This is a genomic window from Pseudomonas sp. Z3-8, assembly GCF_051131975.1.
Taxonomy (GTDB): Bacteria; Pseudomonadota; Gammaproteobacteria; order Pseudomonadales; family Pseudomonadaceae; genus Aquipseudomonas.
This window is the reverse complement of record NZ_CP071643.1, coordinates 3,450,639-3,565,981: the sequence shown is the minus strand read 5'-3', so window position 1 is coordinate 3,565,981 and position 115,343 is coordinate 3,450,639. Positions and strand designations below refer to the sequence as shown.

84 protein-coding genes and 1 pseudogene (2 of these 85 cut by a window edge) are annotated in these 115,343 nt (G+C 62.4%); 58 read left to right on the top strand and 27 right to left on the bottom strand.

The window, feature by feature from the left end; translation table 11 throughout:
- The 3 genes from map to J3P94_RS16060 form a co-directional block, all read right to left on the bottom strand.
- Window positions 1-23: the beginning of a type I methionyl aminopeptidase gene (gene map / locus J3P94_RS16070; RefSeq protein ID WP_434568767.1), read on the bottom strand. It extends 757 nt beyond the left edge of the window; only the first 23 of its 780 coding nucleotides appear in the window; it begins with the start codon at window positions 21-23; its stop codon lies off the left edge, out of view.
- Complete coding sequence (locus J3P94_RS16065) at window positions 20-232, bottom strand: ParD-like family protein (protein ID WP_434568766.1); 213 nt, start codon at window positions 230-232, stop codon at window positions 20-22. Before J3P94_RS16065 ends, map begins: the two co-directional genes overlap by 4 nt.
- 79 nt (window positions 233-311) lie before the next feature.
- Window positions 312-1,868, bottom strand: coding sequence for a TerC family protein (locus J3P94_RS16060; protein WP_434568765.1), 1,557 nt, complete (start codon window positions 1,866-1,868; stop codon window positions 312-314).
- 313 nt (window positions 1,869-2,181) lie between these two features.
- Between J3P94_RS16060 and J3P94_RS16055 the strand changes: the two genes are divergently transcribed.
- The 3 genes from J3P94_RS16055 (at window position 2,182) to J3P94_RS16045 (ending at window position 4,343) form a co-directional block, all read left to right on the top strand.
- On the top strand, window positions 2,182-2,475 hold the full coding sequence (locus tag J3P94_RS16055) for a metal-sensing transcriptional repressor (RefSeq protein ID WP_434568764.1): 294 nt from the start codon (window positions 2,182-2,184) through the stop codon (window positions 2,473-2,475).
- An 8-nt stretch (window positions 2,476-2,483) separates the two neighbouring features.
- Entirely contained in the window at window positions 2,484-3,338 is an 855-nt protein-coding gene (locus tag J3P94_RS16050; protein WP_434568763.1) for a nickel/cobalt efflux protein RcnA, read from the top strand.
- Window positions 3,339-3,440: 102 nt separating this feature from the next.
- Window positions 3,441-4,343, top strand: a complete 903-nt coding sequence (locus tag J3P94_RS16045) for a LysR substrate-binding domain-containing protein (RefSeq protein WP_434574201.1) — start codon at window positions 3,441-3,443, stop codon at window positions 4,341-4,343.
- A 31-nt stretch (window positions 4,344-4,374) separates the two neighbouring features.
- Here J3P94_RS16045 and J3P94_RS16040 read toward each other — a convergent pair whose 3' ends face one another.
- Complete coding sequence (locus tag J3P94_RS16040; RefSeq protein ID WP_434568762.1) at window positions 4,375-5,307, bottom strand: helix-turn-helix domain-containing protein; 933 nt, start codon at window positions 5,305-5,307, stop codon at window positions 4,375-4,377.
- Window positions 5,308-5,506: 199 nt separating this feature from the next.
- Between J3P94_RS16040 and J3P94_RS16035 the strand changes: the two genes are divergently transcribed.
- From J3P94_RS16035 to J3P94_RS16025, 3 genes are all read left to right on the top strand, one after another.
- Window positions 5,507-6,922, top strand: a complete 1,416-nt coding sequence (locus J3P94_RS16035) for an acyclic terpene utilization AtuA family protein (RefSeq protein ID WP_434568761.1) — start codon at window positions 5,507-5,509, stop codon at window positions 6,920-6,922.
- On the top strand, window positions 6,919-7,227 hold the full coding sequence (locus tag J3P94_RS16030; RefSeq protein ID WP_305495120.1) for a DUF4387 domain-containing protein: 309 nt from the start codon (window positions 6,919-6,921) through the stop codon (window positions 7,225-7,227). Before J3P94_RS16035 ends, J3P94_RS16030 begins: the two co-directional genes overlap by 4 nt.
- A gap of 68 nt (window positions 7,228-7,295) precedes the next feature.
- Window positions 7,296-8,705, top strand: a complete 1,410-nt coding sequence (locus tag J3P94_RS16025) for an MmgE/PrpD family protein (RefSeq protein ID WP_434568760.1) — start codon at window positions 7,296-7,298, stop codon at window positions 8,703-8,705.
- Between the two features lie 1,032 nt (window positions 8,706-9,737).
- Here the strand turns inward: J3P94_RS16025 and J3P94_RS16020 are convergent.
- Window positions 9,738-10,943, bottom strand: coding sequence for a citrate synthase (locus J3P94_RS16020; RefSeq protein WP_434568759.1), 1,206 nt, complete (start codon window positions 10,941-10,943; stop codon window positions 9,738-9,740).
- Window positions 10,944-11,200: 257 nt separating this feature from the next.
- On the opposite strand from J3P94_RS16020, the gene J3P94_RS16015 reads away from it, so the two are divergent.
- From J3P94_RS16015 to J3P94_RS15980, 8 genes are all read left to right on the top strand, one after another.
- Window positions 11,201-12,490: a CitMHS family transporter gene (locus tag J3P94_RS16015; protein ID WP_434568758.1), complete on the top strand. Its 1,290-nt coding sequence runs from the start codon at window positions 11,201-11,203 to the stop codon at window positions 12,488-12,490.
- Between the two features lie 84 nt (window positions 12,491-12,574).
- A complete protein-coding gene (locus tag J3P94_RS16010) occupies window positions 12,575-13,972 on the top strand; it encodes an OprD family outer membrane porin (protein ID WP_434568757.1) in 1,398 nt (465 codons plus the stop codon).
- A gap of 30 nt (window positions 13,973-14,002) precedes the next feature.
- Window positions 14,003-15,031, top strand: a complete 1,029-nt coding sequence (locus tag J3P94_RS16005) for a phosphoglycerate dehydrogenase (protein ID WP_434568756.1) — start codon at window positions 14,003-14,005, stop codon at window positions 15,029-15,031.
- Window positions 15,028-15,993: an alpha/beta hydrolase gene (locus tag J3P94_RS16000; protein WP_434568755.1), complete on the top strand. Its 966-nt coding sequence runs from the start codon at window positions 15,028-15,030 to the stop codon at window positions 15,991-15,993. Before J3P94_RS16005 ends, J3P94_RS16000 begins: the two co-directional genes overlap by 4 nt.
- Window positions 15,990-17,252 (top strand): alpha/beta fold hydrolase, encoded by a 1,263-nt coding sequence (locus J3P94_RS15995; RefSeq protein WP_434568754.1) that lies wholly within the window; start codon window positions 15,990-15,992, stop codon window positions 17,250-17,252. Before J3P94_RS16000 ends, J3P94_RS15995 begins: the two co-directional genes overlap by 4 nt.
- A 516-nt stretch (window positions 17,253-17,768) precedes the next feature.
- Complete coding sequence (gene treS, locus J3P94_RS15990) at window positions 17,769-19,835, top strand: maltose alpha-D-glucosyltransferase (RefSeq protein WP_434568753.1); 2,067 nt, start codon at window positions 17,769-17,771, stop codon at window positions 19,833-19,835.
- Window positions 19,836-19,962: 127 nt separating this feature from the next.
- Window positions 19,963-20,658, top strand: coding sequence for a hypothetical protein (locus J3P94_RS15985; RefSeq protein ID WP_434568752.1), 696 nt, complete (start codon window positions 19,963-19,965; stop codon window positions 20,656-20,658).
- Window positions 20,655-21,563: a hypothetical protein gene (locus tag J3P94_RS15980; RefSeq protein ID WP_434568751.1), complete on the top strand. Its 909-nt coding sequence runs from the start codon at window positions 20,655-20,657 to the stop codon at window positions 21,561-21,563. Before J3P94_RS15985 ends, J3P94_RS15980 begins: the two co-directional genes overlap by 4 nt.
- 30 nt (window positions 21,564-21,593) lie before the next feature.
- On the opposite strand, the gene J3P94_RS15975 is transcribed toward J3P94_RS15980, so the two are convergent.
- The 4 genes from J3P94_RS15975 to J3P94_RS15960 all read right to left on the bottom strand — a co-directional run bounded on the left by J3P94_RS15975 (window position 21,594) and on the right by J3P94_RS15960 (window position 25,187).
- A complete protein-coding gene (locus J3P94_RS15975; RefSeq protein WP_434568750.1) occupies window positions 21,594-22,124 on the bottom strand; it encodes a cupin in 531 nt (176 codons plus the stop codon).
- Window positions 22,125-22,312: 188 nt separating this feature from the next.
- Window positions 22,313-23,047, bottom strand: a complete 735-nt coding sequence (locus tag J3P94_RS15970) for a substrate-binding periplasmic protein (protein ID WP_434568749.1) — start codon at window positions 23,045-23,047, stop codon at window positions 22,313-22,315.
- A gap of 24 nt (window positions 23,048-23,071) precedes the next feature.
- Complete coding sequence (locus tag J3P94_RS15965) at window positions 23,072-24,415, bottom strand: GGDEF domain-containing protein (RefSeq protein WP_434574199.1); 1,344 nt, start codon at window positions 24,413-24,415, stop codon at window positions 23,072-23,074.
- 1 nt (window position 24,416) lies between these two features.
- On the bottom strand, window positions 24,417-25,187 hold the full coding sequence (locus J3P94_RS15960) for a substrate-binding periplasmic protein (protein ID WP_434568748.1): 771 nt from the start codon (window positions 25,185-25,187) through the stop codon (window positions 24,417-24,419).
- Window positions 25,188-25,418: 231 nt separating this feature from the next.
- Here J3P94_RS15960 and J3P94_RS15955 point away from each other — a divergent pair, with 231 nt between their 5' ends.
- The gene (locus J3P94_RS15955) at window positions 25,419-27,155 is read left to right on the top strand and encodes an OPT family oligopeptide transporter (RefSeq protein ID WP_434568747.1); all 1,737 of its coding nucleotides are present in this window, start codon (window positions 25,419-25,421) and stop codon (window positions 27,153-27,155) included.
- Between the two features lie 691 nt (window positions 27,156-27,846).
- On the opposite strand, the gene J3P94_RS15950 is transcribed toward J3P94_RS15955, so the two are convergent.
- The 3 genes from J3P94_RS15950 to J3P94_RS15940 all read right to left on the bottom strand — a co-directional run bounded on the left by J3P94_RS15950 (window position 27,847) and on the right by J3P94_RS15940 (window position 35,810).
- Window positions 27,847-32,607, bottom strand: coding sequence for an RHS repeat-associated core domain-containing protein (locus J3P94_RS15950; protein WP_434568746.1), 4,761 nt, complete (start codon window positions 32,605-32,607; stop codon window positions 27,847-27,849).
- Between the two features lie 190 nt (window positions 32,608-32,797).
- A complete protein-coding gene (locus J3P94_RS15945; RefSeq protein ID WP_434568745.1) occupies window positions 32,798-34,582 on the bottom strand; it encodes an IlvD/Edd family dehydratase in 1,785 nt (594 codons plus the stop codon).
- A 46-nt stretch (window positions 34,583-34,628) separates the two neighbouring features.
- Window positions 34,629-35,810 carry a fumarylacetoacetate hydrolase family protein gene (locus J3P94_RS15940; protein WP_434568744.1) on the bottom strand — a complete coding sequence of 394 codons (1,182 nt, stop codon included), beginning with the start codon at window positions 35,808-35,810 and terminating at the stop codon, window positions 34,629-34,631.
- Between the two features lie 113 nt (window positions 35,811-35,923).
- Here J3P94_RS15940 and J3P94_RS15935 point away from each other — a divergent pair, with 113 nt between their 5' ends.
- The 5 genes from J3P94_RS15935 to J3P94_RS15915 all read left to right on the top strand — a co-directional run bounded on the left by J3P94_RS15935 (window position 35,924) and on the right by J3P94_RS15915 (window position 41,251).
- Window positions 35,924-36,862 (top strand): LysR family transcriptional regulator, encoded by a 939-nt coding sequence (locus tag J3P94_RS15935; protein WP_305495087.1) that lies wholly within the window; start codon window positions 35,924-35,926, stop codon window positions 36,860-36,862.
- 305 nt (window positions 36,863-37,167) lie between these two features.
- A complete protein-coding gene (locus J3P94_RS15930; protein WP_434568743.1) occupies window positions 37,168-38,550 on the top strand; it encodes an MFS transporter in 1,383 nt (460 codons plus the stop codon).
- Window positions 38,547-39,287, top strand: coding sequence for an SDR family oxidoreductase (locus J3P94_RS15925; protein ID WP_434568742.1), 741 nt, complete (start codon window positions 38,547-38,549; stop codon window positions 39,285-39,287). Before J3P94_RS15930 ends, J3P94_RS15925 begins: the two co-directional genes overlap by 4 nt.
- A gap of 25 nt (window positions 39,288-39,312) precedes the next feature.
- Window positions 39,313-40,161 carry an ureidoglycolate lyase gene (locus tag J3P94_RS15920; protein ID WP_434568741.1) on the top strand — a complete coding sequence of 283 codons (849 nt, stop codon included), beginning with the start codon at window positions 39,313-39,315 and terminating at the stop codon, window positions 40,159-40,161.
- A 187-nt stretch (window positions 40,162-40,348) separates the two neighbouring features.
- Window positions 40,349-41,251: a hypothetical protein gene (locus tag J3P94_RS15915; RefSeq protein WP_434568740.1), complete on the top strand. Its 903-nt coding sequence runs from the start codon at window positions 40,349-40,351 to the stop codon at window positions 41,249-41,251.
- An 11-nt stretch (window positions 41,252-41,262) separates the two neighbouring features.
- On the opposite strand, the gene J3P94_RS15910 is transcribed toward J3P94_RS15915, so the two are convergent.
- From J3P94_RS15910 to J3P94_RS15900, 3 genes and pseudogenes are all read right to left on the bottom strand, one after another.
- Entirely contained in the window at window positions 41,263-44,358 is a 3,096-nt protein-coding gene (locus tag J3P94_RS15910) for a multidrug efflux RND transporter permease subunit (RefSeq protein ID WP_434568739.1), read from the bottom strand.
- 3 nt (window positions 44,359-44,361) lie between these two features.
- Complete coding sequence (locus J3P94_RS15905; protein WP_434568738.1) at window positions 44,362-45,528, bottom strand: efflux RND transporter periplasmic adaptor subunit; 1,167 nt, start codon at window positions 45,526-45,528, stop codon at window positions 44,362-44,364.
- Between the two features lie 89 nt (window positions 45,529-45,617).
- Window positions 45,618-46,478: pseudogene (locus J3P94_RS15900) on the bottom strand (PDC sensor domain-containing protein); the annotation flags it as partial.
- A gap of 342 nt (window positions 46,479-46,820) precedes the next feature.
- On the opposite strand from J3P94_RS15900, the gene J3P94_RS15895 reads away from it, so the two are divergent.
- The 4 genes from J3P94_RS15895 (at window position 46,821) to J3P94_RS15880 (ending at window position 52,545) form a co-directional block, all read left to right on the top strand.
- On the top strand, window positions 46,821-48,269 hold the full coding sequence (locus J3P94_RS15895; protein ID WP_434568737.1) for an APC family permease: 1,449 nt from the start codon (window positions 46,821-46,823) through the stop codon (window positions 48,267-48,269).
- 85 nt (window positions 48,270-48,354) lie between these two features.
- Window positions 48,355-49,776 carry an aldehyde dehydrogenase family protein gene (locus J3P94_RS15890; RefSeq protein WP_434568736.1) on the top strand — a complete coding sequence of 474 codons (1,422 nt, stop codon included), beginning with the start codon at window positions 48,355-48,357 and terminating at the stop codon, window positions 49,774-49,776.
- Between the two features lie 11 nt (window positions 49,777-49,787).
- Window positions 49,788-51,137 (top strand): aminotransferase class III-fold pyridoxal phosphate-dependent enzyme, encoded by a 1,350-nt coding sequence (locus J3P94_RS15885; protein WP_434568735.1) that lies wholly within the window; start codon window positions 49,788-49,790, stop codon window positions 51,135-51,137.
- Between the two features lie 82 nt (window positions 51,138-51,219).
- Entirely contained in the window at window positions 51,220-52,545 is a 1,326-nt protein-coding gene (locus J3P94_RS15880; RefSeq protein WP_434568734.1) for a hypothetical protein, read from the top strand.
- Window positions 52,546-52,721: 176 nt separating this feature from the next.
- Here J3P94_RS15880 and J3P94_RS15875 read toward each other — a convergent pair whose 3' ends face one another.
- Complete coding sequence (locus tag J3P94_RS15875; RefSeq protein ID WP_434568733.1) at window positions 52,722-53,474, bottom strand: IclR family transcriptional regulator; 753 nt, start codon at window positions 53,472-53,474, stop codon at window positions 52,722-52,724.
- 273 nt (window positions 53,475-53,747) lie between these two features.
- Between J3P94_RS15875 and J3P94_RS15870 the strand changes: the two genes are divergently transcribed.
- The 15 genes from J3P94_RS15870 (at window position 53,748) to J3P94_RS15800 (ending at window position 69,146) form a co-directional block, all read left to right on the top strand.
- A complete protein-coding gene (locus J3P94_RS15870) occupies window positions 53,748-55,289 on the top strand; it encodes an acetolactate synthase large subunit (protein WP_434568732.1) in 1,542 nt (513 codons plus the stop codon).
- Between the two features lie 10 nt (window positions 55,290-55,299).
- On the top strand, window positions 55,300-56,790 hold the full coding sequence (locus J3P94_RS15865; protein WP_434568731.1) for an aldehyde dehydrogenase family protein: 1,491 nt from the start codon (window positions 55,300-55,302) through the stop codon (window positions 56,788-56,790).
- A gap of 25 nt (window positions 56,791-56,815) precedes the next feature.
- Window positions 56,816-57,610: an SDR family NAD(P)-dependent oxidoreductase gene (locus tag J3P94_RS15860; RefSeq protein ID WP_305495054.1), complete on the top strand. Its 795-nt coding sequence runs from the start codon at window positions 56,816-56,818 to the stop codon at window positions 57,608-57,610.
- Window positions 57,611-57,622: 12 nt separating this feature from the next.
- Entirely contained in the window at window positions 57,623-58,663 is a 1,041-nt protein-coding gene (locus tag J3P94_RS15855; RefSeq protein ID WP_434568730.1) for a VPS10 domain-containing protein, read from the top strand.
- Between the two features lie 11 nt (window positions 58,664-58,674).
- On the top strand, window positions 58,675-59,124 hold the full coding sequence (locus J3P94_RS15850; RefSeq protein ID WP_305495050.1) for a VOC family protein: 450 nt from the start codon (window positions 58,675-58,677) through the stop codon (window positions 59,122-59,124).
- A 14-nt stretch (window positions 59,125-59,138) separates the two neighbouring features.
- Window positions 59,139-59,741 (top strand): amino acid synthesis family protein, encoded by a 603-nt coding sequence (locus tag J3P94_RS15845; RefSeq protein ID WP_434568729.1) that lies wholly within the window; start codon window positions 59,139-59,141, stop codon window positions 59,739-59,741.
- 26 nt (window positions 59,742-59,767) lie between these two features.
- The gene (locus J3P94_RS15840; RefSeq protein WP_434568728.1) at window positions 59,768-60,619 is read left to right on the top strand and encodes an alpha/beta fold hydrolase; all 852 of its coding nucleotides are present in this window, start codon (window positions 59,768-59,770) and stop codon (window positions 60,617-60,619) included.
- 14 nt (window positions 60,620-60,633) lie between these two features.
- Window positions 60,634-62,241 (top strand): bifunctional 3-(3-hydroxy-phenyl)propionate/3-hydroxycinnamic acid hydroxylase, encoded by a 1,608-nt coding sequence (locus J3P94_RS15835; RefSeq protein WP_434568727.1) that lies wholly within the window; start codon window positions 60,634-60,636, stop codon window positions 62,239-62,241.
- The gene (locus J3P94_RS15830; RefSeq protein WP_434568726.1) at window positions 62,238-63,002 is read left to right on the top strand and encodes a 2-keto-4-pentenoate hydratase; all 765 of its coding nucleotides are present in this window, start codon (window positions 62,238-62,240) and stop codon (window positions 63,000-63,002) included. The genes J3P94_RS15835 and J3P94_RS15830 overlap by 4 nt, the downstream gene beginning before the upstream one ends.
- A 204-nt stretch (window positions 63,003-63,206) precedes the next feature.
- The gene (locus J3P94_RS15825; RefSeq protein ID WP_434568725.1) at window positions 63,207-64,148 is read left to right on the top strand and encodes a helix-turn-helix domain-containing protein; all 942 of its coding nucleotides are present in this window, start codon (window positions 63,207-63,209) and stop codon (window positions 64,146-64,148) included.
- A gap of 221 nt (window positions 64,149-64,369) precedes the next feature.
- Window positions 64,370-65,038, top strand: a complete 669-nt coding sequence (locus tag J3P94_RS15820) for a GntR family transcriptional regulator (protein ID WP_434568724.1) — start codon at window positions 64,370-64,372, stop codon at window positions 65,036-65,038.
- A gap of 76 nt (window positions 65,039-65,114) precedes the next feature.
- A complete protein-coding gene (locus tag J3P94_RS15815) occupies window positions 65,115-65,921 on the top strand; it encodes an ABC transporter substrate-binding protein (RefSeq protein ID WP_434568723.1) in 807 nt (268 codons plus the stop codon).
- Between the two features lie 12 nt (window positions 65,922-65,933).
- On the top strand, window positions 65,934-66,710 hold the full coding sequence (locus J3P94_RS15810; protein ID WP_434568722.1) for an amino acid ABC transporter permease: 777 nt from the start codon (window positions 65,934-65,936) through the stop codon (window positions 66,708-66,710).
- Between the two features lie 2 nt (window positions 66,711-66,712).
- Window positions 66,713-67,492: an amino acid ABC transporter ATP-binding protein gene (locus J3P94_RS15805; RefSeq protein ID WP_434568721.1), complete on the top strand. Its 780-nt coding sequence runs from the start codon at window positions 66,713-66,715 to the stop codon at window positions 67,490-67,492.
- A gap of 43 nt (window positions 67,493-67,535) precedes the next feature.
- Entirely contained in the window at window positions 67,536-69,146 is a 1,611-nt protein-coding gene (locus tag J3P94_RS15800; RefSeq protein WP_434568720.1) for a gamma-glutamyltransferase family protein, read from the top strand.
- Between the two features lie 15 nt (window positions 69,147-69,161).
- Here the strand turns inward: J3P94_RS15800 and J3P94_RS15795 are convergent, their stop codons facing one another.
- Complete coding sequence (locus tag J3P94_RS15795) at window positions 69,162-70,040, bottom strand: LysR substrate-binding domain-containing protein (protein ID WP_434568719.1); 879 nt, start codon at window positions 70,038-70,040, stop codon at window positions 69,162-69,164.
- Window positions 70,041-70,158: 118 nt separating this feature from the next.
- Between J3P94_RS15795 and J3P94_RS15790 the strand changes: the two genes are divergently transcribed.
- Window positions 70,159-70,584 (top strand): VOC family protein, encoded by a 426-nt coding sequence (locus J3P94_RS15790; protein ID WP_434568718.1) that lies wholly within the window; start codon window positions 70,159-70,161, stop codon window positions 70,582-70,584.
- A gap of 299 nt (window positions 70,585-70,883) precedes the next feature.
- Here J3P94_RS15790 and kdgR read toward each other — a convergent pair whose 3' ends face one another.
- Window positions 70,884-71,666 (bottom strand): DNA-binding transcriptional regulator KdgR, encoded by a 783-nt coding sequence (gene kdgR, locus J3P94_RS15785; protein ID WP_434568717.1) that lies wholly within the window; start codon window positions 71,664-71,666, stop codon window positions 70,884-70,886.
- Window positions 71,667-71,818: 152 nt separating this feature from the next.
- Here kdgR and J3P94_RS15780 point away from each other — a divergent pair, with 152 nt between their 5' ends.
- The 6 genes from J3P94_RS15780 to uxuA all read left to right on the top strand — a co-directional run bounded on the left by J3P94_RS15780 (window position 71,819) and on the right by uxuA (window position 79,167).
- The gene (locus J3P94_RS15780) at window positions 71,819-72,820 is read left to right on the top strand and encodes a sugar kinase (protein WP_434574197.1); all 1,002 of its coding nucleotides are present in this window, start codon (window positions 71,819-71,821) and stop codon (window positions 72,818-72,820) included.
- A 3-nt stretch (window positions 72,821-72,823) separates the two neighbouring features.
- Window positions 72,824-74,035: a D-mannonate dehydratase ManD gene (gene manD / locus J3P94_RS15775; RefSeq protein WP_305495029.1), complete on the top strand. Its 1,212-nt coding sequence runs from the start codon at window positions 72,824-72,826 to the stop codon at window positions 74,033-74,035.
- A gap of 55 nt (window positions 74,036-74,090) precedes the next feature.
- On the top strand, window positions 74,091-75,122 hold the full coding sequence (locus J3P94_RS15770) for a Zn-dependent oxidoreductase (protein WP_434568716.1): 1,032 nt from the start codon (window positions 74,091-74,093) through the stop codon (window positions 75,120-75,122).
- 78 nt (window positions 75,123-75,200) lie between these two features.
- Window positions 75,201-76,493, top strand: a complete 1,293-nt coding sequence (locus J3P94_RS15765) for an MFS transporter (RefSeq protein ID WP_434568715.1) — start codon at window positions 75,201-75,203, stop codon at window positions 76,491-76,493.
- Window positions 76,494-76,505: 12 nt separating this feature from the next.
- On the top strand, window positions 76,506-77,963 hold the full coding sequence (locus J3P94_RS15760) for a mannitol dehydrogenase family protein (RefSeq protein WP_434568714.1): 1,458 nt from the start codon (window positions 76,506-76,508) through the stop codon (window positions 77,961-77,963).
- 16 nt (window positions 77,964-77,979) lie between these two features.
- Window positions 77,980-79,167: a mannonate dehydratase gene (uxuA, locus tag J3P94_RS15755; RefSeq protein WP_434568713.1), complete on the top strand. Its 1,188-nt coding sequence runs from the start codon at window positions 77,980-77,982 to the stop codon at window positions 79,165-79,167.
- Between the two features lie 598 nt (window positions 79,168-79,765).
- Here uxuA and J3P94_RS15750 read toward each other — a convergent pair.
- The 6 genes from J3P94_RS15750 to J3P94_RS15725 all read right to left on the bottom strand — a co-directional run bounded on the left by J3P94_RS15750 (window position 79,766) and on the right by J3P94_RS15725 (window position 86,406).
- Window positions 79,766-80,479, bottom strand: coding sequence for a FadR/GntR family transcriptional regulator (locus J3P94_RS15750; RefSeq protein WP_434568712.1), 714 nt, complete (start codon window positions 80,477-80,479; stop codon window positions 79,766-79,768).
- 82 nt (window positions 80,480-80,561) lie between these two features.
- The gene (locus J3P94_RS15745; RefSeq protein WP_434568711.1) at window positions 80,562-82,091 is read right to left on the bottom strand and encodes a UxaA family hydrolase; all 1,530 of its coding nucleotides are present in this window, start codon (window positions 82,089-82,091) and stop codon (window positions 80,562-80,564) included.
- A 17-nt stretch (window positions 82,092-82,108) separates the two neighbouring features.
- Entirely contained in the window at window positions 82,109-83,119 is a 1,011-nt protein-coding gene (locus J3P94_RS15740) for a zinc-binding alcohol dehydrogenase family protein (protein ID WP_434568710.1), read from the bottom strand.
- Window positions 83,120-83,488: 369 nt separating this feature from the next.
- Window positions 83,489-84,445 carry a diguanylate cyclase gene (locus J3P94_RS15735; protein WP_434568709.1) on the bottom strand — a complete coding sequence of 319 codons (957 nt, stop codon included), beginning with the start codon at window positions 84,443-84,445 and terminating at the stop codon, window positions 83,489-83,491.
- A 3-nt stretch (window positions 84,446-84,448) separates the two neighbouring features.
- Window positions 84,449-85,408 (bottom strand): response regulator, encoded by a 960-nt coding sequence (locus J3P94_RS15730; protein ID WP_434574195.1) that lies wholly within the window; start codon window positions 85,406-85,408, stop codon window positions 84,449-84,451.
- Between the two features lie 185 nt (window positions 85,409-85,593).
- Window positions 85,594-86,406, bottom strand: a complete 813-nt coding sequence (locus tag J3P94_RS15725; RefSeq protein WP_434574193.1) for a helix-turn-helix transcriptional regulator — start codon at window positions 86,404-86,406, stop codon at window positions 85,594-85,596.
- 106 nt (window positions 86,407-86,512) lie between these two features.
- On the opposite strand from J3P94_RS15725, the gene J3P94_RS15720 reads away from it, so the two are divergent.
- A complete protein-coding gene (locus tag J3P94_RS15720) occupies window positions 86,513-87,469 on the top strand; it encodes a threonine dehydratase (protein WP_434568708.1) in 957 nt (318 codons plus the stop codon).
- A gap of 303 nt (window positions 87,470-87,772) precedes the next feature.
- Window positions 87,773-88,393: a TetR/AcrR family transcriptional regulator gene (locus tag J3P94_RS15715; protein WP_434568707.1), complete on the top strand. Its 621-nt coding sequence runs from the start codon at window positions 87,773-87,775 to the stop codon at window positions 88,391-88,393.
- A 129-nt stretch (window positions 88,394-88,522) separates the two neighbouring features.
- On the opposite strand, the gene J3P94_RS15710 is transcribed toward J3P94_RS15715, so the two are convergent.
- The gene (locus tag J3P94_RS15710) at window positions 88,523-89,983 is read right to left on the bottom strand and encodes an efflux transporter outer membrane subunit (RefSeq protein WP_434568706.1); all 1,461 of its coding nucleotides are present in this window, start codon (window positions 89,981-89,983) and stop codon (window positions 88,523-88,525) included.
- A 220-nt stretch (window positions 89,984-90,203) separates the two neighbouring features.
- Here J3P94_RS15710 and J3P94_RS15705 point away from each other — a divergent pair, with 220 nt between their 5' ends.
- From J3P94_RS15705 to fabF, 3 genes are read left to right on the top strand one after another with little or no spacing between them, the layout of a single operon-like run.
- A complete protein-coding gene (locus J3P94_RS15705) occupies window positions 90,204-91,313 on the top strand; it encodes an efflux RND transporter periplasmic adaptor subunit (protein WP_434568705.1) in 1,110 nt (369 codons plus the stop codon).
- On the top strand, window positions 91,310-94,372 hold the full coding sequence (locus tag J3P94_RS15700) for an efflux RND transporter permease subunit (RefSeq protein ID WP_434568704.1): 3,063 nt from the start codon (window positions 91,310-91,312) through the stop codon (window positions 94,370-94,372). Before J3P94_RS15705 ends, J3P94_RS15700 begins: the two co-directional genes overlap by 4 nt.
- The gene (fabF, locus tag J3P94_RS15695) at window positions 94,369-95,655 is read left to right on the top strand and encodes a beta-ketoacyl-ACP synthase II (RefSeq protein WP_434568703.1); all 1,287 of its coding nucleotides are present in this window, start codon (window positions 94,369-94,371) and stop codon (window positions 95,653-95,655) included. The genes J3P94_RS15700 and fabF overlap by 4 nt, the downstream gene beginning before the upstream one ends.
- A gap of 7 nt (window positions 95,656-95,662) precedes the next feature.
- On the opposite strand, the gene J3P94_RS15690 is transcribed toward fabF, so the two are convergent.
- Window positions 95,663-96,877: a multidrug effflux MFS transporter gene (locus tag J3P94_RS15690; RefSeq protein ID WP_434568702.1), complete on the bottom strand. Its 1,215-nt coding sequence runs from the start codon at window positions 96,875-96,877 to the stop codon at window positions 95,663-95,665.
- A gap of 192 nt (window positions 96,878-97,069) precedes the next feature.
- Window positions 97,070-99,283 (bottom strand): TonB-dependent siderophore receptor, encoded by a 2,214-nt coding sequence (locus J3P94_RS15685; protein WP_434568701.1) that lies wholly within the window; start codon window positions 99,281-99,283, stop codon window positions 97,070-97,072.
- A gap of 290 nt (window positions 99,284-99,573) precedes the next feature.
- Here J3P94_RS15685 and J3P94_RS15680 point away from each other — a divergent pair, with 290 nt between their 5' ends.
- The 7 genes from J3P94_RS15680 to J3P94_RS15650 all read left to right on the top strand — a co-directional run.
- Window positions 99,574-100,377, top strand: a complete 804-nt coding sequence (locus J3P94_RS15680) for an ABC transporter ATP-binding protein (RefSeq protein ID WP_305495001.1) — start codon at window positions 99,574-99,576, stop codon at window positions 100,375-100,377.
- Window positions 100,374-101,357 carry a FecCD family ABC transporter permease gene (locus J3P94_RS15675; RefSeq protein ID WP_434568700.1) on the top strand — a complete coding sequence of 328 codons (984 nt, stop codon included), beginning with the start codon at window positions 100,374-100,376 and terminating at the stop codon, window positions 101,355-101,357. Before J3P94_RS15680 ends, J3P94_RS15675 begins: the two co-directional genes overlap by 4 nt.
- On the top strand, window positions 101,354-102,403 hold the full coding sequence (locus tag J3P94_RS15670) for a FecCD family ABC transporter permease (RefSeq protein ID WP_434568699.1): 1,050 nt from the start codon (window positions 101,354-101,356) through the stop codon (window positions 102,401-102,403). The genes J3P94_RS15675 and J3P94_RS15670 overlap by 4 nt, the downstream gene beginning before the upstream one ends.
- Before the next feature lie 55 nt (window positions 102,404-102,458).
- Window positions 102,459-103,397 (top strand): ABC transporter substrate-binding protein, encoded by a 939-nt coding sequence (locus J3P94_RS15665; RefSeq protein WP_434568698.1) that lies wholly within the window; start codon window positions 102,459-102,461, stop codon window positions 103,395-103,397.
- Between the two features lie 156 nt (window positions 103,398-103,553).
- Window positions 103,554-104,507, top strand: coding sequence for a TauD/TfdA family dioxygenase (locus J3P94_RS15660; protein WP_434574191.1), 954 nt, complete (start codon window positions 103,554-103,556; stop codon window positions 104,505-104,507).
- A 70-nt stretch (window positions 104,508-104,577) separates the two neighbouring features.
- Window positions 104,578-109,392: an amino acid adenylation domain-containing protein gene (locus J3P94_RS15655; RefSeq protein WP_434568697.1), complete on the top strand. Its 4,815-nt coding sequence runs from the start codon at window positions 104,578-104,580 to the stop codon at window positions 109,390-109,392.
- 43 nt (window positions 109,393-109,435) lie between these two features.
- Window positions 109,436-115,343, top strand: the 5' portion of a protein-coding gene (locus J3P94_RS15650) for an amino acid adenylation domain-containing protein (protein WP_434568696.1). The gene runs 3,557 nt beyond the window's last position; only the first 5,908 of its 9,465 coding nucleotides appear in the window; the start codon lies at window positions 109,436-109,438; the stop codon falls past the right edge of the window.

Sequence of the window (115,343 nt, the reverse complement as noted above, 5' to 3'; positions counted from 1 at the left end):
AGTTCTTCGGGTCGCTTGATCATTGCCAGTTCGCCTCCAACGGTTGCGCCGTAACGCCGGCGTCGCTGAGTTCGCGCTGGATGATCTCGTTGAAACTGAGGGTAGGGTTGGTCTCGCACAGCATGCCGACCTTGATCCAGAAGGCCGCCTGCGCGTTGATCGAACGGCAGGAGACCTTGGTGGCCTTGCGTAGCTGGTCGTGAAGTTCGTCGTCGATGTTGACAATGCCCATGTGTGGCTCCATATGTTTCGTATATCGAGGATATACGTTTCATATGCTGTGGCGCCAGCACCATTTGGCAGCTAGCAGGTCATGCCTGTTCCTCGATACGCAGCAAGACCCTGGTTACCCGACGCTCTTCAACCTCCATGACGGTCATGCTCCATCCCTGCCAATTCAGGGTATCGCCAATCATCGGCAAGCGATCCAGCAAGCTCATCACCAGCCCGGCAAGTGTCTGGTAATCCTCCGTCGCGTACGCCTGAAAACCGATGTGTTCGCGAACCTGGCTGAGGTTCAGGGCCCCGCTGACGAGGAAACCGTCCTCTCGCGCAACAATATTCGGCCCGTCGATTTCACTGGCGTCGGGCAATTCGCCCGCAATGGACTCAAGGATGTCGGTCATCGTGAGCAGGCCGACGAAGTCACCGAATTCGTTGACCACGAAGGCGATGTGGGTCGACTCCTTGCGCATTTGCTCCAGCGCGTTGAGGATCGTGAAACTGTCGAGCAGGTTGATGGCTTTGCGCGCCATGGCTTCCAGATTCGGTTGATTGCCCGCCAGTATTTCCTTGAGCAGCTCCTTCTTGTGGACGAAACCCAACGGCTCATCCACGCGCCCGTCGCGAATCAACGGCAAGCGCGAATACGACGAGTGCATCAGCGTCGTACGGATGTCTTCCGGCGTGTTCGCCAGGTCGAGCTGGTCGATTTGCGCGCGAGGGGTCATCACACTGCGTATCGGGCGCTCCGCCAATTGCAGCACGCCGCTGATCATCACCCGTTCGCGTCGATGGAAAACCTGTTCGGTTTTTTCGCCTTCCAGCAGGTCGGCGATTTCTTCACCGACCTCATCGGCCCCCAGCTTTTGACCGCCCAGCAGGCGCAGCACCGCATGGGCGGTACGCTCGCGCATCGGCCGAAGACCTTGCAGGTTTTTCTTGCGCCGCGAGCGCGCCAACTGGTTGAACAGCTCGATCAGGATCGAGAAGCCAATCGCGGCGTACAGGTAACCTTTAGGAATGTGGAAACCCAGGCCCTCGGCGGTGAGGCTGAAGCCGATCATCATCAAAAAGCCCAGGCACAGCATGATGACGGTAGGGTGGCCATTGACGAATTTCGTCAACGGCTTGCTCGCGATCATCATCAGGCCGATGGAGAAGATCACCGCGATCATCATCACTGACAGATGTTCAACCATGCCCACGGCGGTGATCACCGCATCCAGGGAAAAGACCGCATCCAGCACCACGATCTGCGCAACGATCGGCCAGAACAGCGCATAGGCGGCGTTGCCGGAACGTTGCGCCACGTGGCCCTCGAGTCGCTCATGCAACTCCATGGTTGCCTTGAACAACAGGAACACGCCGCCAAACAGCATGATCAAGTCGCGGCCCGAGAACGTCTTGCCGAACACTTCGAACAGCGGGTTGGTCAGGGTCACCATCCAGGAGATGCTCGCCAGCAGGCCCAGGCGCATCAGCAGCGCCAGGGACAGGCCGATAACTCGGGCACGGTCGCGCTGCGCGGGGGGGAGCTTGTCCGCCAGGATGGCGATGAATACGAGGTTATCGATGCCGAGCACCAGCTCCAGCACGATCAGGGTCAGCAGGCCGAGCCATGCCGTGGGGTCAACGATCCATTCCATGGGTTATTCGCTCCCTCGGGCGATCAATATGAGGGAAGAGGGCTGTAACCGCGATACAGGCGGCGCTGTAGCGGGGGAGACAGCGTTTTCTGAAAAACTACTGGGAGGTTCCTGGAGGCTGTTCATGCGGGTCTGGCAATAATTGGGGAAGAAATCCTACAACGGTTCCCAGCATTTCATACGAAGCGATTTATTACAGGATCTGACGAAGCCGCAATGTCTTGCGGTGCGTCATGGGGGAGAGGGCTTGTTTGTCATATCCCCCTGGGGGGGATATGATCCGGCGCATTCCATAGCGATCCGAGCCTCGTCCATGAGTGAACTCAACCACGATCATCCCCATGTCCACCAAAGCCATGAAGCGATCATCAAGCGCCTCAAGCGGGCGGACGGTCACCTGCGCAGCATCATCCTCATGATCGAGGAGGGTCGTGATTGCGTGGACATCGCCCAGCAGTTGCATGCGGTGGAGAAAGCCGTGTGCCAGGCCAAGCGCACACTGATCCAGGATCACATCGATCATTGCCTCGAAGACACCGTTTCGGCACTGGACAGGGGCGAGCGCGCGCCGCTGGAAGCCTTCAAACAAATCACCAAGTACCTCTAGGCCTCGACATGCCGAATTTTGCTGAACTGATGCAACAGGGGGGCGCTCACGCCTGGCTGTATTTCCCCAGTGCGATCTTGCTGGGCGCGTTGCACGGGCTGGAACCTGGTCATTCGAAAACCATGATGGCGGCGTTCATCGTGGCCATTCGCGGCTCGGTCAAGCAGGCGGTGTTGCTGGGGTTGGCCGCGACGCTTTCGCACACCGCCGTGGTGTGGCTGGTGGCGATTGGCGGGATGTACCTGGGCCAGGGGCTGGACGCCGAGACTACGGAACCGTACTTCCAACTCGCCTCTGCGGTGCTGATCATTGCGATCGCGTTGTGGATGCTCTGGCGTACCTGGCGTGGCGAACAGATGTTCAAGCTTGAGAGCGGTGACGGGCATCGCCATGCTCATCACGATCACGATCACGATCACGATCACGATCACGATCACGATCACGATCATGCGCATCCGGAACTGGCGCTGTCATCGGAGGGTTACCAGGACGCTCATGAACGGGCGCATGCCAACGACATCCGCAAGCGTTTCAGCAATCGAGACGTCACCACGGGCCAGATCATTGTGTTTGGCCTGACGGGTGGGCTGATCCCGTGTCCTGCGGCGATAACCGTCCTGCTGCTCTGCCTGCAGGTCAAGGAAGTTGCGCTCGGCGGCATGCTTGTCTTGTGCTTCAGCATCGGCCTGGCAATTACCCTGGTTACGGTGGGAGCAGCCGCGGCCCTTGGCGCTCGGAAGGCCACCAAGCGCTGGCCGTGGCTGGGCACTGTTGCCCGGCGCGCGCCTTATCTGTCGAGCGTGTTGATAATTGCAGTCGGCATGTATGTGGGTATCCACGGCTGGATCGGTTTGAGCGCATGAGAACCTTGATCGGCTGGGCCTCGGCTGCCCTGTGCAATGAGCGCTTTTCCCATTACGCTGAAAAGCTCCTGTCCAGGTAAAGAATCGCGCAGCGTGAAGAAGATAGTTCGAGTCGATGATCTACAGGTGTTCGTGACGACCACTGACGCCGGGAGTTTTTCCGCGGCGGCGCGCTTGCTGGATATTTCTCCGGCGCTGGCCAGCGTCGCGGTACAGCGACTCGAGGCAAGCCTGGGGGTGAGGCTGTTCGTGCGCTCTACGCGGCGGCTGCGTTTGTCGGATGATGGTGAGCGCTACCTGGCCCATGCCCGGCGGGCATTGGAGGTGCTGGAGGATGGCGAGCTCGCCCTGGCCGAGGGGCGTGACGAAGTGGCCGGGACGCTGCGCTTGTCGGTGCCCTCGGACATCGGGCGAAACCTGCTGCTGCCGTGGCTGGACGAGTTCCAGCAGATGCACCCCAAGGTACTGTTGCAGCTGCGGGTCAGCGACCAGGTCGCCGACCTGTTCGGGGAGCATCTCGATGCGAGCATTCGTTATGGTCAGTTGGCCGATTCGAGCCTCGTCTCCCTGATGCTGGCTCCATCCAACCGAAGGACCGTGTGTGCCTCACCCGACTACATCGCGCGCCACGGCCTGCCAAAGACGCCGGGTGAGCTGAGCGGGCACAATTGCCTGCGTTACGTGATGGGTGAGCAAACCTACGAGCGTTGGATCTTTCGGACAGCGAATGGGCTGGAAACGGTTCAGGTCGCTGGCGATCGCATCAGTGATGACGCTGATATTGCCAGGCGTTGGGCCGTGGCGGGCCAGGGGATCGTCTACAAATCGAAGCTCGATGTAATGGACGACCTTCGCAGCGGTCGCCTGGTGGAGATTTTTCCAGCGGAGTATGGCCAGCCAGCGCCGCTGCAACTGGTGTGCGCCCATCGAACCTCGCTGACGCCGTCGGTCCAGGTGCTCAGGGCCTTCCTGTCTGCGCGCTGTGAACGTTACATCAACGAGTGAGCAGGGCGCTGGCCAGTGGCTGAAACAGGCCTCACGCCTGGCGATAATCGCTGGGCGTCACGCCTATCTCCCGGCGAAAGACCTGGGAGAAATGGCTCGGGCTTGAGTAACCCACTTCCAATCCGATGTCGATGACGCTGCGGTCCGTTTCGAGCAGCAGTTGCCGGGCCCGGCTCATGCGCAGGCGTATGAAATACTGCGAAGGCGACAGGCCTGTGGCGCGCTTGAACATTCGGCTGAAGTGATACTCGCTCAGCTCCACGACCTGGGCCAGGTGGGCAAGGCTGAAATCATCGGCGAGGCGCTGGTTCATCGTCTCGAGGACCCGACGCAATTTGTACGCCTGCAGCGCGTTGCTGCGCGAGGCTCCGCTGTGGGGCGCGAGGTAGGTACGCACCAGGTGCACCGCCAGTGCCTGGGCCAGGCTCTGTGCAAACAGTGGGCTGGGCTGGCGTTCGTCGACCAGCTCGTTGCGCAACTGATCCAGCATGAAGCTCACCCGCGGGTCCCGGGCTCCGGAGATATCGCGAAAGGTGACAGGACCGGCCCGTTCTCCGAGCACGTCGCGCGCGGCGCGCTCGATCAACGGCAAACCGAGATACAGGTGCATGACTTCGAAGGTGTCGCAACCTTGCGTTTGCCAGCGCATCTCGTAAGGCTCGTTCGTGCTGGTGAGGTAGAAATCACCGGCCTGAACATCGACGGCTTCCCATTCGCTGCCCAGCGAACGTTCCTCGATCCGGGCGCCCCCGGTCAGCACCAGGACGAGCAGAGGCTCGACCACCGCAGGCACCAGGATCGGCTCGACTACCGTAGGGTGGCTGAACAGTTGCACCACCATTTCCTGGACCTGGGCACGCGTCGGCACGACTTGCGGCGTGCCCGGCATGAAATGCGCCATCGACTCGGCGCTGATGCGCTGGGGAGCGTTCTGCGGCGGTTCATCCGGTCCGGTCTGGCGCATGTGTTGCTCCATCAATGAAGTCCTTTTGCCTGCTGAATCCACTTCGAAAACAGTTTTGATATCGCTCAACTCGCTGCGAATTTTTCACAGCGGCGAAGTTAGCGTTGGCGTAGTTATATGGACAAAATCTGTCCACTTGTCAACACCGTTGCAAGCCTTATCATCGCCTCAAAGAAGAAGTAAAAAAGAAGAGGGATTTATGCGAACGGTATTTCAAGATTGTATAAAAGTCATTGTTCCCTGCGGTTCTTTGGGAGCGGGCGTGCGGGAACAGGAAATAGCCTATGGATTGGCCGCCGGTGCACAAGTTATCGCCACCGATGCCGGTTCAACCGACAGTGGCGCGGCTTATCTTGCACTGGGTAAATCGAAGAACAACCGAGGCGCGGTCAAGCGTGACTTGATGATATTAATGAAAGCCCAGGCGCAATCCGGAGTGCCGATCATTGTCGGTACCGCCGGTCAGGCCGGAGGTGATCTTAATTTGAACTGGACGCGTGATATCGCCCTGGAAATAGCCGAAGAGTTGGGCGTGGCGCCAAAGATTGCGCTCATTTATTGCGAGCAGGACAAGGACACGATAAAGAACTTGAACGCCGAGGGGCGTATAAAACCCTTGTCGCCACATACTGCGTTGGACGACGCAACGGTGGACGCCTGCGAACATATTGTCGCCGCGCTGGGGGTGGAGCCCTTTCTCGCTGCGCTGGAGGCCGGTGCCGATATCATATTGGCCGGCCGCTCCACCGATACCGCGGTCATCGCCTGTTATCCAATCTGGAAAGGCGCGCCTTGGGGGCCTTCGTGGCACGCTGGCAAGACCGGCGAATGCGGCGTGCAGTGTGCCGTCAATCCCACGCTAGGCTCGGGAATCCTGCTGAGTATCGATGCGAACGGCTTCGAAGTCGAGCCGTTGAGCCAGGACAACCGGTGCACGCCCCATAGCGTTTCGGCCCACATGCTCTACGAAAACAGCGACCCGTTCCGGTTGGTCGAGCCCGGTGGCATCTTGAATGTAGCCGAGGCACGTTACACCGATCTCAATGGCCGTGCTGTCCGGGTCGAAGGTTCGCGCTGGGAGGAAATGCCCTACACCATGAAGTTGGAAGGCGCCGCGGCCGGTTTATATCAAACGATCATGCTGGTGGGCATTCAAGACCCCGATGTACTCAAGGATATCGACGGTTTCCATGATCGGTTACTTGAAGCGCTTTATACAAGAACCCGCCAATCCATCCCCGTCGAGGAATTGGGCGAGTTTCATATTTCCCTGCGCATGTACGGGTGGAACGGCGTCACCGGTGTAACGCCGCCTGCGGGAACATTACCGCCGCCGGAACTTGGCATGTTGTTTGTAGCAACTGCCGCAACCCAGGAAATCGCCAATACCATTGCCCACGCGTGTAATCCCTATTTCTTCCATTACCCGAGTGTCATGGGCAAGGAACTGCCGTCGTATGGATTTGCCTTTACCCCGGCTGATATACCGCGTGGGCAGATTTTCGAGTTCAAGTTGAATCACGTGGTGGAACTTGAGGATCCCATGGAGTTGGTTCGTCTGGAGTGGATTGATTTATCGGCTACCTCGGTGGCCAGGAAGGAGCTTGCACAATGACCAAGTTGCGTGATGTATGCCGGCATGTCCGATCCAAGCAAGCGGGGCCGTTCTGGATCACCTTCGATATCTTTTTCAACGGGCGGGAGAATTTCGAGCGTTACTCCGATTGCGCGGCACTTTCCCCGGCGCAATTCGCGAAGCTCTACGGCACCGATCCCGAGCGGGTCAAGCACATTCCGGTGGCGGACCTGGAAATGGTCAAGATTTCCTTTCCCCGCCCAACGCCCCAGGGCGGAATGGTCGAGCGCGACATGCATGCCGGCCAGCAATACGTCCGGCTGCTTGATGTGACCATCGACTGAGGCCCGTTCGCGCCTTGCTCTGTTCGCCTCATGGACGAGGACTGACCACCCATTTACCCGAGGTAAACATGACGGATTCCACCGTTGCGATGCGGCTGGCACGCTATGCCCACGCATTCAGGAAACAGCGCCTGCCCGATGAAATCATCCACCTGGTGCGCCAGCGCTTCATCGACAGCCTGGCCTGCGTGCTGGGCGCCTACGGGGCGGCCCCGGTAAAGGCTGCGCTGGGTTATGCCGCTGCCAACCCCGCGACCACCGCCGGCATATTCGGCTCTAACCTGCAAACGACAGCGGAAATCGCTGCCTTCGCCAACGGCCTGATGGTTCGTTTCCTCGATTACAACGATGGCTATATGGGCTTGGAGCCGGGCCATCCGAGTGACAACATCCCGGCCTGCCTCGCCGTGGCGCAAGCCGAGAGCGCCACCGGCGCCGAACTGATTTCGGCCATCGTCCTGGCCTATGAGATCCAGATGCGCTTGCAGGATGCGGCAAGCTTGAACAGGCGTGGCTGGGACCACGTCAATTACATCAACGTCGCGATGGCAGCGGCGGCTTCCAACCTGATGAAGCTGGACGTCGCGCAGACCGAGCAAGCCATCAACATCGCCTTGAGCGGGCACTTGGCAATGCGCCAGGTGCGCAGTGGAACCTTGTCCGACTGGAAGGGCTGTTCGGCCGCCAATGCCGCGCGCAACGCGGTTTTTGCGGCCCAGCTGGCGCGCCATGGCATGACCGGGCCGTCGCCGGTCTTCGAGGGCGAGATGGGGTTCTTCAAGCTGGTTTCAGGGCCGTTCGAGCTGGACACTGATCGTTTTGCTACGCCCGACAACGGCGACTATGCGATACGACGCTCGCTGACCAAGACATTCCCCACCAACGGCGAGCTGCACACCGCCGTCTGGGCCGCGCTGGATATCCGCAAGCGCATCGACAACGTGAATGACATCGCTGCCATTAGCATCCAAACGTCCGAATTCAACCGTCGTGTCCTCGCGGACACCGCGGAGAAATGGTTGCCGAAAACCCGCGAAACGGCGGACCACAGCCTGCCCTATAATGTCGCTCGGGCATTGCTCGAAGGGGATATCACCATCGCTTCGTATTCCGCGGAAAAAATCGCCGACCCTGCGGCGATTGCCTTGATGGACAAGGTCAGCGTCACGGAGGATCCGGCGTTGACGGCGCTGTTTCCACGGCACCTTGCCAATCGTGTCAGTGTGACGCTGGTCTGCGGCGAGCAGGTGGTGAGCGAGATGATCACCGGCCCCGGGTCAGTCGAAACGCCGATGACCGATGGGGATTTCGAGCGGAAATTCCGGCGCATGGCGATGCCGCATATCGACGCGTCGGCACAAGACCTGGTGCTTGGGTTCGTCGCCGGGCTTGAGCGGCAGACGCAGTTCAATTCGTTGTTTGCGGCGATGGCTGTCGCACCCATTGCGGACCAGAAACCGGCTGCACTGTGCCTTTGAGAAGCTTCGCGAGCAGGCTCGCTCCCACAGGTCATGTGCCGTGCATGGATGTTCTGGATGGCGCAGACCTACTGTGGGAGCGAGCCTGCTCGCGAAGAGGCCAGTCCATTCAACATCCTCATCGCCTGTAACGCCGCCATCGCGAGCAAGCTCGCTCCCACAGGGTGATGTGCCGTGCATGGATGTTCTGGGTGGCGCAGATTACTGTGGGAGCGAGCCTGCTCGCGAAGAGGCCAGTCCATCCAACATCCTCATCGCCTGTAACGCCGCCATCGCGAGCAAGCTCGCTCCCACAGGGTGATGTGCCGTGCATGGATGTTCTGCATGGCGCAGACCTACGGTGGGAGCGAGCCTGCTCGCGAAGAGGCCAGTCCATTCAACATCCTCATCGCCTGTAACGCCGCCATCGCGAGCAAGCTCGCTCCCACAGGGTGATGTGCCGTGCATGGATGTTCTGGATGGCGCAGACCTACTGTGGGAGCGAGCCTGCTCGCGAAGAGGCCAGTCCATTCAACATCCTCATCGCCTGTAACGCCGCCATCGCGAGCAAGCTCGCCCCCACAGATTATGTGCCGTGCCTGGATGTTCTGCATGGCGCAGACCTACGGTGGGAGCGAGCCTGCTCGCGAAGAGGCCAGTCCATTCAACATCCTCATCGCCTGTAACGCCGCCATCGCGAGCAAGCTCGCTCCCACAGGGTGATGTGTCGTGCTTGGATGTTCTGGGTGGCGCAGATTACTGTGGGAGCGAGCCTGCTCGCGAAGAGGCCAGTCCATTCAACATCCTCATCGCCTGTAACGCCGCCATCGCGAGCAAGCTCGCTCCCACAGGGTGATGTGCCGTGCCTGGATGTTCTGGATGGCACAGATCTACGGTGGGAGCGAGCCTGCTCGCGAAGAGGCCAGTCCATCCAGCATCCTCATCGCCTGAAACGCCGCCATCGCGAGCAAGCTCGCTCCCACAGATTATGTGCCGTGCCTGGATGTTCTGGGCGGCGGGAATATCTTTGCGCGGCAGCGCCCGAAGCGGATTTCAACGGCGCCCCATGTCGGTCGCCGTTGGCAACGTCCCGGTATAACGAGCGCGAGGCCGGCCCTCGTGGTGCTGGTTGTATTGCTCGCTGGCATGGGCGATCCAGCCGATCGAGCGACCGACGCCGGCCAATGAAATTTCCTGTCCGCGCAGTCCCATTTTCCTGCCGATGAAACTCACCAGGAGAATGAATTCAGGCGGGTATGCAACGAGTTCCGAGGCCACCGAAAAGGCTTTCTGCAACCTGACGAATTCACTGTCGCCATCAAATACTGCAGTCAACGCGGCCATGAGGTTGCTGGCTCGCGGGTCGTTGATCGAATGCACATTGGGGCCGAACCCGACGATGTGTCCGTCCTGGCTGTAGCGCTGCAGGATCGGTCGAGTAGGGTCCGCGGCCGTACAGATTTCCTCGATCATCCGGCTGGCGGCTTCATTTCGTCCATAGGCGATCTTGTGGCCTCGCGCGGCGGCGAGCGCTGCAATGACCGCGTAATAGGGTGTAGCGCCGGTGGTGGCGGCGACGCGGACACTGTGGGTGGTGTGGTCCAGCTCATGATCGATGCTGAGAATCAGCAGGCGCCGGATCAGATCGGCATGTGCTGGCGGGGCGCCGCAGGCCTGGGTGATGAACTCATGCAAGGGCTGGTTGCTCGGTTCGGTCGCCCCCACGACCAACGCGGCAAACCAGCGCACGACATCGGCGCCGGTACGGGCGTAACTGTCAGGGGAAAGGTCGAAGGCCTTGGGATTTTCTCGCTGCACCAGGGGGAACAGGGCGATGGCTTTTTCCTGGGCGGACGTGTGTTCATAGATCTTCAACAGCTTGGCAGTGTCCTTCGGGGTGCGAGGCAGCGACGTGCCGAACGCCGAAGGCACCTGCCAGATCAACTCGGCGACTTCTTCGACGGTTGAACGATCAGCCAGCTCGACGACATTGTGGCCGCGATAAAACAGGCCATCGTCCGTTATCAGCGTAATCGCGCTGTCCGACGGCGTCGTACGCTTGGCAACGGGCTTGTCTTGCGCCGGTACTTTCACCAGGCGTTGGATGTCTTCTGCCCAGTAACGCCGCTTGGGCGAGCCGGCAATCTTGATGGAGCGGATATTTTTGCGGCTCACATAGGCGTACAGCGTCGGCAGGCTGACCCGGAGTATGGCTGCCGCCTCTTCTGCCGAGAGGTAAAGGCCTTCTTGTTCTGGCATGACCGGTCCAATCGAATTGATGGAGAGGTATACATGTTTATTGGATTTACCGTCCTGTAGTCAATGTGTATCGGCGCCGGGTTTCAACTTTGTTTTTTCTATCCAGGCTGCGTCTGACGAGCCTTATCCAGCAGGGATGTTGACGGAAAAAATCAAGATTTACAGCGTTTCAGCCCCTATGTAGATTTCGGCTGCGCAAGAGTTGTTCACATTGATTTTCGAAGATCGATAACAATAAAAACGAAAAGGTGAAACGCATGGCTTGGTTAGGTTTCGCAATGGTCGTCACGTTTATGGCATTGATCATAAGCAAGCGACTTTCCGCTGTGACGGCACTCATTCTTGTCCCGGTCGCGTTTGGCCTGGCCAGTGGAGCAGGACCGGAACTGGGCGCGATGGTGATGAACGGCGTCAAGCAAGTAGCGCCCACCGCGCTGATGTTGATGTTTGCAATCCTCTATTTCGCAATCATGTTTGACGCGGGGCTCTTTGAACCCGCTGTACGAAAGATTCTGCGTTACGTGGGCAACGATCCTCTGCGCGTGGTGCTGGGCACTGCACTGCTGGCCACGGTCATTTCCTTCGATGGTGATGGCGCAACGACGGTCTTGATTGTAACCACTGCGTTCCTGCCGCTTTACCTTCGCCTCGGCATGAACCCGCTGATCCTGGCGTTGATGCTGTTGTTGACCAATACCGTGGTCAATCTGATTCCCTGGGGAGGGCCGGTGGCCCGCGCCGCCAGTGCGCTCCACCTGGATGTGGCCGAGTTGTTCCTGGGGTTGGTGCCGGCCATGTTCGCGGGCCTTGCCTATGCGTTTGTCGTGGCGTTCTGGATCGGTCGCAGAGAGCGCCGTCGCTTGGGCTGGACGGCCGCTGCCAAGGACGCCGCGCCGGAAGATGTCGTCTTGCCCACCACGCATTCCGAGACGCATCGGCCGCAGCTTTTCTGGGTCAATCTCGCGCTCACCGCTGGGCTCATGTATGCGATGGCCACAGGGCTGGCGCCTTTGCCGATGTTAATGATGGTGGGGCTTTCCCTGGCGCTGCTGATCAACTATCCACGCCTCGCGGAACAGAAGGCCAGAGTCGCGGCGCACTCCGAAAGTGTCCTGATGGTCATCGCCCTGATATTTGCATCTGGTGCGTTTACCGGGATCTTGTCAGGTACCGGCATGGTTGATGGGATGTCCGAAAAGATTGTGCAATTGATTCCCGACGACCACGGCCAATATTTCAGCATCATTACCGCGCTCGTCGCCTTGCCACTCAACTTCCTGTTATCCAATGACGCGTTTTTCTTTGGCATCTTGCCGGTACTGGGCGCGGCGGGCGTCGAATACGGTATTGACCCGATGCACATAGCGCGGGCCTCGGTGCTGGGCCAACCGGTTCACGCACTAAGCCCCTTGGTGGCGGCGGTTTATCTGATCAGCGGAATCATCAAGCGGGACATGGGCGACATGCAACGCTATTGCCTGCTCTGGGCGATCGGCAGCAGCCTTGTCTTGATTGTAACCGCGGTCATTACCCGGGCGATTATCTGATTCATTAACGCGCAGCGCCGAAGTTTGAAGGACGCCGAGTTGCGTCCGCTCACGTCAAAATAAAAATAATAGATGAGGTGGTCGATGAAATCGATTAACGCCGTCGCTATGACGTTGCTGTCGACAATGTTTGTGTCTGAAGTGGCTCTTTCAGCAACGATCAGTTATCCGGACCGGTTTCAGCATGAAGGAAAGTTGAATGCTTATCTGCGCTCGGTTTATATCAATACTCGAATATCCAACGACTTGATCGAAGAGCGTTTTGGCGGTTTTCCGGACGGCAACAAACTGGGCGGTACCGGAATCGGCGCCATTCTGGATTACAACTCAAGTTATTGGGCCGGCGTCGTAGGGTTTGACGCCTCGCTGTATGGCGTGGCAATGATCGACTCCAAAGATAACGGCCGGGACTTGTTCGACGATACCGATGGGACCAATGGCGGTTTTGCGAAAGTCGGGCAGAGTTATTTCAAGCTGCGTTATGAGGGCGATGGCTGGAACGTCGATTCCCAGATGGGGCGGGGTCGGTTCGATGCGGGAACATTGGTCACGCTCGACACGCGGATTGTCCCGGGTTCCTATCAGGGAGGCCGGGCTCATTTGAATTTCACCGAGATGGGCATTGGTCCGCTTCCCGGCACGCTGGGGTTCGAAACGGCCTATATCAACCGTACGTCGCCTCGGGACAGAGAAGAGTTCGAGCACTTGTTGAGTCAGTCGGGCGAGGAAATAAAAGACCTGTACACCTACGGCGTCAAATACGACCTGAAGGCCATCGAACTTGGCTACGACCATGGCGTATCGCGGGACTTCAATGAAAACACTCGATACGGACTCACGTTGAAAGCGCCTCTCGGTGATAAAGCCGGGATCGTACTGGACACTCAATATTATGAGTTCGAAAAGGCCGGGCGAATCTGGGAACGTGATTGGCAGGCCGGCCAGGCCGCTTATGACGATGAGGCGAGCTGGTTGAATATCAACGTTGGTTTGTTGCTCGACAAACTTCGCCTGGGTGTTTCGTTTTCCGAGACCAAGGCCGAGTTGAGCAATGGGCAGCTCGGTTATGCCTACTTTGATCATGCGGACAATGTCGACGGCAGGATGGATGCCTGGACACGCTCCGGCAACGACTTCAATAACGATGGCGAGCGAACCTGGCAAATCGGCGCCGAATATGACTTGAGCGGACATTCTTTATTGGGGGCTTCGCTGGACGGTTTCAAAGTCATGACTATTTATAAACAAGGTCAGTTTGACGCCACCGATCCATTCAACGGACGCCGCACCGATGTGACCGAGCGACAGAATGAATACCGTCTCTATTATCGCTTCGATGAAAAGGAATACGCCGGGCTCTCAGTCGGCTTGATTTATATCGATTACCGCATTGACCAGGATTTTGTCGCATTGATATCCGCACAACCCGACAACGTGGTCAGCGGCTCGGAGGCCAGGGTGTATCTGGATTACGCATTTTGAATGCTGGACGTTTCTATCAAGAGGTCCGTGATGCTTGATCATCGCCATAAAATAGTGGTTACACAGCGGTTTTTCGACTCCATCGCCAGCGACTTTCTGCAGAACCATGGCTGTGAGGTGGTTGTCGCGGAGCTGGCGCCCGGACAAGCCGATGGCGATCTGAGTGAACGGCAACTGATCGACCTGCTGGCAGACGCCGACGGTTGGATCGTCGGGCACGCGAATGTCACGTCCAGCCTGCTGAATGCACTGCCGCGCGTGCAAGTCATCGCCCGTCGCGGCGTCGGTTATGAGCGGGTCGATACGGCAGCGGTGGCAGCGGCAGGGAAGGTGGCGACCATTGCTACTGGCGGCAACGATGCCAGCGTCGCCGACCACACCGTTGCGCTGATGCTCGCCGTCTGCCGTCAACTCAAGCGCTGCCAGATGGGCTTGTCGGGCAATGACTGGTCGATTCCCCTGGGCGGTGACCTGTACCGCAAGACGGTTGGCATCGTCGGGTTGGGCCGGATTGGCCGGGGTGTCCTGCAGCGCTTGTTCGGGTTTGAAGTCAGGCCGCTGATCTATACGCCTCATCCAGGCGGCGCCGAGGCCGACGGTGATTTTGTTGACCTGGATACGCTGCTCAGGCAAAGCGACTTCATCACCCTTCACGCGCCGCTCAATCCGCAAACCCAAGGACTGATCGATGAGCGCGCACTGAACCTGATGAAGCGTTCCGCGGTGCTCATCAACACCGCGCGGGGCGGGTTGGTGCGCGATGCCGATCTGCTGCGGGCTCTGCGCGAAAAGCGAATCGCAGGGGCAGGGCTCGACGTCTTTGAAAGCGAGTCGGACCCCTCGCTCTTGCCGGTGACCGAACAACTGATCCAGCTACCGAACGTGATCGTGACCCCCCATGTCGGCGCGTCCACGGTGGAGGGGCTCAATCGCACCAATCTGATCGCCGCCCAATGCGCGGTGGCCGTCCTGGAAGGACGCAGCCCGCCCAGCCATTGCGTCATTGCGGACGGACGTCGAGCTGTCGGCTGCGAGAGCCGCGTGGATAACCGGCCATGAGTCGCGACGAAAATCCGCCGGTGCATCCCGACCTGGCGGCCGTGGTCGGCGCGCTCCGGGAGCAGGGATTGTTGCCCGTCGTTCATGGGGATGTGCACAGCGTCCGGGCGCATCTGGAACGGATCAATGCCTGGGCGGCGCAACGCAGCGTGCCGCTGTCCTACGAGCGCACCCTGGGCTTTGCCGTTGATGGGCGAACGGTGCCCTGCAAACTCTATTGGCCGGAGGGCGATGAGACGCCTTGCCTGATGTTCTACTGCCATGGCGGCGGATTCCGCCACGGTTCGCTCGCCGGCTGGGACGCACCTTTGCGCCAGTTGGTGCGCGACAGTGGCCTGGCGGTGCTCTCCATCGACTATGCGCTGGCGCCGGAACATCGCTTTCCGGTGGCGTTCAACGAGGTGGCGGCGATCGTCAGCCGGGTCATCAAGCTCGGCGCTATCACCGACTGCCCGGTACGCGGCTATGCCCTGGGCGGCGATTCGGCAGGCGCCAATCTCACCTTGGGCGTCGCCATTGCACTACGCGACGCGGGAATCGATGCGTTGCGGCAGTTATTGCTGTTCTACGGCAGCTATTCGCTGGACCTGACCTCCGATTCCTGGCAGCGACTGGGCGGCTACGGCGGCCAGAATCTTTCGGTCGAGACCATGGGCGCTTACTGGGCCAGTTACCTGGCCAATGACGAGGATGACTGGCGGGTGCAGCCGATCATTGCCGATTTGGCGGGCCTGCCGCCGGTGCGATTGGTGGTCGGTGAACTGGATCCGCTGGTGGACGAAAACCGTGAGCTGGCGAGTCGATTGCAAAGCGCGGGCGTGGCAACACATCTGCAAGTACTCGCGAACATGCCTCACGGGTTCATTCGCTTCAATGAGGTGGCTCCTGTCGCACGCAACGTCATCGCTGCGCAGGGCAACGCCTTGCGCAAGGCATTTTCCGGTCGGGGAAACTTTCCATGAGTATCCGCCAAGCCTTCAGAGGAATTTGCGTGGGGGCGGTCATTGTCGTGGCAGCCAACGCGATGGCGGCCGGCACGCTTCCCGTCGGTCCCGCTGCCGGAGACATGCAGCTGTCGCCGTTTTATCGCTGGTCTGACGCGATGCCTGCGCAGCCTGGCGTGCTGCTGCGCAGCGAGGCCATGGCGGTTCAGGCTCAAATGCCTGCCGCCGCGCGCGCCTTGCGTCTGCTCTACAGCTCCATCGATCAGCGCTGGCGGTCCGGCCTCGTTCCGGTCAGCGGGGCGTTGTATCTGCCGGCAGGAAATCCTCCGGCCGGAGGCTGGCCGCTGCTGGCCTGGGCTCACGGCACGCTGGGCATCGCCGATGCCTGTGCGCCTTCGTGGGCGGGATTGCGTGAGCGTGACGCGGCGTATATCAATCGCTGGCTCGCGCGCGGCTTTGCCGTGGTGGCCAGCGATTATCAAGGCCTGGGAGGGCCGGGACCTCATCCCTATACGTTCTGGCAGGCCGAGGGACGCTCGGTCCTGGACTCGATTCGCGCTGCCCAAGCCTTCGAGCCAGGCCTGATCGCCAATCGCGTGGTCCTGGCCGGACAATCCCAGGGCGGTGGGGCGGCGCTGGGCGCGGCGATCCTTGCTGGTACCTATGCACCGGAACTGCCCATTCTGGGCGCGGTGCTCACGGCACCGAACAGCACATTCCCCGAAGGCCCCATCAAGCTGCCGCCGCGCCAGTCCAATACGGTGTTCCTGGCACTGGCGTCAGGCGCGTTGCGTGAGGACGGGCCACCGATCGAAGGCATCCTGACGGCCAAGGGGCTCGAACTGCTGAGCGTCGCCCGGCAAGGCTGTACCCGTGATATTGGGCAAAAGTCCAAGGCGTTGCAGATTGGTTCGTTTGCCGAGCTGTTCACGATCACCCCAGAGGCGTTGAACGCTGCGCGCATTCCAACGACCGATATGCCCCAGGCGTCGATAGCCTTCCCGTTGTTCATTGCCACGGGCCAGGCGGACCATACCATTACGCCAGAGCGGCAATACGCGGTCGCGGCGGCGTTGTGTGCCGCTGGCAATCCGGTGACGTGGCGTACGTATGAAGGCCTGGGGCATGACGGGGTGTTGCATGGTTCGCTGGATGACGTGTTTGCCTTTGTCGAGGCCCGGTTCGATGGACAAAATCACGCTTCCAATTGCTCCATCCTGCAGAGCCCCGGTGCGCCAGGCGAAAGAGACGTGGCGGCGCCGTTCAACGACGACTGAGTCTATGGGAGCGAGCCTGCTGGCGAAGGCGGTAACGCAGGCTGTGAACACGAACCGCCACGCCAGAGCAGGTCCCCCGTGGCGAGGGAGCTTGCTCCCGCTGGCCTGCGAAGCGGGCCCCGGCAGTTTTTCAGGCAGACCGCATCCACCGGTTTTGCGACTGCTGCGCAGCCGAGCGGGAGCAAGCTCCCTCGCCACGAGTTTTGAGGCGTCTGGGCTGGCGCCTTCGCGAGCAGGCTCGCTCCCACAGGGTTGGATCAGTCCGATTTGCGGCGGGACATCGGCCTGAACACGAACCGCCATGCCAGAGCAGGTCCCTCGCCACGAGTTTTGAGGCGTCTCGGCTGGCGCCTTCGCGAGCAGGCTCGCTCCCACCTTGGTTCGGGTTCACCCATCGAATACCCACCGCTTCGTGCCTCAATGCAACGAATACCGGGCCAGAGCCTCATATGACTAATAAGCGGCGCCGCTGATGTCGGCAGCCGGTCCGGTTTTTTCTTCACGACAGGGATTTTTATGACGATGGCTGAGAAAAATCATGTCGACTGGCTGGTCGAACAATCGATGCTCCACGCGGCGCGGCAGCGGGCCAAGCTCTATTCGGGGCAAGGACGCTTGTGGCAGCAGCCCTATGCGCACACCCGGCCCCGTGATGCTTCAGCGCTTTCCTCAGTGTGGTTTACCGCATACCCAGCCTCCATCGTCACCCGGGAAGATGGAACGGTGCTCGAGGCGTTGGGCGACGAAACCTTGTGGCACGCCTTGTCGAAAATCGGCATCCAGGGCATCCACAATGGTCCGCTGAAAAGATCCGGCGGCCTGCGCGGCACTGACTACACGCCAACCATCGATGGCAATTTCGACCGCATCAGCTTCGACATCGACCCTGAGCTGGGCACCGACGCTCAACTCCAGGCACTGACCCGCATGGCCGCTGCGCACAACGCGGTGGTCATCGACGACGTCATCCCGTCCCACACCGGCAAGGGCGCTGATTTCCGCCTGGCGGAGATGGCTTACGAAGACTATCCGGGCCTCTACCACATGGTGGAAATCCGCGAGGAAGACTGGCCGCTGCTGCCCGAGGTCGGGGAGGGGCGTGATGCCCAGAACCTCACCGCGCAGCAGGTGGACGCCCTGCGGGACAAACACTACATCGTCGGTCAGTTGCAGCGAGTGATTTTCTTCGAGCCTGGCGTCAAGGAAACCGACTGGAGCGCGACGCCGATCATCATGGGCGTCGACGGCAAGCCACGGCGTTGGGTTTATCTGCACTATTTCAAGGAAGGGCAGCCGTCGCTGAACTGGCTGGACCCGACATTTGCCGCGCAGCAAATGATCATTGGCGATGCGCTGCACGCCATCGATGTCATGGGCGCGAAGATCCTCCGGCTGGACGCCAACGGATTTCTCGGCGTGGAGCGCAAGCTCGATGGCACCGCCTGGTCCGAAAGCCATCCGCTGTCGATCACCGGCAACCAGTTGCTCGGCGGGGCGATTCGCAAGGCGGGCGGTTTCAGCTTCCAGGAATTGAACCTGACCCTCGACGACATTGCCGCCATGTCCCACGGCGGGGCGGACCTGTCTTACGACTTCATCACTCGACCGGCCTACCAGCACGCCCTGCTGATGGGCGACACCGAATTCCTGCGTTTGATGCTGCGCCAGATGCACAGCTTCGGCATCGACCCGGGCTCGCTGATCCACGCCTTGCAGAATCACGATGAACTGACCCTGGAGCTGGTGCATTTCTGGACGCTGCACGCCCACGACACCTACCTGTATCAAGGCCAGACGTTTCCCGGCAGCATCCTGCGCGAGCACATCCGCGAGCAGATGTATGAACGCTTGTCCGGCGAGCATGCGCCTTACAACCTGAAATTCGTCACCAACGGCGTGTCTTGCACCACGGCGAGCATCATCACCGCCGCCCTGGGCATTCGCGACCTCGACGCGATCACAGCGGCCGATATGCAGCAGATTCGCCAGGTGCATCTGCTACTGGTGATGTTCAACGCCATGCAACCGGGCGTGTTCGCCTTGTCTGGCTGGGATCTGGTGGGAGCGTTGCCGTTGCCGGCGGAACAGGTCGAGCACCTGATGCGCGACGGCGACACGCGCTGGATTCATCGTGGTGCCTACGACCTGGTCGACCTCAACCCGGAAGCGCCGCTGTCAGCCGGGCAGATGCCGCGTCCAAAGACTTTGTACGGCAGCCTGCCGAGCCAGTTGAAGGACCCGGATTCGTTCGCCTCGCAACTGCGCAGGATCCTCGCGGCGCGCCGCGCCTACGACATCGCGGCGAGCCGCCAGATCCTCATCCCGGACGTCGAGCATCCGGGGCTGCTGATCATGGTTCACGAACTGCCGGCCGGCAAAGGCACGCAGATCACCGCGCTGAACTTCGGTTCGACGCCGATCACCGAAACCCTGCACCTGCCCGGTATCGCACCGGGGCCAGTGGTGGACATCATCAACGAGCGGGTCGAAGGGGATCTCACGCCCGAGGGTGAGTTCACCATTACTCTGGATGCGTTCGAGGGGTTGGCGCTGCGGGTGGTGAGCAGTTCGCCGATGATCTAGGGAGCAGCAAGCGAAGAAGCGTATGGAAGATCAAAGGATTGAAAAAATAAATATCAATGTGCCACTATTGTTACTGCCGTCGCTGCCGACATAAGCAGCATCGTTTTTAATCATAGGGACTTGATACATGTCTTTTCATACGCTTCGCACCCTGGCAGCACTGACCGTTGTTGCTTGCCTGACACTCACCGGCTGCGCTCATGTCCAGCCTCCGGTACCGCTGGACCATCAATTCTGGGATGCCAAGGAGACCACCGTTGGCGTGGCGATCAACGTGGTGCCGGAACCCGTCCTGGCGCTGACTGGCAACCAGGGTCTGCTGGACCTGGCCATCAACAAAGGCGTCAACAGCAAGCTCAGCGATAATGTTGAAAAATGGCAAGTGCGCGATCTCAACACATTGCCGGATGCCATTGTCGCCAAGTTGCAAGCCAAGGGTTACAAGGCCAAGCGCATCAACGAGCCGGTGGATTTGAACAAGTTCAAGGAGACGAGTTTCCGTGAAGGCTACACCGTCCGCGACCTGACATCGATCAAGGCCACCTACGGTGTCGATCGCCTGCTGCTGGTCAACGTGACAGGGACCGGAGCCACCCGCAGTTATTACAGTATCGTGCCGACCAGCGTACCCATGGCGCAGGTATTCGGACAGGGCATGCTGATCGATCTGGCCGATAACAGACTGTTGTGGTTCAAACCCTTTTCCGTCGTGCAGGCCGCCCAGGGCGAGTGGGACGAGCCGAACTATACCAATCTGACCAATGCCTTCTACCAGGCGATGGATACGAGCCGTCAGCAAATGATCACGCCGTTCGAACAATGAAGCGTGAATTGATCGCGGTCACCTCAGTGGCCCTGTTGATGCTGATGGGATGCGCGCAGAAACCGGCACCTGAGGCCGGTTTCAAATCGCAGGACGCGGTGTCCTACGTCAAGGCCCATGGAGTCAAGGTGGACCTGCAATTGCCGCAGGCGTTTGTGGGAGCCAGCACGGTGGTCGACGCGCAGGCCGCGCAGAAGGCAGCGTCGTCCAGTCATACCCTGGTCGCAAGCTCCGGTAACAGCGCCGGGCTTGCCGGCTTGCTGGTTGCCAGCCTGATCAATACCCAGATGGGCAGTGGCAGCTTGCAGCGCGATGCGGAAAATACCGCCGCCAAGGAGTCGCGCCCGCTGGCGGACCTGCTTGCCGGCGTGCCGTTGCAGGAGCGGTTGCAACAGCGCTTCCAGCAAGCGTCGCTGGTGGCAGGACTCAAGCAGGGGCAGGGGCCGGTCAGCGCTCGCCTGGTGATCGAGCCCAAACTGATGCTTACGCCTGACCGTGGCAGTTTCGTGCTGATCAATCAGGTACAGGTCCAGGACATCGCGGGTTCCGCGTTGTATCGCATGCGCATCGAGGTTTCCAGCCAGCCGATCAGGCGCTGTGGCAAACGCTGTATTGACGACGGCTCGCTGGATCTGGCGCAAGTGACCCAAGTGCTCGACGAATGCATCGACGAGTCGATGCGGGTGCTGGCAACCGACCTGATGTTACCGGTGCCACCAGAGGCGGCCCAGGAAACCCTGCGCTATGTGCTTGACGGCCAGCGTGTGGTCGAGCGCGGCTACCAGTTGGCCAATATCGGTAACTACTGGCGCTATCGCAACCTGTATGGCGCGGTGAAGTCGGTGCCGGTCCCTTTCGAAGACGCGCTGTCCCAAGAGCAGTTGCAGAAGGTCTACGGTCGTTGACCGTGGATCGTTGCGAAAGGCTGCGAAATGTCAGCGTTGGCTCCGCCAATATCGACTGACAGCACCCTTGGCGCCTTGCACCGGATCCTGATCAGGAAACGGTAGCGCGTCGATGTTTGCCAGTTGCGCCGCGCTCGGCGCTTCGCGGCAGATGTCGGCCTGCTGGCCCGGTGGATACGCTCCGACGACCAGGAAATCTTCGCTGGAACCCAGGTTGCAATGCCCGGTGCCGGCAGGTAGCAGCAACACGTCGCCTGCCTGGACGTCGATCACTTGGCCATCGGGGCCGCCGATCATCAAGCGCGCTTGACCGCTGGCGACGCCCAGAACTTCGTGGCCCTCGGTGTGGTAATGGTGGAAATCGTAGATCCCGTAGCGCCATTGCGGCGGCCAGCCGTTGCTGCGGAACATCTCTTCCAGCTGGGCGGCCAGATCACCTGCCTGGGCAGCCATCGCGTCACGGTAGATGATCACCGGCAGGCGCGGATGGTTGGGTACCCAATCGTTGCGTTCCAGCATCAGGGTCTGAATGGACTCCGATGCCGAGTTCAGTGTGCTCATCGATACATCTCCATCGCGGTAGCCGAACCCAGGAATGTGGGAGCGAGCCTGCTCGCGAATCGGTGTGACAGACGACATTGATGTCGAATGTGCCGCCGTCTTCGCGAGCAGGCTCGCTCCCACAGAATCTAATGGGCTAGACGATGTTTGCGATGCGAGAGTTCAACGTCGCTGACCGGTGCCGCTCGTCAACGCTTCTCCTTCATGATCCGCTCGACTTCGCCCGACGCCTTCAGCGCTTCAAACGCGCGCTGGGCCCTGGCGACCGTTTCGTCCGGCGTGCTCAGGCTGAAAGCCAGGTAGACCCGGTGGGGCTGCTCGTCGAGGGCATAGACTTCCTCCAACTGATTGAAATCCATCTGGGCATCCTGGCTCATCAGGCGTGCCGTGTTCTCCGGCATCGGCACCAGTTGGACCTGACGGTTCAACAGTTTCTGGAAGTTGTCGTGGTTGTTCGCCGACACGACCAGACGACTGAAGCCACGTTCTTGCAGGTAGATCTGCTTGGCGTCATTGCGTATCACGCCGATGCTGTACTGCTTGGCCTCTTCAAGGTTGCGGACAGTGATGGGGTCGGCGTCGCGCAGCTTGTAGAGCCGGCTGGTGGAACGATGGATTTCACCGACCCACTTGAACAGCTGTTCCCGGGCCGGGGTGCGATCCAGTGGGAAAATCAGCACGTTGGGTTCGCGCAAGGCCATCTCATAAGCCCGCGCCCAGGGATACAGGGCCATGCGAAAATCGCTGAGGTTGGCCTGTTGCAGCGTGTCGGACGCGATATGGATGCCGGGGCCGACGAGTTTGTCGTCGCGCAGATACGCGTAAAGCGAGTCCTCGGTCACGACCTCGATCGTTTCGGCCTGGCTTGTGAGACTGATCAAGGCCAGGAGTACGCAGGAGCAGAGCATCAGAGAGTGGCGCATACAGACCTCGACGTTGATGGATCTTCAGAGGGAGACGCGGTTGCGTCCCTGGTGCTTGGCCCGGTACAGCGCCTGGTCGGCGCGTTGCATCAGTGGATCGAAATGATCCATGGTCTCGGGGTCCAGCTCGGCGACGCCGATGCTCAGGGTGACGAAGGGCGAGACCGATGAGCCGCTGTGGGGCAGCTTGCGTTCGGCCAGGGCGGCGCGCAGCCGCTCGGCTGCCTCGCAGGCCTGCTGCGCGTCGATGTTTGGCAGCACGACGACGAATTCCTCGCCACCCACTCGCGCGGTCAGCTCGCCGGAGCGCCCGAACACGTCACGCAGGGTTTCGGCTATCTGTTGCAGGCACAGGTCGCCGTTCATGTGGCCGTAGGTGTCGTTGTAGATCTTGAAAAAATCCACGTCGCACATGAGCACCGCCAGCGGCGTCCTATGACGCATGGCGCGGCGGAACTCGACTTCCTTCAGTTCGTCGAAGTGGCGACGGTTGGCCAGGCCGGTCAAGGCGTCGTGGCGGGACAAGGCTTCGAGGGCCTGGTTGGCGGCCTTGAGTTCCGCCGTGCGCGCCTCGACCAGTTCGACCAGTTGATCGCGGCTGGCGGCGATCGCCAGTTCGTCCGAACGCTGGCGCTCCAGGTGCGCATGGAGATTGTCCTGCAGCTCGTTGACCTGGGTTTCGAGCAGGCTCAGTTCGTCCTGGCGGTTGACCGAGCGCTGCAATTTGAGGTGACGCTTGAGAGTTTGCGGAGCGAGCTCACCCAAATGCCGGGCAATATGCACCACATGGATGGTCACCAGGCGGTTGAACATGGTCATGACCAGCCCGGCCAGGAGCATCGATTGGATGATTTGCGTGATGACGATGGTGCGCGCTTCGCCCCACAGGCGCCTCCAGAGCAGTTGATTATCGCCCTCGATGATCAGCTCGCCGACTTTTTCATGAGCGCCGAGATAGGGTTGCGCGATGAGCTGGCGCTGCAACACCGGTGCCGAGCCGGCGTTACCGGTGGTGTAGCGGTTGAGTTCGATGATTTCCGGTGAGCGGCCGGGCCGCAGGACATTCAGGACCACGCGTCCGACCGGCGCTGCACTGGCGACACTGTTGAGCTGCTTGTCCAGGGACTCGCGATCCATTTCCCAGATGGCGTGGGCCAGGGTGTCCTGGAACACCTGGTCAATCAGCCCCAGCTCGGAATTCATCTCCGCCAGGTTGCTTTCCCAGGCCAGCCAGGTGCGCCATGTCACCATCGCCACGGTGAAAATCAGACAGAACAGCAGCGTCGCGAGCACCAGTCGACGCCCCAGGGAGCTGAGGGCCTTGGCCTGTGGTCGTTGAAAGGGCGCCGGGGCGAAGTTGCCGTCCATCTCATAACCACTTGCGCGCGATGGCATCGTAGACGCCGTTGCGACGAATGGCCTCCAGGCCGGCGCGGAATTTCTCGACGGTTTGCGCCGGCGTGTTGCGGCTGAATGCCATGTTCAAGCCGTCGGCGCTGCTCAGTTCGGGCAGCGGCAATGACCGGATGAGGACTTTTTCCGGGTCTTCGCCATTCTGCCGGGTCAGGTACAGCGCGTTGAGTTCGTTGGAAATCCACAACTCCACATGATCGACCTTGAGCTTGCGGTAGTTGTGTTCGTATTTGGTGCTCGATTGCAGATCCTCGCCGATGCGGAACCCCTTCGAGACCAGGTATTGCTCGCCGACGTCCTGATTGACGGTCGCGATCTGGTGCCCATGGGCATCGGCCAGGGAGCTGAGCTTCACTGGCCGCTCAGCCAGGGAGTAGATGTACCACTGGGTCGGGGCGATGGCGCCGATCCACTGGAAAAGCGCTTCGCGTGCGGGCGTGCGGACGATCGAATAGATCAGGACGTTGCTTTCGTTGAGCGCCAACTCGTACGCGCGGGCCCAGGGCATCGGCTGGATCGACGCCTGGACGCCGATCTCCTTGAGCACGGCCTCGACGACCTCGGTGCTCATGCCGGTCACGCGTCCGTTCTGCGTCATGTTGTAGGGCGGCAACTCCTCCGTGACGATGCGCAGCGGCGGCTCAGCCGCGATGGCCAACGCCGCCCCACCTGCAAGCAGGAGCACCAGGACGCCAGACATCAGTAAGCGGTTAAGCTGCAAAGCCATTGATCATCACCCTATGCGACCAGCAGAGCCTGACGAGGCCGGAGGGCCGCCGTCACACAGGTTATCGGCCAGGTGGAGGGCTGCTTGAGGAGAGCGTTCGATTGTCGGGGCTGACGGCTCTATTCCGTGGTCGCCAGAACTATCGTCGGTGAACCTTGCGTCGATACAGCACTCACTTGTCAGGTAGTTGCCTCGGCTGAGCCGACTGTTTTTTGCCGATAAGGAATTCGCATGGACCAGATTTCGAGCCCGCATGTCCTCCCCGTCGAACGCGAATTCAGCCCGCGCGCGGTCATCACGGGGATCGTGCTTGGCATCCTCCTGACGCCCTCCAATGTCTATGCCGGATTAAAAATCGGCTGGTCATTCAACATGTCGATCATTGCCTTGCTGGTCGGCTACGGCATTTGGCAGGGCCTGGCCAAACGCTCGGCTGCGGCGCTGCCGTGGACGTTGCACGAAAGCAACATCAACCAGACCGTCGCGTCGGCAGCGGCGTCGATCATCTCCGGCGGGCTGGTCGCGCCCATTCCGGCGTACACCTTGCTGACCGGCCAGCAACTGGACCCGGTGCCGATGGTTGCCTGGGTGTTTTCGGTGAGCTTCCTCGGCATCTGGATTGCCTGGTACCTGCGGCCGTCATTGCTCAATGACAAGGCGCTGAGGTTTCCTGAAGGCATGGCGACCCTGGAAACCCTCCTGCACATCTACAACCATGGCCAGGAAGCCGCGACGCGGCTCAAGATCCTGCTCGGCGCGGCGCTGCTGTCCGGGCTCGCCAAGTGGGTGGATACGTTTTGGTGGACCATCCCGCGTTGGTCGCCGAACGCACAGTTGGAGCGCCTGACCTTTACCGCAGACCCTTCGCTGTTGCTGGTGGGGTTCGGCGGCATCATCGGCATCCGCGTCGGCCTGACCCTGCTGCTCGGCGCGCTGCTGGCGTGGGGCGGGTTGGCGCCGTGGCTGCTAAAAAATGGCCTGGTGCAGTTACCGCCCGGCAGCAGTGGACCGCAATTTGCGGTGCTGGTGGAGTGGCTGCTGTGGCCGGGGGTGAGCCTGATGGTCTGCTCGACGCTGGCTTCCCTGGCGATTCGCCTGTGGTCGTTGCACGGTTCCACCAAGGCCAGCGGCGCGGCGACCTGGGTGATTCCCAAGGCCGGCCCCGCCCTCGGTTTCCTGTTGGCGATCATTCTGGTGGTAAGCCTGCAAGCGCTGTTGTTCGGCATCAATCCGTGGATGGCGCTGCTGACCATCCCCTTGGCCATCTGCCTGGCGGCGGTGGCGGCCCGGGTGGTTGGCGCCACGGGTATTCCGCCTATCGGTGCCATCGGGCAATTGTCCCAGTTGAGTTTTGGCATCGTCGCCCCGGGCCAGGTGCCGATCAATCTGATGAGTGCCAATACCGCCGGCGGTTCGGCCGGGCAATGCACGGACTTAATGAACGATTTCAAGGTGGGCCGAGCGATCGGCGCCACGCCGCGCAAACAACTGCAGGCGCAGACCCTGGGAATCTTCATCGGCAGCATCGTCGGCGTGCTGGCCTATCTGGCGCTGATCCCGGACCCCCAGACCATGCTGCTCACCGAAGAGTGGCCGGCCCCGGCGGTCGCCACCTGGAAGGCCGTGGCACAAACCCTCACCCATGGCCTGGACTCACTGTCAGCCAGCATCCGCTGGGCGATTTTCATCGGCGCCATCGCCGGCTTGCTGCTGGGCATCCTCGACAGCCTGCTGCCGGCCCATCGGGCCCGCTACCTGCCAAGCACGGCGGCGTTGGGCCTGGCCTTTGTCCTGCCGGCCTCGGTATCGCTGATGATGGCCCTCGGCGCCGTGCTCACCTGGCTGGTGAGCTGTCGCTGGCCAAGCCTCACGGAACGGTTCGCTATTACGGCGGCGGCGGGGTTGATTGCGGGGGAGAGCATTACCGGGGTAGGGGCGTCGTTGTGGGAGATGGTGGGGAATATGTGAGTAGGGGCATCTATGAGTGTGCAGTTTACATGTGCCTGCAACCCACCGTGGCGAGGGAGCTTGCTCCCGCTGGGCTGCGTAGCAGTCCCTCTCAACAGCACCTCGGTGTGTCCGGCTGAGCACGTAGACTGGTTTGGGGCCGCTTCGCGACCCAGCGGGAGCAAGCTCCCTCGCCACGGAGAGCGAATCTGTCGATGGAGTGGCCAGTTAATAAAACCTGTAGTGGTGGTAAGGAACTCTCTCGGAAATATAAGCGACTATATGTAATCCCAAGTAGATTGGTCCTCGGTTTCTGCTTTTTTTAGATCGTCTGCCCATAATGTAGTCGCCAATCTATATATATCTTCAAAAAAAGCCCTGGGATTATCCATTGTGTCCCATCCGCAGGGGAGTGATGAGCATTCCTGGCAGTCATGTTCTAGTAAAGCCTGAAAATCATAACTACCGTCGTACAATGCTTCCTCTAAGCTTTTGTACAGTGCAAACTTTTGTCTATGCGTTATTTTCCAGCGCTTAGATAGCGAATAGTTTAGGATGAGGATCTCTCGGTCCGTTGGGTTGTTAGGGTCAAATTTTGCCAGTTCTTCCCCTAGTGTCTCCTCCCGATCGTAGATGTCAAAACACCCCAAAAAATACGCGGGCGTTGGTAGATATGGTTGGCCAGTGCTAGGGTCGATCACTTTGTTTTATCCTATTTAATTGGGTAGAGTGTAAATGGAACTTCGGTGTCTCGATCAAACTTCATTTCTATTCGATTCATTGTTACCAGTTTCGGGTCGCTTGGATTTTTAGGGTTTGGGATGTAGCCCTCTCCCGCACCTGGAAATTCTGATCGTATATACTTGCTTCCGCTTTTATCTATTAATAATTTGTGGTCGTTATTTTTCTTTGCAATTAATACCTCGTAGGCTTTTAGCTGAAGTTCCCAGCTGTAAAATCTCGAACTAGGATTGCCCTTCTTATGCCATGGGGTCTTGCCGGTTAACGGGTCTGTACCATCTATTGCGCGCCGTTTCCACACTTGATCTGAAACCGCAGGGCTATGTTTACTAACCATATGCATGCCTTGTTCACGGTCTAAACGTCTCACTTCTTTTTCAGCCAACTCTTCGGTGGTCGGCTTGGGCAGCGCCGGCTCACCCTCATCCACTCCAACCTTAGCCGCCGGATCCTGCTCCCCAACCGCCGGCTTCTTACACCCATCTCCCGGACAGTCGTCCAACCCCAACGGATCCACCCACCCCGTCGGGTTCAGGGTGTACCGGTACCCATTGAGCCCACCCGCCAGCTTGCTCGGGTCAGGCGTGAGATACCGCCCCGTGTCCGGATTGTAGTAGCGATGCCGGTTGTAATGCAGGCCGCTTTCCAAGTCGTGGTATTGGCCTTGAAAACGCAGCGGTTGGTTCAGTCGCTTGCCGGCGCCGTGGGCCAGTTTGGTGAGTTTGCCGTAGCCGGTGTAGCGCGCCGCCCAGACGATTTCGCCCTGGTGGCTGGTCAGTTCCTGGGGTGTGCCCAGGTGGTCGTTGTGGTAGTAGAAGGGCGTGGCGTTTTTTGGGCCTTGGCCTTCGAGCAGGGCGAGGGGGCGGAAGGTGCCGGGCTCGTAGACGTAGCTTTGATAATGGTGATCGCTGCTTTCGGCGATGAGCTGGTCGCCTTGCCAGATGAATTCGGTGGTCTGGCCGTCCACGGTCTTTTCGATGCGTCGGCCGAAGGCGTCGTAGCGGTAGGACGTTTCGTTGCCTTCCGAGGTGGTGAGGCCGATCAGGCGGTGCTGGCTGTCGTAGCGGTATTCGGTGACCAGGCACTGGGCTTTGCCGCGGCGTTCGGTGACCAGGTTGCCGTAGGCGTCGTAGTCGTAGTGGCGGTCGCCCTCCATCAGCAGGCGGTTGCCCTTGAGCCTGGTCGGGCCGGGGCGGTCGTGCAGCAGCAGGTTGCCGGCCGGGTCGTGGGAAAAGTGCTCGGGGGGCTGGCTGTGGGCGTAGTCGATGCGCAGCAGGCGATCTTGCGGGTCGTAGTGGTAGGCGCGTCGGTTTCGGGTGTCGGACAGCGTGGCGAGGTTGCCGTTGGCGCTGTAGGAATAGTCGCGCCAGAACAATTGCTTCTGCTGGGTCTGCCACACGGTCTGGGCCTTGAGACGGCCCTGTTCGTCGTAGCTGTAGTCGCTGAGCAGCAGGCCTTGCTGGCGCTGGCGTTCGCGGGTGCCGGTGAAGCGGTGTTCGGTCAGGCACTGGCCGTTGAGGTCGATGGCCAGCAGCGCGCCGCCGTAGAGGTGGCGGTAGTTGAGGGTGCTGCGGTCGGGCAGGCGGCAGTAGGTCAGCCGGCCGCCCTCGTCGTAGCGATAGTGCAGGGTGGCCCAGCCCTGGTGTTCGGCGACGAGGCGGTCCTGGTTGTCGTATTCGTAGGCCAGCGGCCAGTGGCCGTCGTCGACGCTGACCAGCCGCCCGAGGGCGTCGTAGCGGTACTCGATCGGTTTGCCGTCGGGCAAGGTCTTGCGCAACAGGCGGCCGGCGCTGTCGCGCTGGTAAGCGGTGAGCCGCTGGCTGCCATCGGAACCGAACTCGGTCTTTTCCAGCAGGTGGCCGTTGAGGTCGTAGGCGTAGCCGGTGCGCTGGCCGTCGAAGCCGGTTTCCTGTCGGATCAATCCGTTGGGCGTGTAGGCCAACTGATATTTTTCGCCGGATTCGTTCTCGACTTCGGTGAGCAACAGCCGCGCCGAGTCGTAGCGATACTTCAGTTCGCTGCCATCGGGATTGAGCCGCCGGCTGATCAGGTGCAGGTCGTTGGCGTATTCGTAGCGGGTGATGCGCCCCAGTTCGTCGCGTTCGGCGGTGACCTTGCCGTAGGCGTTGAAGCTCCAGGCGCGGGTGGCGCCGGTGGGCAGGGTGGTTTGCAGCAGGCGGCCCACGGCATCCCACTGGTAGTGGGTAATCGCGCCATGTTCGTCCTTGCGGGTCAGCAGCCGCCCCAACGTGTCGTAGGAAAAACTCCGCTGGCTGTCGTCGGGCAGGGTTTCTTCGGTCAGATGGCCCTGGCTATTGCGGACAAAATGATGGGTACCGCCGTCCGCGTAGCGGATCGAGAGCAGTTGTCCCTGGGCGTCGTAGGCATACCAGGTGCTGTGGCGATCCGGGTCGATGGCCTCGATCACATCGCCCTGGGCATTGCGCCGGTAGGTCCACACGGCTTTGCCGCGCTGTCGGGCGTGCAGGAAACCGTTGCGGTATTCGTAGGACGTCGGCTCGCCTTCAGGCGGAATCAACGCCACCAGCCGTCCGGCTTCGTCGTAGCGGTATTCGGTCACCGCGCCCAAAGGATCCTGCTCGGCGGTCAGCCGGCCCTGCTCGTCATAGGCCTTGAGCTGTTCGCCACCAGCGGGATCGACCTGGCGCACCAACCGCGCCCGGTCGTCGTGGACGTACACCTCCTGGCTGCTGTCCAGATGTCGGACCGTGACGCTGCCGTCTTCGCCCCAGGCGTAGCGGCTGTCCATCTGCGCGAAGGACGCCCAGTGCCGCACACAGCGCGCCGCCGGGCCGAGGCCTTGCCATTCCCAGTAGAAGCTCGCGCCGCCGGCCAGTTGCCGCTGGAGGATGACGTGCTGGTCGTCATAGTCGTAGCGCTCGCTTTCGCCGGCGGCATTGGTCGCCTCGATCAGTCGGAAACGGCCGTCGTAGCGGTAGGTCACCAGCGTCTGTTCGGTGCGCCAGGCTTCGTCCGGATGCTGTTGCGGGTCAAAGCTCTGATAGTCGATGGCGACCAGGTGACGATGCTCGTAGCGCAACCGCAGGCCGCGTCGGGCGCCGTTGTCCAGGCGGCTGATGTCGCCATAGATGTTGCGCTGGACGGTCAGGCGGTTGTCGTACCGATCGCTCAGCGCCGTCAGATGACCGTCGCGAAAGTGCAGGAAAGGGGCGTCTTCGCCGGGTTGGGCGATGATCAGTTCGTCCGGCTCGCGGCTCAGGTAGATCGCCGCGCGGGCCAGGCTGTTGTGGATCGCCGGGCGTTGCAGGCTGGGGCGAGGAAAGCTGGTGCGGCGGTTTTCCTGATCGATCCAGATCACCTGCTCACCCTCGATCACCAGGCGATGGGCCAGGCCATGGCTCCAGCCACGGCCGAGGCCGATGTCCAGCTCGGCGGCGCTGGTGCGATAGAGACGGGTGAAGACGAAGGGCAAGCGCCCGTCGAGGGTGCCGTCCTCCAGGGTCAGCAGTTCCTCGCCAGTGACCATCGACACCGGGCAGCCGTCGGTGCGGGTCTGGGCGGCGCTGTCGGCGGGGTCGCCGTTGGGGTTTTTCGAGGGGGCCGGGGCGTCGTCGTGGGGTTCGTCTTTTTTCAGCGTGGTGTTGCGCTGCGCGTCCCAGCGCAATTGCATCTGGCCTTTTTTCACGCTGGCGGCAATGCCTCGCGCCGCCACGGTTTTGTAGCGGTCCACGTAGGCCATGAACCCGTTCACCACCGCGAAGATCGCCCGGATGAAACGCGTCATCGCGTCCAGTAGCCGGGCGCTGTGCCGGACCAGGCGCAGCGACAGGTAGGTAATCCCGGCGCCCGCCCCGGCGAAGGTCAGGACCACGCCGATCAGCAGGTCGATCACCAACTGCACGACCACCATGGACAACGCTTTGGCCGTGCCGCCGGCCACTTCGCTGGGCGGCAGCATGTCCAGCCAGAGACTCGCGGTGCGCACCAGCAGGCAAAGCGCCGCTTCGTCGCTGGCGAGCAATTGCAGCTTGGCCATCACCAGCGGGGACGACTCGGCAAGTTCGACCAGGTCCGCCGCACCGCTGCCCAACTGATCGCCAAACCGGCTCGGGTCCTTGAGGATGTCGGAGAGCAAGCTGATGCTGTCCCACACACCTTCGATGGCCGCCCAACCGCCGGCGAGCAGGCCGTTGCCCACCGCGGCCGCCGACGTCGCCGACGATTGCTGCGCCCACTGCGGCTTGAAGCCCTGCCATTCGCTACGCAGCCAGTCCGTCAGATCAGCAGTCAGGCCGTTGTAGGAAGAAAACAGGTCCTCGATCTGCCTGGGGGTGACTTCGCTTTGAACGTGAACCCGATAGTAGCGACCCGCTTCGCCTTTGAAGGTCCCGACACCTTGGGCATCCAGCTGGACTGGGGTGAGCTCGCCGCTGTCCACCGACACTACATCCACCACGATGTCGCCCAGCGGAATGTCGTACACCGATTCGAGCTTGCTCTCGATCGTCAGGACCCCACCCTTGGGGCATCGAGCGACGGTCGAGTGAAAATCACTGTCGCGGCTGCTGACCGTCGTGGCGTTGCCACCAAAAACAAGCACCCGTTCCATGCCCATCAGCGAAGGCAAGTCGGCCGCCTGGCTGGCCCGGTCCGCCGCACGGGCGTACCAGCGGTCGAGTTGTTCGCGGTAGAGGGAAAGGCTGTCCTTGAAGCTGTCGAGTTCCGCCTCGATGCGGCGCACCTGATCCATCAGGAAGCGGCTTGTTCAAAGGCCGGCAGGAAAAATCGGTCGAACATGGGCAGGCGTCTCGCGAAAAATCGGGTGCGCGAGACTTTGCCGAGGAAGGCTAGGGAAATAAGTCAGACAAGGAGACGGGTGATGTAGGACGCTTCTTTAAGTGCTCTGAAGTGCCCGGCCACTCACGACCGGGCGCTTCGAGTCAGTGCGAATGCCGCGGCTCGCCACTGCGGGCGATTACTCGCAAATGCAACGTGGCCGGCTCCAGGCAACCGCCGGTGGACAGCTGCCCGACCAGTTGCCGATAGAGTTCCTGCCAGGGCGTTTGCGAGGGCGGGATGTTGGGTGTCCATTCGCGACGGCGCCGTTCCATTTCGGCCTCGTCGACCAGCAGGTTGACGGTGCGGGTGTTCAGGTCCACTTGCAGCCGGTCGTTGGTTTGCAGCAGCGCCAGGCCGCCGCCCACCGCCGCTTCAGGAGACATGTTGAGGATCGACGGGCTCGCCGAGGTGCCGCTCTGGCGGCCGTCGCCGAGGCAGGGCAGGGAGTCGATACCGCGTTTGATCAGCGCTGCGGGCGGCGCCATGTTCACCACCTCGGCGCTGCCGGGATAACCCACGGTGCCAACGCCGCGAATGACCAGGATGCAGCGCTCGTCGATGTCCAGCGCCGGGTCGTCGATCCGCGCGTGGTAATCCTCCGGCCCTTCAAACACGATCGCCCGGGCTTCGAAGCTGTTTTCAGCGCCGGGCTCGGACAGGTAGGTCTTGCGAAACGCCTCGCCGACCACCGACATCTTCATGATCGCGCTGTCGAAAAAATTGCCGCTGAGCACGATGAATCCGGCGCGATGCTTGAGCGGGGTATCAAACGGGTAGATGACATCGGCGTTGCTGGTCAGGCTGCTGCTGACGATTTCGCCAATCGATTTGCCGCTGACCGTGGCGCAGTCTTCGTGCAGGCGTCCGGCCTTTTGCAGTTCATGCATGACTGCCGGCACGCCACCGGCGCGGTGGAAGCCTTCGCCGAGGTACTTGCCGGCCGGCATGCAGTTGACCAGCAGCGGCACGTCTTCGCCAATCCGCTGCCAGTCGTCCAGGCTCAGCTCGACGCCCATATGCCGGGCGATGGCAATCAGGTGCGGCGGGCAATTGCTCGATGCGCCGAGTGCCGAGGCGACGGCGATGGCGTTCTCGAACGCCTCCCGAGTCATGATCCGGGATGGGCGCACGTCCTGGCGCACCAGTTCGCAGATGCGCTTGCCGGTGGCGTAGGCCATCTGCCCGCGTTCGCGATAGGGCGCCGGAATGCTCGCGCAACCGGGCAGCGACATGCCCAGGGCTTCGGCCAGGGCGTTCATCGACAGCGCGGTACCCATGGTGTTGCAGTGGCCCACCGAGGGCGATGCCGCCGTGGTCATTTCCATGAAGCCTTCGTAGTCGATTTCGCCGGCGGCCATCAGGTTGCGTGCGTGCCAGAGCACGGTGCCGGAGCCGATCAGTTCGCCCTTGTGATGGCCGTCGAGCATCGGCCCGCCGGACAGCACGATCGACGGCAGGTCGGTAGTCGCCGCCGCCATCAGGCAGGCAGGGGTGGTCTTGTCGCAGCCGGTGGTGAGCACCACGCCGTCCAACGGGTAGCCGTGGAGGATTTCCACCAGGCCCAGGTAGGCCAGGTTGCGATCCAGGGCAGCAGTGGGCCGGCGCGACTGTTCGGCGATCGGGTGCACCGGGAATTCCATCGGGATGCCGCCAGCGTCGCGAATACCGGCCTTGACCCGTTGCGCCAGCTCCAGGTGATGACGATTGCAGGGCGTCAGGTCGCTGCCGGTCTGGGCGATGCCGATGATCGGCCGACCCGATTGCAGCTCTTCGCGGGTCATCCCGTAGTTCATGTAGCGCTCGACATACAGGGCGGTCATGTCCGCGTGAGCCGGGTCGTTGAACCACTGCTCGCTGCGCAGGCGGCGTTTTGGCGTGTCACTCATGATTCATTTCTCTCTTGTAATTGGATGAATCGACGATTTGTCGGGCTCAGCGATCGAGCAGCCCCCGCGCGGCGAGATTACGCAGCAAGGCGCCGACGCCGAAGGTCCAGGGCGCGGCCTCGCAGCTATGAGTCACCTGATTATGCAAACTGCCGAGCAACGGGCTGCTGATACTGACCCGGTCGCCCAGTTTGTGGGTGAAACCGCTGCCGGCGTGGTCGCGATCCTCGGTGGGGGCGAACAGGGTACCGAGAAACAGCAGGAAGCCATCCGGGTATTGGTGGTTGGCGTTGAGTGTCTGGCCTGCGAGGTCCTGCGGGTCGCGGCTGATCTGGCTCATGGAGCTGCAGCCGTGCAGGTGGTAACCGTCTTCGCCGTGTACCTGGAGATCGACCTCGCAGGCCCGCACGTCGTCCAGGCTGAAGTGTTCATCGAACAGCCGAATGAACGGCCCGATGGCGCACGAGGCATTGTTGTCCTTGGCCTTGCTCAGCAACAACGCGCTGCGGCCTTCGATGTCCCGCAGGTTGACGTCGTTGCCCAGGGTGGCGCCGTGGATCTGGCCGCGGCTATTCACCGCCAGCACCACTTCCGGTTCCGGGTTGTTCCATTGCGAGGCTGGATGAATGCCGATCTGGCTGCCGCTGCCGACGGCGGCCAGCACCGGCGCCTTGGTGAAGATTTCCGCGTCCGGCCCGATGCCGACCTCCAGGTACTGCGACCACATGCCCTGTTCGATAAGGAAGGCCTTGAGGCGCATGGCTTGCTCGGAGCCCGGGACGATCGAGCGCAGGTTGTCGCCAATGACGCTGTGCACCGTCGCGCGCACGGCTTCGGCCCGGGCCGCGTCACCGCCAGCCTGCTCCTCGATCACCCGCTCGATCATGCTCGCGGCGAAGGTCACGCCGGCGGCCTTGATCACTTGCAAGTCCAAGGGCGGCAACAGGAAGGGCCTGGCCGGGTCAGCATGCATGCCGGTGTTGGCCAGCAGCGCGTCGACGCTGGCGATGAACGTGCCCGGCGTTTGCCTGACCGCTGTCAGCGGCGAGGGCGCTTCCAGCAAATCGCTCAAGGTCGCGAAACGCTCCGACAGGTCGAACACTCCGTCGCTGCGCAGTACGATTGGCGAAGGCCCGGCGATCCGCCCAGGGACCCAGGCACGACCAATCAGGGTGCCGGCCAGGCAATCGACCGGCAGTGTGTTTTCGGGGGTAAGCATCAGCGACATGGGCAGTCTTCCTGGTTCGTAAAGCTTTCAAGCTAGGGCGCGCTGGTGATGAACTCCAATGAGATATATTCAGTATCTGATAACGTCCGGTTATTGCATCGTGAGGGTTGCCCATGTCCGATCTGTCCTTTTCCAGCTTCTGCGGCTGGCTCAAATTCCGCCATCTGCTGCTGATCGATACCTTGGGCCGCACCTGCAACATGCACCTGGCGGCCGAACAGATGAACCTCAGCCAGCCGGCGGTGAGCAAGATGCTCAAGGAAATCGAGAGCCTGCTCGGCTTCGCCCTGTTCGAGCGGCGCCCGCGCAGCATGCCGCCCACCGCGCTGGGCGAGCATGTGCTGCGCTACGCACAGATCGCTTTGAATGACGCGCGCTCGTTCGTCGAGCAGATCAGCAGCCTGCGGGAGGGCGGCCATGGTTATCTCAAGGTCGGCGGGATCTTTGCCGCGACCGCGGTGGCCCTGCCCGAGGCGATCCTGCAGATCAAGCAGCGCTGGCCGTTGTTGTCCATCGAGGTGGTAGAGCAGACCAGCAATCACCTGATGAAGATGCTGGAAGAGAAGAAGCTCGACCTGGCTGTGGCACGGTTTACCGAGCAGAGCCAGCAGCAGCGCTACGACTTCCAGCCCCTGGCTCCGGAACCATTCTGCATCGTCGTCAATGACCGGCATCCGCTGGCAGACGCCGGGCCGATATCGCTGCAGCAACTGGTGGACCTGCCGTGGATTCTCTACCCGGTCGGCACGCCGATCCGCGCCCGCATGGAGCTGGCGTTCGCCGAAGCGGGCGTGCGGATGCCGCGCAACACCATCGATACGATTTCCATGCAGACCTTCCTCCAGGTGCTGAAACGCGGCCCGATGATCGGCATGTTGCCCAATGCCATGGTTGATCCGCTGCTGGAAAGCGGCCAGCTCAAGACCCTCGACACCCCCTTGCACCTGGTGCCGCAGGATTACGGCATCCTCACGCGAAAGGACGAGCCGCTGGTGGGCGCGGCGCTGGAGTTTGCCGAGATTCTCAAGGATAACGCCCGCCAGAGTGGTTGACAGTGCCGCCGCCTTCGCGAGCAGGCTCGCTCCCACAGTGGATTTTCTACTGAGGTAAATCACAGCCCGGTGGGAGCGAGCCAGCTCGCGAAGACATGGGTCCAGCCAGCACCAAACCCCGTGGCGAGGGAGCTTGCTCCCGCTGGGCTACGCAGTAGCCCCTCGGATTCCGATAACAACTGGTTATCAACTAATCCAAAAATGCCATTGGGAAAGAATCGATCCACGACAGTAGAGTCCTCGTTCAATCGCCGGATGAGCCGCTCATTCGACGTGACCCAATAACAACAATCAGGGGTTACCTCATGCAAACCATCTCCGAGCCGTTGCCTGCCCAGGCGCAAGCCGGCGAACTGGATTTCGAAGACCGGACCTACCGCAAGGTGATCTGGCGGATCCTGCCAGTGCTGCTGTTGTGCTACATGGCGGCATACCTTGATCGGGTCAATATCGGCTTCGCCAAGCTCGATATGCTCGCCGAGTTGCAGTTCAGCAACACTGTGTACGCCTTGGGCGCCAGTATGTTTTTCTGGGGCTATTTCCTGTTCGAGGTCCCCAGCAACCTGTTGCTGCATCGTCTGGGCGCGCGGTTCTGGATCGCCCGGATCATGCTCAGTTGGGCGGTGATTTCCATGGCCGTCGCCTACACCGTGCCGCTGGCGGCGTTCTTCCACATCGAATCGAGCACGATGTTTTATGTGCTGCGTTTCCTGCTAGGCATCTGTGAAGCAGGCTTTTTCCCCGGCGTGATCCTCTACCTCAACTACTGGTTCCCGACCCACCGGCAGAGCCGGGTGATGTCCGGGTTCCTGCTGGCGTTGCCGGTCAGCCTGACACTGGGCGGGATCCTGTCCGGGTGGCTGATGAACAGCATGCAAGGCGTGCAAGGCATGTCCGGCTGGCAGTGGATGCTGATCATCGAGGGCATCCCTTCGATCATCATGGCCTTCGTGGTGATCGTCTGCCTGGCCGATAACATCGACAAGGCCAAGTGGCTGTCGGCAGCGGAAAAGGCCTTGCTCAAGGCCAACCTGCAAACCGACAACCAGGGCAAGGCTTCGCGCCTGAGCGAAGTGTTCTTCAACCCTCGCGTCTGGTTGCTGGTGCTGATCCTGCTGACCTTCAACACCGGTTTCTACGGCCTGGCCTTCTGGATGCCGTCGATCATCAAGAGCACCGGCATCACCAACAGCCTGCACATCGGCTTGCTCACCGCCATTCCTTATTCGGTGGCCGTGGTCGCGATGCTGCTCAACGCACGGCACTCCAACCGCACCGGCGAACGGCGCCTGCACGCAGCCATTCCGGCATTCATTGGTGGCGCCGGGCTGATCCTCAGCGCGTTTTTCGCCGATAACCTGGTGTTGTCGGTGCTGTTCCTCAGCGTCTCCGCCTCGGGGATCCTCAGCCTGATGCCAATTTTCTGGACCCTGCCGGGCACTGTGCTGTCGGGCGTTGCCGCCGCAGCCGGGATCGGCATGATCAACGCGATCGGCAACCTGTCGGGCTTCACCGGTTCGATGATCACGGCCGTGGCGGAGACCCTGACGGGCAATATCAACAACGGTACGTACGTCCTGGCGCTGTGCCTGTTGGTCAGCGGTGGGTTGATCCTGGCGATTCCCGCTTCGATGCTCGGCAGGACAGCCAAGACCGCGCCCACCGCCGCGCAACTGGAGACCGCATGAACATGCGAGGCAAGCGGGTGCTGGTGACGGCGGCGGGACAGGGCATCGGCCTGGCCAGCGCCGTGGCCTTCGCCCAGGCCGGCGCCGAGGTGTTCGCCAGTGACATCGATATTCGCGCGCTGGCGGGCATCGAGGGGGTCACGCCGATGCTCCTGGATGTCACCTCGGCCAGCGCCATCGACGCTGCCCGCGAGCGGATTGGCGAGCTGGACGTGCTTTTCAACTGCGCCGGCTACGTGCACAGCGGCACCATTCTCGATTGCGACGAAGCCGCCTGGGCGCGCTCGATGGACCTCAATGTCAGCGCCATGTACCGCATGATCCGCGCGTTTCTGCCGGGTATGCTGGCGCGTGGCGGCGGGGCGATCATCAACATGTCGTCGGTGGCGTCCAGTATCAAGGGCGTGCCCAATCGTTTCGCCTATGCTGCCAGCAAGGCGGCGGTAGTCGGGCTGACGAAGTCCGTCGCCATCGACTTCGTCAGCCAGGGTATCCGTTGCAATGCGATATGCCCGGGCACCGTCGACTCGCCTTCGCTGCGCCAGCGCATTGCCGACCAGGCGGCGCAGCAGGGTGTCGAGGAGGAACAGGTCTGCCGGCAGTTTCTCGACCGCCAGCCCATGGGCCGCATCGGCAACACCGAGGAGGTCGCGCAATTGGCGCTGTACCTGGGCAGCGACGCATCTGCCTACACCACCGGGACGGTACACGTCATTGACGGTGGCATGAGCCTCTGAATTTTCACTTGAGCAGGAGCACTTCATGAAACTGTTGCGTTACGGCGAAAAAGGTTCGGAAAAGCCCGGGCTGCTGGATGATGACAATCAGATCCGTGATCTGTCGGGCCACGTGCCAGACATCGCCGGGCAAGCCCTGGCTCCTGAAAGCCTGGCAAGACTCGCCGCTATCGACCCGCGCAGCCTGCCGGTCGTGGGCGGCCAGCCGCGGATCGGCGCGTGCGTCGGGCAGGTCGGCAAGTTCATCTGCATCGGCCTGAACTACGCCGACCATGCCGCCGAATCGAACATGGAGGTGCCGAAGGAACCGATCATCTTCAACAAATGGACCAGCGCCATCTGCGGACCGAACGACGATGTCCAGATTCCCCGTGGCTCGCTCAAGACCGATTGGGAAGTCGAACTCGGCGTGGTCATTGGCAAGGGCGGGCGCTACATCGACGAAGCGAACGCCATGGAGCATGTCGCCGGGTATTGCGTCATCAACGATGTGTCGGAACGCGAGTGGCAACTCGAACGCGGCGGCACCTGGGACAAGGGCAAAGGCTTCGACACCTTCGGCCCGCTTGGACCCTGGCTGGTGACGAAGGACGAAATCGCCGATCCCCACGCGCTTGATCTGTGGCTGGAAGTCGACGGACATCGTTATCAGAACGGCAATACCCGGACGCTGATCTTCAGCGTGCCGCAACTGATTGCCTACCTGAGCCGGTGCATGAGCCTGCAGCCCGGCGACGTGATCTCGACCGGGACGCCACCGGGTGTCGGCCTGGGCATCAAGCCCAACCCGGTGTTCCTGCGCCCGGGCCAGACCATGCGCCTGGGCATTCAAGATTTGGGTGAACAGCGTCAGGTGACGGTGCAGGCGGACTGATCACTGGCTTTACCGCCGTCTTCGCGAGCAGGCTCGCTCCCACAGAATCTCCGCCTCCCTGTGGGAGCGAGCCTGCTCGCGAAGACGCGGGTCCGGCCACACAGGAATGGGAACTCTGGAGAGACTGTTCGCGCAATCAAAAATCGCCCAAGATGCGCGACCCGTTTCAAGAGAAATGACGCCCTCCATGCGCGACGACTCCCACACGCAGTTCTTCCGCTTCCAGACCCCTGATCCAGCCATCGGTCCGCGAGAGCAGGCACCGATGCTTGCGCAGGAGCTGGCCTGGGCGCGGGACCGTGCGTCCATGCATGACTTCAGTTGGTTGGTCGTACTGCTGCCGCCATTGAGCATGGGCCCGGTGCTGCCGGGCGTGGTGTTCCTGGCGGGCCTGGGCCTGGTCCAGAAGTTGTTCGCCCCGGACCTGGACGTTGATCGGATCGTCGGCGACTCCTTGGGCTGGCTGGCGCTGGCGACCCTGCTTTTCGTGGCGGCGTGGATACTCTCCAATTACCTGCGCGATTCGCGCGACCCGACCAAGCACTATTGGCAATCGATGCCCGATCAAGGGCTGGTCGAGCTTGAGCGTCATACGCTGATCTCGGCCATCAGTCTGTGGGCCAACGACTTTGATCCCGATTGCAGCAGCCTGATGTTATGGAAAAACGACAAGCTGGTGCGGGTGCAAAGCTCCGGCGTGTCGCAGTGGATCCTGGCGATGACCACGGCCGGCCATTGGCTGGTGCTCAAGGAGGAATTCCCCGGTGATTTCTGCTACCGACGGGTAGGGCAGATGCCCGCGCCGGAGAAGCAGATGCAACCCCGGCAGCAACTGGCGATTGCCTTCGCTCCCGGCACCCAGTTGGCGCTTGGCCGGCGTTTCGACGGTGCGCCTTTGCCAATGACGCAGACGTCTTACTGGATGTCCGCCGATGAGATCAAGCGACTCGCGCAGATTGCCCATCACTGGATGTTTTTCCCGCCGGACCGTTATGCGGTGGTCAATGCTGATGATGCCGGTTGGGTACGACGCCTGGCGGACAAAGCCCTGGCCAGCGTCGAGAGCCAGGCTGTGCCACAGGGCAATTAGCGTCGCCAGCCTCAACGCGTTTTGCTGCGCGCGACCCGCTTCATCACCACCACGAAAAACACCGGGACAAACACCACCGCCAGCGTGGCGCTGATCATCCCGCCGATTACGCCGGTACCAATCGCTTGCTGGCTCGCCGAGCTGGCCCCGGTGGCGATCGCCAACGGGACCACGCCGAGGATGAACGCCAGCGAGGTCATGATGATCGGCCGCAGGCGCAGGCGCGCGGCCTGGAGCGTGGCGTCGAGCAGGTCATGGCCATCGTCGTAGAGGCTCTTGGCGAATTCGATGATCAGGATGGCGTTCTTCGCTGACAGGCCGATGATGGTAATCAGGCCGATCTTGAAGAACACATCGTTGGGCATGCCACGCAACGAAACAGCCATTACGGCGCCGAGCACGCCCAGCGGTACCACCAGCAACACCGAGGTCGGGATCGACCAGCTCTCGTACAGCGCCGCCAGGCACAGGAACACCACCAGCAGCGACAGGCCCAGCAGGATCGGTGCCTGGCTGCCCGACAAGCGCTCCTGCAAGGACAGGCCGGTCCATTCCTGGCCCATGCCCTTGGGCCCCTGGGCCACCAGCCGTTCGATCTCGGCCATGGCTTGCCCGGTGCTGTAGCCCGGCGCCGGTTCTCCGGAAATACTCACCGCCGGATAGCCGTTGTAGCGAGTCAACTGTGCCGGCCCCTGGGTCCAGCGCGCCTGGACAAACGCCGACAACGGCACCATCTTCCCGCTGCTGTTGCGTACGTGAATCTTCAGCAGGTCCTCGACCTGGCTGCGCTGGTCACCCTCGGCCTGGACCACCACCCGCTGCATGCGGCCCTGGTTCGGGAAGTCATTGATGTAGGCCGAGCCCACCGCCGTGGACAACACGCTGCCGACGTCGGCAAAGGAGATGCCCAAGGCATTCGCCTGTTTCCGATCCACTTCCAGTTGCACCTGCGGTGCTTCCGCCAGGGCGCTTTCACGCACATTCATCAGCACCGGGCTTTTATCCGCGGCGGCGAGCAGATCGCTGCGGGCCTGCATTAGCGTGGCGTGGCCGAGGCCGCCGCGGTCCTGCAAGCGGAACTCGAAACCGCTGGAGGTGCCGAGACCGTCCACCGGCGGTGGCAGCACGGAAAACACCATGGCGTCCTTGATTCCAGCGAAGGCCTGGTTGGCGCGATCGGCGATGGACGCCGCCGAATCGTCGCCACCGCGCTGCGACCAGTCTTTCAGCGTGGTAAATGCCAGGGCCGCATTCTGCCCGCTGCCAGAGAAGCTGAAGCCGAGGATGACCGTGCTGTCGCCGACCCCAGGCTCGCCGGCATTGTGCGCCTCGATCTGTTCCACCACCTGTACCGTACGATTCTTGCTGGCGCCCGGCGGCAGTTGGATGTCGGTGATGGTGTAGCCCTGGTCTTCCACCGGCAGGAACGAGGAGGGCAGGCGGCTGAACAGCAGGCCCATGCCCACCAGTAGCACGCCATAGATCAACAGGTAGCGGCCGCTGCGTTTCATTGCGTAGGCGACCCAACCCTGGTAACGGTTGCCGAACCGGTCGAAGCCACGGTTGAACCAGCCAAAAAAACCGCGTTTTGCGTGGTGATCGCCTTGGGTGATCGGTTTGAGCAAGGTCGCGCAAAGCGCCGGGGTCAAGGTCAGCGCGAGAAAGGCCGAGAACAGGATCGACGTCGCCATCGACAGCGAGAACTGCTGGTAGATCACGCCCACCGAACCCTGCATGAACGCCATCGGAATGAACACCGCCACCAGCACCAGAGTGATGCCGATGATCGCCCCGGTGATCTGGCCCATGGCCTTGCGCGTCGCTTCCTTGGGCGACAGGCCTTCCTCGGCCATGATGCGCTCGACGTTTTCCACCACCACGATGGCATCGTCCACCAGGATGCCGATGGCCAGCACCATGCCGAACATGGTCAGTACGTTGATCGAGAACCCCAGCGCGAGCATGGTCGCGAAGGTGCCCATCAGCGCCACCGGCACGACGAGGGTGGGGATCAGCGTGTAGCGGATGTTCTGCAGGAACAGGAACATCACCGCGAACACCAGCAACATCGCCTCGCCGAGGGTATAGATCACCTTGGTGATCGAGACCTTGACGAACGGCGACGTGTCGTAGGGAATCTTGTACTCCACGCCGGCCGGAAAGTAGCGCGACAGCTCGTCCATCTTCGCGCGCACCAGGGTGGCGGTGTTCAGCGCGTTGGCGCCCGGCGACAGCTGCACGGCCACGGCGGTGGAAGGTTTGCCGTTCAGGCGCGTGGAGAACTGATATTCCTGGCTGCCGATTTCCACCCGCGCGACATCGGCGATGCGCACCGTGGAGCCGTCGGGGTTGGCCTTGAGCACGATGTCGGCAAATTCCTGCGGGGTCGAGAGCTGGCCCTTGACGACGATGGTCGCGGTGATTTCCTGGGTGCTGCGGCTCGGCAGGTCGCCGAGGCTGCCGGCCGAGACTTGGGCGTTCTGCGCCACGATGGCAGCGTTGACGTCGGCCGGGGTCAGGTTGAAGCCCAGCAACTTCTGCGGGTCGATCCAGATCCGCATGGCTCGCTCGGCACCGTACAGCTGGGCCTTGCCGACACCGTCGAGGCGCTTGATCTCGTTCATCACGTTGCGCGCCAGGTAATCGCTGAGCGCCACGTCGTCGAGCTTGCCGTCGCTGGAGGTGAGGGTGATCAGCAGCAGGAAGCCGGCGGAAACCTTGTCCACCTGCAGGCCCTGCTGGGTAACCGCCTGCGGCAGGCGCGACTCCACGGCCTTGAGGCGGTTCTGCACGTCGACCTGGGCCAGTTCCGGGTTCGTCCCCGGTTGAAAGGTCGCGGTGATCGTCGCGCTGCCGAGACTGCTCTGGGATTCGAAATACAACAGGTTGTCGGCGCCGTTGAGTTCCTCCTCGATCAGGCTGACCACGCTTTCGTCTACCGTCTGCGCCGAAGCGCCCGGGTACACCGCGTAGATCTCGATTTGCGGCGGAGCCACGACCGGGTACTGCGCCACCGGCAGTTGCGGAATGGCCAGGATCCCGGCCAGCAGGATGAACAGCGCGACGACCCAGGCGAATACCGGACGGTCAATGAAAAAATGCGGCATGGCTTAGTGTCCTGCCTGTGGCCCGGGAACCTGGGCGAGGGGGAGAGGGGCGTCGTCGACCCGGACCTGTTCACCGGGGCGGGCATGCTGCAGGCCTTCGACGACGATGCGATCGCCCGGCTTCAAGCCTTGCGTGACGATCCAGCGATCGTTCTGCGCCGCGCCCAGTTGCACCGGTTGCTGACTGATCTTCTGCTCGGCGTCCAACAGCAGCCCCTGCGCGACGCCGGCGCTGTCGCGCAGGATCGCCCGTTGCGGCACGGTGATTCCCTGGCGGTTGACCGCCTGTTCCAGGCGCACGCGAATGAAGCTGCCGGGCAGCAGATCGAGGTCGGGGTTGGGAAACTCGCTGCGCAGGGTGATCTGGCCGGTGCTCGGGTCGACGCTGAGGTCGGTGAACAGCAACTTGCCTGGCAGCGGATAAGGGCTGCCGTCGTCCTGGATCAAGGTGGCCTTGGCCTGGCCCTGGCCGACGGCTTGCAGCTGCCCCGCACGGAACGCGCGACGCAGCTCATTGAGTTCGCGGGTCGATTGGGTGAGGTCGGCGTGGATCGGGTCCAACTGCTGGATCAGCGCCAGTGGCGTGCTTTCGTTCTGCCCCACCAGCGCGCCTTCCGTCACCAGGGCCCGGCCGATGCGCCCGGAAATCGGTGCGGTCACCGTGGCGTAGCCCAGGTTCAGCTTCGCCCGTTCAACGGCCGCCTTGTTGGCGGCGACGTCGGCTGCGGTCTGGCGCACGGCGGCCCGGGCATTGTCATATTCCTGGCCGCTGATCGCCTGGTCATCGATCAACTGGGCATAACGCTGCGCCTGCAACCGGGCCTGGAACGCATTGGCCTCGGCCTTGCGCAACGCCGCCTCGGCGCTGTCCAGGTCGGCCTTGAACGGCGCCGGATCGATGCGAAACAACACGTCGCCCTGCTTGACGTCGCGGCCTTCTCGAAACACTCGCTGCAAGACCACGCCGGCTACCCGGGCGCGGACCTCGGCCACCCGTGGCGCGGCGATACGGCCACTCAGTTCGTTGCTGATCGACAGTGGCCCGGCCTGGACGGTCTCGATACGCACGCTTGCCAGCGGCGCGGATTCTTGCGGGGCCGAGGCGCTGTCACAGCCGCTCAGCAATGCCCCGACCAACAGGCCCAGTGTGACGAAAGGAATCTTGGACATGGTGCTTCCCCAATATTGAACCGCCCATGGTAGGGGCCGGAGCCAAGGTCAGGGGTGAAGCTTTGTAGGCGCTCTGTGAAATTGTGTAACCGCGCATCCACCGAAGTGCCCGCCACGGCGCCGCTGTGGCCGGCAATCTGCCCGGAGGGGGAGAGAATACTGATCTCGCTGTGGCCGGGGTACAAGTCATCGGCAAGGCTGGAGGCGAGTTGCTGAAGGGTATCCAGGCTGATGTCCATGCCGACGATACCGATGACTTTGCCCTCGTCCAGCAGCGGTATGGAAATGCTGCTCATCAGGGTCTTGCGGCCTTCGACTTCGATCGCGTAGGGCTCTGTCACGCATGTGCGCCCCTGGGTCTGCGGGCAGATGTACCAGGCGTTTTCCGGCTCGCTGCCCGGTGGCGCGGTGTTGGCGCTGATCTGGGCTTCGCTGAGCACTTCTTGCACCAGATGGCCGGGTTGGCTTTGTGACCAGTACAGGGCAAAGCGGCCGTTTTCATTGCCGGCGAGGTCGCGCTGCCCGGCGAAACCGGCGTCTGAACCGACCAGCACGTCGGGAAGCAGCACCACGTAGAAACCGAGGACTTTTTCGCGCTTCGCAAGGGCTTGGCGGGTTGCGGCGATCAGGTCCTGGCGCAGTTGCCCTGGGGTCAGTCGCCCGTGCAATGCCTGGGTGCGCAGCTGAAGCACTTGTTGGGCAAAGCCTTCGCCATAAATCGCTGTTTCGCTGAAAAAACGCTCCACCCGCTGACCGTGTGCCAGGGCCTGTGCCCGCAGGCCTTCCAAGGCCGATTGTCCTAGCAGCTGGCTGCTTTGCTGCTTCAGCAGCGTCGCGCCTTGCTGGTTCTGATACAGCGAGGCAGCGGTCAATGCCCCGACCACGGCGAGCAGGCACAGACCGCTCAACAGCGTGATCCGCCATTGGATAGAGAGACGAGCGAAGAACATGCTGAGGTTTCCTGCGCTTGGGGATTTTTATTGTTTTGGGCCCAACAGCGTTCGAACGGCGGGCCAGACTATCTTGCGGCAGGAAACGTCGCCCGGTTATCCCGAATCGGCAGCCGTTGCGCTTCGTCATAGGGCCAATACGCGTCACTCAAGAGCACGCTGAACTTGTGATGAGCAGTTTTGGGGCATCGCTTCGGATGCTGCCGTTTTGGGATAGCGCAGGGTTCTGGCGAGGGCATAGCATCGGTTCCAGCGTACAACCAGAACAATAAGCTTTTGGCGAACGGCGCCGTTGGCCGTCCCGATCCCGCCACACTGCCTCATACAATAAGGTCAAGAACAATGAGCGTATCTTTCCCGATCAATAGCTCGACGGAGTTGAAGCGCGGCGCCCTGGGTGTCGGCTTCATCATCTTCTTTGTGATTTCGGCGGCGAGCCCCCTGAGCGTGATCGCCGGTGGCTTTCCCATCGGCATCATGCTCGGCAACGGCGCCGGTACGCCCGCGCTGCTGCTTCTGGCGTTGTTGGTATTGTTGGCCTTTTCGGCGGGATACACCGCCATGTCCCGGCACATGACCAACGCGGGCGGCTTCTACGCCTTTACCTCCCGTGGCCTCGGTGGGTTGGCGGGCGGGGCGGCAGGCGTGTTGGCGATGTTTGCCTACAACATTCTGCAGGTCGGCCTGTACGGAATGTTCGGCGGTGTGGTCAGTGGCACGATGGCCAGCATGTTCGGCCTGGAATTGCCGTGGTGGGCTTATTCGCTGCTGGCGATGGCGAGCGTTGCGATTCTCGGCTATCGCAAGATCGACCTGTCGGCCCGTGTGTTGTCGGTAGTGGTCATCGCCGAATACCTGGCGATCCTGACGCTGGACTTCGCCATGCTCAAGTCCGGTGGCGACAGTGGCATCAACCTCGATTCGTTTGACCGCAGCCACGTATTCAGCGGCACGCCTTCGATCGGCCTGTTGTTCTGTTTTGCCGCATTCATCGGCTTCGAGGCCACGACGATCTACGGGGAGGAGGCGAGGAACCCGCAGCGCACGATTCCCATTGCCACCTATGCGTCGGTGCTGTTGATCGGTGGTTTTTATGCGCTGTCGGTCTGGGCCATGGTCATCGGCGTCGGGGCCGACAAGATCGTCCCGACCCTGCAGGCGCTGCAGGATCCGACCACGTTCATCTACGGCCTGTCCGATCATTTTGTCGGCCCGCAGCTGACCCAGGTCATCCGCGTGCTGTTCATGGTCAGCATCTACGCCGGGCTGCTGGCGTTCCACAATGCCGCGGCGCGTTACTTCTACGCCATCGGCCGGGACGGGCTGCTGCATAGCCGGTTGGGGACGACCCATCGCGTACACCAGAGCCCACACATGGGGTCGGTCCTGCAAAGCCTGATTGCCGCGGTGGTGGTGCTGATTTTCGCCGCGCTGGACGCCGACCCGATCCTGCAACTGTTCGCCTGGTTCTCCAACCTGGCCACCCTCTGCGTCATCCTGCTCATGGCGCTCACTTCGGCTGCGGTGCTGGTCTATTTCCGCAAGCACCCGGAACTGAAACTCGGGCTGTGGCGCGGTCGGATCCTTCCCGGCTTTTCATGCCTGGCGTTACTCGCGGTGCTAGTCCTTGCCGTGCTGCATTTCGATGTGCTGACCGGCGCCAGCCAGCTCTTGTCCTACGGCCTGTGCGCCGTCATTCCCATCGCGCTGATCGTCGGCGTGTTCCTCGCCGCCCGACTGCGCAAGGTCGCGCCCGAGCGATACAGCGCACTGGGTAGCCACAAGCTCTAGGGCGCCAACCCGGCAACGCCAGTCACCCAGAAAACCCGTTCGCTGCCGTTCCGCACGGTCCGGCAGTGCGTGAAAGGAAGGTTCCATGCACGATTATCAAATGCTCATCAATGGGCTCCCGGTCAACGGTGAAAATGGCCACTTCGATGTGCTCAATCCGGCCACCGGTACCGCGTTCGCCCGTTGCCCGGCCGGTTCCCTGGCCCAGTTGGACCTTGCTGTCGAAGCGGCCCAGTCGGCCTTTATCGAATGGCGACACAGCAGCCACGAAGACCGCCGCCGACGTTTGCTGGATATCGCCGATGATATCGAGCAGGAGGCCGACGCATTGGCCCGGCTCATCGTCCTGGAGCAGGGCAAGCCGCTGGCGCTGGCGTTCTCCGAAGTCATGGGCGCGGCGGCCTGGACCCGCTATGCCGGCGAGCAGCAGATTCCCGTCGACCTGGTGGAGGAGACCCCGACCCAGCGCATCGAGCTGCATCGCAAACCCTTGGGCGTGGTGGCCTCGATCACACCGTGGAACTGGCCGTTCATGATCGCCGTCTGGCACATCATGCCGGCGTTGCGGGCCGGCAACTGCGTGATCAGCAAGCCTTCAAGCCTGACACCCTTGAGCACCCTGCGCCTGGTGGAAATCATCGCCGGTCATGTGCCTCATGGCGTGATCAATGTGGTGACCGGTGAACAAGGTTTTGGCCGCGCGATTACCTCTCACGCCGGCATTCAGAAGATTGTCTTCACCGGCTCGACCGCCACCGGCCAGAGTGTGATGCGCGGCGCCGCCGCCAACCTCAAGCGCCTGACCCTGGAGCTGGGCGGCAACGATGCTGCGATCGTGCTGCCCGGCACGCCGGTCGAGGCGGTGGCCGAGGATATTTTCCAGGCGGCCTTCCTCAACATGGGCCAGACCTGCGCCGCCCTCAAGCGTCTGTACGTCCATCAATCCCAATACGAGGCCTTTGCCGATGCGTTGACGCGCATTGCGGCGCGCCAGGTAGTGGGCGATGGCCTGGAGCCCGAGGTGACCTTCGGCCCGGTGCAGAACGCTGAACAATTGGCGCTGGTGGAGGCGCTGGTAGCCGACGCCCGTGGCCATGGCGCGCGGGTGCTGTGTGGCGGTGCGCGACTGGACCGGCCGGGCTTCTTTTACCCGCCAACCCTGGTCGCCGACGTCACCGATGGCCATCGCCTGGTGGACGAGGAACAGTTTGGCCCGGTGTTGCCATTGATCGCCTATCAGGACGTCGAGGATGTCCTGCGCCGCGCCAATGCCGGCGACATGGGCTTGGGTGGCTCGGTTTGGGGCAGCGATATCGAGCAAGCCCAAGCATTGGCCAGTCGCCTCGAAAGCGGCGTGGCCTGGGTCAACTGCCACGCGCAGATCCAGCCGAATACGCCGTTTGGCGGCAGCAAGATGTCCGGGTTCGGCGTCGAGTTCGGCCTTGAAGGGTTGCTGGAATTCACCGGCCAGCAACTGCTGTACGTACGCAAGCGTGAAACACAGTGAGGACTGCAACCATGTACGAGCACTACAAGACAGCGCAAAAGAAATTCTGGCATCCGATGAGTTCATCGGCCCCCGCGAACCGCTCGAAGACGTTGGTCATTGCCCGGGGCGACGGCAACTACATCACCGACATCGAAGGCCATCGCATGCTCGACGGTGTCGGCGGCTTGTGGAACGTGAACGTCGGCCATAACCGTGCTTCGGTGAAGGCGGCCATTGCCGCGCAGATGGATGAACTGGCGTATTACCAGACCTTCGACGGCATCGCGCATCCTCGGGTGTTCGATCTCGCCGAGCGGCTGACGTCGATGTTTGCCGAGGAAAACATGGAGCGGGTGCTGTTCAGTTCCGGCGGTTCCGACGCAGTCGAGACCGCGTTGAAAATGGCCCGCCAATACTGGATCGCCAGCGGCGAACCCGGACGGACGCGCTTCCTGTCGTTGCGCAACGGTTACCACGGCGTGCACATGGGCGGCACCTCGGTGGGTGGCAATGGCGTCTATCACTACAACCACGGGCCGCTATTGGCCGGTTGCCATTTGCTCGACACGCCCTGGCTGTACCGCAACCCCTGGGACTGCCGCGACCCGCAGGAGCTCACCGCCCACTGCATTCGTCAGTTGGAGGACCAGATCGCCTTGCTCGGTGCGCAGACCATCGCCGCGCTGATCGCCGAGCCAGTGCAGGGCGCCGGCGGCGTGATCGTCCCGCCGGCCAACTACTGGAAGAGCCTGCGCGAGGTGTGCGATCGCCACGGCATCCTGCTGATCGCCGATGAAGTGGTGACCGGTTTCGGCCGCACCGGCTGCATGCTCGGCAGTCGTGGCTGGGGCGTCGCGCCAGACGTACTGTGCCTGGCCAAGGGCATCACGGCCGGCTACGTGCCCATGGGCGCTACCGTGTTCAATCGGCGTATCGTCGAGGCGATCGAGAACGGGCCGGGTTTCAGCAGCGTGATCATGCATGGCTACACCTACAGCGGACACCCGACCGCTTGCGCCGCGGCTTTGGCGGTGCTGGACATCGTCGAGGCCGAAGATTTGCCGCGCAACGCCGGCAAGGTCGGCGCCCAGTTGCTGGAGCAACTGCAACCGCTGGCTGAACGTCATGCGGTGGTCGGCGAAGCGCGCGGCAAGGGCTTGATGATCGCTCTCGACCTGGTGGCGGACAAGGCCACCCGTGAACCGCTGGACCCGGCCACCGGGCTGGCCTCGCGCATCGCCGAGCATGCGCGCCGCGCCGGCGTGCTGGTGCGCCCGATCGGCAACAAGATCGTCCTCTCGCCGCCGTTGACCCTCACCTCCGATGAGGCCGGCTTGATGGTCGACGCGCTGGACGACGCGCTCGCCAGCTGCCGCTGACCCGGTCCACCGGCGTAGCGTGCTGCGCCGGCTCCCCAAATAAAAAAGCAGCCTGCAAAGGCGCACCACAAGGAGCTCAGCCATGCGGTCCTTAGCGCGTATGGAATTTTTCGGCAGCGGTCTTGCCTGCACGCTGGCGCTCTGCGCCGCGAGCCAGGTCCAGGCCTATGAGCTGTATGCCGATGACGACACGCACCTCAACGCCGACATGCTGGCGGTGTTCGGCCATTTCAACAGCCGCAAGAATTACGACGGCAGGTCCGGCGGTTCTACCTGGCGTGAGGGCTTCATCAAGTACGGATTAAGCGGCGACCAGGGTCTTGCCGGCCATGGCACCGCCTACGGCGCGTTCAACCTGGTCAGTTCGGCCACCTGGGGCGATGGCGACGCGGCCGGCAATACGCTGGGCAGCGAGCGCACGACGAAGATCGAAGACGCTTACCTGGGCTGGCGCTCAGCCGATCTGTTCCCGGTGCTGGGACGGGACGGTATCGATATCTCCGGCGGCCGCCAGGTGGTCAAGCTGGGCCGGGGATTCCTGATCAACGATGACGGGCCCAACCTGGGCAAAGGCCCGGCGGACGGACGTTTGAACCGCGGTGGCGCCTATTACCTGGCTGCCCGGCATGCGTTCGATCGAACCGCCGTGTTGCGCCTGGGCGGGCAGGATGGGCTGCACGGCAGCGTGCTGTGGCTCAAGTCCGACAACCGCGCCCAGGCCGAAACCGAACTGGCCGCCGGCACGCTGGACTACACCACCCAGGCCGGTACGTTGGGGCTGACCTGGGTGCATGGCATGGACGTGAACGACCGCTGGGCCAGTGATTTCCAGCGCCAGCGCAAGGGCATGGACGTCTACAGTGTTCGCGGCGAGGGCGATGCCGGCATCGAGAACGCCAGCCTGGCCTTCGAATACGCCTGGCAAGACAAGGACGCCGGCCCGCAGAGCGCCTGGTACGCCGAGGGCGGCTACACCTTTGCCGATATCGCCTGGACGCCGAAGCTGACCTACCGCTACACCCGTTATTCGCAGAAATGGGACTCGCTGTTCACCGGCCAGAGCACCGGTTACGGCACTTGGTTCCAGGGCGAAGTCGCGGGGAACTATGCCGGCCCGTTCAACAGCAATTGTGGCATCCACCATCTCGGCCTGACCGCCAGGCCATCGGAGAACCTCACCCTCGGTGCGTTGTACTTCGACTTCAACACGGTGCGTAAGGACAACGCCCTGAACCTGGATGCCCGGGAGCTGGACCTGTACGCCGAGTGGGCGGTGAACGAGCATTTGATCGTCACGCCGCTGATCGGCCTTTACAAGCCGGACCGGGATACGACGACAGGGGGCAATCAAGTGAGCGGTAACGGCACCAACGTGTACAGCCAGGTGACGGTGGCAGTGCCGTTCTGAGGCAGGGGCTATTCGCTAAACCCTGTGGCGAGGGAGCTTGCTCCCGCTGGGTCGCGCAGCGGCCCCTCTCTTTAGGCCTGCTGCGCCCGAAGCGTCGGACCGGTCCAGCGGGAGCAAGCTCCCTCGCCACAGGTTGGGTGTTTTTTTAAGTGGTCGGTATGGCGCAAGATCCCTTTCTAGCCCACAGCAGGCGGATGCTGCATCCGTTCGGCAATCCGCCGGGTGGTGTCCATGACCATTTCAATCACGGTTTCCTGGCGCAGCAGCTTGAAACTGTGGGTGCTGCCGACGGCCGAAAGGCTGCCCACCACTTCATCGAGCCCGGGATTGATGATCGGCGCCGCGATACCGGTCAGCCCTTGATTGAGCTCATCGTGCGTCAGGCAATAGCCGTCCTTGCGGATCTTTTTTGCCGCCTTGGAAAAGCCCGCCCAGTCGTAGGTGTTCGCGGGGTCGTTGGCCAGGTGCTCGTCGAACAGGCGTTGCAGCCGCCGACCTTTCTGGAAAGCAATCAATACCTTGGATTGGGCACCGCGAAAAAACGGCAGCGGGTGGCCGCGGCCGAATGAGAACTGGTAGGTGTCATTCGGGTCGGCGATGTAGGTATTGATGATGTGACCGTCATAAAAAACGCTGGCGAACACGGCGAGGCCGGTCTGTTCGGACAGCTCATGCATCAGCTCGCGCCCGGCGACGAGGATCGGGTCGTACTGACGCATCATCCAGTCAAGCTCGATGATGCGCGGCCCCAGGCCGTAGCTGCCGGCATCCACCCGGGTCAACAGACCCGCGTCACACAAGTCCTTGACGTAACGGTACACGGTCGCCCGCGACAGGCCCATGCGTTCGGCAATGGTATCGGGGTCGATCTTCAGTCGATCCGGGCCGAAGAGGTCCAGGACGCTCAGCATTTTGCTCAGGCTGCTCATTTCGCTCCTAAAGGGGAGTGGCGCGTAGGTGGCCGTTTGGGTGAGCACTATAGGTAGGCGCGTCGCTGATGAAAAGCCTGCGAGGTCGTCCATGCGTGCGCTGCCAAGGTAACCCAATACCTGAGAAATACAAGTCTCAAGGCCAGCGTTTAGGCTTTATAAAATAACATAAATCTCAAAATACGAGTTTAACGTTAAAAAATAGCTTGTTTTGTCGATTTTCATGTGTGATAAATCTCAGCCACTGCAAACGCTCGATGAAGAGGGCTGGAAATGAATGGTGCGCAACTGATAGTGAAGGCGGCGGTGGCAAGCGGTATCGAGTACTGCTTCGCCAACCCCGGGACGACCGAGATTCCCCTGGTGGCGGCCATGGCCAGCGCGCCAGCCCTCAAGCCGGTGTTGTCGTTGTTCGAAGGGGTATGCACCGGTGCCGCCGATGGTTACGGCCGGATTGCCGGCAAGCCGGCGATGACCCTGACCCACCTCGGGCCGGGTTTTGCCAATGGCATCGCCAACCTGCACAACGCCCGTCGCGCCAACACGCCGATCGTCAACGTCATCGGCGACCACGCCTCATGGCATGTCAATTACGATCCGCCGCTGGCGAGTGATATCCAGGCGTTGGCCGGAAGCGTATCCGGCTGGGTGCGCACCTCGCGCACGGCAGCGGGCATTGGCGAAGATTTCCAGGAAGCGGTGCGCGCCGCCTGGCAAGCCAAGGGCCAGATCGCCAGCCTGATCCTGCCGATGGATCTGCAAGCCAGCCCGGTGCAGCGGGAGAAAGCCTTCGCCTCGTTGCAGGCCCCGGTCCGGCGCTTTGCCGGTGATCGGGTCGAGGCAGTAGCGCGGGCGCTGCGTGACGGTCGGCGGCTGGTGTTCATCGTTGGCGACCAGGGCCTCTCGGTCGCCGGCCTGGAAGCGGCGGGGCGCCTGGCCCGGTTGCCCGGCGTGCGGATGTTCGCCGAAACCTTCCCACGCTTGAGCTATCGCGGCGGTGGCCTGCCGGACCTGGATCGCCTGCCTTACTTCCCCGAGGTGGCTATCGAAATCCTCGACCAATACGACGCCGTAGTCTGCGCCGGCGTCCCGGAGCCCATCAGTTACTTCGGCTACGAAGGCATTGCGTCGCGGCTGGCGGAGCGTGAGCGGCTGTTGTGCCTGGCCGAGGTGGGCGACGACGTTGCCGGAGCGCTCACCGCACTGGCCGATGCGCTTGAGGCGCCGGCGCATATACCTACGCCGATCGGGATCGAGCTGCCCGCCGCCGAGGCTGAACTGACGCCTCAGTCGGTCGGGCAGGTGCTGGCCGCGTCGCTGCCGGACGACAGTATCGTTTCCGTCGAAGGCGGCACGTGCGGTTATCCGTTTTTCACCGCCTCGGCCCATGCCGCGCGGCACCGCGTGTTGACCAATACCGGTGGCGCCATCGGCCAGGGAATTCCGGTGGGATTCGGCGCCGCCATGGCCGAGCGGGGCAACAAGGTGTTCTGCCTGCAATCGGACGGCAGCGCCCAATACACCATCCAGACGTTATGGAGCATCGCCCGCGAACAATTGCCGGTGGTGATCCTGATCGCGGCCAACCATCGCTACGCGATCCTGCAGAACGAACTGCGCCGCTTCGGCATGACCGAGCTGGGCCCCGAGGCCCTTAGCCTGACGGTGCTGGACCGTCCACGCATCGACTGGAAAGCCCTGGCCAGAGGCTACGGCATGCCGGCCAGTACGGTGCATACCAATGGTGAGTTGCAGCGCGCCCTGGCTAACGCCAAGGTCGACGGCGGCCCGTGCCTGATCGAAATGGCACTGTGAAGGAGCGGATATGAGCCAGATCCAATTGTTACCTGCCGTCGAGCAGTTCCTGTCGCAGCCGGGGCGCCTGTTCATTGGCGGCGCTTGGCAGGACGCCGCCAGTGGCCGGCGGTTCGCCGTGGAAAACCCGGCCACCGAACAGACCCTGGCCGAAGTGGCCGAAGGCGCTGAACGGGACGTCGACGCCGCCGTCGCTGCCGCCCGCGCAGCCTTCACCGGCAGATGGGCACAGCAGTCGCCGGCCCAGCGCGGCCTGTTGCTGTTTCGTCTGGCGGAGCTGCTCGATCAGCATCGCGAAGAGCTGGCGCAACTGATCACCCTGGAAAACGGCAAGCCGATTGCCACGGCCCGTGGAGAAGCGGCGAGCGCGGCCAACATCCTTCGCTACTTCGCCGGCTGGCCGACCAAGATCGAAGGCAGCACGCTGCCGGTGTCGCCCGCCAGCGGCGCACCGATGCTCAACTACACCCTGCGCGAACCGGTGGGCGTCTGTGCGTTGATCGTGCCGTGGAATTTCCCCCTGACCATGTGCGTGTGGAAGCTCGGCCCGGTATTGGCGACCGGTTGTGTCGCGGTGCTCAAGCCTGCCGAGCAGACGCCGCTGGTTGCGATTCGCCTGGTGCAACTGATCGAGGCCGCCGGATTCCCGGCCGGCGTCGTCAACCTGCTCACCGGCCTCGGTGCCCAGACCGGCGCACCGCTGGCCGGGCATCCGGACGTCGACAAGATCGCCTTCACCGGCTCGACCCAGGTCGGCCGGCTGATCGCCCAGGCGGCCACTGGCAACATGAAGAAGGTCTCCCTGGAACTGGGTGGCAAGTCGCCGAACATCATCTTGCCGGACGCCGATATCGTCCGCGCCGCCAAGGGCGCCGCCGACGGCATTTTCTACAACCAGGGCCAGGTCTGCACCGCCGGCTCGCGTCTCTACGTACACGCCAGCGTCCTCGACCAGGTGCTTGAAGAACTCCAGCGCCACGCGGCCGCGCATGTCCTCGGGCCAGGCCTGGATCCGGCCAGCAGCATGGGCCCGCTGGTCTCGGCCCGGCAATTGGGCACGGTCCGTGGCTACCTGCAACGGGGCCAGGAGGAGGGGGCCGAACTGATCTGCGGTGGCGACCGGCCGGCCCATCTTGAACGCGGCCACTTTATCCGCCCCAGCGTGTTTCTCGACCGTGCCGAGCGCGCCTGCGTCGCCCGGGAAGAAATCTTCGGCCCGGTGCTGACCGTCATGAGCTGGACCGAAATCGACGAGCTGGTGCTGCGCGCCAACGACTCGCCGTACGGGCTGGCGGCCGGCCTCTGGACCCGTGACCTGCGTTCCGCCCATCGCGTGGCCGCGCAGCTGAAGGCCGGGTCGGTGTGGATCAACTGCTGGAACGTCGTCGACCCGGCGTCGCCCTTCGGCGGCTACAAGCAATCCGGTTGGGGGCGGGAAATGAGCAAGAACGTGATCGATGCGTACACCGAAACCAAAAGTGTCTTTGTCGATCTGGCCTGAGCGAATAATCACAAGAGGAACTGCTATGGATCTGGAATTGCAAGGCCGCGTGGCAATCGTCACCGGCGGTGGGATGGGTATCGGCAAGGAAGTCGCGCGTTTTCTGTCCCAGGAGGGCTGCAAGGTGGTGATCTGCGCGCGGCGCATGGAGTATCTCCAGCAAGCCGCCGAGGAGATCACCGCCGAAACCGGCAACCAAGTGCTGCCGCTGTTCTGTGACACCAACCAGATGTCGGCCGTGTCCGACATGGTCCAGGCCGCCCACAAGCACTTCGGCCGGATCGACATCCTGGTCAACGGCGCCGCGGCCCCGTCCGGCGTGGTGCGCAACGACATCGAGCATGCCGGCGACGACGAATTGCTCTCGGACCTGAACACCAAGGTGATCGGCTATTTCCGTTGCGCCAAGGCCGTGACCCCGCACATGAAGGCCGGCGGCTTCGGTCGCATCATCAACATCGGTGGCCTGACCGGGCGCGGCAGCAAGGTGCTCTCGGGCATGCGCAACCTGGCCATAGCCCACATGACCAAGACCCTTTCCGATCAGTTGGGGCCATCCGGCATCACGGTCAACCTGATTCACCCCGGCGTGGTCGACACCCCGCACATCCAGGAGCTGTACGAGCGCGAAGGGGTCAAGCAGGGCAAGACGCCCGAGCAGGTGGAGCAGGGCTACATCGACGCGACGCCGATCCGGCGCACCCTGGCGCCGATCGAAATGGGCTGGCTGATCGGTTTCCTCGCGTCCCCCAAGGCCGGCGCGGTGACCGGCGAATCCATCGGCATCGATGGCGGCCTGACCCGTGGCATCTTCATTTGAGGAGCAGCAGTGATGAGTAACGGAACGCTTTTAGTCGCCACCGTAGGGCAGGCGGTCATCCGCAGCGCCGACGATGGCCGCACCTGGCATCGCCTGGGCCTGGGCCAGGACCTGGAATTCGATGCAATCACCCGGTCCCTGAGTTTCCACCCAGGCACTCCCGAAGTGATCTACGCCGGCACCGACGTCGGCCTGTGCATCAGCCGGGATGCCGGTGGTTATTGGCAGCGGGTGGATTCGCCGTTCAATGGCGAGACCGTCTGGAAGGTCGCGGTGGATCCGCAGGACGCGCAACGCATTTTCATCGGCACCGGCGCGCCTTCCCGGGCGGTGCTGTGGCGCACCCTCGACGGTGGCCAGAGCTGGGATCGTGCCCCGGTTGAGATCCCGGAGTTCTGCGACGGCGTCAGTCGTCCACGCTTGCTGGCCTTCGCCTACGACCCGACGGATCGCAACCAGCTCTGGTTCGGCCTGGAAGAGGGCGGGCTGTTCCATAGCCGCAATGGCGGCGACAGCTGGACCCGCGTCGATGACCGCTTGTTGTGGGACTACAACTCGGATGTGCACAACATCCTGGTCCTGCCCAACCATGGGCAAAAAGTCATCGTGGTGGTCTGTGTCAATGCCGTCTACCGCAGCCTCGACGAGGGGCAGACCTGGACCGGCATCGTCGCCCGGGAAACCTTCGGCCTGTACTACGTGCGCGCCATGAATGCACCGCAGGGCAGCGAAGATACCCTGTACCTGAGCATCTCCGACGGCACGCCAGGCACCACCAGCAAGGTGCTGGTTTCCCGGGACGCGGCCTTGAGCTGGGAAGTGTTGCCGCTGTCGCAACAACCCAACTCGTGTGTCTGGGCGATTGCCTTCAACCCGGCTGATCCTCGCCAGATCGTCGCCGGCACCAAGTACGGACACCTGTTCACCTCCGAGAACGGCGGTGATGGCTGGCAGAAGCAGTGGCGTGAATTCAGCGAAATCGCTGATGTGCTCTGGACGCCCGCCGTGGCGCAGATCAAGTCCGGGCATCAGTCCATCGTCAAGAAAAACTGAGGTATCGCGCGATGAAAGTCGAGGTCGTTCGTACTCATCTGTCGCTGTTCGTGAGTGACCCTGAAGTGTCGGCGCGCTGGTACGCCGACGTGTTGGGCATGCATGAAAGTGCCCGCGGTGAAAGCTGGATCATGATGGCCTTCGGTGCCAAGCACCACGACATCGCCTTGATCCGCGCAGCACCGGGGGCCCATCAGGGCGGCCTGGGATTGCAGCACTACGGATTGGAGATCGCGGGTGACATGACCACCCTGCGCCAGCTCTACGGCATGTTGCTGAACAAGGGCGTCGAGGTGGTGAAAATCACCGATCACGAGATCGGCAACGGCGTGTATTTCAACGACCCCGATGGCAATCGCATGGAATTTTTCCTCGAGTCCGAACACGACGACGAGCGCGGCAAGGCCCGCTTCAAGGCCGCTGGCGCGCCCAGCCGGCACTTCGATCTCGACCCACTTTGAAAGAGGCTTCCGTTATGAAAATCGCGAATTTCGCCAGCTACCACATCCGCAAATGGTACAGCTTCGTCGAGGAAACCCTGGCCAACGAAACCGGCCAGCTCGCCGATGGCGAGCCGTTGTTCAAATATGCCATCGGCGCGGTGATCGCCAATCCTTACGCCGGACGCTTCAGCGAGAGCCTGGCCGAGCTGATCGAACCGTCACCGTTGTTGGGCGAGGAATTCGGCCGGCGTATCCAGGCACTGGCGGGCGGGCGGCACATCATCAGCTACGGCAAGGCTTGCCTGGTGGGCAGCCAGGGTGAGTACGAACACGGCAATGCGCTACTGACCAACCCGGCGGCGGACCCGATTCGCCTGGCCTTGGGCGGCGGCAAATCCTGGGTGCCTTCCACCGGCAAGCGCGGTGGGCCGGGTACGACCATTGATGTGCCGCTGGCCCACAAGGACGCGCTGTATGTGCGTTCGCACTACGACAGCATTTCGCTTTCGTTCGGTGACGGTCCTTCCGCGGACGAGTTGATCATCATCTGGGCCTTCGCCACGCGCGGACGCCTGCATGCGCGCCTGGGCGGCCTCCAGGCAGCGGACGTCAAGGGCAATGACGGCCTGTACTGAAGCGCGCTGATCGCGGGAGCAAACGTATGTCGGCTAACAGCCAGTTCTTCACCAATCGGACGGGGATGCGCCTGCGTTATGTGCGCTGGGGCAACCCGCCAGCAATTCCGCTGCTGCTGCTCCATGGGCTGCGCTCCTACGCCCAGACCTGGGCGCCGCTGGCCGCTGCGCTGGGCGAGCAGTATGCCTGCCATGCGCTGGATCAGCGCGGCCGTGGCGAGAGTGACTGGGCCGAGGCGTCCAGCTATCGCACCGAGAGTTATGTGAGCGACCTGGAAGATTGGGTGGCTCATCTGGGCCTGGAGCGTTTTGTCCTGGTGGGCCACTCGCTCGGCGGCACCAATGCGCTGGAATACGCCCGGCTCAATCCCGGGCGACTGCACGCGCTGGTAATCGAGGACATCGGCCCCGGTTCGTCGATCCGTGGCGAGGGCGCCGAACGTATCCGCCGCGAGATGAGCCAGACGCCGGTGGTGTTTCCCGACTGGGACAGCGCCGCGCAGTTCTGGCGGCAGTCGCGACCGGGTCTGTCGGCCGATGCGCTGGCGTCCCGATTGCGCTTTTCCATGAAGCAGACGCCGACGGGCATCGAATGGCGTCATGATCAGAAAGGCATTGCCGAGGCGCGCCTGAACATCACGCCGACTGACTTGTGGCCAGCGGTGCGGGCGCTGGATTGCCCGACGCTGTTCATTCGTGGCGCGCGTTCGGATTTTCTCCCGTTGGCGACCCTGGAAGCGATGCGCGAGGCCAATCCCCGCGTGCAAACGGCGGAAATCGCCGACGCCAGCCATTATGTCCACGACGACCAGGGCGAGGTGTTCAACCGGGTTGTCGCGGATTACCTGCGTGATCAACTCTTGCAACTACAACAATAAAGCGGTGGATAGCGATGAAGCAGGACAAAACCCAGGTTGTCATCGTGGGCGGCGGCCCGAACGGGATCACGGCGGCGCATTACATGGGGCTGTACGGCATCGACTGCATCGTCCTCGAATTGGCCGAGGGCATCCTGCCGTATCCCCGGGCGGTGGGCATGGACGATGAGGCGCTGCGCGTGCTGCAAGGCATCGGCATTGCGGAACTGGCGGCGCGGGACATGATCTGCAACGTGCCCCTGCGTTACTACAACGCGCGGGGCGTGTGTTTTGCCGAGGTCAAGCCGAGCACGGCCCATTATGGTTGGCCGATGCGCAACATCTTCATGCAGCAATTGCTTGAAGGCACCTTGCGTGAGCAGTTGGGCAAGCACGCGGGCGTCGAGCTGCGTCAAGGCCATGAAATGCTCGACCTGGAGCAGGATGAAGCGGGCGTGACCTTGCAGGTGCGCGATGCTCAGGGTGAGCTGTATCAGTTGAGCGCACAGTACGTGATCGGTGCCGACGGCGGCCGCTCCAGCGTGCGCAAGAAACTCGGTATCGAGCTGCTGGGGCTGACCCATCCGCGCAAATGGGTGGTGGTCGACACGGCCAACGACACCCTGGATGCGCCGTACACAGCCCTGCATGCCGATCCCCAGCGGCCCTTCGTGTGCATCTATTTGCCGTACCAGCAACGACGTTGGGAATTCATGCTGCTGGAAGGCGAGGACGAGGCCCGCATGTGCGAAGAAACAACGATCCGACAGTTGATCCGTGGTCATATCGGCGATGCGGTCGATCAGCTGGAAATCATCCGGATCCGCGCCTACACCCACAACTCGCGAGTGGCGGCGCGGTTTGTCGCCGGCCGCGTGGCGCTGGTGGGCGATGCGGCGCACATTTCTCCGCCCTGGGCCGGGCAGGGACTCAACTCGGGCCTGCGGGACGTGGTCAACGTGGCGTGGAAACTGGCGGCGATCCTCCAGGGCCGGGCATCATCGGCGATACTCGCCAGTTACGACCAGGAGCGCCGCGGCCATGCGACGGACCTCATCGCGCTGGCCGATAACATGGGCGCGGTCCTCGGCCTGACCAACCCACTGATGGCCGGCGTGCGGGACTGGTTGTTCCAGGCAGTGAACAGCGTCGACAACCTTCGCTCGCACTTGCTGGAGTTCAAGTTCAAACCCAAGGCGACCATCACCAAGGGCCTGGTCTACCACGAGCGCGCCGAGCTGCACGAGGATGACCTGGTCGGGCAGCTATTCATCCAGCCGTCGATCGAAGATGCCCAAGGGCAGCGTCGACAGCTGGATGAGGTGCTGGGGCATTCCTACGCGGTGCTCGGTTATCGGGTCAATCCGGCCGCGCACCTGGGCGAAGAAACCGCGGCCTGGTGGGCGCGCTGGGAGACGCGCTTCATCCAGATCAATCGTTCGCGCAGTGGCGTGGGGCGCAATCAGCCCTTGGCGGCCGAAAGCGCCCTATGCATTGAAGACGTTGATAACCGTCTGGGCGAGTGGTTTGCCAGGGTGCGCGATTGCGTCGTGGTGGTGCGGCCGGATCGGTTTGTCGCGGCGATCACCACGCCCGAGCGGCTCGAAGGCGTGTTGCGCAAACTGGCGGAGCAACTGTCATGAGGCGTGAAGATGATCTGTTGGTCCGGCTTCACGACGCCGCGCAGGCGGTACATGCCATGCCTTCATTGGAATCACAGGCTTTCGATTTACCGAAGGGCTACGCCTTGCAGCGCGAGGCGTTGCGCCGACGCCAGGCCGGCGGTGAGCAGTTGAGCGGGTGGAAAGTCGCTTTCGCTGGCCGTGCGGCGCAGGAACGCTTCGGGCTCGATGAGCCGGTATTGGGCGGCTTGACCGATGCCATGGCCGTCGAGCCCGGCAATGCGGTGGCGCTTGCACGGCTGATCCAGCCGAAGCTGGAAATCGAATTGGCGTTTGTCCTCGGGCGCGCGCTGGAGCCTGGTTTTCACAGCGACGAGGACATCCTCGCCGCCGTGTCGGACGTCGCGCCAGCGTTCGAGATCGCCGATTGTCGCTGGCAGGGCTGGCGCTTTGGTGTCGGCGCGTTCCTGGCCGACAATGCCGCCGCGGGGCTGTACTGCCTGGGGCCACGGGTGGGGTTCAGTCCTGATCAATTGCCCCACGTGAACTACCGGCTGGAATGCGACGGGGTGGCATGCGGAGAAGGAAACGTGCTGGCGCGCGAGGACACGCCGGTGTCGAATTTGTGCTGGCTGGTCAGGCGATTACTGGCCGATGGGCAGTGCGTTGAGGCGGGGCAGGTGGTGCTTTCCGGGTCGTTGTTGGCGCCGTTGGACATCAAGGCCGCTGAATACCGCTTGCACATGCTTGGCATGGAACTGGCTTTGGTTTTCCACCGATAAGAACAATTCTCTCAAGGACGCGATAAACCCCGTGGCGAGGGAGCTTGCTCCCGCTGGGCTGCGAAGCAGACCCCTTTTTGTGAGCGCTTCGCCCTGGAGCGCCAGCCCGGTCAAGCGGGAGCAAGCTCCTCGCCACGGGATTTATCGATTTCCTTGGATATCAGCATCGGGCAATGAGCGCAGGGCCACCGAGGAACAACGATCATGTTCGCCGAAGTTCGTACCTTCAATGATCCTCAACAACACGCCGGTTCGATCCTCGGCTGGCATCAGGTCTATGACCAACTCGGCCGTGGCTGCCTTTCCAGCGAGCTGCGGCAGGTGTGCGCCGAGCGCTTCCAGATCTTCCAGGAGGTGCTGGACAAACGCGTGGTGCAGCGCGGTAGCGCGCCGAAAGGGCGCTTGTGCATTGCCCTGTCGCTGGGCAATGCGCCGGTGGTCCAAGGGCACCAGGTCGGCGCCCACAGCGTCGTGCTGTTGCGCGACGGCGAAGACTTCATCTTGCACGCCCCGGAAGGCATGCATTTCTTCGCGGCCAATGTCGACACGGTGCGTTTTGCCAAGCTGGCAGCTTATGAGCTGGCGGACGAACAGCTCAAACGTCTGAAAAGCGTTTCGCAAATCAGCGTGGATGAAGCGGTGTTGTCGAGGGTCCAGCAGCAGATCCAACCGCTGTTTCGTCACCTTTTGGAACAAGCGGGCGCCGCCAATCCCACCGTGGAAAAAATCCTCGAAGACGTCCTGCTCAATGCTTTCCTCGATCTGTTCAGCCATGCCTCGGACGAGGTGCGTGGGCGTCGCGGCAACGTTGCCGTCAATGCCTACCTGGTCAAGCGCTGCCAGGAATTGGTCATGGCCAGCGCCGAAGTGCCGTTGAGCATCCTGGACCTGTGCGAACAATTGCGCGTGAGCCGCAGGACCTTGCAGAACAGCTTCCAGGCGGTCACCGGGATGCGTCCGGTGGAGTACTTGCGCAACCTGCGACTCAATGCGGTGCGTCGCCGTTTGATCAGCACCCCTGCGACCGCGCTGAATGTCAGCGAGATCGCCGTGGCGATGGGTTTTTTCCACCTGAGCCACTTCGCCACCCATTACCGGGCACTGTTTGGTGAGTCGCCTTCGGACACACCCCGGGCACCGGCTTGATGGGCTGCGGTGTTACCAAACCATCCCCCCTGCACCCATAAAAGGCAGCCGCTGAGCTGTTTGGTAGCACACCGGGTGCGACCCAGCCTGTAGCGCGCCCGCCGTTTTCCTCGACAACTTCCTCAAAATCAATCCCTTGCACAGCCAGCGGTTCGCTTGGCACGCATTCTGCTTTTGTGAATACATGGATAATTGGATACAAAAATGCAGAAGGTGCTGCCATGCAGTTTGCCCCGACCTACGCTGAACGTCCGCCCATCACTGCCGAGGAGGAAGCCTACAACTTTCTGCTCGAAGCCATTTGCGGCGGTCGCCTGCGCAAAGGCGACCGGCTGATCGCCGAGGACATCGCCAACGAGATCGGCATGAGCCGCATGCCCGTGCGCGAGGCTTTCCGGCGTCTGGATGCCCAGGGCCTGGTGACCCTGCGGCCCAATCGCGGCGCGGTGGTGAGTGGCCTGGACATTGACGAACTGCACGAAGTCTTTGAAATGCGCAGCGCCCTCGAAGGCCTGGCGGTCCGCGTTGCCACGGCGAAAATCGGCGAGCGTCAACTGGCCGCCCTGGAACGCCTGCTGGACGAGATGGACGATTACCGCGAAGAGAGCGCCGAGTGGGTCAGCCGCCATCGCACGTTCCATGAATATCTATGCAGCCTCAGCGGTCGGCCGCGCTTGTTGAAGCAGATCAGCGCGCTTTATTCGCTGATCGAAGCGCCGATGCGCCTGTGGCTGCAGCACGTGGAAAAGCCCCTGAGTGCGCGCCAGGAGCACACGCTGATTCTCGATGCCCTGCGTGCAGGCGATGCCGCAAAGGCCGAGGCGGTGGTGCGTGCGCACATCGAGGGCACCGTTCCTGAATTGATCGAGTTTCTGCAATCGAAAAAATAACGAGAGCAGGCTTTAAGCCTGCCCCGTGTTTTGACTTTGAGTACTGCCGTCATTTACTGAACTGGAGTGTCTGGTCATGCATAAGCCTCGCCTGTTGGTCGCCGCTTTATCCTTGGGTTTCTTCGCGCAATGGGCGGCGGCTGCGCCCGTTGTCCCGGAGCGTCTGCTCAAGGCCGATAAACTCGTCTACTGCTCGGGCATGGATTCGCCACCGCTGGTGTCCTTCGATGCGGCGCAAAAACCCAAGGGACTGACCGTGGACCTGGGGCTGGAAATCGCCAAGCGCCTGGGCGACAAGAAGGTCGAATGGCGGGTCATTCCCTTCTCGGGACTGCTCCCGGCGCTGCTGGCCCGGCAGTGCGACATGATCGTCGACCAGCTGTTCGACAAGCCCGAGCGCCGCGAGGTGATCGACATCGTCAACTACATGTACTCCAGCCAGGCGGTGGTGGTGCCCAAGGGCAACCCCAAGGGTCTCAAGACGCAGCAGAGTCTCTCCGGCCACAAGGTCGCGGTACTCAACGGTTCGACCATCAAGACCCTGCTCGACGCCGAGAACGAAACCCTGGCCAAGGCCGGCAAGCCGCCGATGAAGCTGGTGGTCTACAACTCCGACACCGATGCCTTCCAGGCCCTGCGCATCAGCCAGGTCGACGCCTACGGCACCACCGTGGAAACCGCCGGTTACTACGCCACCATGGCCCCCGACCTGTTCGAGGAAGGCGTGCCGGCCTTCAGCCGGATTCTCACCGGCCTGGGTATTCGCAAGGACGATCCGCAACTGACCGCCGCCGTGCAGCAGGTGATCGGCGATATGCGCAGCGATGGCAGCTACAGCCAACTGCTCGGCAAATGGCATGTCTCCAGTGACACCCTTGATTGAGGCGAACCGTCGATGAATTTCAATTGGGATGTGTTCTGGCAGTACCTGTTGCAGCCCAGTGAGGTGTACCTCACCGGGCTGTGGCTGACCTGCCTGATCAGCGTGCTGGCGATGCTGCTCGGCTGTGTCCTGGGGCTGGCGGCCGCGCTGCTGCGGTTGTCGAAGAACCCGTTGCTGCACCTGCCGGTGCGCTTCTACGTGTGGCTGATGCGCGGTACGCCATTGCTGGTGCAGATCGTCTTTCTCTACACCGCGCTGGCCGCTGGCGGGATTTTCCGCTTCGAAGACATCGACCTGTTTGGGCTGGTAATTCCCGGGAATATCCAGGCGGCGATCATCGCCCTGGGCCTCAACGAGGGCGCCTACATGGCCGAGATCATTCGCGCCGGCATCGGTGCGGTGGACAAGGGCCAATACGAGGCCGGACGTTCCCTGGGCATGACCTTCGCCAAGCTGATGCGTCGCATTGTCTTGCCCCAGGCGTTCCGGGTCATCGTTCCGCCGCTGGGCAACGAGTTCAACGTGATGCTCAAGAACACCACGCTGGTCAGCGTGATCGGCGTGCAGGAACTGCTGCTCAGTACCCAGATGGTCACGTCGGCGACGTTCCGGGTGTTCGAGCTGTACCTGGTGGTGGCGATCTATTTCCTGCTGCTGACCACCCTGTGGGGCTTTTTCCAGCGCTGGCTGGAGGGCCGTTTCGGCCAGTCGGACCGGCCGTCGTCACCGCCGCCGGCGTCGCTGCGGATGTTTGGTCGCAGCACCTTGAACCTGCTGAGGGCACGTTGACCATGGCGCACAAGAGTGAAGAGCTGATCATCGAGGCGCTGGACGTGCACAAGTCCTTCGGTGAGTTGCAGATTCTCAAGGGCATCTCACTGCAGGTGCGGCGCGGTGAAGTGGTGGTGCTGATCGGCGCGTCAGGCTCCGGCAAGACCACGTTCATCCGTTGCATCAATCTGCTGGAAGACATCCAGGGCGGACGCATTCGCGTCAATGGCCAGGCCATGGGTTACCGCGAGCGGGCCGACGGCAGCCTGGTGCGTGAGTCGGAGCGCAACATCGCCCGCCAGCGAAGGGACATTGGCATGGTGTTCCAGCGCTTCAATCTGTTCCCCCACATGACCGCCCTGGAGAACATCACCGAGGCGCCGATCCAGGTGCTCGGCGTGCCTCGCGCCGCTGCGCTGGAACAGGCTCGCGGCTTGCTGGAGCGGGTCGGCCTGGCGGACAAGGCTGATCACTACCCGTCGATGCTTTCCGGCGGTCAGCAGCAGCGGGTGGCGATTGCCCGCGCGCTGGCGATGAAACCCCAGGCCATGCTGTTCGACGAACCGACCAGCGCCCTCGACCCGGAAACCGTTGGCGAGGTCCTGCAGGTGATGAAGGAGTTGGCCGAGGAGGGCATGACCATGGTCGTGGTGACCCACGAGATGGGCTTTGCCCGCGAAGTGGCGGACCGCGTGGTGGTGCTCGATCAGGGCGAGCTCATCGAGCAAGGGCCGCCGGAGCAGATTTTCTGTCATCCCATCCACCCGCGCACCCGGGCGTTTCTCAGTCGCGTGCTGTGACCTTTCCCCGGCCATGAATTCCCCGTATTGAAGAGCCTTTGCCATGCTGAAATTTTCTGCCCACGAATACCCTTATCCGTCGCAGCGCCAGAGCGTTTTTGCCCGTCGTGGCATGGTCGCCGCGTCCCAGCCCCTGGCCGCCCAGGCGGGCATCGAGATCATGCAAAAAGGCGGCAACGCCATCGACGCCGCCATCGCCACGGCGGCGGCGCTGACGGTGGTGGAGCCCACCGGCTGCGGTATCGGCGGCGACGCCTTCGCGTTGGTCTGGTGCAAGGGCCAGTTGCATGGGCTCAACGGCAACGGCCATGCACCGGCGGCCTTGAGCATCGAGGCGGTCAGGGCGGCCGGCCATGAACAGATGCCGGTGTATGGCTGGACTCCCGTCACCGTTCCCGGTTGCCCGTCGGCTTGGGCCGAGCTGTCTCGGCGCTTCGGCAAGCTGCCTTTTGCCGAGTTGCTGCAACCGGCGATCAGCCTGGCGCGGGACGGTTTTGTAGTGTCGCCGGTGGTTGCCCATCAATGGCAGGTCGCGGTGAACGAGCTCACGCCCCATCGCGAACCGGTCCTGGAGGCCTGGTTCGATACCTTTCTCATCGAAGGTCGCGCGCCACGGGCCGGGGAGATTTTCCGCAACCCGGCCCAGGCCCGCACGCTCCAGGAATTGGCCGACACGTGCTGCGAAAGCCTCTATCGCGGCGCATTGGCCGAGCGCCTGGATGCCCATTCCCGAGCCAGCGGCGGCTACCTGCGTGCCTCGGACCTGAGGGATTATCACGCCCAGTGGGTCGACCCCATTCATGTCAATTACCGTGGCGTCGATGTCTGGGAGATCCCTCCGAGCGGGCAGGGCCTGGTGGCCTTGATGGCGTTGAAAATACTTGAAGGCTTCGACTTCGATCACCGTGACAGCCAACAGACCTGGCATCGCCAGTTGGAGGCGATGAAGCTCGCCTACAGCGACGGCCTGCACCACATCACCGACCCCCTGCACATGCGCGTGGCGGTGGCCGATTTGCTCAGTGATGACTACAGCGCCCGCCGTCGCGGACAGATCGGCGAGCAGGCCCAACCGCCGAAGCCCGGCGATCCCCACGCCAGCGGCACGGTGTACCTGGCGACCGCGGACGGCGAGGGCAATATGGTCTCGTTCATCCAGAGCAACTACCACGGGTTCGGCTCCGGCGTGGTGCTGCCCGACAGCGGAATCGCCCTGCAGAATCGCGGCCAGGAGTTCAGCCTCGATCCGGCCCATGCCAATTGCCTGGCCCCAGGCAAGAAGACCTTCCATACCATCATTCCCGGTTTTCTTACCCGCGATGGCGAGGCTCTCGGTCCTTTCGGCGTGATGGGCGGCTACATGCAACCCCAGGGACATGTGCAAATGGTCATGAACCTGGTGGATTTCGGCCTGAACCCGCAAGCGGCCCTGGATGCGCCGCGCTGGCAGTGGCTGGGCGAGATGAAAGTCGGCATCGAGCAGGGCGCTTCACGGGACCTGATCAATGCCCTGGCACGCCGCGGCCACGAGGTTCAGGTCGCCAGCGACCTGACCGATTACGGGCGCGGCCAGATCATCCTGCGCGATCCGGACACTGGCGTGTTGTGTGGCGGGACCGAACCGCGGGCGGATTCGCATATCGCGGTCTGGTAGCCGCTGCAGAGGGCGTTATCCAACCCCACCGCCGGCCTGCTCTTGAATCAGTTCGGCTAACGTCGCGACGGGGTCGGCAAGGCTCTGTCGCGATCGATGGATGAGGCCGATATCGCGGTGAAAGGTGTGCTGGCCCAAGTCGAGCGCCCGCACACCTTTCGGCCATGGCTGATGGGCCGATGTCTGCGGCACCAGGGCGACACCGACGCCTTTTTCCACCAGTTTGATGATCGCGTCCAGTTCATCCAGCTCGCACACTTCGCGCAAGGTGAAGTGCATCTGCCGCAGGAAACGGTCGACCTGCCTGCCACCGAAGGACGACCGGTCATAGCGGATGAAAGGTTGGCTGGACAGCAGCGTCGACCAGTCCTCGCCGAGCATTCCACGGGGGACGATCAACCGGTAGGGCTCAAGCGCCAGGGTCGTCCAGCGCAGGTCGCTTTGCAGCGAGAACGGCGGGCGGATCATCACCGCCAGATCGATTTCGCCGGCGTCCACCAGGTTGATCAGCTCGACCGACAGGCCCGGCACCACACGCGTGCGACATTGCGGACATTGCTGGTGGAACCTGGCGAGGGCGTCCGGCAGGTAGGAGCGCTGGACGGAGGCGATCGCGCCGATGTTCACGAGTACGCTGGGAGGAAGCCCGGGCGTCGTGGAGCCGAGATTCTCGTAAAGGCGAATCAGCTCCTGGGCTTGCAGGAGTATCTGCTGGCCCCGCTTGTTGAGGTGGGCCGAGCGTCCCTTGCGGTCGAACAGCTCGAAGCCCAGTTCGGCTTCCAGACGCTGGATCTGCGCGCTGACCGCCGCCTGGGTGAGGCCGATCCTGTGCCCGGCGGCGGCAAAGGTGCCTTCGCGCGCCACGGCGATGAGGGTCTTGAGTTCTTTGATCATTGATCAACATTAGTTGTGTTTCTAAGAAATTTATATTGATTTTTTTGTTGTGCGTGCGCGCCTAGGATGGGCTGCACGCGCCGTTGCGTCCCGATAGATAAACGTCCTTGGAGTCCCGATGAGCCTCTCACCTTTCCACCTTGCGATTCCGGTGTATGACCTGGCGGCAGCCCGCACTTTTTATGGACAAGTCTTTGGGTTGGAGGAGGGTCGTTCAAGCGAGCAGTGGGTCGATTTCAATTTCTATGGGCATCAACTGGTGATTCACGAGCATCCCAAGACCGCGTCCCAGGAAAGCGTGCACAGCAATGCAGTGGACGGCCACGACGTGCCGGTGCCGCACTTCGGCGTCGTGTTGGGCTGGGCGGAATGGGAAGCACTGGCCGAGCGATTGAAGTCGTTTGGTACCGAATTCGTGATCGAACCCTATATCCGCTTCAAGGGCCAGGTCGGCGAGCAGGCGACCATGTTCCTGTTCGATCCATGCGGCAATGCGCTGGAGTTCAAGGCGTTCAAGGACATGAGCCAGTTGTTCGCGAAATAACGGATGGGCGTTAAAGACTGTATAAGCAAGCTGAATGCAAGGCTGAACACTCACTATCCCTGTGGGAGCGAGCTTGCTCGCGAAAGCGGAGGGTCAGCTTGCAGTGATGTTGGCTGTGCTGACGTCTTCGCGAGCAGGCTCGCTCCCCCAGGTAATGCAGTTCATTTGAGAGCAACGACGGTCCTGTGGCGAGGGAGCTTGCTCCCGCTGGACTGCGCAGCAGGCCCAAAAAAAGGGGCCGTTTTGCGACCCAGCGGGAGCAAGCTCCCTCGCCACGGGTTTGTCGTCGGATCTAGCGCTCAACGTGCATGCCAACCCAACTGAGCTGAAATCTGCTGCGTCGCCTGCATCAGTTGCTTGACGTAGTCCTGCTTCAATTCTTCCCTGAAGCGAAAGCACGGGAATGAAACGCTCATCCCGCCGATCACATGGCCGAACCGGTCGCGGATCGGTGCCGCCAGGCAGCGCATGTTGTCTTCGAACTCTTCGTGGTCCTCGGCATAGCCCTGCTGGCGAACAATCTCCAACTCCTGCAGATACGCCTCGACACTGGTCAAGGTATTGGCCGTACGGCGCTCGAAGCTTTCCTGCGCGAGGTGCGCGAGCAGCTCTTCCTCTTCCAGCCACGCCATCAGCACCTTGCCGATGCCGGTGCAATACAACGGCGCCCGTCGGCCAATGCGCGAGTACATGCGCAGGTTGTACTTGGAGTCGATCTTGTGCACGTAGACGATGCTGCCTTCGTCAAGGATCCCCAGGTGCACGGTCTCGCCGGTCAGCTCGTTGATCCGGCGCATCCCCGGCTCCGCTTCGCGAACGATGTCCAGATGGGGCAGGGCCTGGGCGCCCAGTTCGAACAGCCGGACGCTGAGGCGATAACGGTCTTCGGCATCCTGCACCACATACCCGCGAGCCTTGAGTGACTGCAGGAAGCGATAAACCGTGGCTTTGGACATATCCAGTTTGGTGGCGATTTCCGACACGCCGCTTTCTTCCGGATGCTCGGCCAGGGCTTCGAGCACGGCCATGGTCCGGCCAACCGCCGACACCAGATCGTTGTTGGGAATGACGCTGTTGTCCATGAAGGCTCCAACGTGAAAGTAAAACCCAAGGATATACGCAAGCAGAACAAAACGCTGTTTCATTTTTGCTTGACGAGGCCGGAAATCTGACTAGACTCGGGCCTTGAGATAAAAATGAAACGCCGTTTTAAAAACAAGAAAGGCGCGTAATGATGGATTTGACACTCAACCATGGCCCGGACACCCGCTTCCCCCGACCGCTGAAGGTCGCGCTGGTGGGTGAGTGCATGATCGAGGTGCGCGGCGGGCCGGATGCCGAGATCACGCAGACCTTCGGTGGCGATACGCTTAACACCGCGGTCTACCTGGCCCGATTGAATCCACGTGGCGCCGTCGCCGTGGACTACATGACCGCGGTGGGCAACGACGCATTCAGCGCGGCCATGCGCCAGTCCTGGCTGGACGAAGGCATTGGCGATGCGCATGTCCGGGTGATCGAGGATGCGCTGCCGGGGTTGTACTTCATCCAGACCGATCCACACGGCGAGCGGCGGTTCCTCTACTGGCGCGGGGAAGCGGCGGCGCGGCGCATGTTCGAAGGCGCCGAGGCCGAGGCCATGCTCGCTGCGCTGGCCGATTACGACTATGCCTACCTGAGCGGCATCACCCTGGCGATCCTCCTGCCGGAGGGGCGCGAGCGCCTGATCCATGCCTTGCACCGGGCTCGCCGGGCGGGCACGCGCATTGTCTTCGACAACAATTACCGTCCCCACCTTTGGCCCGACCCCGAAACGGCCCGCCAGGCCTATCGCGATCTGCTGCACCTGAGCGACCTGGCGCTGGTGACTTGGGAAGATGACGCGAGCCTGTTCGGCTACCACGATCCTGATGCCTTGTTCAGCGCCTACGCCGAGGCGGGAGTCCGCGAAGTCGCCCTCAAGCGTGGCGCGGCCAGTTGCCTGATCCAGTGCCCCGCGGGGCGTTTCGAAGTGCCCGCGCAGACCGTCGCGCAGGTCGTCGACACCACCGCTGCCGGTGATTCGTTCAACGCTGCGTACCTGGCCTGCCATCTGCGCGGTGGTGATCCGCAGCAGGCCGCCCGCTGGGGCCATCGCCTGGCTGCCGAGGTCGTCCAGTACCGGGGCGCGCTGATTCCGCAGGCGGCCATGCCGAGCATGGGCACGTCCTCACTTCCTTTTGTCGAACAGGTCTGACTTATGAAAATCGTTGAAGCGCGTGTCATCGTTACCTGCCCGGGGCGCAACCTGGTCACGTTGAAGATTGTCACCGACGAAGGCATCTACGGCATCGGCGATGCCACGTTGAATGGCCGCGAACTGGCCGTCGTCGCGTATCTGGAAGAGCACGTTCTTCCGGCGTTGATCGGCCGCGATGCCCATCGCATCGAGGACATCTGGCAGTACCTCTATCGCGGCGCTTACTGGCGTCGGGGGCCGGTGACCATGACGGCCATCGCCGCCGTCGACGTGGCGCTCTGGGACATCAAGGCCAAGGCCGCGAACATGCCACTGTACCAATTGCTCGGCGGTAAGAGCCGTGAGCGGGTGATGGTCTACGGGCACGCCACCGGCAAGGACATCGAAGGCTGCCTGGACGAAGTCGCCCGTCACGTCGAGCTGGGCTACAAGGCCGTGCGGGTGCAATGCGGAGTCCCGGGCATTGCCACGACGTACGGGGTCGCCAAACGCAGTGGCGAGCGTTATGAACCGGCCGACAGCGACCTCCCCGCGGAACACGTCTGGGACACCGCGAAATACCTCAACTATGTACCCAAGCTGTTCGCCGCCGTGCGCGAGCGTTTTGGCGATGACCTGCACATTCTCCACGACGTGCATCATCGCCTGACGCCCATCGAGGCCGGGCGCCTGGGCAAGGCCGTGGAACCGTACAACCTGTTCTGGCTGGAAGACTGCACGCCGGCGGAAAACCAGCAGAGCTTCCGCCTGATCCGCCAGCACACCACCACGCCGCTGGCGGTGGGCGAGGTGTTCAACTCGATCCATGACTGCCGCGAGCTGATCCAGGAACAGTTGATCGACTACATCCGCACGACGCTGGTGCATGCCGGCGGCATTACCCACGTGCGGCGAATTGCCGATTTCGCCGCGCTGTTCCAGGTGCGTACCGGTTTTCACGGGGCCACCGACCTGTCACCGGTGTGCATGGGCGCGGCCCTGCATTTCGATACGTGGGTGCCGAACTTCGGCATCCAGGAACACATGCCTCACGAAGACCGCATCGATGAGGTCTTCCCTCATGCGTATCGCTTCGAGGACGGCCATTTCACCCCGGGCGAAACGCCAGGGCATGGCGTCGATATCGATGAAGAGCTTGCCCGCCAATACCCCTACAAACGCGCCAGCTTGCCGGTCAACCGTCTTGAAGACGGCACGCTGTGGCATTGGTGAAACGGTTTCAACCCATTCAAGGAAACGGGACGAATGTCCCGCCAGGAGTCTTCCGATGAAAGCGTTCCAGGTAAGAGCACCCTTCGAGTTCGGCCTGGCCCAGGTCGACCGCCCCGAGGTCGCTCGTGGCGAGGTGCTGGTCGATGTGGCGTATGCCGGCATCTGTGGCTCGGACATGCACATCATTCACGGGCAGAACGCATTCGTGCGTTTCCCCAGGGTCACCGGCCATGAATTCTCCGGCGTGATCCGGCAGGTCGGTGAAGGTGTCGAGCACCTCCAGACAGGCGACCGGGTTTGCATCGATCCGGTGATCAGTTGCGGCACCTGTTATCCCTGCCGCATTGGGCGGCCGAACGTCTGTACGCGGCTGCAAGTGATCGGCGTGCACCGTGACGGCGGCTTCAGCGAGCAGGTCTGCGTCCCGGCCGAGAACGCTCACCGCTTGCCCGATTTGATGTCCCTCAGCCACGGCGCCCTGGTGGAGCCTTATTCCATTGCCCTGAACGTGCTCGATCGGATGCAGCCGCAGCCGGGTGACAGCGTGTTGATCTACGGCGCCGGGGTGATCGGCCTGACCCTGGTGCAAATGGCCCGGGCGCTGGGAATGACCGACATCACCGTGACCGATGTCATTGACAGCCGCCTGGAGACAGCGCGTGCGCTGGGCGCCAGTCGGACCCTCAACGGCCAGCAAGTCGATGTCGAAGCGCTGATGCGTGAGCACACCCAGGGCGAGGGCGTGCCGTTGATCGTCGATGCTGCCTGCATTCCGGCGCTGATGCCGCAGATGGTGCGCCTGGCCTCGCCGGCCGGGCGCATCGGATTGCTCGGCTTCAATGCCACGCCCAGCGATCTGGTGCAGTTGGAAATGATCAAGAAGGAATTGACCCTGGTCGGTTCCAGGCTCAACAACCGCAAGTTCCCCCGGGTGATCGAACTGATCGCCAGCGGCAAATTGCAGGTCCAGGACCTGATCAGCCATCGCGTCAGCTTCGATGAAATGCCCGGCGCCATCGACCTGATCGAGAAGCACCCCGAGCAAACCCGAAAAGTCCTGGTGGAGCTGACGAGCGCCCTTCACTGAGCCGTCTGCATCACCGGTTTCATCGTGCCTGTCATGGGCACCCTCACCGAATAAACACAACAAGCGGGAGGTTCCACCATGTTTGGTCAAGGACGTAGCTTAATCATCATCATGCTGTTCCTGGCCGGGGTGATCAATTACCTCGACCGGTCGGCATTGTCTGTGGCGGCGCCGTTCATCCAGAAGGACTACGGTCTGAGTACGGGTGAGATGGGCATGATCTTCAGCAGCTTTTTCGTCGGTTATGCCGCCTTCAACTTCATCGGTGGCTGGGCCGCCGACCGTTATGGCGCGAAGACCACGTTGCTGCTGGCCATGGTCCTGTGGTCGTTGTTCAGCGGCCTCACGGTGCTGACGGTGGGCTTCGCGTCGCTGGTGCTCATCCGGATCCTGTTCGGCATGGGCGAAGGTCCGCTGAGCGTCACTACCAGCAAGATGGTGAACAACTGGTACACCCCCAAGCGCCGGGCGCGAGCCCTCGGCGCCTCGATGTCCGGCACGCCGCTGGGCGGGGCGATTTCCGGTCCGGTGGTGGGCTTCATTGCGGTCACCTACGGCTGGAAGGTGTCGTTCATCATCATCATGCTGGTTGGCCTGATCTGGGCGGCAATCTGGTACAAGTTCGTCAAGGAAAAGCCCGAGGGCGAGGGCGCCGAGGATATCCTGCGGGCGGAGGGGCAGAGCGAGCTGGCGTCGCAACCGGTATTCCCGCTGCGGTTCTACCTCAAGCAGCCGACGGTGCTGTTCACCTCCCTGGCGTTCTTTTCCTATAACTACACGCTGTTCTTCTTCCTGACCTGGTTCCCCAGTTATCTCACCATGGCCCACGGCCTGAACGTCAAGGACATGAGCATCGCCACGGTCATCCCCTGGCTGCTGGGGTTCCTGGGTCTGGCATTGGGTGGGTTCATTTCCGACTTCGTGTTCAAGAAGACCGGGCGGATCATGTTCTCGCGCAAAGTCGTGCTGGTGACTTGCCTGTTGGCCTGCGCCGGTTGCATCGGCGTCGCCGGGGTGGTGAAGACGCTATATCCGGCCGTCATCCTGGTGGCGCTGGCGGTGTTTTTCCTCTACCTCACCGGCGCGATCTATTGGGCGATCATCCAGGATACGGTGCCTGCGGCGCGTGTCGGCGGCGTCAGTGGTTTCATGCATTTCCTGGCCAACACCTCGGGCATCATCGGGCCGACCCTGACCGGGTTCATCGTCCAGTTCACCGGCTCGTTCACCAGCGCGTTCCTGCTGGCGGGCCTGCTGACTATCATCGGTGCGCTGTGCGTGGCGCGTTACGTCAAGCCGCTGGCGGTGGCAGGTGTCGCGCCGCAGGCCGATGCAGGCGTCCAGCCGCGTCCAGCCCTCGACCATCCCTGAAGGAGGATAGCCATGTCGCTCAACCAACGCGTTCCCGCCACCGGCCAGGCCCGCGAGATCGGCATCGTGCACCTGGGCCTGGGGGCCTTCCACCGGGCGCATCAGGCGGTGTACCTGCAACGCAATCTCAATCGCCACGGCGACAGCGACTGGGGCTTGTGCAGCGCCAACCTGCGCTCCAATCAAGCCTTGGTCGAGCAATTGCGCGAGCAGGACGGTCGTTACCATGTGGCGGAATATCGTGACCGCGAGCAGGTGACGCTGCGGGAAATCGGGGTATTGCGCGAGGCCTTGTATGCGGGCGAGGGCGGTCAGGAGCTGGAGCAGTTGTTGCAACGCATGGCCGCGCCGCAGACGCGGATCGTCACGCTCACCGTCACTGAAAAAGGCTACTGCCTGAGCCCTTCTTCAGGGCAGTTGCGCCGTGAGGATCCGACAATTGCCCATGACATCGCCCATCCGCAGGCGCCGCGCTCGGCGCCCGGCATCGTCCTGGAAGCCCTGCGCCGTCGTCGCGCCGCGGGCGTCCCGGCGTTTACCGTGTTGTGCTGTGACAACATGCCCGACAACGGCCAGCGCACCCGCCAGGCGGTAAGCGCATTGGCGGCGTTGCAGGATCAGGCGCTGGCGCAGTGGATCGAGCAACAGGTGGCGTTTCCCAGTTGCATGGTCGACCGCATCGTGCCGGCCATGGACGAGGAGTCCTTCGCCCGGCTGGCGCAACAATTGGACTGCCACGACCGCGCCGCCGTGGTCTGTGAAAGCTTCAGCCAGTGGGTGATCGAGGATCACTTTCCCCTTGGCCGACCGGACTGGGAAGCCGAAGGCGTGCAGATGGTCGACGATGTGCGCCCGTTCGAAACCATGAAATTGCGCATGCTCAACGGCAGCCATTCGTTGCTGGCCTATGTGGGGCTGCTGGCCGGGCATGAGTCAGTCTTCGAGGCCGTCAGCGATGTAAGGCTGGCGCATTTCATCGAGCGCTACATGACCGAGGAAGCTGCGCCCACGCTGGACATGCCGGCAGGAATCGACCTGTTGGTTTACGGTCGCGACCTGCTGGCGCGCTTCGCCAACGACAGCCTGCAACACCGCTTGCGCCAGATTGCCATGGACGGTTCGCAAAAATTGCCGCAGCGCTGGTTGCTCGGCGCAGAGCAATTGCTCGACCAAGGGCGCGGCATCGACTGCACCGCGCTGGGAATTGCCGCCTGGATTCATTACTGCACGCAGCCGTTGCCCGGTCGACCGGCGCATGTGGTTGACGACCCGCTGAGCGCAACCTTTGCCGACGTTGCGGGACGCTTCGACGGCGCATCGCGGGTCGATGCTTTTCTCGACCTTGGAGAAGTCTTCCCGCCGGCGCTGTCGGCTCGCGCCGTATTTCGCGATGCGGTGCACCGTGCCTACGCCGCCTTGACCCGCGATGGCGTGAACAGCCTGTTGCACACCTTTGCCGCACCCAACTGATAACAAGGAGAAGAACATGGAACAGACATGGCGTTGGTTTGGCCCCAAAGATCCGATTTCCCTGGCGGACGTTCGCCAGACCGGTGCGACCGGCATCGTCACCGCATTGCACGAGATTCCCAATGGCCAGGTCTGGCCGGTGGACGCCATCGCGGCGCGCAAGGCGCTGATCGAAGCGGCCGGCTTGACCTGGTCGGTGGTGGAAAGCATTCCGGTGCACGAAGACATCAAGCGCGGCTGCGGACGTCGTGACGAGTACATCGCCAACTACCAGCAAAGCGTGCGTAACCTGGCGAGCTGCGGCATCGATATCGTCTGCTACAACTTCATGCCGGTGCTGGACTGGACCCGCACCGACCTGACGTATGAATTGGCGGATGGCGGTTGGGCCTTGCGCTTCGACCAGACTGCGTTCGCCGCCTTCGACCTGTTCATCCTCCAGCGGCCGGGAGCGCAGGACGAGTACAGCGCCGCGGATATCCAGCAGGCCAAGGCCTATTTCGAACAACTGTCGCCGGCCGGGCGCGAAGCTTTGGTCGATACCCTGATCGCGGGATTGCCCGGCGCCGAAGAACACTACAGCCTGGACAAATTCCGCGAGTTGCTGCGTACCTACGCCGACATCGACGAGGCCAGGTTGCGTGAGCACCTGGGGTATTTTTTGCGCGCGGTCATTCCGGTTGCGGAGGAGGTGGGCGTGCGCATGGCGATCCACCCGGACGACCCGCCCCGGGCATTGCTTGGGCTGCCGCGCATCCTTTCTACCGCCGAAGACGCTCAATGGTTGCTGGACGCCGCGCCAAGCCCGGCCAATGGCCTGACATTCTGTACCGGCTCCTATGGCGTGCGCGAGGACAACGACCTGGTGGCGATGGCCAGGCACTTTGCGCCGTTCATCTACTTCACTCACCTGCGTTCGACCCGTCGGGAAGCCGATCCACGCAGCTTTCATGAAGCTCATCACCTGGCTGGGGACGTCGATATGGTCGGGGTCATCAGTGCCCTGGTGGCCGAAGAGCGCCGGCGCGAGCGCGAAGGCGGCCCGCGCTTGCCGCTGCGTCCAGATCATGGGCATCAGTTGCTCGACGACCAGCATCGCAAGAGCAATCCCGGCTACTCCCTGATCGGCCGCCTCAAGGGCCTGGCAGAAATCCGCGGCGTGGAACTGGCCGTGCGCCGACAACTGGACCAAACAGCACACTAAATCCCGAGCAACACTCCGTGGCGAGGGAGCTTGCTCCCGCTGGGCTGCGCAGCAGGCCCTGGAACAGGCACCTCGGTGCATCAGGCAAATCGCGTTCAATCGGATTGGGGGCGCTGCGCACCCCAGCGGGAGCAAGCTCCCTCGCCACAAAAGCGGGTACCGGTAAGGAAACGAGGCAGGAGTGCAGGCGCGTCGGTGCATCCCATACCCAACTGCCTACACGAACCCGTGGCGAGGGAGCTTGCTCCCGTTGGGCTGCGCAGCAGGCCCTGGAACAGGCACCTCGGTGCATCAGGCAAATCGCGTTCAATCGGATTGGGGGCGCTGCGCACCCCAGCGGGGATAAATCCCCTCGCCACAAAAGCGGGTACCGGTAGGGAAACGAGGCAGGAGTGCAGACGCGTCGGTGCATACCATACCCAACTGCCTACACGAACCCGTGGCGAGGGAGCTTGCTCCCGCTGGGCTGCGCAGCAGCCCTGAAACAGACACCTCGGTGCATCAGGCGAATTGCGAACCGGATTGGGGGCGCTGCGCACCCCAGCGGGAGCAAGCTCCCTCGCCACGGGTCTGTGTTCAGAGGATTGAATGGGTGGGGCTATTCGGCGGGGGCTTCAGGTTCGAGCGCCCGCAGCCAGCGGTTTTCCGAGCGGCTCAGGTGCTGGCGCATCGAGGTTTGTGCTCCGAGCACGTCCTTGGTGGACACGGCGTGCAGGATTGCTTCATGTTCGACGACTGCCGCCTCCCACGTCAGTGCGTTCTCCGCGTGTTTGCTCAGGTGCGCCGAAATCGGATTGTGACGTTCATCGAACAGGGCGGTGATGATCCGCACCAGGGCGGAGTTGCCGCTCATTTTCGCCAGGCGCTGATGAAATCTGCGGTCATCCTCCAACGGCGGCAGACCACTGGCGATGCTCGCGCGCATCGCATCGATGCATTCCTGCAGGTAGCGGTAGTCGCTTTTCTTGCCATGCAGACACGCCAGGATCACCGACTCGCCCTCGATCAAGGCACGAGCCTGCATGAGTTCCGAGGGACTCTCGCCCAAGGTCATGCTCGGTTTTTTTGCATCGCCGGACCTAGCCCGTACGTACACGCCGGAGCCCATCTTGATCTCGATGTCGCCGTCGATTTCCAAGGCGATCAGCGCCTCGCGAAGGGACGGCCTGGAAACCCCGAGAAGCTGGGTCAAATCGCGCTCGGGGGGAAGTCTTGCGCCCGTCTTGAATTCCCCCTCGGCAATGTAGTTGCGCAGTTGATCAGCGATTTTCTGGTACGGCTTGCGTTCGGTGGCGTTGATCGGTGAGACCATGGGTGGGCGTCCATCTGAGAGTCCGCAAAGGCTACCATAGCCGCTTGATCGTGTTCATTGATGTGGGAAAGAGTGCAACGACTCACATCACCGCACCGATCTGCCAGGGCAGGAATTCGTTATCGCCCAGGCCGTTTTCCTCGCTGCGGGTGCGGCTTCCGGAGGCGGTCTGCAGCATCAACTGGAACAACCGTTCACCGGCCTCGGCCACCGACTCCACACCGTCGACAATGCCACCGGCGTTGAAGTCCATGTCCAGCTCCATGTGCTGGAACAGGCGGGTGTTGGTGGCGATCTTCAGGGAGGGCGTGGGCTTGCAGCCGTAGGTCGAGCCGCGACCCGTGGTGAAGCAGATGAGATTGGCGCCGCCCGCCACCTGGCCGGTCGCGGACACCGGGTCGTAGCCGGGGGTGTCCATGAACACCAGGCCCCGGGTATCGATTTTTTCAGCGTAGTGATAGACCCCCATCAGCCCGGTCGAGCCGGCTTTTGCCACCGCGCCCAGGGATTTTTCCAGAATGGTGGTAATGCCTCCGGCCTTGTTGCCCGGTGACGGGTTGTTGTTCATGTCGCCGTCGTTGTGTTGCACATAGGTTTCCCACCAATGGATGCGCTCCATCAGTTTCGCCGCGATGTCGGCGGACGCGGCGCGGGCTGTCAGCAGGTGTTCAGCGCCGTAGATCTCCGGGGTTTCCGAAAGGATCGCGGTGCCGCCCTGTTGCACCAGCAGGTCCACGGCCGCGCCGAGCGCCGGGTTGGCTGTGATGCCTGAGTAGCCATCCGAACCGCCACATTGCAGACCGACGCACAGGTGGCTGGCGGCTACGGTCGTGCGCCGACATTGGTTGACGATGGGCAGCATCGTCTCAATAGCGGCAATACCCCGTTGCACGGCTTCTCGGGTGCCGCCTTCGTCCTGAATGATCAGGCTGGCCTTGAGTGCAGCGCGGCGATCACCCAGTTCATCCATGAGCGGGGTGAGTTGGTTGACCTCGCAACCGAGGCCGATCAACAGCACCCCGGCGAAATTGGCGTGATCGGCATACCCACGCAAGGTGCGCTTGAGGATGTCGATGCCTTCACCCTTGGCGCCCATGCCACAGCCACTGCCATGGGTGATTGCGACGACGCCGTCGACGTTGGGGAAACCTTTCAGCCGCTCGGATGAAAAGGTCTTCGCGATGTGCTTGCAGACGGTCGCCGAGCAGTTGACGCTGGCAATCACGCCAATGTAGTTGCGCGTGCCGACGCGTTCATCGTCACGCAGATAACCTTCGAACGTAGCGCGGTGACTGCTCGGCAATGTCGGCACATAGACGTGGCGCACGCTGTGTTCGGCATTGGTCGCAGACATGTCCAGATTGTGCACGTGGACGTGATCGCCGGGCTCTATGTCTCGGGTTGCCTGGCCGATAGTCTGTCCGTATTTGAGTACCCGATGGCCGGCCGACACCGGGCGCAGGGCGATCTTGTGACCGGATGGAATCGGTAGTCGGGCGGTCAGCGTGATGCCATCGGCGTTGAGGCTTTGACCTTCGGGAATGTCGCCCCGGGCTACGGCAACATCGTCACCGGCGGCCAGGACAAGCAAGGTGGAAGCAGGCGGGTTCATACGGTGTCCTCCGTTGCCTAGCACTCGATGATTGCCTTGACCACTCCTTGGTTGGGGTCGAGCAATGTGGAGAAGGAACGGGCCACGTCGCTCAGCAGCAACCGATGGGTGTTCAGGGCTGCATCGGGAATCAAGCCCTCGCGCAAACATTGCTCGACGTACTGGAAATCTTCCCGGGTGGCGTTGCGGCTGCCCATCAGCGTAGCTTCGCGCTTGTGGAATTCAGGATCGGAAAAAGTAATCGAGTCTCGCACCACCGAGATCATCACGTAGGTGCCACCGTGGGCGATGAATTCGAATCCGCGCTCCATCGCACGGGCGTTGCCGGTGGCATCGAATACCACGTCGAAAAAATCGTCCCCGGTCAGTTCGGCCAAGGCCTGCTTGTCGCCTTCGCCGATGTGCACGGCCGCGTGGATATCCAGATGTTCCTTGCAGAACGCCAGGCGATCCTGGCGGGTATCCAGTACGGTGACTTTCGCCCCGCGCAGGCTCGCGAAGATCGCCGCCGCCATGCCGATCGGGCCGGTGCCGACCACCAGGGCGTGTGTGTCTGCCTGGACGTTCGAGCGACGTACGGCGTGGGCTCCGATGGAGAGAAATTCGATCATCGCCGCCTGGTCCAGGGAAACCCCCACGGCCTTGTGCACGAACTCCTGGGGAACGCTCAGGTATTGAGTGAAGGCGCCGTCGCAATGGACGCCCAGGACCTGGATGCGGGTGCAGCAGTTGGTCTTGCCTTGACGGCAGGCAACGCAAGTGCCGCAGGAGAGATAGGGCATCACGTAGACGACATCACCGACAGCCAGGTCGCTGGAAGCGTCGCTGGCTTCGACGATTCCGGAGAACTCATGACCCATGACGCGCGGGTATTCGAGGAAGGGCTGGTTGCCGCTGAAAATATGCAGATCGGTGCCGCAGACGCCGACACGCTTGACTCGAATCAGGACCTCTCGCGGTTTCCTGACGGGCATTTCACGTTCGATGGCGGTTAGCGAGCCGGGTTCGTTACAGATGACAGTCAGCATGTTGATGCTCCTTGGCTGGCGCGCAGGCGGTGGATGGCTGCACGCGGTAGGAGGGGAGTGAGCGCACGGCTGCCGGGACCGGGACGCTCTTTCTTGTTGTAGGCGCAGTGAGCTGCGCCGCTGATGTTGGCTCGAAACTACACGGCGGAAAAAATATTGGCAAGACCAATTAGATAAAAAGTAGATTGGACAGACCAATTTATGGCGAGCGCAAACTCCGAAACCACCGCAATTTCCTGTGGGAGCGAGCCTGCTCGCGATAGCAATCCATCAGCCAGAATAATGTTGAATGTGCCGCCGACTTCGCGAGCAGGCTCGCTCCCGCAATTTGATTGGGCAGGAATTTCCTGTGGAGGAAGGGGCGGTGGCTCAGTGGCCGTGAACCGTCACGCGATTGCGTCCGGTTTTTTTCGACGTGTACAACGCCTGGTCGGCCCTGGCGATCAGTTCGGCGTGGTCGTTGGCGGGCTGGCTCAGGTCGGCCACGCCCAGGCTGACGGTGAAACTTATGTCCTGACCGTTGTACTGCACCAGCGACTCTTCAACTGCCTTGCGCAGGCGCTCGGCGAAAATCTGCCCGCCGGCCGCGTCGGTGTCCGAAAGCACCACGCCGAACTCTTCGCCGCCGTAACGCCCGGCGACGTCGGATTCGCGCACATGCTCGTGCAACAGTCGGGCGACTTGCTCGATGACTTTGTCGCCGGCCTGGTGACCGTAGGTGTCGTTGACCCGCTTGAAGTGATCGATGTCGAGCATCACCAGGCTCAGCGCATTGCCGTAGCGTTGATGGCGGGCGTAGGCGGCTTTCAGGCTGGCTTCCCAATGACCACGGTTGTACAGGCCGGTCAGGCGATCGGTGCTGGACAGCAGTTGCAGCTGTGCGTTGGCGGCCTGGATCTGGTGGCGGTTGGTGGCGACGTCGGTGACGTCGTAGATCACCAGGCAGATATGATTGATCCGGTTGTCGGGCGAGCGCAGGGGCAGCAGCGTGGTGTTCTGGTACATGAACTCTTCCTGGCCGGTGATCGGCTGGTAGCTCTTGAACCGCATCAGGTACGGGCGCTGCTCCCAGACCGTGAATGCCGGCGTGCCGAGGGTCGCGACGCTCTCGACCTTGCGGCTGAACCAAGGGCGATCGATTTCAGGAAACAGGCTGAAGAAGTTGCGGTTCTGGGCATCCTTGGGCTGCACGCCGGAGCGGTTCTCCATGAAGGTGTTCCAGACCTGTACGCGGTATTCGCGGTCAAGTACCACCACGCCGACGTCGATGCTCTGAACGATGGCCAGCAACCAGTGAAATTCGTTCAGATCGATGGATTCGCTCATGGCTCAGTTCATCAGGTAGGCGAGTTTGTGGGTCAGCCGCTCGATGGAGTCTTCCGTGAACAGCAGCAACAGGTCGAAGCGGATATCCTGGCCTTCCAGGCCATAACTGATTTCCACCGCCAGGGTCTTTTTCCAGTGGACGCGGTTGGCGCGGATCAATTCCTCGATTGCTGCATGCTGGCCCAGGATCTGCGGATGCCCCTGGGAAAAGATCACGTCGATCTGTTCGGCGATGCTGCTCAGGCAAGCCCCGATCAGGATGCTGGAAAGGTCCACCAGCATCTCCAGGTCCGAATAGTCGGCGCTCTCGCGCTGCATCAGTTGCCCGATGTCGGCGATCTCCGAGTCATGGAATATCAGCAGTGCTTCGCCGGCGATGCCGCTGCCGATAAAGCCTTGGCAGATGGCCGTCAGTTGCTGGGAGCTGCCGACGTCGTTCAGCGCCATGTGCAGTTCCCCGACTTCGAGGATGTTCACGTTCGGCACCGGCAATTGCACGAAGACGCCCAGGACTTTGGCAATCAGCGCCGCGGCCTGGCCGATGGCAACGTTGACCGTCTCGCGGAACGCATCCTGGAAACTGATGGCCGCGTTCGGTACCGGTCGATTTTGCAGCGGAGCCTGGCCGGGTTGAGTCAGTAGACCCAGCCCGGTGAGTGTCTGGCGCAACTGGTTTTCGTCGAAAGGTTTTTTCAGGAACGCCAGCGCGCCCAGTTCATGCACCCGGCGTACCGCTTCGTCCTGGACGTCGCCGGAAATCACGATGACCTGCGCTTTCAAGCCCTCGGCGCGCAAGGCACTCAGGACCTGATAACCATCCATCTCCGGCATGGTCAGGTCGAGCAGCACCACGTGGCCAAGGCCCTGGCGTATGGCATCCATCGCCTGGCGACCGTTGACCGCCTCGGTGACTGAAACCGGCCAATCTTGCGGCAGCGCACGCAACACCTGCTTGCGCGCCATGGTGGAGTCGTCGCACACAACCAGGGGGATCAGCGACACAGGGGCACCCAACAAGACTTAACGGCGCAGATTCTTCGTACATCGATCATAGGCGGCAGCGGTCCTCTGATTCACGAATGGGGTGTATCCAGCACAACGTCCGGTGAGATGCTGTCCTTGAAAACTGGACCATTAAGTCAAGGACGTCAAATGCACTTCGTCATTTGACGCAATTGCGCCGGACTCACACCAAGGCGCTGCTTGAACGTCGTTGTCATGTGCGCTTGTGAGCTGAAACCGCAGGCGAGGGCGATTTCCGGCAGTGTGGCCGAGCAATCGCGTATCAGCGCCCGGGCCTTGGCGAGGCGTCGGTCGATGAGGTAGCCATGGGGGCTCTTGCCGGTCGCGGCCTTGAACGCACGCATGAAGTAGCCCTCGGACAGCCCCAGCAGCTGCGCCATCGCCGGTACGGCCAATGGCTGATCGAGGCCTGCGTCGATGAATTCATCCAGCAAGCGCATCCGGCTGTCGGTGAGGGAACCTTGGGGCCTTGCCGACTTGGAATTTTCCGCTGCCGCGCATTCGGCCAGTGCCAGGGCCCAAGCCTCCCAATCGTCGTCGATCGAGCCGTGCAGGAGCGCGCGACGCATGCGCTGCGCGAGCGCAATGGCCCGAGGGTCGATGCGATTGTTGAAGGGGTGATCGCCCTCAAGCACGAAACCATCGGTGCGTATCAGGCGCAGGTATTCGCCGCCATGAGGTGACTGCGAATACACGTCGCACTGGGCCGGGACGAACGCCAGCCCGTTGGGCAGCGCATTGAAGGGCTGCACCCGGTCGCTTCCGATCGCATGCAAGCCGCGCTGGCTGTCGAACGCAAAACCGATCGCCGACTGGCTCGCGATGTAGCGCGCTGCATAGGCGCAGCCGGGGAGCAATTCGATCGCCCACGGCCCTGCCTCGATGCGACGGGTCGATTCAGTCTTGCGCGGCGGCTGTGGGCGGTTGCGATGGCTCATGGTGTCCATAGTAGTGAACCAGCGCCGGAAAAGTCAGGTCGGTTTTTTGAAAGCCGGGGCTCGGCGCCCCTGGCTAGACTGGACGAAATTCCAGGAGGCCATTCTCATGTACACACTGACGCTCGACGAGATTGAACAAGCGGCTCGGCAGGTCTATCAAGTCATGCCCGCCACCGCCCAGTACGCCTGGCCCTTGTTGGCGCAGCGGCTGGGATGCACGGTGTGGGTCAAGCACGAAAACCATGCCCCCACCGGGGCTTTTAAGGTGCGTGGCGGCATTACCTTCATGCATTGGCTCAAGCGTGAGCACCCGCAAGCAAAAGGGATCGTCACCGCCACCCGTGGCAACCACGGCCAGAGCCTGGCGTTGTCGGCCAGCGCCTCGGGGCTGAAGGCGTTGATTGTGGTGCCGGAGGGTAACTCGATCGAAAAGAACAATGCCATGCGCGGCTTCGGCGGCGAAGTGATCGAATACGGCCGCGATTTCGATGAGGCCCGGGAGGAGGCGGCACGCCTGGCGCAAGCGCAGGGGCTGTTTCTGGTGCCGCCGTTTCATACCGAGCTGGTCAAGGGCGTCGCCACCTATGCCCTTGAGCTGTTCATGGCTGTGCCCGACCTGGACACCGTCTACGTACCCATCGGCTGTGGCTCGGGGATTTGCGCAGTGATTGCCGCGCGCGATGCCCTGGGCTTGCAGACCCGGATCGTTGGGGTGGTCTCCACCGAGGCAACGGCTGCAAAAATGTCATTTGAAACCGGAGAAATCTGCGAAACCGCTTCGGCCAACACCTTCGCCGACGGCCTTGCCGTGCGCAGGCCGATTCTCGAAGCCTTGGCCATCTACCGCGCCGCGGCGGCGCGGATCGTGGCGGTCAGTGACCAGGAGATTGCCGAGGCCATGCGCGTCTATTACACCGACACCCATAACCTCGCCGAAGGTGCTGGCGCCGCGGCACTGGCAGGGCTGATCCAGGAGCGTGGGTTGATGGAGGGAAAAAAGGTCGGGGTGGTGCTGTCCGGGGGCAATGTCGACAGGGCGGTGTATGCCGATGTGATTGGCTGACAGCCAAAGGATGGCCGGCTCGAAGGGTAATGCTGTTCACTTAACAAAATGATGTACCCGTGGCGAGGGAGCTTGCTCCCGCTGGGCTGCGAAGCAGTCGCAAACCGGCGGATGCGGTGTGTCTGATACTACGTATTTGGCAGGTTTTGGGGCCGCTTCGCGGCCCAGCGGGAGCAAGCTCCCTTGCCACGGGTTCCCCGATCGCCTTAAGTGAACAGCATTAGCCTCGAAGGGAGCGTTTGTGACTCTATTCCGGAAAGGTCATGAGTTGTCAGCGACCTTTCGGGTGCGTAAGCTGCCCCCATGAACCAGCCATCCATTACCTCACCCAGCGCCCGCGGCCCCGTCGATCACGATATTCGCGATCAGATTGTCGCCGCCGCCAATGAACACTTCAGCCAGTACGGTTATGGCAAGACCACGGTTTCCGACCTGGCCAAGGCCATCGGTTTTTCCAAGGCGTACATCTATAAATTCTTCGATTCCAAGCAGGCGATCGGCGAGGCTATCTGCGCCAATTGCCTGTCGAAAATCGTTGCTGCCGTCGAAGCAGCCATCCAGGAAGAAGGGCTGTCGGCGACGGAGCGTTTTCGCCGGCTGGTCAAGACCGTGATCGCGACGGGCGTGGACCTGTTCTTCAATGAGCGCAAGCTCTACGACATCGCTGCGTTCTCGGCCTCGGAGCGCTGGCCCAGTTCACAAATCTACAACGAGCAGATCAAGAGCTTCGTGCTGCAGATCGTCCGGGAAGGTCGTGAGCTCGGCGAGTTTGAGCGCAAGACGCCACTGGACGAAACCGTCGAAGCCATTCACCTGGCGCTGCGGCCGTTCGTCAATCCGTTGCTGCTGCAGTACAACCTCGATTTCGTCGAGGAAGCGCCCACGCTCACTTCCAACCTGATCCTGCGCAGTCTTATGCCCTGAGCTAGAGGTTCACAGAAAAAGGGCTGCTGCGCAGCCCAGCGGGAGCAAGCTCCCTCGCCACGGGGGTGGTGAACTCCTCATGAATAGCCTTACCTGATATTGCCAATTAGTGACCATTTCAAGGAATGATCACCGGGTTGCCACGGGCGTTTCCTCAGGCGGCTGCCAGCCACCGCCGAGCGCCCGAAAGGCCGCGACTGCCGCCCGTGCCGATTCCGTTCGCGCCTGCGCTCGGGTGTCGGACGTGCGCAGCAGGGTCTCGTCGGCATTGAGCACATCGATCAGGCTGGCGGTACCTTTCCGGTAGGCGATAAACGTCGATTGGCGAGCCTGGGTCAGCGACGTTTCCCCTTGAGCAAGGGTCGTCGCCTGGGCTTCGCGGTTCACCAGGGCGTTGAGGGCGTTTTCAACCTCCTCGGTGGCGCGCAACACCGACTGGCGATAAGCCGCCAGCGCTTCGGCTTCCTGGCCCTTGGCCTGTTCGATCTGCGCGTTGATGCGGGCGAAATCGAAGAGCCTCCAGCGCAGCCCCAGCACACCCGCCGACTGGCTGGCCCCGCCGCTGAAAAGATTGCCGCCGGACACCGCCGTGGCACTGCCGAGCAAGGCGCTGAGGGAGAATTTCGGATAATACTCGGCGACGGCCTCGCCGATCCGTGCGTTGGAGGCCGCCAGGCGGCGCTCGGCGACGATGAGGTCAGGTCGACGTCGAAGCAGGTCCGCAGGGGTTCCTGTCGTCGCCATCGGTGGGGCGAGAGGAATATCGCCCACCTGAGCCAATTGCGGGCGATGGGTGCCAGGCGGCGTGCCGAGCATCACATCCAGCGCATTCATGGCCGCGTCCAACCCGGCCTGCAAAACCGGCACGGTGGCCTGCACCTCTGACAATTGTCCCTCGGTCTGGCGGACCTGATAGCTGGCGGCCAGGCCCTTGCTGTAGAGCAATTGGACTTTTTCCAGCAGGTCCTGCTGCGTCCTGACCTGGCGGTTCGCGATGTCGAGCCGGGTCTGTAGACCCCGCACGGTGATGTAGATGTCGGCGACCTGCGCGGCGACGGCCAGGCGCGTGGCGACGGCACCGGCCTCCGACGCCTGGTATTCGGCCAGCGCCGCCTCGCGCCCGCGGCGCAGGCCGCCGAAGGCATCTAGCTCCCAGCCGGCACCGAGGTTGAGCTCGTAGAAGTTTCCGTATCGGTCGTAGCCGGGCGTCGAGTCCAGCACCTGGCCGAGCGGGGTCTCGACCGATTGGTATGAACGCGCGGCCTGGCCACTGATGTTGCCCGAGGGCAGCAAAGCGGCGTTGGCCGCGCCGAGGCCGGCCCGTGCCTGGGTGACGCGCGCCGACGCCTGCGCCAGGTCCAGGTTCTGTTCCAGGGCTTGTTGGATGAAGGCGGTGAGGGTGGGATCAGCGAAGCCTTCCCACCAGTTGACCAGCAGGGTCGGTGCGGCCGTGGAGCGCTGTTCGACCGCAGGCTGGCCCAGGTACCGGCTCGGAAGCGGCGCGGCGGCACGTTGGTAATCCGGGCCGACCGCGCAACCGGCCATGAGGCTGGCACTCATTAGAAGAGCAATGGGGCGCAGGGGAGGCATCGTATTTCCTTAAGTGGAGATTATTTGTGACCATACTAATTATTGGTCACTTAAAGTCAAATCATCTTGTTCGCAGCGGTTTTTATCTCGTCGTTTAGGCCAGAACGTACGCTGCTCAGAAGAAGGTCGCCCGTCAACTGGTGTTTTAGTGACGATTGACATAAACGGTCACAAGCATTGAGAATGCGCCTTCCATCCTAGCGTTCAAGTAAGGGACCCTATGCTCCGGCGCCGACCTGTCACCATTGCCGCTTGCTTGTTGCCGCTCGTCCTGACGGCGTGCGGCGAGTCCTCCACCACCAAGGATCCGCGCACACTGGCGCCGTTGGTGCGGGTGTCCGAGGTATCGGCGGCGTCCGATACCTCGCGTTCCTTCACCGGCGTGGTGACCGCCCGCGTCCAGAGCGATTTGGGTTTCCGGGTTTCCGGCAAGGTGCTCGAACGTCTGGTCGACACTGGCCAGACCGTCAAGCGGGGCCAGCCACTCATGCGCCTTGATCCCATCGATCTCGGCTTGCAGGCACGCGCGCAGCAGGAGGCCGTCGCCGCGGCCCGGGCGCGGGCCCGGCAGACCGCGGATGACGAGGCGCGGTATCGCGACCTGGTCGCTGCGGGCGCTGTTTCCGCCTCGGGCTACGACCAGATCAAGGCCGCCGCCGACACCGCGAAAGCGCAACTCAGCGCCGCCCAGGCGCAGGCTGACGTAGCGCGCAATGCCTCCGGTTATGCGGTGCTGCTGGCCGACGCCGATGGCGTGGTGATGGAGACCCTGGCCGAGCCCGGACAAGTCGTCAGCCCTGGCCAAATCGTCGTGCGACTGGCGCGTGCAGGCCAGCGCGAAGCCGCTGTGCAGTTGCCCGAGACCCTGCGGCCCGCCCCCGGCGCAACCGCGCAGGCGAGGCTTTATGGCAACGCCGCCGCGACGGTTAACGCCAAGCTCAGGTGGCTGTCGGATTCCGCCGATCGGGTCACACGCACCTTCGAGGCACGTTATGTGTTGGAGGGCGCGCTGGCCAATGCCCCGCTGGGTTCGACAGTGACGCTGCGCATCAGTCCGGGCAGCCGGTTGGGGCAGGCGCTGCAAGTGCCGATCGCCGCGCTGCACGACTCGGGCAAAGGTGCCGGCGTCTGGGTGATCGCCGGTGAACCGGCAAAAGTTTCCTGGCGTCCGCTCCAGCTACTGGGCCTGAGCGACGACACTGCGCAAGTCTCGGGCGAGCTGAAAGTCGGCGAGCGGATCGTCGCACTGGGCGCGCATCTGCTACGCGAGGGTGAAGAGGTGAGGCTGGCTCAACCGGGCGATGTGAAGGTTGCGGAGAATCGTCCATGAGCTTCAATCTCTCGGCGCTCGCCGTTCGCGAGCGCTCGATCACGGTGTTCCTGTTGTTCCTGATTGCTGTCGCGGGTGTCCTGGCGTTCTTCCAGCTGGGCCGCGCGGAAGATCCGCCGTTCACCGTCAAGCAACTTACCGTCATCACCGCCTGGCCAGGGGCGACGGCCCAGGAGATGCAGGACCAGGTCGCCGAGCCGCTGGAAAAACGCCTGCAGGAATTGAAGTGGTACGACCGCACGGAAACCTATACGCGCCCGGGGCTAGCGTTCACCATGGTGTCGCTGGTCGACCGCACGCCGCCGTCCCAGGTCCAGGAGGAGTTCTACCAGGCGCGCAAGAAGCTCGCCGACGAAGCCATCAAGCTACCGGCCGGTGTCATCGGGCCGATGGTCAACGACGAGTTTTCCGACGTGACCTTTGCGCTGTTCGCCCTGAAAGCCAGAGGCGAGCCGCAGCGATTGCTGGTGCGTGACGCCGAGGCGTTGCGCCAACGGCTGCTGCACGTGCCGGGTGTAAAAAAGGTCAACATCATTGGCGAGCAGGCCGAACGGATTTTCGTGTCCTTTTCCCATGATCGGTTGGCGACCCTGGGGGTTTCGCCGCAGGAAATCTTTGCCGCCCTCAACGGCCAGAACATGCTCACGCCAGCGGGGTCGATCGAAACCGTCGGGCCGCAGGTCTTCCTGCGCCTGGACGGCGCCTTCGACAAGTTGCAGAAGATTCGCGATACACCGGTGGTGGTACAAGGTCGCTCGCTGAAGCTGTCGGACGTGGCGACCGTCGAGCGCGGCTACGAAGACCCGGCCACATTCCTGGTGCGCAACGGCGGCGAAGAGGCGCTGTTGCTGGGCGTGATCATGCGCGAGGGCTGGAACGGCCTCGACCTGGGCAAAGCGCTGGATGTGGAAAGCAGCAATATCAATGCGGGCATGCCACTGGGCATGACGCTGACCAAGGTCACCGACCAATCGGTGAACATCGACTCGGCCGTCGGCGAGTTCATGGTCAAGTTCTTCGTCGCGCTGCTGGTGGTGATGCTTGTCTGCTTCCTGAGCATGGGCTGGCGCGTCGGGGTGGTGGTCGCGGCAGCGGTGCCGCTGACCCTGGCGGTGGTGTTCGTGGTCATGGCCGCCACCGGCAAGAACTTCGACCGCATTACTTTGGGGTCGCTGATCCTGGCGCTCGGGCTGCTGGTGGATGACGCCATCATTGCCATTGAAATGATGGTGGTGAAGATGGAGGAGGGCTACGACCGGATCAAGGCCTCCGCCTATGCCTGGAGCCACACGGCCGCGCCGATGCTTTCCGGCACCCTGGTGACCGCCATCGGCTTCATGCCCAATGGCTTCGCCCAATCAACCGCCGGCGAGTACACCAGCAACATGTTCTGGATCGTCGGCATTGCGCTGATCGCTTCCTGGGTGGTCGCGGTGGCGTTCACGCCGTACCTGGGTGTCAAGCTGCTGCCCGACATCAAGCCGGTCGAGGGTGGTCACGCGGCCATCTACAACACCCGCCATTACAACCGCTTCCGCCAGATACTGACCCGCGTCATCGCACGCAAGTGGTGGGTGGCCGGGACGGTGATCGCAACGTTCTTCGTAGCGATTGTGGGCATGGGCCTGGTGAAGAAGCAGTTCTTCCCGACCTCGGACCGCCCAGAGGTACTGGTGGAAGTGCAGATGCCTTATGGCACTTCCATCGAGCAGACCAGCGCCACCACCGCGAAGGTCGAAGCCTGGCTGCAACAGCAGGAAGAGGCGAAGATCGTCACCGCCTATATCGGTCAAGGCGCGCCGCGTTTCTACCTGGCGATGGCGCCGGAACTCCCCGACCCGTCCTTCGCCAAGATCGTGGTCCTGACCGACAGCCAGGAGGCGCGCGAAGCCCTCAAGTTCCGTCTGCGTGAAGCGGTCGCCGAAGGGCTTGCCCCAGAGGCGCGGGTGCGGGTGACCCAGCTGGTGTTTGGCCCTTACTCGCCGTTCCTCGTGGCCTATCGGGTGATGGGGCCGGATCCGGCGAAACTGCGCGAGATCGCCAGCCAGGTTGAGGGCATCATGCAGGCAAGCCCACTGATGAGGACCGTCAACACCGATTGGGGGCCGCTGGCGCCGACGCTGCATTTCAACCTCGACCAGGACCGCTTGCAGGCGGTGGGGCTGACGTCCAGCGCAGTCGCCCAGCAACTGCAGTTCCTGCTCACGGGCGTGCCGATCACGGCGGTCCGCGAGGACATCCGCTCGGTGCAGGTGGTCGGCCGCGCTGCCGGCGATATCCGCCTCGACCCCGCAAAAATAGAGGGCTTTACCCTGGTGGGCGTGACGGGCCAGCGGATTCCGCTGTCCCAGGTGGGCGAAGTCGATGTGCGCATGGAGGACCCGATCCTGCGCCGACGTGATCGCACGCCGACCATGACCGTGCGCGGCGACATCGCCGAAGGCCTGCAACCTCCGGATGTCTCCAGCGCAATCATCAAGCAACTGCAACCGGTGATCGACAGATTGCCCAGCGGCTACCGTATCGAGCAGGCGGGCGCGATCGAGGAGTCGGGCAAGGCCGGCAAGGCCATCGTGCCGCTGGTGCCGATCATGGTCGCCATGACGCTGCTGATCATCATCCTGCAAGTGCGTTCGGTCTCGGCGATGATCATGGTCTTCCTTACCGCACCGCTGGGCTTGATTGGCGTGGTGCCGACGCTGCTGATCTTCAATCAGCCGTTCGGCATCAATGCGCTGGTCGGGCTGATCGCGCTGTCGGGCATCCTGATGCGCAATACGTTGATCCTGATCGGGCAGATCCATCACAACGCCAATGAAGGCCTCGATCCGTTCCACGCGGTGATCGAAGCCACGGTGCAGCGAGCCAGGCCGGTGCTGCTCACGGCGCTGGCGGCGATCCTGGCGTTCATTCCGCTGACCCATTCGGTGTTCTGGGGAACGCTGGCCTACACCCTGATCGGTGGCACGTTCGTCGGCACCATCATGACGCTGGTATTCCTGCCGGCGATGTATTCCATCTGGTTCAAGATCCGTCCCGAGACGAAGAGGGCAGCATGAAAAATCACCAAGGTCTGAAACGAATCGTCGTCACCGGTGTGGGCATGGTCGGGCCGCTGGGTTGCGTCGTGGATGAGGTGTGGCAGCGATTGCTGGCCGGGCATTCCGGCATTCGCAATCTGTCCGCCGACGTCACCGAAGGCACCGGCGTCGCGGTGGGTGGGCAGGTGCCGACCCTTGAAGAGGACGGCATTGCCGGTTACGACCCGGAGCGCCTCATCGCGCCCAAGGATCGCAAGAAGATGGACCGCTTCATCGAGTTCGCCCTGGTGGCGGCTCACGAAGCCCTGGAGCAGGCCGGCTGGCATCCCGTCGAGGGCATTGATCAGGAGCGAACCGCCACGATCATTTCCTCGGGCGTGGGTGGTTTCGCCACGATTGCCGATGCCGTGCGCACCACGGACAGTCGTGGCCCGCGTCGTCTGTCGCCGTTCACCGCGCCGGCTTTCCTGGCCAACATGGCGGCCGGGCAGGTGTCGATCCGGCATGCGTTCAAAGGGCCGCTGGGCGCACCCGTCACGGCTTGCGCCGCCGGCGTACAGGCCATCGGCGATGCGGCCAGGCTGATCAGGAGTGGCGAGGCGGACATTGCCATCTGCGGCGGCACCGAGGCGGCGATAGACCGCGTGACCCTGGGTTGTTTCGCGGCGGCTCGCGCGCTGTCCACCGGCTTCGCCGAGCGCCCGCAAGAGGCCTCGCGGCCGTTTGATCGTGATCGCGACGGTTTTGTCATGGCCGAAGGCGCCGGTTTGCTGGTGATCGAATCGCTGGAACACGCCCTGGCACGTGGGGCCAAGCCCCTGGCCGAGCTGGTAGGTTATGGCACCAGCGCCGACGCCTATCACCTGACCGCAGGGCCGGAGGATGGCAACGGTGCCCGCCGCGCCATGGAACAGGCGCTGCGCCAGGCCGGTATCAGCCCCGCCGAGGTGCAGCACATCAACGCTCACGCGACCTCCACTCAGGTTGGCGACGCGGGTGAGCTGGCAGCGATTCGCGCGGTGTTCGGCGTGGACTCCGGTGTGGCGATCACCTCGACAAAATCCGCCACCGGGCATCTGTTGGGCGCCGCCGGAGGCATCGAAGCCATTTTCACCGTGCTCGCGCTTCGTGACCAGATCGTGCCGCCGACGCTGAACCTGCTTCATCCGGATGAGGCAGCCAGCGGGCTCGATCTGGTTGGGCTGAAGTCGCGGAAGATGCCGATCACCCATGCGCTGTCGAATGGGTTCGGCTTTGGTGGCGTCAACGCCAGCGTGCTGTTCCGTCGCTGGGAAGACTGACGTCGGCTCAGCGGCGCAAGAAGAACAGCAGCAGCGCGATCAGGCAGGTCAACGCCTGGATCGCGCCCAGCGTGGTGATGGGCGAAAAGCTCAATACGGAGGCCAGCCAGGTGGTCAGCGCCGCAGCGCCCATGGACAAGAATCCCAGCAACGCCGAGGCCATGCCGGCCTCCTTGCCGAAAGGCCCCATGGTGATGGCGGTGCCCAGCGGGTTCGCCAGGCCCATGCCCCAGAGGAATGTCACCATCGAGAAGGCATACCAGCCCAGGCCTGGGTCAGCCGGCCCGACCACAAGCAGGCCACCGCCGAGCATGGCGCAGGCAATGCCCAGCAAGGCGATGGTACGCGTGCCGTAGCGGTGCGCCAGGCGCGGGGCCGCCATGCCGGCGGCGAACACGACGAACACCGTCGAGGCGAAATACAGGCCGGCTTGCACTGACGTCAGGCCGATGCCTTTCATCAGGATCGCCGGGGCGGCCGCGAAAGAAGCGAACAAGCCGCTCAGCAGCAGGCTCATCGACAGGGCGGGGAGGATAAAGCGCTTGTCCCCCATCAGCCTTGCGTAAGCGCGCACGACGCTGCCGGTGGAGTGCGGCGCCCGGCGATCGGCGGGATGGGTTTCACCAAGATCACGAACATAAAAAAACGCCAGCACCACGGCGGCCAATCCCACCAGGATGAAGATGGCGCGCCAGCCGAGCGTGACGGTCAGGAGGCTGCCGGCCAGCGGTGAAAAACCCGGCGCGGCGGCGGTGGCGACCATGGTCAGCGACAGGGCGCGGGCCAACGTCTCGCCTTCGAACAGATCCCGAGCGATGGCGCGCGACAGCACCGAGGCCGCGCACACGCCCAATGCCTGGACGATGCGTCCGGCGATCATGACATCGAGCGTGGTGGCGAGCCCTGCGATGACGGTCCCGACCATGAACACCGACAATCCGCCCAGCACCAGCTTCTTGCGCCCATAACGATCGGCCAGCGGCCCGACCACCAACTGGCCCAGGGCAAAGGTGACGAAGTAGCTGGAGAGCGTCAGGCCCAGTTCGCGGGCGGTCACGCCCAAGTCATCGCCAATGACCGGGAATGCGGGAAGGATGATGTTGGTGGAAAGCATGCCAATCGCCGCGAGGCCTGCGAGCAGGGCGACGACTCGACCGGTCAGGGCTGGACGCGATGCCTCTGGCTGCGCTTGCGCAATCGCTGATGCACTTCCAGTTTCCATGGATCAACCCTCTTGGCCGGTTATTGTCTGGCTTATGATGATCGTAATATGACGATCGACATCTGATGCGTCAAGTCAAAAGAGAATTCAGAGGGGCGGGTGCGATGAAGGGGGGCAGCGGGCTTGAAAAGGTTTTCGTTCAGCGCGAAATGGCTCGGTCGGCGCTTGTCGGCGCCGACCGAGCCAGGGGTTTTACCAGCGGAAGTTGACGGAGGTCACCAGCTCGCGCTCGTCGCCGTAGCGGCAGATGGCTGCTTCGCAGTAAACGTATTTCTTGTTTGTCACGTTGTTCGCATTGAGGGAGACGTCCCAGTTCTTGTCGATCTGGTAGCTGGCCATGGCATCGAACAGGGTGTAGGCGGGCAATTGTGAATCGATGCCCGACGCCTGGGTGGTGCCTTTGTAGCGCGCGCCGCCGCCCACCTTCAGCTGTGGCACGCCGAAGAGCGCGAAGTTGTAATCAGCCCACAGCGCGGCCTGGTGGTAAGGCGTATCTTCGCTGCGCTGGCCGACTTCGCTCTGGATTACGCTTTTGGTGATGCGTGAATCGGTGTAGGCATACGTCGCGATGACTGTCAGTTGAGGCGTGACGTCGCTCTTGGCTTCCAGTTCGAGGCCACGGGAGCGCTGTTCGCCGATCTGCTGCGGGTTGTTACCGGCGAGGTCGCGCTTGACGACGTTTTCCTGGGTCAGCTCATAAACCGCTGCGCTCAACAGCGTATTGCTGCCAGGAGGCTGGTAGCGGATACCGATTTCATACTGCTTGCCTTCGGTCGGCTCGAACGTCTGGCCAGGAGCATCGGCAACCGCTACCGGGAAGAACGATTCGCTGTAGCTGATGTAAGGGGCCAAGCCGTTATCGGCCTCGTACACCAGGCCGGCGCGCCAGGTGGTGGACTCGTCGTCCTGGCTCAGCTTCTGGCCGGTGGCGAAGCCTTCCTGGTCCTGGTCGGCCCAGTCATGGCGACCGCCCAGCAGCAGCAGCCAGTGATCATCGAACTTGATCTGGTCTTGCAGGTAGATGCCGGTCTGGAAGGTATCGATCTGCGAACCACGGTCACGGTTCCGGCGCTTGTCTACAACAACTGGCTGGCCGTAGTTGTAGTCACCGATATTGATCGATGTCGAGTTGGCGCGGAAATTGTGCGAGTCATACGACGCATCATAAGTATCCGCGCCGACGAGGAAGGTGTTTTCAATACCGCCAATGTTCCAGCGCGTCTCGATGTTGGTGTCGCTGGCCAGTGCCCGGGAACGCTCGCGCCGGTCACTGTACTGACGACGAAGGACGCCGGTATTGGCTGCTCCGTTGATGGCTGCCGTGCTGGTCTGTGCCTGCATGTATTTCCACTTCACATCCGCTTCGTAGTAACGGAGCTTGTTGCTGATACGGGTGTGCTCATCGAAGCGGTGTTCGAACTCATAACCGATGGCGGACATCTCGCCATTCATGTCGTCGTAATCGGGCTCGCCGATGAAATCGTGGCGGCCGATGGTGACCGGCCCGTTGCCCACGCCCTTGACCAATTGATAGGGCAGCGGGGCGGAGAAACGGGTGTCGCTCTTCTGATAGAACGAGAGCAGGGTCAGCGACGTATCTTCATTGGGGCGCCAGGTCAGGGCCGGGGCGATGTAGAGCTTGTCGTCGTTGATGTAGTCCTGCTGGGTGTCGCTGTCGCGCTTGAGCATGGTCAAGCGGTAGCTGAGGACTTCGCTGTCGCCGAGCGGCCCGCTGAAGTCGGCGGTCAGTTGCTTGCGATCATGGTTGCCGTATTGCATGCCCAGCTCGTGCTGTGGGGTTTCGGTCGGGCGTTTGCTCACGCCGTTGACGAAGCCACCGGGCGACAGTTGGCCGTACAACACCGAAGCCGCGCCGCGCACGACCTCCACGCGTTCCAGACCATAGGGTTCCTGCACACCGTCGTAAGAGTTGTACTGCAAGCGCATGCCGTCGCGTAGCGAACCGCCCGTGGCGGATTCGACGTCGAATCCGCGCATGCGGAACCGGTCGGAGGTGCGGTTGAAGCTGCTTGGCTGGCTGGTGAAACCCGGGGTATAGCTCAGGGCATCTGCCAGTGTGTCGGACTTGCGATCACGCATTTCATCGGCGGTCACCACGGAAACCGATTGCGGCGTTTCGGTGATGGCTGCGTTGGATTTGGTGGCGCTGCCGTTACGCAAGGCGACCTTGCCGGCCAGCGGCGCCGTCGGGTTTTCCACGGCGGCGGCGTTGATGTTGATTTCGCCGAGTTGAAGAGGGGCATTGGCAGCAGCCTCCTCCTGTGCGGCCATCGCCTGTGCTGAAAAAATGCTCCCCAAAGCCAGTGCCAGCGTGCTCAGGTGAAACGCAGGATGACGCGAGACGTAACGTTTTTCGGTGCCAACTATTGTTTTTCTGACGAGCATCGAGGAAGTCCTTGGGGTTGTTTTTGTCTTCGCAGGCCTGCTGTCCCGGTCCAGCGGCATCGGGCAAACGAACGAGGTTAGTGTCTACTGGCCATAATCTGACTGTGAATGATAAGGGTTTGCATTAATATTGTCAGGCTTGTAGCGAAATTATTTTGGTTTCGACATATTCTGTGCCCCACTTTTTTGACCCTTGGTGGATTTCCCTGTGTTGTCAGGGGGAAATGATCCGGGGGGATCTGTACGATGGACGAAACGATCAGGCCCTCTAGGGCGTTGGAGGGACGGTCATGCTGAAAGCCAGCAACGTGCGGCTGAGCTATGGCGAGCAACAGATTCTCAACGGTGTCAGCCTGGATATTCCCGAAGGTTGCTTCACCGCGTTGATCGGGGCCAACGGCTGCGGCAAGACCACGCTGCTTAATGTACTGGCGCATATGTTGCGGCCGAGCGCGGGTGACGTGCACCTGGGCGGAAAATCGTTGGGACAGTACTCACGCCGCGCATTGGCGCAACGAATGGCGTTGTTGCCCCAGCGCACCACGTCGCCGGCCGGCATGAGCGTGCGGGAGCTGGTGATGCAGGGGCGCTTCCCCTGGCAGAGCTGGTGGCGCCAATGGTCCGATCAGGACCAGCAGGCGATTGATCGCGCCATCGACCTGGCGGGTATCGGGCCTTTGCTGGATCGCTCGCTGGCCACCCTGTCGGGCGGGCAGTTGCAGCGCTGCTGGATTGCCATGACCCTGGCCCAGGACACTCCGGTGATCCTGCTGGACGAACCGACGACCTTTCTCGACATCGCGCACCAGATCACGCTGCTCGAATTGCTGGTGGATCTGCGTGAGCAAGGCAAGACCATCGTGGCGGTGCTGCACGACCTCAACCAGGCCGCGCGTTACGCCGATCACCTGGTGATGATGCGCGAGGGTCGGTTGCTGGCCCAGGGCGCGCCTGCCGAGGTGTTCACCCGGGAAAACCTCAAGGCGGTCTTTGACCTGGACGCGCACATCATTACCGACCCTTATTCCGGCGATCCGTTATGTGTCCCCCAAACCACCCGTAGCCAGCCGCTGGCTGTGCGGGAGGCGATGTGATTCACGGTTTGCGCTTGCCGGTGTGGCTGGGCCTGCTGATTGCGATTGCCCTGGCCGCGCTGCTGCATCTGGCGGTGGGCGCCAAGAGCATCCCCTGGAGCGAGGCGTGGCAGGCCTTGGTCGCCTATTCGCCAGACAGCCCCGACCAGAGCGTCATTCGTGGCAGCCGCCTGCCACGCCTGCTGGTGGCCATGCTGGTGGGCGCGAGTCTCGGTCTGGCCGGTGCGATCATGCAGGCGGTGGGCGACAACCCATTGGCCGACCCGGGGATCCTCGGCATCAACAGCGGCGCGGCATTGTTCGTCGTGTTCGGCTTGCTGGTGCTACCGGGCCACGATCTGTCGATGATCCCGCTGTTTGCTTTCAGCGGCGCCCTGGTCGCCGCCGTTGGTGTTCTGCTGTTGGCGGGCAGGGGCCACAACCCGATTCGACTGACGTTGTCCGGGGCGATGATCGCGGCGTTGTTCAGTGCTATCACTTCGATTTTACTGCTGCTCGATCAGCAGGGGCTGGACAGCCTGCGGCGCTGGCTCACCGGCTCGATCGGGGTGACCGGAGGCTCGATGCAGGCGTGGGTCTGGCCTTATGCCGTGTTGGGCATGTTCCTCTGCCTGGTCAACGTCCGCGCGTTGAACGCGCATCGGTTGGGTCCGCAAGCCGCCGCCGGCATGGGCGTCAACCTGTTGAAGATGCGTCTGTTCGGCCTGGCTTCGGTGGTTCTGCTGTCAGGCTGCGCCGTGGCCCTGGCGGGGCCGATCGGTTTTGTCGGGCTGGTGGTGCCTCACACCGCGCGCCTGTTGTTCGGCGATGACTACCGTCGGTTGCTGCTGGCCGCGCCCTTGCTTGGCGCGCTCCTGCTGATCCTGGCGGACATCGCCGCCAGGACCGTGGTGCGTCCCTTCGAGCTCAATACCGGGATCGTCACGGCGCTGATCGGCGGGCCGATCTTCGTGGTTCTGGTGTTGAGGAAAGTTCGATGATGCGCTTGGGGCTGACCCTGCCCAGAATGCTGCCGTTGCTGCCCTGGGTGGCCCGGCCGATCGACCTGATTTCGGTGCTGGTGTTGCTGCTTGCCTTGGTTGCGTTGGCCTTGTATGCACTGACCGTCGGCAGTTATTCACTGGATGTTGCCCAGGCCTGGCAAGCGCTGGCAGCCCCTGACCAGGCCAACCCGACGACGCGTAATCTGCTCTGGGAGTTGCGCCTGCCGCGGGTGTTGCTGGCGATCCTCGCCGGGGCGGCGATGTCGCTGGCCGGCCTGTTGATGCAATCGTTGACGCGCAATCCCCTGGCGGCGCCGGGCCTGGTAGGCGTGGAGTCGGGCGCCAGCGTCACCATGTTGTTGATCATCGTGCTCTGGCCCACGCTGCTGCCGCTGGAGCTGTATCCGTTGGCGGCACTGACCGGTGGGCTGGCCGTGGCGTTCTTCGTCGCGTTGCTGTCGTGGCGCCAGGGCATCTCGCCGCTGCGCTTGATCCTCGTCGGCGTCGGGCTGACCGCCATGCTCAGTGCGGTTGCCGACCTGCTCATCACCTACGGCAATATCGACCAGGTGGAGTCAGCCTTGATGTGGCTGGGCGGCAGCTTGCATCGGGCCGGCTGGGCCCAGGTCCATAGTCTCGCCGCCTGGTTGCTGCTGGCGGGGGCGCCGCTGCTGTTTTTTCATCGCCAGTTGAACCTGTTGCAGTTGGGTGAAAAAGTCGCCCTCAGTCGAGGCCTGAATGTGACGGGTGTCATGGCCTTCCTGTTGCTTTGCAGCGTCATGCTGACGGCGGCAGCGGTGGCGAATGTCGGCACCATGACCTTTGTCGGCCTGGTGGCCCCGCACTTGGCGCGCCAACTGGCGGGTGATCGCCACGGCGCCCTGATGCCTTTATCCGCGTTGATGGGGGCGCTGCTGGTGCTGGCGGGCGACACACTGGGGCGGGGGCTTTTCCCGCCGTTGCAATTACCGGCGGGGCTGGTGGTCGCGATCATCGGAGCGCCCTATCTGATCGTCTTGTTGGCGCGTCAACGCAGTCGCTGAGAACACCGCGACGTTCATATTGAAGTTATCTGGAGGCAAGAGCGTGCGGGGAAGGGTGAAGGGAATATTCCAAGGGTTGCTCGGCATGCTTTGTGTGTCGTTGGCATTGCTGTCGATGCCTGCTGGCGCGGCTGAAACCAAGGTGTTCGAGAACAGTTTCGGCCGGGTTGAAGTGCCCGTTTCGCCGCGTTGCATCGTGTCTTTGCATGATTTCAGCCTGACCACCCAGTTGCTGGAGTTGGGTATCAAGCCCTGCGGCTCGACAGGGCGCAAAAAGCTGTTTTCGGATGTGCTGTTTCGCGGCGCGCAAGAGCGCTTCGATGTGACGGGCATTCAATACATCGGCTCGCACCAGTCGCCTGACCTCGAAGCCATTGCGGCGTTGAAGCCTGACCTGATCATCGGCCTGTCCTATCACGCCGACCTCAAGGACAAGCTCAGCAAGATCGCCCCGGTCGTTCTGTTGCCGTCGCGAGAGAGCGATATCAAGACCTACGCCAAGGAACTCGCCGACCTGGTCGGCAAGCAACAGCGCTATGAAGAAATGCTTCGCGAATACCAATGGGTGGTCAGCGAGTTCAAGAAGCGCGTCAAGGACCCTGCGCGCATCACGGTCACCACGCTGGAAGTCTATACCGATGGTTTCCAGTTGATCGGCCGTGGCGGGATGGATGACGTTATCGCTGATTTCGGGCTGGGGCGTGTCGCCGCGTATCGTGAGGCGCGGCAGAATGTGCCCTACAGCCTGGAGCGAATCGGTGACTTCGACAGTGATTTCATTATCGACACCTATGAGGAGCTGCTCGATTCGGAAACCAGCACCGCAGCTTTCCGCCAGTCCCCTCAATGGCGGAACCTGTTCGCCGTGAAGAACCGTCAGTTTCTTTACCTGAACCGCAGTCGTTATGCCGATACGATGCAAGGCCTGCTGGGGTCCGCTTACCTGCTGATGTCCCATATCGCTGAGCGCGAGAGTGTGCTTCAGGGCAAGTGAATCGTAGCAGCTGTCATACTATCGTCATTAATGACAATCATTCTCTATTGCGGTTGTTACTCGTTTGTATTAGTTTGTGCTCTCGAAAAATACGCTCATCGGAATGGCGAGGGATTACAAATGGAAACTGGTTTGGCGCGTGCACAGGTTCAATCCATGGAAGGCGTACCGGGCAACGAGCAGACCTTGCCGTTCATTTTCGAAGCGCCCGCCACGGGGGCTCGCTGGCAGGATAGCCGAGCGCAGATCCTGCAGGCAGTCGAGGCCGAGTTGCCGCGTGTCGGCGGCATCCTGTTCCGCGGTTTTGCTTTCAGCGGGGAAGCTGATTTCGAGGAATTTGCCCGCGGTTTTGGCCATGAGCTGCTGACCTACGACTACGCCTCCACGCCGCGCACCAAGCTCAACAACCGCGTATACACCTCCACTGAATACCCTGCCCACCAGGTCATCCCGCTGCACAACGAGCAGTCCTATTCGCTCAATTGGCCGATGAAGATCTGGTTCCACTGCGTACAGGCTTCTCCTGTGGGGGGTGAAACCCCGATCGCCGATAGCCGCAGGGTCTACCAGCAACTCGATCCGGCGATCCGCCAGCGCTTCGCCGAGAAACGCCTGATGTACGTGCGCAACTACGGCAACGGCCTCGACTTGCCCTGGCAGCAGGCGTTCAGCACCGAAGATCGCTCGCAGGTGGAACAATTCTGTCGCGCCAACCACATCCAGTTCCAATGGACGGACGACGGCGAGCTGTCCACGCGCCAGGTCTGCCAGGCCGTGGCCCAGCATCCGGTGACCGGGGAGTGGGTATGGTTCAACCAGGCGCATCTGTTTCATATCTCCAATCTCGCTGCGCCGGTACGCGAGACGCTGATTTCCATCGTTGGCGAAGAGGGTGTGCCACGTAACGTCTTCTACGGGGACGGTTCACCCATCGAGCTGGAAGCCCTGGAGCATGTGCGCGGCGTACTGCAGCGCTGCCAGGTGACTTTCCCCTGGCAGGCGGGCGACGTGCTGATGCTCGACAACATGCTGGTGGCTCACGGCCGCTCGACATTCCAGGGCGCGCGAAAGGTCGTGGTCGCCATGGCCGAGCCTGCTTCGGCGGGTTGAGCCCGACGCTCTTGCATTAAGCCGCCGCATTGGGTGGCTTATTCCAAACAAGCAAAATGAAGGACATCAAATGCTCGATCGCCTGATGCATCGCTGCTGGCTGCGTGGAATTCGCCTATCGGAAGCCGAAGGTCAACTGGACATCGTGCCCGGGTCGCAAGGTGCTTTGACGGATGAACTTGAAGCTGAGCTCCGTTCGCGAGAGCACGAAGTGTTGCAATGGCTGGCCCTGCATCCCGATTATCTTGATGCGCGGCCACTGACCGACAATGAGCAGGCGCTCTGGTTTCTACAGCGACTGGAACCCGACAGTTGTGCCTATAACCTTGCTTACGCAGGACGAATCAAGGCGCAGTTCGTAACGGAGGACTTGCCTCGGCGCCTACAAGACGCCTGGGCCACGATTCAGCGGCGTTACCCTGTGTTGAGCACGGCCTACGGTGAACGCAACGGCGACCTGGTGCAGTGGAGTCGTAGCGAAAATATCCAGCCGTTGCAGTGGGTTGCCTTGCAGGCGGCGGACACCGATACCTTGCAGCAACGCATTGCCGAACTGGCCGACCGGCCTTTCAATCTCCAGGCCGGTGAAGTTAGCCGAGGTGTGGTGCTGAGCAACGCCCGGGACGGTCATACCGAGCTCACGCTGCTGCTGGTGATCCATCACATCGCTGCCGATCCGGCCACGTTCCATATCGTGCTCAACGAGCTGTTCGCACAGGTCGATGGTCAGCCGTTGCCTGCAATCAATCCTGATGCCTATCGCAACTACAACAGTGAGCTGCACGTGCGTAGCGAGGCGACCGAAGCTGCGGAGCTGGCATGGTGGCAGGCACAACTGAGCGAAGCTCCAACGCTGGAGTTGCCGACGGATTTCGCCTTTGGCGGTAACCGCTCATTCGAAGGGATGGAGCTGCCGGTTCGCTTCGATCCCGCCACCACGGCGAGGGCGAGGGCCCGGGCCCGAGAATGGGGCGTGACGCCTTACGTCTGGTGGTTCTCGCTGTTTCAACAGTTTCTCGGGGTGTTGTCCGGGCAAGACGATTTTGTGCTGGGTACGGCCGGCGGTCTGCGCTTGCGACGCGAACACCTCAATTTGCCGGGCTATCTGGTCAACTCGCTGCCGGTTCGCTGTCGCTTGCAGCCAGACCTTTCAAGTCGTGACTGGGCCCGTGAGGTAGACGCCACCGTCAAGCAGGCCCTCGCGCACCGACACTACCCGTTCTCGCGCCTGGTCAAGCAGTTGAACCTTGAGCGTCAGGCGGGCAAGGCGCCGCTGTTCCAGCACATGTTCACGCTCAACAAGGAACGTGCCGCGCCTTTTCACCAGTACGTGGACCCCGTGTTGTCGGAACAGCGTGGAGCGGCCCATGAACTGAACATGGTTGTGGTGGATGAGGAGGAGGGTTTCCTCTGTCGGTGGCGTTACAGCAAGGCTTTGTACCGTCACGAAACAGTCCAGGGTTATTGCGACCAGTTCGTTGCATTGGTCCACGCGGTCATCGACCAGCCGGACGTACCTTTTGCCCAGCTCGACTGGCTACCGTCCGTGCAACGATCGATCCTCAGTGGCGAGGACCTACCGGTCCCGGTCAGCAACGCCTGGCAGGCGTTCGTCCAGCAGTGCGCCCACAAGTCTGAGTCGATTGCCCTGCAAGACGAACAAGGCACATTGAGCTATGCCGAGCTGGGCCGAGCGGTGGTTGCCCGTGGCGAGCGCTTGCAGACAGGCGCGAACCTGGAGGGTGCTCGCATCGCCTTGTGCCTGCCCCGCAGCCGCGAGCTGGTGATGCACATGCTCGCGGCCTGGCAGTGCGGCGCCACGTACCTGGCCCTCGATCCGCAGTGGCCGCAGTCGCGTTTGCAGGACATCTGCGAGGATGCCACGCCCCGGGTCTGGGTGGGCGAGGGCCTGCGTCCCGAATGGCTGCCTGAACCGGTACGGTGGCTGTCGTTGCCAACCGCGTCGTTGTCCAGCGAATCGCCATTGCGCGCAGCCGTGGCCGCAGACCTGCCGGCTTACGTCGTCTATACCTCCGGCTCCACCGGACGGCCGAAGGGCGTGGCGGTCAGCCAGGCCAACCTGATTCATTACGTGACCGGCTGCCTTGAACGCCTGAACCTGTCCGCCGATGCCAGCCTTGCAAGCCTGGCCAGTTGCGCCACCGACCTGGGGCACACGGCGTTGTTCGGTGCACTGCTCAGTGGTCGGCGCCTGCGCCTGCTGGCCGAGGAGCTGGCTTTCGATGCCGAGGAGCTGGCTGCGGTGCTTGAGCGCGAGCCCGTGGACCTGCTGAAAATCGTGCCGTCGCACCTCAACGCCTTGCTGGTCGCCAATGATCCGCAGCGCTTGTTGCCGCGCCAGTGCCTGGTGACCGGCGGCGAGGCCCTGGGCCAGGCACTGGTTTCACGCTTACGCGCCTTGCAGCCGGACTTGCGCATCGTCAACCACTACGGCCCCAGCGAAACCACCGTCGGGGTGTTGACCCATGAGGTCGATACCCGCGGCGCAGCGCCGCTGGGTCGACCCCTGCCGAATGTCCAGGTCAGCGTGCGTTCGCCCGCCGGCGCACTCTTGCCGACAGGCGTCAGTGGCGAGCTGTACGTCGAGGGGGCGACCGTTGCGTTGGGCTACCTCAGCGCGACCGACGCAGACCGGGCCCGCTTTGGCCGGCACGGCTATCGCACCGGCGATCGGGTTCGAATCAATCATCAAGGGCAGGTGGAGTTTCTCGGTCGGCTCGATGAGCAGGTGAAGATCCGCGGTTACCGGGTAGAACCGGCCGAAGTCGCGGCTCGATTGCGCGCGATGCCGCAGGTCGGCGATGTGCAGGTGCTGAACAGCCCTTCGCCGTTGACCGGCAATCGCCTGGTAGCTTTTCTGGTCGCGCCAGCTGCCGCGCTGCCCGACATTCAAGCTGCCCTGCAAGCGCAACTGCCGGACTACATGCAACCGGCCCAATGGCATTGTCTCGAGGGTTTCGCCTTGCTGCCCAACGGCAAGGTCGATCGCCAGGCATTGCTGCGATGGGACGAGCAGGCGCCGGCCCAGGCGCCGGCGAAGACATCGCTCGATCAGCCGTTGGACGCGGTTGAAAGCGCATTGCTGGACATCTGGCGCGGGCTACTCGGCAATTCCGACCTGGGGCCCGATGACAACTTCTTTGCCCTGGGCGGCGACTCGATCCTCGGCTTGCAGATCATTGCGCTGGCGCGCCAGCAGAACATCCTGATGACGCCCAAGCAGCTGTTCGCCGAACAGACCGTGCGCGCCTTGGCGCGAGTGGTGCAAACACCGCAGCGCAGTCTCGAACAGCGCTTGCTCGACATCGCTCGGGAAATTCTTAGTAACCCGGAGCTGCGGGTCGATGACAATTTCTTCAGCGTTGGTGGCGACTCGATCCTGAGTCTGCAAATCATCGCCCGGGCCAAGCAGCAGGGCCTGCAACTAAAGCCCAAGCAGATTTTCGAGTTCCCGACCGTACGCGGCTGGGCCGAACACGTGGTTGACCTTGGCGCGGCGAAGGAGGGTGCCAAGCCTTCCGAGCTCGAGCCCGCCACGGCATTTGCCTTGACGCCGATCCAGCAATGGTTTTTCGCCCAGGAGCAAAGCCAGCCCGGGTATTGGAACCAGTCATTGCTGCTGGCGTTGGACCAGCCATTGGAACCGGCGCGGTTTACCCAGGCCGTGGGCGCGCTGTTGCAGCGTCACGCCAGCTTGCGCCTGGTCTTCGAAGCCTCGGCGCAGGGCTGGCAACAACGTTACCAGGCGTTCTCTCAATCCCAGGTCAACGGGTTGTTCCATGTCGAGGAGCAACCCCTGAGCGAAGCGCTGTTGCAGCAGTGGCAGCAAGGCTTCGATCTGGCAACGGCGCCGTTGATTCGCTGGGTGTATTTCTCCCAGAGCCGGGAGCTGCTGTGCACGGCGCATCACTTGCTCGTCGATGCAGTGTCGTGGCAGGTGCTGCTGGAGGAGCTGGAAAGTCTCTACCTGCAACCGGACCTGGCGTTGCCGGCCGTCTCGGCGGGTTTCCATGTGTGGAGCGAGGCCCTGCAGCAGCACCGCCGCGAGCCGGCCTTGCTGGCCCAGGTTGATTACTGGCACGAACAACTGCGTGCAGAGGGCGTTGTCCCCGAACAGGCGAATACCTATGGCGCAAGCCGCACGCTGGACGCGCAACTCTCATCGGCGCAGACGCAGTTGTTGCTGGGCGACTGCCACGCGGCCTACGGCACCCAGGTCCAGGATTTGCTGGTAGCAGCTTTGGCCGGCGTCATCGGCCAGTGGCAGGGTCGCGAGCGCGTCACCCTTGAGCTGGAAAGCCATGGCCGCAGCGGCTGGGAGCAGGCCCCCGATTTGTCCCGCTCGATCGGTTGGCACACCAGCCGCTATCCACTGGCGGTCGACACTTCCTGGGATCTGGAGCCCTCGATCATCGCGGCCAAGGAAGCCCTGCGCCGCGTACCCGAGCAAGGCATCGGCTACGGTCTGTTGCGCCAGGATCCGGCGCACGGCCTGGCTGCGGCCTCGCTGTTGACGTTCAACTACCTGGGGCGGGTCGACCAATGGATCGGCGCTTCGCGCCTCTGGCGCCTGGCGCGGCCGGTGTGTCCAGGCATGCGCGCCGAGAGCACGCGTCGCACGCATTGGCTGGACGTGACGGCGCTGATCAACGAAGGACAATTGCATGTGGAGTGGCGTTATGCGCCGCAAGCCCATGATCCAGCGCTGGTGGGCGAGTTGGCGCGGCAGTTCCAGCAGCGGCTCACAGCCTTGCTGGAACATTGCCAGGCGCCCTCGGTTGGCCGCGCCACGGCTTCGGATTTCGCCGACTCAGGCTTGTCCGACGATGAATTCCTGGGGCTGCTCGAACAACTCGAACAGTGAAACCTCTGCGTCCCCAAACATTACAGGTTCGGATACCGTCAGCATGAACGACAAGGTCAAAGCTCTTTCGCGCAACATCGAAGCTATTTACCCGCTGGCTCCCATGCAGCAAGGATTGCTGTTCCACAGCCTGATGCACCCGGGCAAGGGCATGTATCTGCTGCAATACCGGCACGTCATGGTCATGCCGAACCTCGACCTGGCGGCGTTCCGCCAGGCTTGGGCGCAAGTGGTGGAACGCCATGAACTGCTGCGCACCTCCTTCGTCTGGAAGCAGCAGAAGCGCCCGATGCAAGTGGTGCACAAGCAGGTCGAACTGCCGATCACTTATGAGGATTGGTCGCACCTGAGCGAAGCCGAACAGCACGCGCGTCTGGAGCAGTTGCTCAGCGCGGAACGCGCTGAAGGGCTGGACTTCACCAAGGCACCGCTCATGCGGGTCAGGCTGTACAAGTTGGCGCCCGACACGTATCAGTTCGTGCGCAGCTACCACCACATCCTGATGGATGCCTGGTGCTTCTCGATCATCATGATGGACTTCCTCAACGGCTACCGTGCCGCTCAGGAGGGCCGTCGATTGAACCTGCCGGCGCCCCGTCCCTATCGCGATTTCATTCGTTGGCTGGAAACCCAGAAGCCGGAGGATCACCAGGCCTTCTGGCAACAACGCCTGGCGGGTTTCGACACGCCAAACGAGTTCGGCTTCGGCCATGTCGGCCGCATCCAGGGCGCCAGTGAACCGGTCGAGGACTGTGTCGAGTTTCTGCAGCCTGAGCAGACCTTGGCGCTGCAAAACGTCGCGGCGCAGCACGGCCTGACCCTCAACACGCTGGTACAGGGTGCCTGGGCCCTGTTGCTGGCGCGCTACAGCGGCGATCGCGATCTGGTGTTCGGTATCACCGTCGCCGGTCGTCCGGTCCACCTGCAAGGTATGGAAAGCATCGTCGGCCTGTTCATCAACAGCTTGCCGCTGCGCTGGAGCTGGCGCCCGGATGACGCGCTGGGCCCGTGGCTGAAAGCCTTGCAGACCGAGAACCTGAGCCTGCGTGAACACGAGAGTGTTTCCCTGGCCGACATCCAGCGCTGGAGCGACGTGCAGCGCCAGGACCTGTTCCAGAGTCTGTTCGTGTTCGAGAACGCGCCCATTGCCGCCGACCTGCGCCAGGGGCAGCTGGACTACCTGATCAGCGACATGGCCAACCGCACCCACACCAATTACCCGATCACCGTGGTCATCGTGCCGGGCGAACGCCTGCACCTGCAACTGACCTACCAGACTGACTGGTTCCTGCGTGAAGAAGTCGAGCAGATGCTGCGGCATTTCCGTGCCCTGCTGTTGAACATGGGCCAGGCCCTGGGCGCGAACGCCGCAACGCCTTTGCATCAACTGGCGATGCTCGATGAAAGTGAAATCCGCCATCAGCACCAGGTCTGGGCCGGTGGAGGCCTGGCGGCCGATGAACAACTGTTGCAACCGTTGTTCATCGAGCGCTTCCAGCAGCAGGTCCGCCAGAATCCGCAGCGCATTGCCGTCGTGCATGGCGAGCACAGCCTGACCTTCGATCAGTTGAACCGCGCCGCCAACCGGCTGGCCCGGCACCTGCGTGCGCAAGGTGTGAGCAGCGACGATCTGATCGCGGTGTTCGATGAGCGCGGGCTGGACCTGGTGGTGATGATTGTCGCCACGCTCAAGGCCGGTGCCGGTTGGCTGCCGCTCGATCCACGCAACCCGGCCCAACGCCTGGCCCAGGTGCTGCGCCAGAGCCGCACGCCGTTGCTGGTGCACAGCGCGGGGCAGGGCGAGTTGGCCATGCAGGCACTGGATCTGCTCGAACAGCGGCCCAAGGCCGTGCGTTATGACCCCTCGGTGCTGAGCGGCTACAGCGATGAAAACCTGAACATCGCGGTGCACGGCGACTCGTTGGCCTATTGCATCTTCACCTCCGGCTCCACCGGCACGCCGAAGGGCGCCATGGTGGCCCAGGCGGGCATGCTCAACAATATTCTGGGCAAACTGCCGGGGCTGGGGCTCGATGCGAATGACGTGATCGCCCAGACCGCACCGCAGTGCTTCGATATCTCGGTCTGGCAAACCCTCGCAGGCCTGGTGCTCGGCGCACGCACGGTGATTCTTGGTGACTGTGTGGTACAGGACCCCGAGGCGCTGGCAACGGCCATCGGCCGGCATGGCGTCAGCATCCTCGAAGCGGTGCCGTCATTGATGCAAAGCCTGCTCGACGCCGGCCTGGAGACGTCGCCCCTGCGCTGGGTTCTTGCCACGGGTGAGGCCTTGCCGCCAGCCTTGGCGCGACGCTGGTTCGAGCGCTATCCGGCGATCCCGCTGATGAACGCCTACGGTCCGGCCGAATGCTCCGATGACGTCGCCTTCCACCCGCTGCTGGAGCGTTTGCCGGAACAAAGCATCAACGTGCCGATCGGGCGCGCCACGCTGAACAATCGCCTGTATCTGCTCAATGCTGATCTGCAACCGATACCGGTTGGCGCAGTGGGCGAGATTTTCGTCGCCGGTGTCGGCGTCGGGCGCGGCTACATGGCCGACCCGGCGCGCACGGCGGCGGTGTTCCTGCCGGATCCGATTGCCAACGACGGTTCGCGTCTGTATCGCACCGGCGACCTGGCGCGCTTCCTGCCCAATGGCGATCTTGAATACGTCGGACGCACTGACCACCAAGTGAAAATCCGCGGCCACCGTATCGAACTGGACGAGATCGAAGCCTGCCTGACCCGTTACCCAGGGGTACGGGAAGCGGTGGTGGTGGCCCGCGACGACCAGCAGCGCTCCAAGGTGCTGGTGGCCTATGTCGTGGCTGAGGTCGCGTGCAGCATCGAGGCGTTGCGCGAGCATGTTCTGGGCAATCTGCCGGCCTACATGATCCCGAGTGCATTCGTGTTGCTGGAGCGTTTCCCGCTCAACGGCAACGGCAAGATCGATCGCAAATCCTTGCCCGCTCCGGATTTCGCCGCGCAAAGCCAGGCCCGCTATGTGGCACCCAGCAGTGCGTTGCAAGGCCAGTTGGTGGAAGCCTGGCAAAGCGTGCTCGGGCTCGAACAGGTGGGCGTCGAGGACAACTTCTTCGAACTCGGCGGCCATTCGCTGCTGGCCACTCAACTGATTGGCCTGATCGGCAAACTCACAGGCAAGGACTTGCCGTTGCGCGTGGTCTTCGAGCGTCCGACCATCACCGCCATGGCCGATTGGCTGGAAAGCCAGGCCGGTACGGCAAAACCGTCGCCAACCCTGCTGCCACGACCGGAAAAGCTGCCGCTGTCGTTTGCCCAGCAACGTCTCTGGTTCTTGCAGCAACTCGACCCGCAGAGCCCGGCGTACAACCTGGCGGGAGCGGTACGCCTGACCGGCGAGCTGCATGTCGCTGATCTGCGTGCGGCGTTGCAAGCGGTAGTCGACCAGCACGAGGTGCTGCGCAGCGGCTTTGTCAGCGGGGCCGAAGGGCCGAGCCAGGTGATCCTGGCGCAGACCGAAGTTGATTTGCCGCTGATCGATGTGGCAAGCGAGGAAGCGCTGCACGATCGGCTGCGTCAGGATGCAATGACCCCGTTTGCGCTGGAAGCGGCACCGTTGCTGCGCGCCCGTCTGTATCGCCTGGCGCCGCAGGTGTTGGTCCTGTCGCTGAACTGCCATCACATCGTTGCCGATGGCTGGTCCCTGCAACTGATCATCGACGCTTTGTGCGAGCAGTATCGCAACCGCCGCCAGGGCCAGGCGACTCAACGGCTCGCCCCGGCGATGCAATACGCTGACTACGCCGTCTGGCAGCACCAGTGGATGGGCAGCAAGGCGTGCGCGCAAGAGCTGGCCTACTGGCGCGAGCAACTGTCCGGTGAACTGCCAGTGCTCGACCTGGCGGCCGATTTTGCCCGACCTGCCCAGGCCAGCCAGGCCGGAGGGCGCGTCGAGCGACGCTTGCCCGAGGACCTGGCGGCCCGCCTGAAGGCGTTCAGCGCCCGCCACGGCTGGAGCAACTTCATCCCGATGCTGACCGCTTTCCAGTTGCTGTTGCGCAGTCGCAGCGGCGAAGACGACATTCTGGTCGGTGTTCCAGCGGCCAACCGGCACCATGCGGTGTTGCAGCCTCTGGTCGGTTGCTTCGTCAACACGCTGGTGTACCGCAGGAAACTTTCCGGCGAGCGCAGCCTGCTGCAACTGATGAGCGAATTGCAGGCGCTGTCCGTGTCGGTCCAGTCCCATCAGGATCTACCGTTCGATTACCTGATCGAACAACTCGGCGTGGTTCGGCAGGTGAGCTACAACCCGCTGTTCCAGGTCATGTTCAACTATTTCCCAGGCAATGCCCTGGAGCGTTTCGACCTCACCGACGTCATTGCCGAACCGCTGGACAATCGTCCGGACAGCGCGCTGTGCGACCTGCACCTGGATGTGCGCGACAGCGAGCACGGCATCACCCTGAGCTTGCAGTACAGCAGCGACCTGTTCCGCGAACAGACTGTGCAAGCGATGGCCGCACAGTACCTGGCGTTGCTCGACGCGTTGATCGAGCAGTCCGATCAGCCGTTGGGTGAGCTGGCATGGCAGCCGGCCGAGCGGGATCTTGCACGGATTGATGGTCGCACGGTGAACGGTCATCAGGACATCCTCCAGGCCTTTGCGCTTCAGGTTGCCCGCCAGCCCGCGGCGATTGCCGTCGTGGCAGGCAATGAACAGCTGACCTACGCCGAACTGGATCAGGCCGCCGAGCGGTTGGCGGCGAAGTTGCAGGCCCAGGGCGTCGGTGTCGAAGACCGCGTTGCGCTGAGCTTGCCCCGCGACGCGCGCCTGCCGATGGCCATGTTGGCCGTGCTCAAGGCCGGCGCTGCGTATGTGCCCTTGGCCGAGGACACGCCACCGGAGCGTGGCCGCTACATTCTCCAAGCGGCCCGGCCCACGTTGTGCCTGGGCACGGCGGCGAGTCTCGGTGTGTTGGCGCAGTGGAACAGCGGCCTGCCGTTGCTCGACATTGAAGCCAGCGCTTCAACCGACACCTTCAATGCAGTGACTTGGGTCGCCGGTCAGCTCGCCTACGTGCTGTATACCTCGGGTTCCACCGGCCAGCCCAAAGGCGTGGCGATCAGCCGTGGCAACCTGATGAACCTGATGCTGGCCGTCGAGCAGGTCCTGCCGATGACGGCCCGGGACCGGGTCCTGGCGCTGACCACTGCGACGTTCGACATTGCCATCGTCGAGTTGCTCCTGCCCCTGGCCCGAGGCGCCAGTATTCTGCTGGCCGATCGCGAACAGGCGCGGGACCCGCAGGCCATCGACCAGTTGTTGCTGTCCGGGCAACCCACCGTCATGCAGGCCACGCCGGCCACCTGGCGGATGCTGGTGGCGCATACCTCGCGCAGTTGGCAAGGCGTGCGCGCCATCTCCGGTGGCGAGGCCTTGCCGTGCGCATTGGCCGAAGCCATCGAGGGCAGGGGAGCCGAGGTCATCAATGGCTACGGGCCGACGGAAGCGACCGTCTACAGCACCTTTGAAGTGCGCAGCGGCAACGAAGCCGGCGCCGAGGTGCCGATCGGGCAGCCGGTGGCCAATACCGCCGCGTACATTCTCGATGCTGACTTGCAACCGGTGGCCGCCGGTGTTCCCGGTGAGCTGTACCTGGCTGGGGCCAACCTGGGCCGGGGTTATTTCGCCGCTGCGCGCCTGACCGCCGCGGCGTTCCTGCCGGATCCTTTCGTGGCCGGCGCGCGCATGTACCGTACCGGCGACCGGGTCAGGCGTAACAGCAATGGCAGCCTCGTTTACCTGGGACGCCTGGATTTCCAGGTCAAGCTGCGGGGTTTCCGTATCGAATTGGGTGAGATCGAAGCGCTGTTGTCCCGCATCCATGGGGTTCGCGAGGCCGCTGTTGTGTTGTTGGGCAGTGGTGAGTCGGCGCGCCTGGTGGGCTATTACGCAGGCGATGCACTGG

Bases quoted from the DNA above. Each gene is read 5' to 3' on its own strand.
- J3P94_RS15825 (WP_434568725.1), top strand. From the start codon at position 63,207: ATGTTCGCCGAAGTTCGTACCTTCAATGATCCTCAACAACACGCCGGT.
- J3P94_RS15690 (WP_434568702.1), bottom strand. From the start codon at position 96,877: ATGGAAACTGGAAGTGCATCAGCGATTGCGCAAGCGCAGCCAGAGGCA.
- J3P94_RS15905 (WP_434568738.1), bottom strand. From the start codon at position 45,528: ATGTCCAAGATTCCTTTCGTCACACTGGGCCTGTTGGTCGGGGCATTG.
- J3P94_RS15805 (WP_434568721.1), top strand. From the start codon at position 66,713: ATGGCGCACAAGAGTGAAGAGCTGATCATCGAGGCGCTGGACGTGCAC.
- J3P94_RS15790 (WP_434568718.1), top strand. From the start codon at position 70,159: ATGAGCCTCTCACCTTTCCACCTTGCGATTCCGGTGTATGACCTGGCG.
- J3P94_RS16025 (WP_434568760.1), top strand. From the start codon at position 7,296: ATGACGGATTCCACCGTTGCGATGCGGCTGGCACGCTATGCCCACGCA.
- manD (WP_305495029.1), top strand. From the start codon at position 72,824: ATGAAAATCGTTGAAGCGCGTGTCATCGTTACCTGCCCGGGGCGCAAC.
- J3P94_RS15910 (WP_434568739.1), bottom strand. From the start codon at position 44,358: ATGCCGCATTTTTTCATTGACCGTCCGGTATTCGCCTGGGTCGTCGCG.
- J3P94_RS15730 (WP_434574195.1), bottom strand. From the start codon at position 85,408: ATGGCGCGCAAGCAGGTGTTGCGTGCGCTGCCGCAAGATTGGCCGGTT.
- J3P94_RS16040 (WP_434568762.1), bottom strand. From the start codon at position 5,307: ATGCGCCAGACCGGACCGGATGAACCGCCGCAGAACGCTCCCCAGCGC.
- J3P94_RS15870 (WP_434568732.1), top strand. From the start codon at position 53,748: ATGAATGGTGCGCAACTGATAGTGAAGGCGGCGGTGGCAAGCGGTATC.
- J3P94_RS15975 (WP_434568750.1), bottom strand. From the start codon at position 22,124: ATGAGCACACTGAACTCGGCATCGGAGTCCATTCAGACCCTGATGCTG.
- kdgR (WP_434568717.1), bottom strand. From the start codon at position 71,666: ATGGACAACAGCGTCATTCCCAACAACGATCTGGTGTCGGCGGTTGGC.
- J3P94_RS15920 (WP_434568741.1), top strand. From the start codon at position 39,313: ATGAAACTGTTGCGTTACGGCGAAAAAGGTTCGGAAAAGCCCGGGCTG.
- J3P94_RS15720 (WP_434568708.1), top strand. From the start codon at position 86,513: ATGTACACACTGACGCTCGACGAGATTGAACAAGCGGCTCGGCAGGTC.
- J3P94_RS15980 (WP_434568751.1), top strand. From the start codon at position 20,655: ATGAAGCGTGAATTGATCGCGGTCACCTCAGTGGCCCTGTTGATGCTG.
- J3P94_RS15830 (WP_434568726.1), top strand. From the start codon at position 62,238: ATGAGGCGTGAAGATGATCTGTTGGTCCGGCTTCACGACGCCGCGCAG.
- J3P94_RS15930 (WP_434568743.1), top strand. From the start codon at position 37,168: ATGCAAACCATCTCCGAGCCGTTGCCTGCCCAGGCGCAAGCCGGCGAA.
- J3P94_RS15950 (WP_434568746.1), bottom strand. From the start codon at position 32,607: ATGGATCAGGTGCGCCGCATCGAGGCGGAACTCGACAGCTTCAAGGAC.
- J3P94_RS15865 (WP_434568731.1), top strand. From the start codon at position 55,300: ATGAGCCAGATCCAATTGTTACCTGCCGTCGAGCAGTTCCTGTCGCAG.
- J3P94_RS15705 (WP_434568705.1), top strand. From the start codon at position 90,204: ATGCTCCGGCGCCGACCTGTCACCATTGCCGCTTGCTTGTTGCCGCTC.
- J3P94_RS15700 (WP_434568704.1), top strand. From the start codon at position 91,310: ATGAGCTTCAATCTCTCGGCGCTCGCCGTTCGCGAGCGCTCGATCACG.
- J3P94_RS15760 (WP_434568714.1), top strand. From the start codon at position 76,506: ATGTCGCTCAACCAACGCGTTCCCGCCACCGGCCAGGCCCGCGAGATC.
- J3P94_RS15735 (WP_434568709.1), bottom strand. From the start codon at position 84,445: ATGAGCGAATCCATCGATCTGAACGAATTTCACTGGTTGCTGGCCATC.
- J3P94_RS16005 (WP_434568756.1), top strand. From the start codon at position 14,003: ATGCTTGATCATCGCCATAAAATAGTGGTTACACAGCGGTTTTTCGAC.
- J3P94_RS15740 (WP_434568710.1), bottom strand. From the start codon at position 83,119: ATGCTGACTGTCATCTGTAACGAACCCGGCTCGCTAACCGCCATCGAA.
- fabF (WP_434568703.1), top strand. From the start codon at position 94,369: ATGAAAAATCACCAAGGTCTGAAACGAATCGTCGTCACCGGTGTGGGC.
- J3P94_RS15945 (WP_434568745.1), bottom strand. From the start codon at position 34,582: ATGAGTGACACGCCAAAACGCCGCCTGCGCAGCGAGCAGTGGTTCAAC.
- J3P94_RS15895 (WP_434568737.1), top strand. From the start codon at position 46,821: ATGAGCGTATCTTTCCCGATCAATAGCTCGACGGAGTTGAAGCGCGGC.
- J3P94_RS15660 (WP_434574191.1), top strand. From the start codon at position 103,554: ATGGAAGGCGTACCGGGCAACGAGCAGACCTTGCCGTTCATTTTCGAA.
- J3P94_RS16020 (WP_434568759.1), bottom strand. From the start codon at position 10,943: ATGCCAGAACAAGAAGGCCTTTACCTCTCGGCAGAAGAGGCGGCAGCC.
- J3P94_RS15745 (WP_434568711.1), bottom strand. From the start codon at position 82,091: ATGAACCCGCCTGCTTCCACCTTGCTTGTCCTGGCCGCCGGTGACGAT.
- J3P94_RS15655 (WP_434568697.1), top strand. From the start codon at position 104,578: ATGCTCGATCGCCTGATGCATCGCTGCTGGCTGCGTGGAATTCGCCTA.
- J3P94_RS16035 (WP_434568761.1), top strand. From the start codon at position 5,507: ATGCGAACGGTATTTCAAGATTGTATAAAAGTCATTGTTCCCTGCGGT.
- J3P94_RS15860 (WP_305495054.1), top strand. From the start codon at position 56,816: ATGGATCTGGAATTGCAAGGCCGCGTGGCAATCGTCACCGGCGGTGGG.
- J3P94_RS15750 (WP_434568712.1), bottom strand. From the start codon at position 80,479: ATGGTCTCACCGATCAACGCCACCGAACGCAAGCCGTACCAGAAAATC.
- J3P94_RS15835 (WP_434568727.1), top strand. From the start codon at position 60,634: ATGAAGCAGGACAAAACCCAGGTTGTCATCGTGGGCGGCGGCCCGAAC.
- J3P94_RS15815 (WP_434568723.1), top strand. From the start codon at position 65,115: ATGCATAAGCCTCGCCTGTTGGTCGCCGCTTTATCCTTGGGTTTCTTC.
- J3P94_RS15795 (WP_434568719.1), bottom strand. From the start codon at position 70,040: ATGATCAAAGAACTCAAGACCCTCATCGCCGTGGCGCGCGAAGGCACC.
- J3P94_RS15935 (WP_305495087.1), top strand. From the start codon at position 35,924: ATGTCCGATCTGTCCTTTTCCAGCTTCTGCGGCTGGCTCAAATTCCGC.
- J3P94_RS15715 (WP_434568707.1), top strand. From the start codon at position 87,773: ATGAACCAGCCATCCATTACCTCACCCAGCGCCCGCGGCCCCGTCGAT.
- J3P94_RS15880 (WP_434568734.1), top strand. From the start codon at position 51,220: ATGCGGTCCTTAGCGCGTATGGAATTTTTCGGCAGCGGTCTTGCCTGC.
- J3P94_RS15765 (WP_434568715.1), top strand. From the start codon at position 75,201: ATGTTTGGTCAAGGACGTAGCTTAATCATCATCATGCTGTTCCTGGCC.
- J3P94_RS15875 (WP_434568733.1), bottom strand. From the start codon at position 53,474: ATGAGCAGCCTGAGCAAAATGCTGAGCGTCCTGGACCTCTTCGGCCCG.
- J3P94_RS15780 (WP_434574197.1), top strand. From the start codon at position 71,819: ATGGATTTGACACTCAACCATGGCCCGGACACCCGCTTCCCCCGACCG.
- J3P94_RS16055 (WP_434568764.1), top strand. From the start codon at position 2,182: ATGAGTGAACTCAACCACGATCATCCCCATGTCCACCAAAGCCATGAA.
- J3P94_RS15670 (WP_434568699.1), top strand. From the start codon at position 101,354: ATGATGCGCTTGGGGCTGACCCTGCCCAGAATGCTGCCGTTGCTGCCC.
- J3P94_RS16015 (WP_434568758.1), top strand. From the start codon at position 11,201: ATGGCTTGGTTAGGTTTCGCAATGGTCGTCACGTTTATGGCATTGATC.
- J3P94_RS15925 (WP_434568742.1), top strand. From the start codon at position 38,547: ATGAACATGCGAGGCAAGCGGGTGCTGGTGACGGCGGCGGGACAGGGC.
- J3P94_RS15810 (WP_434568722.1), top strand. From the start codon at position 65,934: ATGAATTTCAATTGGGATGTGTTCTGGCAGTACCTGTTGCAGCCCAGT.
- J3P94_RS15820 (WP_434568724.1), top strand. From the start codon at position 64,370: ATGCAGTTTGCCCCGACCTACGCTGAACGTCCGCCCATCACTGCCGAG.
- J3P94_RS15710 (WP_434568706.1), bottom strand. From the start codon at position 89,983: ATGCCTCCCCTGCGCCCCATTGCTCTTCTAATGAGTGCCAGCCTCATG.
- J3P94_RS16065 (WP_434568766.1), bottom strand. From the start codon at position 232: ATGGGCATTGTCAACATCGACGACGAACTTCACGACCAGCTACGCAAG.
- J3P94_RS15955 (WP_434568747.1), top strand. From the start codon at position 25,419: ATGGACCAGATTTCGAGCCCGCATGTCCTCCCCGTCGAACGCGAATTC.
- J3P94_RS16030 (WP_305495120.1), top strand. From the start codon at position 6,919: ATGACCAAGTTGCGTGATGTATGCCGGCATGTCCGATCCAAGCAAGCG.
- J3P94_RS15965 (WP_434574199.1), bottom strand. From the start codon at position 24,415: ATGGACGGCAACTTCGCCCCGGCGCCCTTTCAACGACCACAGGCCAAG.
- J3P94_RS15680 (WP_305495001.1), top strand. From the start codon at position 99,574: ATGCTGAAAGCCAGCAACGTGCGGCTGAGCTATGGCGAGCAACAGATT.
- uxuA (WP_434568713.1), top strand. From the start codon at position 77,980: ATGGAACAGACATGGCGTTGGTTTGGCCCCAAAGATCCGATTTCCCTG.
- J3P94_RS16050 (WP_434568763.1), top strand. From the start codon at position 2,484: ATGCCGAATTTTGCTGAACTGATGCAACAGGGGGGCGCTCACGCCTGG.
- treS (WP_434568753.1), top strand. From the start codon at position 17,769: ATGACGATGGCTGAGAAAAATCATGTCGACTGGCTGGTCGAACAATCG.
- J3P94_RS15985 (WP_434568752.1), top strand. From the start codon at position 19,963: ATGTCTTTTCATACGCTTCGCACCCTGGCAGCACTGACCGTTGTTGCT.
- J3P94_RS15850 (WP_305495050.1), top strand. From the start codon at position 58,675: ATGAAAGTCGAGGTCGTTCGTACTCATCTGTCGCTGTTCGTGAGTGAC.
- J3P94_RS16010 (WP_434568757.1), top strand. From the start codon at position 12,575: ATGAAATCGATTAACGCCGTCGCTATGACGTTGCTGTCGACAATGTTT.
- J3P94_RS15970 (WP_434568749.1), bottom strand. From the start codon at position 23,047: ATGCGCCACTCTCTGATGCTCTGCTCCTGCGTACTCCTGGCCTTGATC.
- J3P94_RS15770 (WP_434568716.1), top strand. From the start codon at position 74,091: ATGAAAGCGTTCCAGGTAAGAGCACCCTTCGAGTTCGGCCTGGCCCAG.
- J3P94_RS15915 (WP_434568740.1), top strand. From the start codon at position 40,349: ATGCGCGACGACTCCCACACGCAGTTCTTCCGCTTCCAGACCCCTGAT.
- J3P94_RS15960 (WP_434568748.1), bottom strand. From the start codon at position 25,187: ATGGCTTTGCAGCTTAACCGCTTACTGATGTCTGGCGTCCTGGTGCTC.
- J3P94_RS16060 (WP_434568765.1), bottom strand. From the start codon at position 1,868: ATGGAATGGATCGTTGACCCCACGGCATGGCTCGGCCTGCTGACCCTG.
- J3P94_RS15885 (WP_434568735.1), top strand. From the start codon at position 49,788: ATGTACGAGCACTACAAGACAGCGCAAAAGAAATTCTGGCATCCGATG.
- J3P94_RS15840 (WP_434568728.1), top strand. From the start codon at position 59,768: ATGTCGGCTAACAGCCAGTTCTTCACCAATCGGACGGGGATGCGCCTG.
- J3P94_RS15940 (WP_434568744.1), bottom strand. From the start codon at position 35,810: ATGTCGCTGATGCTTACCCCCGAAAACACACTGCCGGTCGATTGCCTG.
- J3P94_RS15800 (WP_434568720.1), top strand. From the start codon at position 67,536: ATGCTGAAATTTTCTGCCCACGAATACCCTTATCCGTCGCAGCGCCAG.
- J3P94_RS15890 (WP_434568736.1), top strand. From the start codon at position 48,355: ATGCACGATTATCAAATGCTCATCAATGGGCTCCCGGTCAACGGTGAA.
- J3P94_RS15995 (WP_434568754.1), top strand. From the start codon at position 15,990: ATGAGTATCCGCCAAGCCTTCAGAGGAATTTGCGTGGGGGCGGTCATT.
- J3P94_RS15685 (WP_434568701.1), bottom strand. From the start codon at position 99,283: ATGCTCGTCAGAAAAACAATAGTTGGCACCGAAAAACGTTACGTCTCG.
- J3P94_RS15725 (WP_434574193.1), bottom strand. From the start codon at position 86,406: ATGAGCCATCGCAACCGCCCACAGCCGCCGCGCAAGACTGAATCGACC.
- J3P94_RS15845 (WP_434568729.1), top strand. From the start codon at position 59,139: ATGAAAATCGCGAATTTCGCCAGCTACCACATCCGCAAATGGTACAGC.
- J3P94_RS15855 (WP_434568730.1), top strand. From the start codon at position 57,623: ATGAGTAACGGAACGCTTTTAGTCGCCACCGTAGGGCAGGCGGTCATC.
- J3P94_RS16000 (WP_434568755.1), top strand. From the start codon at position 15,028: ATGAGTCGCGACGAAAATCCGCCGGTGCATCCCGACCTGGCGGCCGTG.